The sequence below is a fragment of the Gluconobacter sp. genome, from assembly GCF_047722525.1.
Classification (GTDB): domain Bacteria; phylum Pseudomonadota; class Alphaproteobacteria; order Acetobacterales; family Acetobacteraceae; genus Gluconobacter.
Genome location: NZ_JBDNYY010000003.1, coordinates 122917 through 237039, shown reverse-complemented (window position 1 = coordinate 237039; position 114123 = coordinate 122917). Strand labels below are relative to the sequence as shown.

Sequence of the window (114123 nt, the reverse complement as noted above, 5' to 3'; positions counted from 1 at the left end):
GCCAGCATCTATGACGGCGCCAAACTGTCCGGCGCGCAGGTCATCCGCTTCCGCCACAATGACCCGGTGGATCTGGAAAAGCGTCTCGCACGCCTGAAAGACCATCCCGGTGCAAAGCTGATCATCGCCGAAGGCATCTATTCCATGACGGGGAATGTGGCTCCGCTGAACAAATTCGTCGATATCAAGACACGCCACGGCGCCTATCTGATGGCTGACGAAGCCCACTCGTTCGGTGTGCTGGGCGAGCATGGCCGCGGTGTGGCGGAAATGCAGGGCTGCGAGGACGGGATCGACTTCGTGGTCGGCACCTTCTCCAAGTCGCTGGGCACCGTAGGTGGATACTGCGTCACGGACCACGATGGCGTGGACCTGATGCGTCTGTGCTCACGGCCTTACATGTTCACGGCGTCCCTCCCCCCCGAAATCATCGCGGCCACCATGGCGGCCCTTGAGGACATGCAGGAACATCCGGAACTGCGCCTCAAACTTCAGGACAATGCGGCCCGTCTGCATGCAGGGCTTCAGAAGGTCGGCCTCAGAACAGGCGAGCATGTCTCTCCGGTTGTCGCCGTAACGCTGGAGACGGTGGATCAGGCGGTCGGGTTCTGGAACGCGCTACTGGAGAACGGGGTCTATGTGAACCTCTCACTCCCACCGGCGACACCGGACAACCGACCCCTTCTGCGCTGCTCGGTCATGGCCGCGCATTCGCCTGAGGAAATCGACCGCGCTGTTGCAGTCTTTGGCGAAGTGGCCAGACATTTCGGACTGTAACTGCATTTACAATACGTAACATATAGGGAAAGCTGGGACAGTTCACCATCACGGAGACACTGCGTGAAACGTCTGGCCCTGGCTCTTCCTGCTCTTTTCCTTCTGCACCAAACTCTTCTGGCTGCCACAGTGCCAGATCATCCTGCCCGCCTGATCCAGGAAGCATCTCCCACCTATCCTGCGGAGATGCTGGAAGCGAACCAGATGGGCGTGATGGAACTGACCTTCAACGTCAGGCCGGACGGGACGATCAGCAACGTCACGGCATTCGGCACGATGACTTTACAGCAGATGAGAACCTCACTGGGAGGTATTTATCACCTGAAATATGATCCTGCCGTCGTAAACGGACAGCCCGTCGAAGAGAAGAACGTCCACAAGGAAATTCGCCTCATCGTCGAGAATCCCGATGTCTCAATGCTGGAAGTCAATTCTTTCGCATGCGATGTGACGGAAAAGGGTATTCTGGAAAACTGTTCTTCGCGCCTTCCACCGAAACCGGCAATGTTTCTGGGACGTCCGCTCGTTGACAGCATCAACGGCTGGCAGGTTTCCATCCGGCAGGAACAGGGACACGCTGTTCGCGACCATCGTTTCTTTACCGTCGCCGTTGCCACAACCAGCCAACGTCCCCTGCCCGCGCCGGTAGCCGAGATTGACTCTTCCTGGAGCGTTCATGCCTTCGTTCAGGGCTGCCCCGTCGATCATACACAGGCAACATGTCCGGCTATTCCCCTGCAGGTCTCGGGAAACCGTTACACTCTTCCCACCGGTACACGCCTGCCGGGAAACGCGCCTGAAGAACTGGTTATCGGCCTGAGATAGGGGCCTTCAGGGGCGGGAGCGGAACAGAAGATGCCGGACCCGCCATACCAGAACCGGCAGCATCAGGAGCGGATGCCTGCTCTCGAACGATGAAAGCTGCATGTCGAAGCCTGTATGGCGCTGGATCTTCCAGGCCAGATAGGATGCCCCGTTCTCGAAGGTGAACGCGGCCTTCAGCAACCGGGCGACATTACGGGGACGGCCCGATGTCCGGACCAGCGCCCAGCGCCTGGACGCCCTCAGCCGCAGAGCGGGACTGATGACCGGCTCCAGTTCGGTCCCATGAGCAGAAAACTGTAGATGCGCCCTCGCCCATCCGAGAGGCAGCATGGCCCCATAACGGGCTTCCTGACCTTCCAGAATGCTGTTGCCCCGCCCCTTTTTCTCCACCCGCAGTTCGGAAGCGTAGGTATGGGCAAAAAGGGTTTGCCAGAACTCCAGCGCCGTCATGGATTTTTCACCCAGAAGCGCTGCCCAGCACGAAGCCGTCGTGACGCAGCCTGCAATCAGGGACAGGATCGTGTCCGCGCTGTCCGGATCACGAACCCAGACCAGCCGCACCGGCTGACAGAACCGCGCCCAGATCGTCGTATCCAGGGCACCGAACCCGGTTCGGGCCGCGAACTGCTCCTGCGACAGTACCGCGATCTTTGCTCTCAGAACCCGCTCGCCATGATGGAACTCGGAATAACGCACGTTGGGCGGCAGAACGAGATTGCCGGTCCGGGCGACCAGTCCGCCTGAAAAACCTGCGGCGTTTTCGGTAACGATATAGAAATCGAGAATGCCGTCCGGATCGGCCGTTCGCAGCACAGACCCGTAAAACAGCACACCCAGCGGTGGCGTGGGACAGGCACGGGCCAGCGCATCGGCAAAGGCGGACACGCCCGGATCAACAGGCGTCGTCAGTTCGCCGATCAGGCGCTGTTCGAGCGCATCAGGCATGGAGGAAACGGAATCTGGGCGCGCGTTCCAGATGCAGGACACCACCGGGTGCTGCACTGAAGACCTCGCCGTCGAGCACGAAATCGCTTCCCGTGACCAGCGTCATGTCGTCCGTACGGCCACTGACGTAATCCGGGTGGCGACGCAGCCAGCGCGGCGCGCGCCCACAAAGAAGGGCGGCCGTCGCCCGCAGCAGGCTGTCGGGCGACGCGCTGACGTCGAGATAGCGCAGCCCCTCGACATTGGGTTCGGCATCCCAGAACGGCCAGATCCCGCGCGACAGACGCGAAAGCCCCGTCACGAGGAACATGAAGCTCTGCCCGTCATAGACATGTCCGCCGGTTTCGATCCGCAGGGGATCGCCCCTCAGCCATTCTTCCCGGCTTTTGCGGAACATGAGGCTGACGAACGTGGACAGCAGCGTGATGCCAACTGCCAGATCATGGGGCGCAAATCTCAGGACGGTCGGCGAATGCGCAATCCGCACGGCTCGTGCATAACCCGCGCAGCCCCCGAACAGCCCGAGCACCGGCATGCGGTCAGTTCCCGGCCAGGAGAGGCGGATGGGCGTTCGTACACTGGAACGGAGCGCGCCCTGACGCAGACGCTGGATCGCCTCCATGCCCCGCAGGCCAAAACCGACATCCCCTGCAATCAGGTTCGTGTTGCCCGATGCCAGAACCACGATGTCCGGAAGCCGGTCAGCGGGATAGGCGCGCGCGATGGCGGTCAGGGCGGTACTGACCGTCCCGTCCCCACCATCTATGAGAATGGTATCGATACCACGCTCGTAAAGCTGACGGACATGGTCCGTGGTTCCTTCCCGACTGTCGGAAGGAACGAAATCCTTCCCCAGAAGGGCCTGGGCCTCGACAGCAAAACTGGAACCGTTCCGGCGGTTTTTCCGGCTACGGGCATTATGGATCAAGGCAATGCGCACTAGGTGAGGCAATCTTCGTATGGCGTTCGGCTATGCGGCCGGGTCTAGCACGGCTATGATGGAACTGCCAGAAGAGGCCATCCCGGCGGTCCCGGGTGCCCATTCCTGGCATGGATACTGACAAGGCCCCTTTCTGATCATGACCCCTGACCTGCCCGCAGATCCCCTCTCGTCGCGGCAAATGTCCCCTGTCACAGCATCCCATGTCACACCGGCACATGTCACACTGGCCCATATTTCGGACCCGCACCTGCCGCCGCCCCCGGTCCACTGGCGTGAGGCGCTCAACAAGCGTGCCCTGAGCCTTCTGTCATGGAAGAAGCACCGCCAGTACGTCCATCTCGCGCAGACCTGCGCGGCTCTGGTGAAGGATATCGGGCGGTCCGGTGTGGACACCATTCTCGTCAGTGGGGATCTGACCAATTTCGGAACCCCCGACGAGTTTGCCGAAGCAGCCCGCTGGCTTGAAGCCCTGCCCGCGCCGGCCCTCGTGATTCCCGGCAATCATGACTGCATGGTCCGTCAGCCCGCTTCGGCCGGGCTCGAGCAGTGGGAACGCTGGTCCGCCCGGCAGTATCCGTATGTCCGCATCCAGAACGGGGTTGCGATCGTCGGCGTCAATTCCGGCATCCCCACAGCGCCGTTCATGGCCTGCGGTCGGGTCGGGCGCAGGCAGCGTGAGCGGCTTGAAACCCTGCTGAAGCAACTGGGAAAAGAGGGACTGTGCCGGGTCGTGATGATCCATCACCCCCCGAAACGCGGCCTCGTACCCTGGCGCAAGTCCCTGCTGGATCATCGTGAGGTTGCCGCCGTTTTCAGACGGGCCGGAGCGGAGATCGTTCTGCACGGACATTCCCATGACGCGACCCTCACGCATGTTGCCGGGACCGATATTCCGCTGCTCGGCGTGGCATCTGCATCGCTGACCGATGAGCGCCCCCATCGACAGGCCTGCTGGAATCGCCTGACCATCCACCCATATGAGAAGGGCTGGAAGATCGATCTGGCACGTCACCGGCTGGATGGTTCCGTAAGTGAGCGGGCATCCTGGAAGCGGACAGGAAGGACAGAGGCGTGAAACAGCGGGCCCACATTCTGGACCGGTATCTGCTGACACAGATGGCGCCCCCTTTCGCGATCGCGCTTCTGGCGATGCTGGTAGCCCTGCTGCTTGAACGCCTGCTGTCTCTTTTCGACTATCTCGCTTCGGCGGGCAGTTCGCTTGGCACCTGTATCGCGCTCCTGACGGATCTGTTGCCCCATTATTTCGGGATTGCCCTGCCAGCGGCCCTGTGTATCGCGGTTTTCCTGACCATTCGCGGCATGAGCGACAACAACGAGATCGACGCCCTTCAGGCCGGGCGCGTCTCGCTGATGCGGATCAGCCGACCGTTCATGATCGTCGGACTGCTCCTGGGTGCCGCGAGCGTGTTCCTGTACGGCTATATCCAGCCCGTGGCCCGTTACGATTATCGCGCCGGCTTCTATTTCGCCGAACATACGGGCTGGGCCCCCCATCTTCAGGCCGGAATGTTCGCCTCCACCTCCAGCAAGGCCGTCATGACCGCCGACAGTGTGAGCCATGCCGGCACCCGGCTCAGGCGTGTCTTCATCCGTGAAGTGAACGCCAATGGCGTCGCCCACATCATCACGGCGCGCACCGGCGCACTGACCATTTCCGAAAAGACCCGCAGCACGCGCCTTGATCTGTGGAACGGGGAAATCGTGGACGATCCGTTCCAGGCGACCCGGCCACATAAGGCCACAGTGACCCATTTCGAGCATGTCGTTCGCGTCATTGACCGGCCGAACAAGGAAACCGCCTTCCGTTCCCGGGGGGCCGACGAGCGTGAACTGACGCTGTTCGAACTGGCGCATGACCTGCGGTACGGCCTGCCCGGCATCGAATACCGCACATTGCGGGCCGAAATGGATTTCCGCATGGCCCGCGCCATCGCCATTCCCTTTATTCCCCCTCTGGCTGTTGCACTGGCCATCAGCGCCCGCCGAAGAAAATCCGTGTGGGGGCTGATCGCAGTGGCCGTGATCCTGATCGGCTTTGATCAGGCTCTCATGTTCGGCCACAGCCTCGCTTCGACCGGACGGCTTCCGATCTGGCTTGCGATCTGGGTGCCGGAAATCGTGTTCTGCGCGGGATGTCTGGCTGCACTGCTGCGTCGCTCGCGCGGCTCATGGCGCCGTCGCAAGCTGAGACGGGCACGCGCATGACAGACTCCACTCCCCATATGCCGCGGCATGTTCTGATCCGGGCGCTCAACCGCGCCCTTCTGGGACGGTTCATGCTGTGTGGCGCCGTTCTCGTCTCGCTGCTAGAAATTCTGGCGCTTCTTGAAAAAACGACGCCGATCCTGAACCGTCATCTCGGGTTTCGCGGCATCCTCACTTTTGCGTTCCTGCATCTACCGGCCCTGAGCATTGACATCCTGCCGCTCGCCTTCATGATCGGTGCGCTGTTCCTCCTCACGCAGATGACCCTGTCCAGCGAGATCTCGGCCCTGCGTGCGGCTGGCCTGTCAACGCCAGCCCTGTTCCGGCTTCTCATGCCAGCCGTGCTGATTGCCGGGATCGGTGGAAGCTGCGCCCAGTACTGGCTTGTTCCGGTCTGTGAAAATGCCCTCACCACATGGTGGAACCGGACTGACCCGCTGGCCGGACAGGACGGACAGCCCGAAGACAATATTCTCTGGTTCCGCGCCGGCCCGACACTGGTCCGCATCGGGCAGATCGCCCAGGGCGGCTATTTCCTGCGGGACGTGACGATCTATCACCGTGACGCTACGGGTCTGCTGACGGGGACCGAGCATACGAATACCCTGACCTATCAGGGGAATCAGTGGCATCCGGACGGGGCGCAGGATCTTTCCCTTTCGGATGACAAGTCGTTCGTGAATGTCACAAAGGGTGACAGTTCCTTCGTCATCCCTGCCACACCGTCCATCATCATGACGCTCTCGCAGAACGGAGCTTTCGTAACACCCGGACAGATCAGAGCCATTCTCCACAAGGGTGCACCGGCAAGTCTGCCCAAGGCCACATACCGTATGGCCCTCTTCGGAGGCATGATTTTACCCGTCGAAATTGCAGTAATGCTTCTATTGACGCTCCCGGTGATCTATATCCCACCCCGTGCAGGACTTCGAAACCCGCTCCCGGTCTATGTCCTGGCAGCCGGAATGGGCTTCGTCATCCTGCAGGGAATGATTTCCGCACTTGGAAACGCAGGGACACTGCCGGCACCCCTCGCCGTCAGTGTCGGCCCGCTGCTGGGGGCCCTTCTGGGGCTGACCTGGCTTCTGCGGATGGAGGAACGATGAGCAACTTCAAGGCACCATGGCGCAACATGTCCGCCATCCGGACAGGCCGCAGCTTCGATCTGGGAAAGATGAACCTCCCGCAACTGTGGTTCGCTTATCTGACCTATCCGACGATCCTGCTCTATTTCGCGCTGATCGCGGCCACGGCCTGGGCGGCCCTGCATTTCTCGACTACGCTCTGGGCAACGCTCATCCCCGTCCCCGTCGTGATCGTGGTCTATCCGCTGGTATGGTATGCGATCCACCGCTTCATCCTGCACGGGCGCTGGCTGTACCGGAACCACTGGACCGCCGCCCTGTGGAAGCGCATCCATTTCGACCATCACCAGGACCCGCATCTTCTGGACGTGCTGTTCGGCTCACCGCTGAACACCATTCCGACCATGGCGATCATCACGATGCCGATCGGCGCCCTGATCAGCGGCTGGAGCGGTGCTTTCTGCGCCCTCTCCACCGCTCTGGTCATGACGTGCATCTACGAGTTTTTCCACTGCATCCAGCATCTGGCCTACAAGCCGCGCTGGCGCTGGGTGGCAGACATCAAGCAGTTGCACGTCCTGCATCATTTCCATGATGAAGACGGCAATTACGGCATTACGAATTACGTGCCGGACCGTCTGTTCAGCAGTTTCTACCGCGAAGCCCGTGACCGGCCCCGCAGCAAGCATGTCTTCAACCTCGGTTATGACATCGAGGAAGCACATCGCTATCCATGGGTGATGGACCTCACGGGTTCGCCGCCCAAGGACCGTCCCGATGGTGCGCGTCCGGCAGCGGCCCGCGCTGCGTCCGATCGTAACCGCGCAGCATGAGTCTTCCGGTTCTGGTTCTCGCCGGCTCCCGGGACGGCGAGAACGATGTGCTCGCGAAGCTCGGGCAGGTTTCCCACAAGGCACTTCTTCCCGTCGCGGGGCAGCCCATGCTGGCCCGCGTGCTGGACACCCTCGCCCGCACACCCGGCCTCGGGCCCATCACGATCAGCATCGAAAACCCCGACTGCATCAAAGACCTTGCCGGGAACGCCACAATCCTGCGTTCGGCCCCCTCTCCCAGCGAGAGCGTGGCCGAGGCGATTAACCGTATCGGAACACCCTGTCTGGTGACAACGGCCGATCACGCTCTTCTGCGCCCGGAGTGGATCACGGAGTTCCTCGCCAAAGCGCAGGGCTGCGACCTAGCCGCCGGTGTCGCCCTCCGTTCAACGGTGGAGCGTGATGTACCGGGCACGAAGCGGACCTATATCCGCCTGTCGGACATGAGTTTTTCAGGCTGCAACCTGTTCCTGATCGGTACACCGAAAGGGCGCAACGTGCTTGAACTGTGGAAGCGCCTCCAGCAGAACCGCAAGCGCCCGCTCCGGATGGCCATGACGCTGGGCCTCGGCACCCTTCTGCGCGCTGTAACCCATACACTGGATTCCGCGGCACTTTGCCGCCGCATCAAAACGCTCACCGGTGCCAGCGTGCGTCTGGTGCCCCTGTCGGACGGGCGTGCGGCGGTCGATGTGGACAAACCATCCGATCTGACGCTGGCCGAACAGATCCTGGCCCAGACGACCCCATGAAAATCGCCTACATCATCAATTCGCTCGAATGCGGAGGCGCGCAGCTTCCCATCCCGGACATCGTGTCCGTCCTGAAGGCCCGCGGCGGGGACGTGACCGTCTTCGCGCTGGCCCCCAAGGACGGACTGGCGGTTCCACTGATCGAGGCCGCCGGGATTCCCGTCCGCGTCCGCGAGGGCACAACACGCGACCATATTGCGGCCTATCGCTGGCTGCGTGATGAAATGGAAGCTTTCCAGCCGGACCTCATCTGGACCTCCCTGAGCCGCGCCACGCTTCTGGGTCAACTGGTCGCCTTACGCCATAAGACACCAACCGTTCACTGGCAGCATTGCGGACGCCTGAAGAAGGCCAATGCGTTCCTGCTGAGACTCTGTCGCCCCTACACCACGCTCTGGGTTGCCGATTCCCAGTCCGTCATTACCTTTGCAGGCAAGGAACTCGGCATCAGCGACAATTTCGTCGCATGGCCCATTTTCCGCGCCGATCCGGACGCCCCGATGGCAACTCCCTGGAAAGAGGGCGAAGTCGTGCGCGTCGGCTCGCTGGGGCGCCTGAACCCGGTCAAGGCCTACGATATTCTCTGTGAAGCGGTCGCTCTCCTGAAAGATCATCCGGATCTGCCGCCGTTCCGCCTCCAGATCGCGGGAGACGGCCCTGAACACGCGGCCCTTCAGTCGCGCATCACAGCCGGAAATCTGCCGATCGACCTTCTGGGTTACGAATCAAAGCCTTTTGATTTTCTGAAAACACTGCATCTGTATGTCCAGTCCTCGCACTGGGAAGGCATGTGCGTTGCAGGACATGAAGCCATGTCCTGCGGGCTTCCCGTGCTGGCCACCCCGGCAGGCGAACTGCCGTCGAGTATTCTGGATGGTGAGACGGGGCGCATCGTTCCGTTCGATAACGCGCCTGCGCTTGCAGCCGGTCTGGCAGAACTGATCGGCAGACCGGACAATCTGGCAGCAATGGGCGAACGCTCCCGAAAGCGGGTGCTGGAACGCTTCGGGCCAGAAGCGTTCATCCGCAATGGCAACAACGTACTGGATCGCATCCCGGGCTTCTGACAGCCCGGCATAAGAGCCTCTCAGGCGCCGAAAATCCGGCGTTTCAGATTGAGAATATCCCGCTTCGGGCCGATCCCGATTTTCTTGACGTCGATCAGCGTGACCTGCCCTGCCGCAGACAGGGTATGCATCCCGTCGGGATATCGCTTCCGCAAAGACGCCGGAATGGAAATCGACAGCCCCGGCGTCACTTTCGGAAGGCCCCGCTCCAGTCCTTCGATTTCCAGAAGCCGGATGCCCCGACCATAGGTGCCCCGGCAGTCCTGCGTGGGCAGAAAGATCTTGCCATCCACGATGACCGGCGTCCCGCCAGGACGCGCTCCGGCCCGGTCATTGAGGAAAAGTCCGAGATTTTTCCATGGCCCCGTCACTGTGTTCGCCACGGAAATGTTCAGCAGGCTCTGCCGTTCGGCCTTGCTGCCCGCAGGCGTCCAGAACATCCACCAGCGATCGGCGTAATGGAAGGGCGTGGCGTCAATTGCGGCTTCGGGAAAATCGAAAGCCTCGACACGCTCCCAGTCGCACGGAAAGGATTTCGCACGATAAAGCGAAAGCCGTCCCGAACCGCTTGCCTCGGGCAGCATGTAAATCTCGCCGTCCTGCTCGAAGACGAACGGATAGGACAGGTGCCAGGGTTCTTCCAGAACGGTTTCGCGACAGAGCATCCTGCCGGTCCCGTCATAAACCAGAACCTCGATCGTGCCTTTCGGGCTGCGGTAATCGAAGGCTTCGGCAAAGACGTGCAACTTTCCATCCCGCCAGAAACCGAATGGATCAGCCAGAAAGCGGTGGTCCCCGATATCGGGCAGCGTCGTGATGGGAAAGCCATTCAGGCTGGCCGTCTCGACCACTTCAGCCAGAGGCGCATGAACGATGGCGCAGCGCCAGTGATCTGTCCGCAAAAATGGCATGAAGCACTCTCCCACAAAAAGCATCACCGCAAAAATACCGCTGCGAAAAGGACGGCTGAGGCGCACCCCGGTGCAGACATAGAGCGCAGATCGCGGCAGGATGGAACCATGAGTGTGGATCTTTCCGAAATCCCTGCGGGGAGTCCTGCCAGAAGTCCCAGCGGCCTTCCGGAAACGCAACTGGCCATCCGGCGTGCCGTTCTCGGGCTGTGTCGGACCATGAACTGGGCCGCCATCAATGAATTCGCCCTTCCCGCCGCCGGACGCCGCGCGGATATCATGGCACTTCTGCCGGATCACTCCCTGACCTGCATCGAGATCAAGTCCGGCCTGCGCGATTTCCAGACCGATCAGAAATGGCCGGAATACCGCGACTGGTCCGACCGGCTGTTTTTCGCCGTGGATGACGGTTTTCCGCTGGACCTCATTCCGGAAGACGTCGGCGTGATCGTCATCAGTGTCAGCGCCGTACCCCCTGCCCTGCGGGACAGCATTCTGGCAGAGTGCACGATCATTCGGGAGCCCGCGCTCCATAAACTTGCCCCTGCCCGACGGCGCACTTTGATGCACCTGTTTGCGACAAGTGCCGCCAGCCGTCTCATGAGCCTTGAAGACCCGGCCATCACGGCCTCCCTCCGCGCTGCACGGCGCACTGAATAGGAGTTTCCATGACCTTCGATCCGATTGCCGTCCGCCTTGAGGCCGCCCGCTCCGTCGTGCGGGATGCTGCCCGGCTCGCCCTCTCCCAGCGTCCCGCGCCGGGGGGACCGACCGGAACCCTCAAGGGGCGACAGGACTACCTGACCGAGGCGGACGGCGCCGTCGAAGCCCTCGTCAGCCGCCGCATTCAGGAACTCTTTCCGGAAGATGGTTTTCAGGGCGAGGAAAATGGAACCACACGTCAGGGCCGCTTCCGCTGGGTGGTCGACCCGATCGACGGTACCTCCAACTACGCCCGCGGCCGTGACCGCTGGTGCGTCTCGCTCGGCCTTCTGGAAGGCGACGAACCCGTGGCCGGCGTGATCGAGGCACCCGCACTTGGCGAGGTCTTCACGGCACAGAAAGGCAAGGGCGCATTCCTGAACGGCACGCCGATCAAGGCGTCTCCCATCACGAACACGCAGGAAGCCATGATCGAGATGGGCTGGTCCGCGCGTGTTACGGCCGAGACCTTCAACCAGAAGATCGCCGCTATCATGGCGCTTGGTGCGATGCCGCGCTCTGGCGGTTCCGGAGCCCTCGCCCTCGCGGACGTGGCCTGCGGACGCTCCGACGGGTATCTGGAAATCGTCATCCAGCTCTGGGACGTGGCGGCGGCGCTGGTCATTCTCGGGGAATCCGGAGCTTCCGTCTCGCCCTTCCTCCAGACAGGCGGCCTGACGGGGGGCGCGACCATTCTCGCCGCGGCTCCGGGCATCGCTCCGGCCCTCTCGGCCGCCGTTGACGTGGAAATTTGACATCTCCCACCCCCGCACTCGTGATTTGGCCTCATTTGGCGCATAGTGCGGGAAACATTCTTCCGTGACTGCAGAAGGTATCCTCCATGACCCTGTCCGGTCTCCTGCGTACGACCATGCTCGTCGCTTCGGGCTGCGCCGCCCTGTCAGCCTGTTCCGATGCGCCTCAGACCACAGCCAGCCAGCAGCAGATCATCGTCGATCGCGCCACGCTGGCGGTTCAGGATCTCTTCTCGGGAACCACGGCCCAGTCCCGCTCCCAGAAGCTTCTGGCACAAGCCAAGGCCGTCATGGTCTGCCCGTCCGTACTGAACATGTCGTTTGGCATTGGCGGCTCTGGCGGCCGCTGCCTCCTGCTCAGCCGGGACGCACGGGGATCGTGGTCCGATCCGGCTTTCTATCGTCTGAGTACGGCCTCGATGGGGCTCCAGCTTGGTGTGCAGAGTACGGAAACCATCCTGTTCATCATGTCCCAGCGCGGCATCCAGGCCATCCTCGACAGCCAGTTCAAATTTGACGCTTCCGCTTCCGCCTCCTTCGCCAGCATTGGCACCGGTCTGGAAAACAGCACGGCCGGCGCGCACAACACCGACATCTACGCCGCCCAGAAAAACGAAGGCCTGTATGCCGGAGCGGCGCTGGGTGGCTCGAAACTGACCGTCGATAGCGGTGCAAACCGCGCTTATTACAACCAGACGGTTGGCCCCGAGGACATCGTCGTGACAATGCGCGTCAACAACCCCTCCGCAGACCCTCTCCGCCGGGCCCTGATGTCCGTGGCACAGCTTCCCACCAGCAGTGCTGCCACAGCGACGTCCCGGGTGACACAGGCTGCCACGTCCGCACGCACGACCGCCACGCAGGACGTCGTGGGCAACAATCCGTATCCGACGACATACGATTCTTCACGGCCGTATTCGGCTCAGGCCGCTGGCGTACAGAGCCAGTCTCTCGCGCCACTGAAACACTGATCCAGGTGTCCCGCCCTCTCCGGAGGGTGGGGTTTCAGTTCTGGTCCCGGGGTGTCGCAGACATGCGGGCATGATAGGCGCGGATGTTCCTGTCCTGATCGGCCAGCGTTTCCGCAAAACTGTGACCGCCCGTACCCGTCGCCACAAAATACAGCATTTTCCCATCAGCCGGATGAGCCGCGGCGTCCAGCGATGTCTGCCCCGGTGAGCAGATCGGCCCGGGCGGTAATCCCGCCTGAAGATAGGTATTGTACGGCCCCGGCGTCTGCAGATCCTCATGGGTCAGCGGTGCATCAAGCGTTCCCACGCCATTGCTGAGCCCGTAGATCACGCTTGGATCCGTCTGCAGGCGCATCCCCAGTTTCAGCCGATTCAGGAACACGCGCGCCACCATCGGCCGCTCGGACGGCACGGCCGTCTCACGCTCGATCAGCGAGGCCAGAATCAGAAGCTCCTGCGGGGACTGGATCAAGCCGTCCAGCGCCTCGACATTGCGCCCTTCCCAGGCCGCGGCAAGTCTAGCCGCCATCATTTTCTGCAATTTTTCGGCGAGAGCCTGACGCTGCGTGCCCCAGACATAAGAAACCGTCTGAGGAAAAACCGTTCCCTCGACCAGTGTCGGCAGGTCGCCGCTCAGCGCTGGAGCTTTCGTCAGAATGGCCGTGATTTTGATCGCCGTCAGGCCCTCGGGCACTGTGACCTGATGGGAAACGGGTTTACCGTGACGCAGGATCTCCAGAACATGGGCGACAGAAACCCGGGAAGGAAACTGGAATTCCGCCGCGTGGATCTGTCCATTGCGATGCGTCAGGAAAGCGGCAATCCGGAAAAAAGTACCGGAAGCCCAGGTCGGGGAAAGAATTCCATCGTCCTGAAGCGCCTTTGTCACCCGGGCATTATTGCCGTGCGGAATAACGAAAACCTTCGGGTCCTGTAGCGGACCCGGATCGGTATAATGACCATACCCTGCGGCCAGTCCGGCCACGAGAAGCAGCGGCGCCCCGAAGAACGCCAGCTTCCGGCCAGCCCTTGGAGGAAGAACGAGCTTCCGCGGTTCTTCGCTGTCAGACTGGCCTTCAGACATGCAAAGCGAACCCTTCCTCAGTCCTTGAAGCGCTTGAGGATAATGCTCGCATTCGTCCCGCCAAAGCCGAAGCTGTTGGAAAGGGCAACATCGATCTTGCGCTTCTGGGCCACATGCGCCACCCGGTCGATCACGCTTTCACGCGCCGGGTTATCAAGGTTCAGCGTCGGTGGCACAATGCCGTCACGGATGGCCTGAAGGCAGAAGATCGCCTCAACCGCACCGGCCGCGCCCAGAAGATGACCGATGGCCGACTTCGTGGACGACATGACCAGACGCTTGGCGTCCTCGCCAAAGAAACGCTCGACGGCATCAAGCTCAAGATCATCCGCCATGGTGGAAGTACCATGGGCGTTGACGTAGTCGATGTCTGCCGTGGTCAGGCCGCCACTGTTGCGCAGCGCGGCCTTCATGGCACGGAAGGCGCCTTCATGGCCTTCAGCCGGAGCCGTGATGTGATGGGCGTCACCGGACATGCCGTAGCCGCCGATCTCACCATAGATCTTCGCACCGCGGCGCTTTGCGTGCTCAAGCTCCTCAAGCACGACCACACCCGCGCCCTCACCCATAATGAAGCCGTCGCGATCCTTGTCCCACGGGCGCGAGGCCTTCGTCGGATCATCGTTGGATCCGGTGGAGAGCGCGCGTGCCGAGCAGAACCCGGCAATGCCGAGCGGGCAGATCGCCGCTTCCGCACCACCAGCCACCATCACATCGGCGTCGCCGTACTGAATGAGGCGCGAAGCATCGCCAATGGCGTGGACGCCGGTCGCGCAGGCCGTCACGACGGCATGGTTCGGTCCCTTGAACCCGTAGCGGATCGAAAGATGACCGGAAATCAGATTGATCAGGGCGGAGGGAATGAAAAACGGCGACAGACGTCGGGCCTTGCCGCTCGAAACCGTCAGGGAGGCGTCATAAATCGTCTGGAGACCGCCGATACCCGAGCCGATCATCACGCCCGTGGCGCAGCGACCGTCCTCGTCCTCAGGCGTCCAGCCCGAATCCTCGACAGCCTGGATGGCTGCGGCAAGGCCCAGATGGATGAAGCGGTCCATCTTCTTCTGGTCCTTGACCGGCACCCAGTCGGACAACGTGAGACCCCCTTCCGCCGTCGGGCCGTCCGGAACCTGTCCGGCGACCTGGGCAGGAAGGTCGGAAGGATCGAAATGCGTGATCCGGCCAATGCCGGACTGTCCTTCGATCAGCCGCTTCCATGTCATTTCCGCGCCCACAGCCAGTGGGCTGACAACACCGATACCGGTTACGACGACACGCCGCCCGTTAGTTGCAGTCCCGCTCATCGATGCCTCTTGTCTCACGTTATGTCCGGGTCTTGCAGCCGGGCCTCATGACAGGGCCCGGCTGTTCTTCCGCCTCGCAGAACGAGACGGGAATCCGGAGCCGGAAAACCGGCTCCAGTCAGCCTCAGGCTGCTTTCTGCTTCTCGATGTAGTCGATGGCATCCTTGACGGTTGCGATCTTCTCGGCTGCATCTTCCGGGATCTCGACGGAGAAGGCTTCTTCGAAAGCCATGACCAGCTCGACCGTGTCGAGGCTGTCAGCGCCCAGATCGTCGATGAACGACGCATCCGGCGTTACCTTGCTTTCGTCCACACCGAGGTGCTCGACAACGATCTTCTTTACCTTGTCAGCAATATCGCTCATCTGTTCGTTCCTTATGCCCGTTCGGGACCCTTTGCCCGTCCGGTGCGTTACATCAAAACTCGTACTGCCGTCTGCCAGTCCGGGGGGACCAATGGTTCCTCCAGAGCAGGACCGCCCCCTCTTCAGAAGAGGCGTTGCCGCCGGAAGAACCGGACATCAGCCTTCAGCAGGCCGGGCAAAGCAGCGCGCGATTAGCACGCTTTAACCCAAAAGGCCAAGCATTCAGACCATCGCCATGCCACCATTGACGTGCAGGGTCGTTCCCGTGACCCATGCAGCCTCATCGGAAGCCAGATATACCACTGCGGAGGCCACGTCACCAGTATTCCCCATTCGGCCGAGCGGAATAGAGCCAACCAGCTTCTCGCGCACCGCTTCCGGCAGCACATCCGTCATCGGCGTTTCGATGAAGCCAGGGGCCACGACATTGACCGTGACACCACGCGGACCGGCTTCCTGCGCCAGCGACTTGCTCATGCCCACGATGCCGGCCTTGGCGGCGGCATAGTTGGCCTGACCGGCATTGCCCGTCGTTCCCACCACGGATGCAATGGAGATGATCCGTCCTGCACGGCGACGCAGCATGCCCTTCAGGGCAGCGCGGGCCAGACGGAACGGGCTTTCCAGATCCACGGTCAGAACCTGTGACCAGTCGCTGTCTTTCATGCGGATGGCCAGCGTATCGCGCGTCAGACCGGCATTGTTGACCAGAATGTCCAGCGGAGCACCCGCAACGGCCTCGGCCTTGGCCACGAGGCCATCAGCCTCGGCCGGATCGGACAGGTTGGCGACAGCGATATGGGCGCGCTCGCCCAGGCTGTCAGCCAGTTCCTGAAGGGCGGCTTCACGCGTACCGCTGAGTACGACCGTCGCACCCTGCGCATGAAGCTGGCGGGCAATCGCAGCGCCGATGCCACCGGATGCGCCCGTGACGAGAGCAGTCTTGCCGGAAAGAGAGAACATGATCGGTTGTCCTTACAGGGTCTTGAGCAGGGCTTCGATTTCAGCGGGTGTCCCGGCATTGCTGGTCGCCAGTTCCGGAGCAATGCGACGGGCCAGACCACACAGAACCTTGCCTGCGCCAAGCTCGTGCATGTTCGTCACACCCAGGGCCACCATGGTCTGCACGCTCTCACGCCAGCGTACCGTGCCCGTGACCTGCTTCACCAGCAGTTCCCGGATCGTGGCAGGGTCGGTGACCTTGGCGGCCGTGACATTGGCGATGACCGGCACGGAAGGCACATTCAGTGTCACACCGGCCAGCGCCTCTTCCATTTCTCGCGCAGCGGGAGCCATCAGCGACGAATGGAACGGTGCGGAAACCGGCAGTTTCACAGCGCGCTTGATGCCATGCTCCTTGGCCACGACGATGGCGCGATCGACGGCACTCATCACGCCGGACACGACGATCTGTCCGCCACCATTGTCATTGGCAATTTCCAGCGTCTCACCCTGCGAGGCTTCGTCACAGATCGAACGGGCCTGCGCCGCGTCCACGCCCAGAAGAGCCGCCATGCCGCCCTCCCCGGCCGGTACCGCGCGCTGCATGGCCTGACCGCGCAGACGCAGCAGGCGCGCACCTTCGGCAATTCCCAGCGTACCAGCGGCGGCAAGCGCGGAATACTCACCCAGCGAATGACCGGCCACCAGAGCCGCCTTGTCCGCCAGTTTGAAGCCACCTTCGCTTTCCAGAGCCCGCACGGCAGCCAGCGAGACCGCAAACAGGGCCGGCTGGGCGTTCTCGGTCCGCGTCAGTTCGTCCGCATCCCCGGAGAACATCAGGCGCGACAGATGATCGCCAAGCGCCTCGTCCACTTCCTGAAAGACGGCGCGGGAGGATGCAAAAGCCTCATTCAGGGCCTGCCCCATCCCGACGGACTGGCTCCCCTGTCCCGGAAAGACGAACGCGTGAACCGACATGGATCCCCCTGCTGGCAGTAAATTCAAGGTCTCGGGTGATGCGTCCTCACGGCCCATCTGTCAAATCCCGCATCACTTTTTGCGTCTGAGCGTGAAGTATTCGTCCGTGGGCACCTTGACGCGGATCATGGCAAACGCGTGGTCGGATCGGAACACCGTCCCGTCCTGATAGTCCTGCGGCCGGAGGATGAAGGTGTAAGGAACAGCCCCCTGATTATCCACCAGAAGCCGCGCCGTTCCATTCTCCACCGCCTCAAACCGTGCGCCGGGCGCAACATCGACCTTCAGCCGATGGGCGTCCGGGGCCAGAAAGGCGAGGATCACGCCAAAGAAATCGCGGATGGAGGCATTAATTTCCCCAAGCCAGCCTTCAGCCTGCTCCTTCGTGAAAGAGGGTGTCGGCAAAGGAGCGACCTCGATCGCCAGTTCGAGCTGGACCTTCCGATCCGGCGGAAGAGTCAGCAGAACGGCCGGATTTTCGGCCAGAAGCGCGTCGGATCGGGGGAAATGCATCTCCCGGTCATTGCCTACAAAAAGCGGAATATCGCCACCCTTGGCATGGAGGACGACATGCGCCTCGGACGGCACGGCATGATCGGGCAGGATGTCGCCCAGAAAATGCAGCGACAGATCCTTCCGGGCACGTTCGGGCAGACGATCAAACCGGTCATAGACCCAGTAAATGCCCTTGTAGCTGCCGACACGCATGGCATGCTGCCCGGTGACGGTCACGATTTCCGTCGTCTGGGCCACAGCCCCGCAGAGAGGCATGAGCACGCAACCGGCAATCAGAACCGCGCTGATACTGGCTTTCCTCAAACCCTTCTCCTCACGTCCCGTCACTTCATGACAAATAATGACTATCCGATCTTCTGCATCACGATCAGGACCTGTGGCAACCGCACCGGGTTGTCCAGATATTCGATCAGGCGGAACAGGCCACCCCAGGCCTTGATGATGTAGTTCCGCGGAATGATCGCCTCGCCATAATGCGACTGGGGCTGTGGCGGTTTCGAGGAAGCTGCGTGCAGGAAGCGCCCGGCCTCGAACTCCGCATTGGCCCGGGCCTCATCAATGAAACTGTCGGCGCAGACTTCGTGCCAGGGATGCTCCAGCCTGATGCCGGACGCCCGCTTCAGCCTCTGCTCGGCGCAGAACGCGATGAACCTGCGGCTCTGTGTCGTCATGACCAGCATCCCGCCCGGCCGGAGCAGACGGTGAAACTCCCGGACCCAGTGTCCAGCCAGAAATTCATCCAGGTGCGAAAATACCGACCAGGACGTAATCAGATCAAAGCTCTCCGATGTCAGGAGCATCGGCGGCACCAGATTGCAGCCCAGAAAATTGAGCGCGGGATTGGCCCGCCGCGCTGCCATCAGAAAACGGTCCGTGGTCTCGGCGCCGTACAGGTTGGAGGGCCGGACGTCTTTCATGAAAAGCCGGGCAATGCGGCCCCATCCACAGCCGAAATCCAGCAGCGTCGTCTCGGAGCGGACCGGGCGCCCGGCATACGCGCAGTACGCCTTGATTTCCCGGAAAAACACATGCGCCTCATGGATGGAGATTTCCCCATGATGCCCATGAATTTCCCGCTGCAGGTCGTCCGGCGGAAATGCCGGCATCAGCACGCCCTGAATTTCAGGGATGTGCACGGATGACACCAGAACCTGAAGCCACTCCTCGTCGCTGATGCCACCGAATGCGTCAAAAACGGCGCTAATGCTGTCCGGGTGGTTCATCAGATCCTGCCAAAGCCTCGTCGTAACGTTTATTTAACGCATCCTTACAGGCACGGAAACATATGACCAGCGGCCCATCCGCGAAAATCGCAGTCTTTCGAACCGCCGCTTCGGAGATGCCCTGCCCCCTTTCACACAATCCCGTGTCACGTTTGGAAAACCGGCGCTTTTTTGTGGCAAGCGGAAAGTAATGGGGTGATGGTTCCCGCCGTCATGGCAGTCACATGCCGATGACAGACAATCGAAGGATCTTTTTTCAATGTCCCTTTCTGGAAAAGTAGCTGCCGTCACGGGTGCGGCCCAGGGTATCGGCAAGGCCATTGCGCTCCGTCTGGCCAAAGATGGCGCAGATGTCATCCTGCTGGACGTCAAGCAGGAAACGCTGGCCGAAACCGCAAAGGAAGTTGAAGCCCTCGGGCGGCGCGCCGTGGCCCTTACGGCCGATATCAGCAACCGCGATCAGTTCCGCAGCACGCTGAGCGACGCTGCAAAGACGCTCGGTGGCCTGGACATCATGGTCAACAATGCGGGGATCTGTCAGGTCAAGCCGATCATGGACATCGAACCTGCCGAAATCGAGAAGATCTTCAGCATCAACGTCCAGGGCGTGCTCTGGGGCATGCAGGCCGCTGCCGGAATCTTCAAGGAGAAGGGCACGAAGGGCAAGATCATCAATGCCTGTTCAATCGCGGGCCATGAGGGTTATCCCCTTCTGGGCGCCTATTCCGCAACCAAGTTCGCCGTCCGCGCCCTGACGCAGTCCGCAGCCAAGGAACTTGCGTCCTCGGGCATCACGGTCAATTCCTACTGCCCGGGCATTGTCGGCACCGACATGTGGGTTACGATCGACAAGCGTATGGCCGAGATCACCGGTACGGAAATTGGCGCGACCTACAAGAAATATGTCGAGGGGATCGCGCTCGGACGGGTGGAAACCGCCGATGACGTCGCCGGGTTCGTGGCCTATCTCTCCAGCAGCGATGCCGACTACATGACGGGCCAGTCCGTCCTGATCGACGGCGGTCTCGTCTTCCGCTGAGAGCAGACAAAAAAAGGGGGCCGGTTTCCCGACCCCTTTTTTCAGCGTCCGATCAGACGTCCGCGCTGCCAGGCTTCGGCAGCACCCTCGGGGTCCTGACCTTCGATGGAAATGACGTAATCCAGGGCGCTCATGACCTTGTTGCCCAGCATCATTTCCGACAGTTCATCAAGCAGATCGCTGTCCGCCTGGCGCGCAACATCTTCACGCAGGATCATTCGGGCCGACATTTCCCCGCCCAGCAGGCGCGCCGGATCCTCGATCACGTTCAACAGATCCGGATGAAAGACCGCATGGGGCTGGGTTGCCACGACCAGCGGCTTCTCACCGGCATCACGGGCTTTTTCGAGCCGTTCGATCAGCGCCCCTTCCCCAATGCTCTCGATGGGAAGAACCGAAAGGGCCGGAAGCTGCCTGAGTGCCTCTTCCAGTGCCTGACGACTGTCATCGCTGACGATGATGCGGTCCACATCCGCCGACGTCAGGGTCCCGACAGGCCCAAGCGGCGACAGGGCCGCAAAGCTGACGACCGGCTGGTACAGATCGCCCAGAACACGGCGCCCCGGCCCGGCAAGCTTTTCATCCCGCGGGAACCATGCGGAAACGAGAAGATCGACTTCCGCCTGTTCGAGAGCGTCCTCGACATCCTCGGGGTCCAGATCGACATATTCGACCTCGACCTCGTAGGCCTCAAGCACGCGCGCGACCGCGCTGGCACATCCCGCATGCAACGAGGTGTACAGATGGCCGATCGTCATTTGCGTCATGAGAATGGGTCCGTCAGGCAGAAAATTGAAACGTGAGACCGTGATTAGGCCCCACGTTCCGATTTGTCACGACCTTACCAGATCTTTACGCGCTGATCCGGTGCCAGATAGAGCTTCTGGCCGGGCTTCACGTCGAACGCATCATACCAGGCATCAATGTTGTGAGCCGGGATATTGACGCGGGTGATGGCCGGGGCGTGCTCGTTCGAGAGCATCTGCTGACGCAGCGCATCCGGACGATCCTTTTCACGCCAGACCTGAGCCCAGCCGAGGAACACACGCTGATCGCCCGTCAGACCATGCACGACCGGCGCAGGCTTGCCGTGCAGCGAGTCATGATAGGCCTGCAGACCGAGGTTCAGCCCGCCGGAATCCGCAATATTCTCGCCCATGGTCATCTTGCCGTTCACATGCGCGCCCGGCAGGACTTCCTGTGCGTCGTACTGTGCCCCCAGACGGTCGGCCAGCTTCTGGAAGGCATCCGTGGACGCCTTGCTCCACCAGTCGCTCAGACGGCCATGTTCGTCATAATGACGGCCCTGATCGTCGAAGCCATGGCTCATCTCATGCCCGATCACGCCGCCGATGGCACCGTAATTGACGGCGACATCACCCTTCGGATCAAAGAACGGAGGCTGAAGGATCGCAGCCGGGAACACGATCTCGTTCATCGTCGGATCGTTATAGGCGTTCACCGTCTGCGGGGTCATGCCCCATTCGTCACGGTCAACCGGCTTGTCGAGCTTGTCCAGATCGTGCTGCCAACTGAATGCCACACCCCGCACGGCATTGCCGTAAACGTCGCCCTTGCGGATTTCGAGCTTGCTGTAATCCCACCATTTTTTCGGATAACCGACCTGAATGGCGAAATGATCCAGCTTGTTCAGAGCGGCCTTGCGGGTCGGCTCGTCCATCCAGGTGTTGTGCTCCAGGCGCTCGTGGAAGGACGACTTCACCTTCTGCACCAGATCGGTGATCTGCGCCTGTGCTGAGGGCGGGAAGTAGCGCGCGACATATTCGCGGCCCAGCGCCCAGCCCAGAGCACCATTCGTCACGCGCACCGCACGCTTCCAGCGCGGAGACTGCTGCGCTACGCCCGACAGCGTATGGCTGTTGAATTCGAAGGACGCATCGTAGAAGTTGCTGGAGAGATAGCCCGCAGCGTTATCCCCGAGATGGAACGCCAGCCAGGCACGCAGGGTCGCAGCATCCGCGCCCTTGAGAACCGTGGCCATTGCCTTGATCCCGGCAGGCTCGCGCACGTCGATCTTGCGGCTTTCCAGCCCTTCGGCCGGAAGACCGGCGCTGGTCAGAAACGTGACCCAGTCGAAATCAGGGGCGAGCTTCTGAAGCTCGGAAACCGGCATCGGATTGTAGGTCTTGATCGGATCGCGCGTCTGGTCACGCGGAACCTCGACCTTGGCCAGAGCCGTTTCGAGATCGACCACGGCCTGCGCGTTCTTCCCGGCGTCGGGCCAGCCCTCAAGCGTCAGCATTTTGGCGATATAGGCCTGATAAGCCTTCTTCTTGTCCGCCAGCTTGGGGTTTGTGTAATAGCTCGTATCCGGCAGGCCGAGACCACCGCCAACACCGATGCTCATGCCCTGATCGAGCATCAGCATATAGTGCTCGGGATCCTTCTGATCCTGCTCCACACCAATCTGGAACGTGGAAAACATCATGGACTTCAGGGACGAGCCAAAAGCCGCAGCCAGAGCCTTGCCGTCATTGACATTGCGAATCGCTTCGAGGTCGGTCGCAAGCGGCTTGCCACCCAGACGGTCCACGGCCTTCTGGTCCAGGAAGCTGGCGTAATAGGTGCCGATCTTGCCCATGTCGTCCGCAGGCGCATCGGCAACCTTCTTCGCGGCTTCGTCAAGAATGGTCTTCTGACGCGACAGGGAAAGTTCATACAGGATACGGAACGGGCCGTAGCTGCTCATATCTCCGGGGATCTTGAGATTCTTGAGATAGGTGCCGTTGGCATACTCGAAGAAATTGTCGCCCGGGTGAACGGCGCGGTTCATTCCGGCTTCGTCAAAGCCCCAGCCCGCATTGTATCCGGCAGCCTGGGCACCGGAGACCATCAGCCCTGCTGCCAGGGCCAGCAGACTGGCTCCCTGCTTCAGAGCGTGTCGTGACGTAAGGAATCGTTTCACATTGTACCTCATTCCAGAGTGGTGCCTTCAGAATGAGGTATAAAGTATCATTTCGTCAAAGCGACGGAACGTCGGCCCCCGATCAGCGGTTCTGGCCGCCTTTTTTCGCCTTTCCCCCTGCGCTTCCGGAACCCACCGCGGCCGCGATCGTGTAGTCGAACACCACGACCTTTTCGAGATAGGGTGCCGCGAACTCCTTGAAGGCTTCATGGGCCGGATCAAAAAATGCGGGGTCTGTCACGACCGGCTTGCCAACATAGTAATTCCGGTCTCCTTCGGAACGGAACGTCACGAGAAAAGCCTGCTGCAGACCGGCATCCGCGCCTTCGCCACTACTCTGGAATCCGGTTTCGAGACTGGCAACAACCGGCTTTCCGTCCGCACGACGGCTGTCCTGCGCGAGATGCAGGAAGCGGCCCGACACCTCGGCGCGCTGAGCGGTCGTTGAATCCTTGGTGTAGCGGAACATCACCATGTGCCGGACCGGACCGACATGCCAGTCCGGGGCCGTGAACTGAGCGTAGCCGACCTGCTTTGCAAGCTGCTGGGCAGACAGGGTGGCGGGGCTGACCATATCGGTCCTGACCGGACCGGATGAGGCGATCGGCAGCGAATACGGATCCGCTTTTGCGGCCGGAAACTGATACAGCCCGACAGCACAGAGTGCCAGGGTTGCCCCATAGACGGCACGACGGGAGAAAAGGGCGGAAACGGTCATCTCGATCTCCGGACGCAGGCAGAAAAAACTGCCGTCTTTCATGGCACAGCCGCCCCGTTTCGTCTCGTTTTTTCAGTATCCCGATATGTCGTTTCCGAAGTCAGGCTTCCACCGCTTTCTGAAAGACCTTCCGACGCCACTGCATCAGACGATAGACCAGGTTCGCAGCCAGCTTCTGCCAGCGTGAATGCGGCGTGAAGCCGATCGTCTTGAAGATCATCGCGGTCACGCGGTCGATATGTTTGGGCTGATAGAACCCCATGGCCTTGGACATGTAGGCCGCGATGCAGCGCTGATGGTCATAGGCCATGCCCGGCGGCTCGTTGGTCGTATGATAGGCCGACGCCAGTTCGTCGTCCTCGCTCTCCGTCACGCGCCCCAGTGCAATGCGGGTCCGGGCCCACACGCCGAGCTTCTCGCGCTTCAGGTAACGGCGCATATGATCGTAGAACAGCTTGAAATGCCGGTATTCATCGGCCGCGATCTGCTTGCAGATAGCCTTGAGCAGGGGCTCGTCGGTCGCATCCGCCAGCGCCGTATAGAACGAGGACGTGCCGGTCTCGACCATACATCGCGCAATCAGTTCGCCCGTGCGGGACCCGCGGATCGAGGCGTCCACATCCGCATCGATCTGATATGACGCGCGATAACGGTCGAAAGCCTTCTCATAATTCCAGGACGGATCGGCGAGCATGGCCCAGCGGCCGAGCGCATCGCCATGCTGCACTTCCTCGACGGCCCAGTTCTCGGCGGCCTTGCTGAAATCCGGATCGCCCACGAAGACGCGACGGAGATACTGGGCGTAGTCGAGACCGTTCTTTTCCACCACGGAAGCAGCCTTCACGAGAGGGATGATTTCGGGATCGACGCGGGAAGGATCAAAGGAGTTCCAGTCCATCTGATCGATATGCCAGTGTTTCATTCTGCGACCTCGTCCGTTTTCCGGCTCAACAAGAGTGACGATCAGATGACACGGTGGGACAATTTTGGGTAGGTGTGATGCAGCAACCCTTGGAGATTGATCCGTGACGGCCACCCATACGCCCCACCCAGACGTCCGCCACGACTGGACCCGCGACGAAGTCGAAGCTCTCATCAACCTGCCTTTCCCGGAGTTGATGTACCGCGCGCAGACCCTGCACCGCCGCTACTTCGACCCTACGAAAGTGCAGATTTCCACGCTTCTTTCGATCAAGACGGGCGGCTGCCCGGAAGACTGCGCCTATTGTCCGCAGAGCGCGCTTCACGAAAAAAGCGTGAAGGCCGAGCGCCTGATGGCCGTAGAATCCGTCATGAAGGAAGCACGTGCGGCCAAGAAGGCCGGCGCGGGCCGATTCTGCATGGGAGCCGCCTGGCGCACGCCGAAGGATCATGATCTGGACACCGTCTGCGAAATGATCGAGGGCGTGAAGTCGCTGGGACTGGAAACCTGCGTGACACTGGGGATGCTCGACGCGCAGCAGACCGAGCGCCTCAAGACCGCGGGTCTGGATTACTACAACCACAACCTCGACACGTCCGAAGAGTTCTACGGCTCCATCATTTCCACCCGCACCTATCAGCAGCGCCTCGACACGCTCTCGAACGTGCGCGATGCAGGCATCAATGTCTGCTGCGGCGGAATCGTGGGCATGGGCGAGGATCTGTCAGACCGCGCCGGCTTGCTCATGACGCTCGCCAACCTGCCCAAGCATCCCGAGAGCGTGCCCATCAACCTGCTGGTCCGCGTCGAAGGCACCCCGCTGGGTGAGGCCGAGGCCGTCGATCCGATCACCTTCGTCCGCATCATCGCCACGGCCCGCATCATGATGCCGGAAAGCCATGTCCGTCTTGCCGCAGGCCGCGAAAACATGACCGATGAAGCCCACGCCCTGTGCTTCCTGGCCGGTGCGAACTCGATTTTCTGTGGCGAAAAGCTCCTGACCACACCGAACCCGGCCGAACATCGCGACCGGCAGCTCCTCTCCGCGCTCGGTATGTCGCCCATGGTACAGTCCGAAGCCGAGATGGGCACGATGCGCCCCGCCGTGACGGAAGAAGCCGTCTGCGAGATGGCTGCGTCCTGATCCTCGGTTCAGGCATGAATGGGGAAGCGTTCGAAAGGGCGCTTCCCCTTTTTTATGCTTGGCCTTTGCCCGCTTCTTCCCTAAACCCACGCCCTTTGCCCAAACCGGAAGAAGGCAGGACCAATGACGACGCCCGGACAGACCCAGACCAAGATCCGCGTCGGAATTGACTTCGGCACCACCAACAGCGTGGTCGTCATCGCCGATGAAAACGGCAACACCCACCCTGCCCGTTTCGTCTTCACGGATCATGCGACCAGCGAAACCTGCCGCACACTGCTCTGCCTATGGATGGATCAGGACGGACGACGCCGCGTCATGAAGGACGCGATCGGGCTGGACGCCATTGAGGCCTATCTGGATGACCCGGCCGAGAGCCGCCTCATCATGTCCATGAAAACCTATCTCGCGCAGGGATCTTTCCGCGAAACGCGCGTCTTCAGCAGCACCATGACGCTCGAAGCCCTGATCGCGCGCTTTCTGAAGTCGCTCATGGACAAGGCCGGGCTGAACCCGGGCGATGTCAGTGCCACGATCGGCCGGCCCGTACGCTTTGCGGGCGAACTGGCCGATGATTCACTCGGTGTGGCCCGTCTACGAGAAAGCTTTCTGGAAGCGGGCTTTCCCGAACCCAATATCGTTCTCGAACCCGAGGGCGCAGGATGGCGCTTCATGCAGCGTCTCGACCATCCCGCCACCGTTCTCGTCGGCGATTTCGGGGGCGGCACCAGCGATTTCTCGGTCATGCGTTTTGATCCGCACGGCCGCACGCGCGTCACCACGCTGGGCCATTCCGGCGTCGGGATCGCAGGCGACCAGTTCGATTACCGCATCATCAGCCACGCCGTCGCCCCGGCACTGGGCCGGGACGCGACCTATCGCGTCATGGGCGGACAGCCCCTGCCCGTCCCGGCTGAATGGTTCGCAAGCCTCGGCCGCTGGCATCGCCTGTCCCTGATGCGCACGCCCCAGACCCTGCGGGACATCGCAGACGTCGCCAAGACATCGTCCGAGCCGGAAAAACTGCGCAGCCTGCTGCGGCTGATCGAGGATCAGGAAGGCCAGAACCTCTATCGCGCGGTCGGACAGGCCAAGAGCGACCTGTCACGTCAGGACAGCACGACCCTGCGCTTCATCCACCGTGACCTTAAAATCGAAGAAACCATCACCCGCGCCGATTTCGAGAACTGGATCGCTCCCGATCTGACGCGTCTGGACGACGCCATCGGAGACGCCCTGCAGCAGGCCGGGCTCGGGCCGGACGACATCGACCGGGTCTTTCTGACCGGAGGCACATCCTTTGTCCCCGCCGTCCGGAACCTGTTCGACCGCCGTTTCGGCGCAGAGCGCGTGGATGGTGGATCGGAGTTCGTCTCCGTAGCCGAAGGACTGGCGCTGATAGAGCGCGACCGCCCACGGACCTGAGCAGTGCCCGATAAAGTTAACGGGACTTCATAACCATGCCCGGCCGGTCTTTAGAAAATCGGGACCGGCCTTCTGCGAATTTTCGAAACAAGCCACCCAAATCCAGCGTCATAGATTATACTTTTTTATTTAGTGAAGAAAATTCCGGATTATGTGATTGGGAATTTTCCTCATTAAGGACTTTATCTTTTCAGGAAACCGCAGAAACGCCCTCCGGCATCCTTTGGGCACTCTGTTTTCGTCTATTATATTTACAGTAATGCGCCATATTGATTATGATCGCAGGAAAGAATACTAAAAATGTCTTGTAAATATTTTTTGAAAACATTCCTGAAGATCAATATCCTTTCAGTACTCAGCACCATTCCCCTGACAGTTCATGCCCAGGGCACGTCCCAGCCGCCTCAGCAGACCGTTCCCCATGCTGCTCCCCGAATTCTCCCGTCCACGAGCCCCGGGGTCTCGCTCCCGGCTACCCAGACGCACCCTCCAGCCCGCCATCCGCATCCCCCTGCGCCTTCCGCAGACCATCTGGGGGCAATTTTTGATACGGAAAGCATTTCCTCTCTCCTCAACCGCAATGACGACGCCCTGCGGCGCAGCGATCTGACGGCCGGTTATTACGTACCGGCGGAAGCCTTCGGTCATATCGCGCCACAGCTTTCACCCTACCGGAACTGGCTCGCTGACCGCGGCTTCAGCTTCGAATTCTCCTACAAGGGAGAAGCCATGGCGAATGTCGGCGGAGGCATCAGCAAGGGCATGTCCTATGCCCATGAACTGACCTTCAATACACGCTGGGATCTGGGGAAGCTGCTTGGGCTCGATGGCTGGATCCTGCATGCCGTGATGATGGAGCGTGCCGGCCGTCAGGTGTCCTATGACCATGTCGGAGAGCATCACATCCTGCTGAGCGAAGTCTACAGTCTCTCAGGTCACGCGGCCGCCCATCTGGCGGACATCTATCTCGAGAAATCGTTCTTCCATAACCGCGTCAACATCAATATCGGCCGCATCACGCTAACGCACACCTATGCGACATCTGTCCTGCTCTGCACCTTCATGGTGCAGTGTTCCGCACCGCCCGCGATCAAGGCGGACGAAGGCTGGAGCGTTTACCCGAAAGCCACCTGGGGCGGTACGCTGCGTATCAAGCCCACACGCGACCTGACACTGCGCACCGGTGTCTACAAGGTTGGCCCCCTGACGGAAAACCCGAGTGGCTGGGCCTGGGGCAGTGAAAGCTCGACAGGTGTCATGCTTCCCATCGAACTGACCTGGGAGCCCTTTATCGGTCCAGATAATCTTCCGGGCCATTATAAACTCGGTTTTGCACATGATACGTCGCCGTATTCGGACCGTCTCGGAACAATCCCGGCGATGTTCGCCCACGACGTCGTGCATGACGCCACCAAACCGCGCGATACGTTCTATATCGAGGCCGACCAGATGGTCTATCGCAAGGGCGGCCAGCACCAGATGGCAGGCGGTTACATCCTTGCCGGCTACGTGCACAACACACCCAGTGTTTCGACATTCTCCGATCAGGTCTATGTCGGCGCATCGCTGCTGGGCATCATTCCCCACCGGCCGTTCGACCGTTTTGGCGTGATGTATTCCTATTACCAGATGAGTCCTGCCATTACTTACGGACAGCGTCTGAGACAGCTTGCCGGCATGTCCATGGGGGCTTTCGTCAATGGCCCCCAGACCCATTCCGCCATTCTGGAAGCCTATTACGGTATCCCGATCCGCCCCGGTCTCGTGCTGCAACCCGAATTCGAATACATGATGCGCCCCGGCCAGACCGCAGTCATTCCCAATGCGACACTGGTCGGCCTCAAGATCCTCGGAAACCTGTAATACATCTCATAGGTAACGGATCCGTTATTTGTGATTTAACAGAAACGTCATTGTTCTACACGAGAATTACCTGTTCGTGATTTGGATGACTCTGCTTCTTTACATAGTCTGAAAGCAGATAAAGACCATCTCCAGAGGAATTCCCGCATGAAAACGATGCTCGCTTCTTTTCTCGCTTTTGGACTTCTCGGCGGAACAGCCCTCGCCCAGGAACCCAAGATTGAGAATGCCGTCGTCAGCACGCCTTCGAACGAAAAGCCTCAGGTCACGCAGGCGGCTGAGCAGAAAAACAGCGAGACCTGCAACCGTGTCTGGGTCAACACCTCGACCCATGTCTATCATGTGCAGGGCAGCTTCTGGTACGGCGCCACGGCCCATGGGACGTATATGTGTGAAGACGAGGCCCGCCGCTCGGGAAATACCCGCGGCCAGTTCTGATTTCGCGTTCCGGTCGGCCATCAGGCCCCATGACATACGGGCCTGATGTTTCCGCGTCCTTATCCGCCTGCGCCGACACCTGACTGATCCACCGGGGTGCCATGAACCTGCACCGTGACTTTCCCGGGCGGCGGTGCTGGCGTGTCTGCGGAACTGCCGCTGTTTTCTCCCGCCTGTTTTACCGCCACCTGCTGGCTGATGCTTTCCTCCTGCCGCAGGGCCGTGGCCTGAGGCAGATGTCCCGCTGCCTCGGCTGCATCGGCAGCCAGCGTGAGCGCACGACGCATCCCGCGATAATCCAGAGCATCCCGGCGGCTTTTGACCACCGCAAGCGCCTCGCTGGCAGCCAGCTCAGGCTGCCCCCGGAGCAGATTCAGACGCGCCGTCAGTTCCTGCTGATCGACCTTCGCGCCGGTTTCATGAAATCCCGACAGATCATTCACACGCTGGGCCAGAACCGCGTCCTGCCTGAGATCCGCTGCAATCAAGCCTGACAGGTAAAGCGCGCGCTCGCGGATCCCCATATCGGAAGACTGAAGCGCGCGCCCCACGGCCTGCGAAGCGAACACCGTGTCATGAAGCCGGTACAGGGCGGCCGCGCGGATCACGGCCAGATCTGACGTGTCGGAGAAACTGCGCAGGCTCAGCGCTGCTTCGGTCTCGCCAAGGCTCTGGAGGGCCTTCCGAGGTTCATCCTCGGCCAGCAGAACCGTAGCCAGATTGAAACCAGCCTCGTGAATGGCCCCCGCGTCATCCCGCATCAGGGCACGATCCATGGCCCCCCGGTACTGGGCCTCGGCCTGTGAGGCCTGACCGATCTCATAAACGCTCTTACCTGTATCCATGGCATCTTCGTAAGGCTGATCGGGCTTCGGCCCCTTAGACGCGATCGAGGACGAACAGCCACCCAGCGTCAGGGTCATCAGGGCGGCGCACCCCAGCAGAGCGCGCTTCATGGCCGTACCGCCTGCGCCGGCAGACGACGGGAGGGCTCCTGCTTCGTCCCGCCCCCTCCCAGAAGCCACAGACCGCGCAACTGATCCGTCAGCTTGCGCAGACTGCTGGCACTCGCCTCTGCCTGAGCCAGCAGGGCCGGAAGCTGCGCGGTCGCCGTATTGGCGTGGGCCACGGTCTGCTGAACCTGCGGCATACTCTGACGCAGGCTTGCCGTCGCAGCCCTCGCATTGGCCATCGTTCCATCAACCTTCGTCATGACTCCCCCGGCCTGTTTTTCAATGGGTCTGAGATCCGCAATGACCCCGTCAAGATGGGCCAGAGCATCATTGGCCTTGTTCAGGACATCATCCTTCACCAGCAGCCCGCCGATCGTTCCCTGCCCCTTGCGCATGTCGGTCAGCATGTCGTTCACCTGCGCCGTGATGAGCTGGACGTTGTTCATCGCCGGCACGAGCTTGTTGCGCAGATCCGTAACGGTCTGGGTAATCACGTCCGCCGGATTGGCTTCGACGGTGGCCTGAAGGACCGCATAGTCCCAGTCCAGCGGCTTGCCCTTGCCCCGGCTCAGTTCGATATAGCTCGCTCCCGCCACGATCAGACGATGACGGATGATGGCCGTGCTGTCCTGCCGGATGAAGTTGGCGAACTGCGGGTCCAGATCCCCTTCAGCGTACATTCGGCCCGTTTCGTTCAGCTTCAGGCGACGGATTTCCCCGGCATGGACACCCATGACCTCGATATCGTTTCCGATGGCCAGCCCGGCGACCCCGCTTTCCGGCAGAACGAAATGCAGTTTCTTCTCCGGGGTCAGCCACTGACGCAGGAAACCGGCCTCCACCACGGCAACGGAGAACAGGACGATCGCGGCAAGGACAAGCAGCCCGACCCATTCATCCGCATAGCGGTTCTGAAAGAGCGGACGGGCGGTCTCGGTCTGGCGTACGCGAAACATCAGGAACCTCGCATCGAAAACAGTCCGTCATCATAAAGGCGCAGGCGGATGGTGGCATCGGACGCATAATCCCCCCACCCGCTTTCATCCGGAGCCATCCACACCACCGCACATCCCCTGTCCCGCAGATCGGTCACGAGAGACAGGAACGCATTCATCAGGCTGGGAGAAGCCCCTTCCATCGGATGCTCCAGCAGCAGAAGCGCCGGCTCGCCCAGCATGGCCCGTACGCAGGCCGAGCGCTGTCGGTCCATGGCCGACAGACGGCCCGGCGGGATTACCGGCAGACCGGGCAACCCGAGCCGGACGGCAAGATGCACCGCCTGAGCCTGCAATTTGTCGATCGGGGTCCGTGTATGATGCAGTTGTGGCCACAGGATGTTCATATGCGTCCCGTAAAGGTCCACCCAGCCGCCCGTCATCACCACACGCCCGATCCGTCCCCGCAGCGCATTGCTGCGGCGTTCGTCCAGCTCGGCCCAGTCGAGCCCCATGCAGCGCACATGCCCGTCATCAAGCGGAATCAGACCGACACACATATCGGCGAACAGCGCCGCCTGCCCCATGTCCCGGCACTCGATCAGGGCACATTCCCCCGGATTGAGACGCAGGTTGTAGCGGCTGGACACCAGCCCGCTTTCGTCGAAACGGGGCCGGGCATCCAGCAACTCCAGCCGGGCATCCAGCGAATTCGGAAAGACGTCGTCGGGTTCAGCCATCGAAACACACACTGAAAACGACGTTGATGACCATGATGGACAGCATGCCGCGCGCAAATCCGCGCGGCATCATGCTCGACAGATCGTCCTCTGTCGTAACGTCCATGCCCGACAGGCACGAGCAGACCCCCACCGCATATCCGCTGAAGATGAACTTGGCCGGGATCACGAAATAGTCGATCGGCTTCACGCTGCTGACAACCTGATCCAGGAACGCCCAGATCGGCATCGTGATCGCATCCTCGACGCGGCAGACCGCATAACCGACCAGAAGGGCCGTCATGCTGAAAATAACGCCGAGCGTGAAGCCACTGATCGTCAGGGCCAGACTGCGCGGCACCAGGAAGGAGATGAACGGATCAATTCCCATCCCGGTCATGGCCCGCATCTGCCCACCCGTCGTCAGGGTTCCAAGCTCGGTGAGCATCAGCATCCCGGACCGTCCCAGCAGGATCACTCCCACCAGAACCGGGGCGATTTCACGAACCAGCACCGTGGACAGGATGGAGCCCGTCATCTGCGCCATCCCGGCAAAACCGAGCCAGTAGACAGTCTGGGCCACGATACCGAACCCCGTCAGGGCCGCCGTCACCAGCGTACTCAGAATCCCGCCGCCGACCGCCTGATGCAGGGAGGTCCAGAACTCGATCCGAACCGTCCGCCGCCAGGTCGTCAGCCGGGTTGCCTCACGCATGATGCCCCAGCCGGCGCCAATCATCATCAGGGTGAAACGCATCTGCGTGCGGGAGAAATATCCCAGATGCACCAGCATGCTCCGGACCATCGTGATCCGGTCGAGATTGCGCAGCATTTTCATCGACGGCCCGCCAGAATGAAGCTGCGGGTAATGCCGCTGTGGGGAAGATAGAACATCCCCCGCGCCCGGAAGAGGAAATGTTCACGCAGAATCATGTAGGCCTGCTCGGAGACCTGGATCGTTCCCGCATCCGGCGCACTCCCGGTCAGGAGTTCGGCCCCGTTGAGCGCATCGCCCCAGATATTGAAGACCGAAGGGGCCTCTCCGAGTTCCGAAGCCATGACCGACCCCACATCCATGCCGATCCGGAACACGGGATCCAGATCAGCCGCGGCCAGCGAGGCCAGGCAGGCCTCACGGATCGAGACAGCCGCATCCGCCAGCCGGACAGCCGCGGAAGGGTCCGGCGTCTGCGAACATCCCCCCACAAGGACAAGCCGGTTGCTCACGACCTGAACCGAGAACAGCCCGCTGTCACGCGCGATCTTCTGGATTTCCAGACTGAGCGTGCGGATGACGTTCATGGCGCGCGAAATGCTGTCGCGGTCCGGCGCATAGGGATCCACAAAAGATATGACCATGACCGGCACCTGCGGATACAGACCCGCCGCAACCGGCTCGCCAGACGGCTTATCCGATGAATCCAGCAGAAATCCTTCATCGAACCGCGTATCGTGCTTTTCGCTCGAAATCGCGAGGCCGGTCGTTCCATCGCCGGCCGCCGCATCGAACGGCCGGGCAAAGCGCAGCGCCACGACGGCGGCCACGATGGCAATGATATGCTCCATCGTCTCCACCTGCCCCGGATCCTCCAGCACGATCGCACCTACCGTCCTGTGCGCATTGCGGACCGGCTGGAACAGCAGGGTGTTGGCCCCCACCGCGCGCATGATGACACGCTGGAAGTTCTGCGTGCGCTCGTCCTGCGAGGCATCTGCGATCGACAGCGTGTGTCCTTCGTCCAGCGCCTCGAACAGCTTGCCGTTTTCCCGCCGGCTGATCTCGACCCCCGTGCTGTGCACGTCACGGGACGGATCGAAGGCATCCTCGCACAGCATGCGGTCGCCATCGGGCAGCAGGCGCCACAGGCTGGCACGCCGCGCACCGGTTCGCGCCGTCAGTGCTTCCGTCAGGATCGGAACTTCATGCGCGGGCTCGAACAGATCCGGCGTGCTGGCGATTTCCAGCAGCGAGGCGTTCTCGGCCTTGATCTGATCGCGGCCACGCTGGAGCCTCTTGCGCAGACGTTCCACATGCCGCCCCTGAGCAACCAGCGCGAACGCCAGAACGGAAGCCAGCATCACGATCAGGAGCGAAAATCCGATATTCTGCCGCCGCGCCGTCTGCGCGAAATCGGCGAAATCGCTTTCCGGCGCATTCAGCAGCAGAACCCAGTGACGATGCACGAACGGCAGTTCGGAGGCGATGGTGACGTAATTCCGGCCCCGTGCCTTCACCACGCCCGTTCCCGGCCCCTTGATGCGGAACCTGTTGAGCGCATGGGTAAAGACCGGCTGCGTTCTGGGATCGAGAAAGACATTCCCCGGATCGAAAGTCTTCGGGTCCTGCCCGGCAGCCAGATTGTGGCCCGCAATGATCTGGCCATGCATGTCCACGATCACGGCCTGCCCACTCCGCCCCACCTGCAGCTTGTTGAGGAACGCCGTGAGCTGGTTCAGGGAGATATTGATCGCAAAGACCGATTTGTGCCCGTCATGTCCGTCAAACGCGAGGGATGCCGTGATGATGAACTTCTGGGTGGAAATATACGCATAAGGATCGGTCCAGTGGAGCTGCCGGTCCGGATCGTTCTGATGCTTGACGGCTTTTGCAAACCACGGGCGGGTCACGACATTGTAGCCCTCCGCCGGATCTGCGCCTTCACCCGTGACGTTGCCGTCCTTGTCCGTATAGACGTGATGATAAACCTGTTTGCCGTTGTCGATCTGGAAATGGGTCTGCTCGTAGCCGTCTGTTCCATGCCGCGTGATCATCCAGAACTGGCCCTGATCGTTCGCGATGTAGAAGCTGTCCACCTGCGGCGTATGTGCCAGAATGGAGCGTCCGTAGAGCATGAACGTGTCAGGCGTGACATTCGTCAGGGGATCACGGAACATGTCCTGTGCGATCAGGGCCCCGATGGATGCCGGAGCCAGATAGTCGCTGACTTCCTGCGTCACATAGCGCTGCTGGCTGCGCAGAAGATCATTGGACAGCGAAATCGCGCCCTGACGGGTCGTCTGGTAATTGTGAAGACTGATGCCCGTAATCGCGGCGATAACCAGCAGAACGCCCACGAGCGGTCCCAGGATCTGGAAGATCCGACGGCGGTCGCTGGCGGGGCTCTGGGTCGGGTCCACGATTTCTGCGGCTGACAATGTATTTTCACTCCGGACAGAGACGGGGACGCGGAACAGGGCCATGACTGCCGCGCCGGACCAATATCCTCCGAGTACTGCCCGACTGCAACCCGATCGGCAACGGATATGGCGGCTGGTGGATTTCATCGTTATGATCCGATGTTTTCCAACACGGTGGTTTTGCTGGAAGCCGTCGGAACTGCGGTGCCTCACATGCAAGAATATCTTTCCCACCGCGCCGTCCTGTCTTTTACGGGGACGGACCGGACCAGCTTTCTTCAGGGTCTCATCACCAATGATCTCCAGTCCCTGACAGCCACGACAGCCGTCTGGAGTGCGCTGCTTACGCCGCAGGGCCGCTGGCTGAGCGAATTCTTCCTGCACGATGCCTCCGACCGGATCCTGATGGACTGCGCGGCGGACCATGCCGACATGCTTGTCAAACGCCTCTCGCGCTTTCGGCTGCGTGCCGATGTGCAGATTGAAAAGACTTCCTTTCGCGTGATAACCGGCGCGGAAAACTCACCCTCTCCGGAAACTGCGGTCGCCTGCGCGCCGGATCCGCGCTGCGAAGGGGCCGGCTGGCGGGCCCTCGTGAGCGAAACGGGACCGGGCGGCGAAACGCCGGCCGCATTTCTGGAACGCCGCCTCACGCTCGGCCTGCCGGATGTCATGGATTTCGAAAGCGAGCAGACGCTGGCCCTCGAAGCCGACATGGACCTGCTACATGGTGTGTCCTGGAAAAAAGGCTGTTACATGGGGCAGGAACTGACCGCCCGCACCCATTACCGTGGCCTTGTCAAACGCCGACTGCTGCCGGTCGTTCTGTCGGAAGGTACGTTCCCGGCTGAAGGCGGTGTCATCATCGCAGGCGAACGCGAAGTCGGAGACATCCGCTCCCGCAGCGGCAATCAGGCACTCGCCATGCTGCGCCGGGATGCGTGGTCCTCACCCGACCTGACGTGCAACGGACGGCCAGTTTCTGTAGCGTGGCCTGTCTGGTTCCCCCCGGAAATGCGTTGAGGAGATGCGTTCGTGACCTATGTTCCCCCCGCCCCGTCCATCGTCGATGACATCATCACGCAGGTGAAATTTGATGCGAACGGCCTGATCTCCGCCCTCGCACAGGCTCCGGATGGCGTGGTGCTGATGCTGGCCTGGATGAACGCGGATGCCCTGCGTGAGACGCTGCTGACCGGTCGCGTCTGCTACTGGTCCCGCAGCCGCCAGAAACTGTGGCGCAAGGGCGAGACCTCGGGCCAGCAACAGAAACTGATCGAAGCACGCCTCGACTGCGACATGGACGCCATTCTGATGATTGTCGACCAGACCGGCGTGGCCTGCCACACCGGCCGTCGGAGCTGTTTCTATCACGGAGTGACGCCGGACGGGCTGCGTGATACCGCGCAGCCCGAAATCAGCGCCGAGGAGCTTTACGGCCGCTGATCAGCCGCGGACGGTGCAGTCCAGCCCGGGACAAGGAACGTGGCCGGGCAGCCATTCTGGTCGTCCGGTGAGGACAGATAGGCCCCTTCATACGGGAAACGGGACAGCTTCTTCGGGTCCAGCGTGAACCAGAGCTGCGTCAACACCATCTGGCCGTTATGCGCGGGTTCGCAGCGCACCTGAAGAGCGCGCTCGTCACGGACATTCATCAGACGCGCAAAGGTGGCCAGCATCTCATCGCGCTTGACCTGAAATCCGGCCTGCTGCGCCAGCCACAGCCCGAAGGCCGAAGCCGCGAACCGGTCGCGCATTTCCATAGACGTGACGAAAAAGCGGTCTGCGTCATAGCCGAAGCAGCGCGCATGTTTGGTATATTCATGCACGTAGAGCGGCTTTTTCAGATGCGGCACGACACCCCGGAGCGCCTCCGTCGTCGTCGGCAGGAGCTGCGGTGGGGTATCGTTGTGATCATAGAGATCACAGCCCTTGGACCACCAGTCCTGCACCGGCACGCCCTGTGCTTCCAGACTATGCGGTTCCGACGCCCACAACCCATGCAGACCGATCGAGATGCGGTGCGTCTGATCCCATTCACACCCACCGCCCGAAGCGCAGAACCCCGGCTGCCAGGTCAGGGCCAACGTGTCATGCCGAAAATCGGTATGGGCCGTGGGCGTGATCGAAGGCCCGGTCGGAGCCTGCGAGACGCAGCCTCCCAGCAGGAACAGAACAGCAAGAACGGAACGCTTCACGCGGAAAGCCCTTTGGCATGGTGGGTCAGATGGTCCGCGATAAAACTCTGCACGAACCAGTAGGAATGGTCATACGCGGCATGGCGACGGAGTTCGAGGGACTGTTTCCCCTCCTTCGCCGCTTCCTCCAGCGCATCCGGACACAGATCCGTCAGATACTGATCCATCAGCCCCTGATCCACGAGGATGGTGGACGGATGGGCATGACCCGAGCGCAACAGAAGCGTGGGATCACAGCTCTGCCATTTCGCCGGATCGCCACCGAAATACGCATCGAACGCCTTCTGCCCCCAGGGCACGGTGCTCGGATGGCAGATCGGCGCGAAAGCCGAAACGGTCTTCCAGCGATCGGGATATTTCAGTGCCTGAAGCAATGCGCCCATGCCGCCCATGGAATGTCCCATGATGCCGCGGCGGTCGCCATCAAGCGGATAGAGCCGCTCCGTCAGCGCGGGGAGTTCTTCCCCGACATACGTCTCCATCCGGTAGTGATGGCTCCAGGGCTCGGACGTGGCGTCGATATAAAAGCCCGCGCCCGACCCCAGATCATAGGAATCGTCCTCGCCTTTGGTGCCCGTATGCCGTGGAGATGTGTCGGGAGCCACCAGCGCAATCCCATGCTCGGCGGCAAAGCGAATGGCGTTGGCCTTGATGAGAAACGTCTCCTGCGTGGCCGTCAGTCCGGCCAGCAGATGGATGATGGGCACTTTCTGCCCAGCCAGCGCCTCTTTCGGCAGGAAAACCCCGAATGTCGCGGGAACGCCCAGCGCCTGCGAATTGTGCCGCACGAAGCGGAGCGAACCGTCGAAACAGGCGTGCTGCGCCAGAACCTCGATGTCGGACATGCTCAGTACTCCACGACAGTGCGGATGCTCTCGCCACGGCTCATCATGTCGAAGCCCAGATTGATGTCAGCGAGCTTGAGCTTGTGGGTGATCAAATCGTCGATGTCGATCCGGCCTTCCATGTACCAGTCCACGATCTTCGGCACATCGGTCCGCCCGCGCGCGCCACCGAAGGCCGAGCCGATCCAGCGGCGCCCCGTCACGAGCTGGAACGGCCGCGTGCTGATTTCCTGCCCTGCCCCGGCCACACCGATGACGCAGGAGACGCCCCAGCCACGATGTGCGCTCTCCAGCGCCTGACGCATCAGAGTCGTGTTGCCGACACACTCGAATGTGTAATCCGCACCACCGCCCGTCATCTCGATCAGATGGCCGACAAGGTCTCCATCCGGCCCGAGATCCTTCGGATTCACGAAGTCGGTCATGCCGAATTTGCGGGCCATGGCCTCGCGTCCCGGATTGATGTCGATGCCGATGATCCGGTTCGCCCCGACCATTTTGGCACCCTGAATGACGTTGAGCCCGATGCCGCCCAATCCGAACACCGCAACCGTCGATCCCGGCTCGACCTTGGCCGTGAACAGCACGGCGCCGATGCCGGTCGTCACACCACAGCCGATATAACAGACCTTGTCGAACGGCGCGTCGGAACGGATCTTCGCCAGCGAGATTTCGGGAAGAACCGTAAAGTTCGCAAAGGTCGAGCAGCCCATATAATGATGGATCGGCTGCCCCTTGTAGGAGAAGCGGGAGGTACCATCCGGCATCACGCCCTTGCCCTGCGTGCTGCGGATCGCCGTGCACAGATTGGTCTTGCGTGACAGGCAGGACGGACATTCCCGGCACTCGGGCGTATAAAGCGGAATGACGTGATCGCCAGGCCTGAGATGCTTCACCCCAGCCCCGACCTCACGGACGATGCCCGCACCCTCATGTCCGAGAATGGCCGGAAACAGGCCTTCAGGATCCTGACCCGAGAGCGTGTACTTGTCGGTATGGCACAGTCCCGTGGCCATGATCTCGACAAGGACTTCCCCGTCCCGCGGGCCTTCGAGCTGAACCGTGTCGATTTCCAGTGGCCTGCCGGCCTCGAACGCAATGGCTGCGGTCACGTCCATAATATCAGTCTCCTCTGAAAGGTGGAAACACTGTGTCGTATCGGGAGGGGACGCGGCAAGAGGCCGCTTCGGTCGCTGCAAAAGAAAGTAAAGTAGCAGACACCCTTTGGTATTGGCCCCCGGGAGACTTCGCCGCTAGGCTTTGCAATGGACTTTTCCATCCATCCGAGGAGACAGCCGTTTGATCGTCAACCGTCCGCATGGACTGGCCATTCTTTTCCGGGAATCCCTCCCACCCCTGATCATTCTGACGCTGTGGGATTTCGTGGTTGTCGTCCTGTTCCAGATCTATCATCAGGACTGGATGGAACAGCCGTCGCTCCCGATTTCCCTGATGGGCTCGGCGCTCGCGATCTTCCTGAGCATGCGCAACAACGCAGCCTATAACCGCTGGTGGGAAGGACGCACACTCTGGGGTTCGATCACCAACAACTGCCGTTCCTTCGGCCGGGAAGCCGCGACCCTTCTGGGAGGACGCCCGGATCTGGCCCGCGCCATGGCCGCCTATCCGCATGTCCTGCGCGCGGCCCTCAGGGGCGATCCGCCCAACGAGGACACGAAAAGGCTGCTGACGCCTGAGATGTACGAGAAGGTCTTTTCCTGCTCGAACACGGCGAACATGCTGCTCTATCAGATCGGTCTGGGCGTGCGGGACGAAGTCGAGCTCAGGGGAATTGACGGCGCCGTCCACGGAACGGTGGACCGCATCCTGTCCGACATCGCCAATGCGCAGGGCGGACTGGAGCGGATCAAGAACACGCCCCTTCCCGCCCAGTATTCCATGCTGCCCGAAATCGCGACGCATCTGTTCTGCATCATCCTGCCGCTCTCGGCCGTGCAGACGCTCGGCTGGATTACGCCACTGGGCTCCAGCATCATCGGAATGCTGTTCCAGATGCTCGACCGCAGCGGCCGCGACCTTCAGGAACCCTTCAAGAAGAGCGTCCACGCCCTGCCCATGCTGACGATGGCCCGCACGATCGAGCGCGATCTCCTGCAACCGATCGGCGATATCCCGCCCGACCCCATCCAGCCGGTCCACGGTGTCCAGCCCTGACGGCATAGCGCGCCACAGCCCCCTCCTGCGAACGGACAAGACAGGAGAGGGTTTTTCTGCTATAACCTGCGGCTATGAACACGTTCAAAAGCCCCCAGAAGGGCGGCATGACCGATGAAATGGCTCGTGTCGCAGCCAACAATACTGCCCGTCAGACCGACCCGGAACACGATACGGACCCGTTCCGCGAAGGTGACTCCATTGTCTACGCCGCACATGGCGTTGGGCGCGTGGACAAGATCGGCATGGTCGATGTCGCCGATACCGTGATCGAGATGATCCAGATCTCGTTCCCCGGCAACCAGATGACGCTCCGCATCCCGCTGGCCAAGGCCCGCAAGGCCGGTCTGCGCAAGATCGTCACGCGCGACATCGTCGACAAGGCAATGACCGTCATCAAGGGCAAGCCGCATGTCAGCAAGGGCATGTGGGCCCGTCGCGCAGTAGCCTATCAGGAAAAGATCAACTCCGGTGACCTGATCCAGATCGCCGAAGTGCTGCGTGACCTGCGCCGCAATGTTGACAGCCTGGATGGCAGCTTTTCCGAGCGCAAGCTGTTCGAAGCCGCTCAGGAACGTTTCGTCGCTGAAGTCGCCGTTCTCGAAAACGTCGATCCGGCACAGGTTCTCGAAAATCTGACCAAGACCATGAAGGCCGCCTGAAGCCGCGTTTGAAAACGGTTCGCTTCTCCAATATGGACCAGGATGTGGTTTTCTTCGCATCCCGGACGGGGTCTCCCGCGTTGGCGACGGGAGACTTTTCCATGATGTGTTTTCAATCACGGTTTCAGACCTGCATTCACAAGGAGAGGTGAGGCCACATGCCTGCCCCTTACAAAGACCGTTTCGCCGGCAAGAAAGTCCTCGTCACCGGGGCATCCCAGGGAATTGGCGAAGCCACAGCGCTTCGTTTTGCCGAAGAAGGCGCGCAGGTCGCCCTCAACGGCCGCAAGGAAGACAAGCTGATCGCCGTCCGCGACAAGCTGCCCAAAGTCTCCGGCGGAGAGCATCCGATCGCCACGGGTGACATTTCCAAAGAAGATGACGTCAAGCGTCTCGTGGCTGAGAGCATCAAGACCATGGGCGGTCTGGACGTGCTCGTCTGCAACGCGGGCTACCAGATCCCCTCGCCGTCCGAAGACATCAAGCTCGAGGATTTCGAGGGCGTGATGGCGGTCAACGTGACCGGCGTGATGCTGCCCTGCCGCGAAGTCCTCCGTTACTGGCTGGAAAACGGCATCAAGGGCACGATCATCGTGAACTCTTCCGTTCACCAGATCATCCCCAAGCCGCATTATCTGGGCTATTCGGCCTCCAAGGGCGCCGTTGGCAACATCGTCCGCACGCTGGCACTGGAATATGCCAGCCGTGGTATCCGGGTGAACGCCGTGGCCCCTGGCGCGATCGTGACGCCGATCAACATGTCCTGGGTCGATGATCCAGAGCAGTACAAGGCCGTTTCGAGCCATATTCCCATGAAGCGCCCGGGGGAGAGCCGTGAAATCGCAGACGCGATCACCTTCCTCGCAGCCGAGGACAGCACCTACATCACGGGACAGACCCTGTATGTGGATGGTGGCCTGACGCTTTATGGCGATTTCGAGAAAAACTGGTCCTCCTAACCCTGATGCTCCCTTCTCTCACCGTTCTGCTGATCGAGGATGACTTCCTCATTCGAACCTGTCTGGCGGAGTTCCTGCTGGACAGCGGCCTGACGGTGAGGGAGGCGGACAACTGTGCCGAGGCCCGTGCCATCATTGGCGCAGAGCCCCGGCTGGATGCCCTCGTGGCCGACATGACCCTTCCGGACGGGGATGGCATGACCCTTGTCCACCCCGCCCGCGAGCGGTGGCCCGATCTGCCGGTCATCTATATCAGTGGCCATGGCGACCTACGTCGGGACGAGACATCCGGCGACCCTGCACGGGACCGTTTCATCTCCAAGCCTTATACGCTAGCAAGCATCCTGGAGGCCCTTCAGGACATGACATCGACGGCCTCGGACTAGGAGATCCGTATGTCTGCCAGTCTGGACAGACCAGCCCTCGAGACACCCCTTCCAGCAGCCACAGACGGGCAGGTCAGCCCATCCGACCGGCTGGCCCTGGCACAGGACGCCCTCGCCCGCAAAGATCCTGAAAAAGCACTCACCATCGCGGGAGCCGTCCCGGAAGACACGACGGACATGCCGGCTCTCCACTATGTCCGGGCGCGGGCCCTGTTTCATCTTCGCCGTTACGAGGACTGTGCCGCAGAGCTTGAAAAAGCCAGCGCCAGCGTCGGCCCTCACGCAATTTCCCTGCTGCTGGATGAAGCCGTTGCCCTGCGCCGCCGGGATGATCTGCTTCCGCTGCTGGAGATCTGCCGCAGACGGATGCCGGATGATACACGCCTGATGGATGCCGAGGCCACCGTACTGATCCAGATCGGCCGGTTCGAGGACGCCGAACTGCTTCTGCGCCAGAGCCTGCAACGGCGCCCGGACACCCGCAGCACGCTCAACCTGCTTGCTCTTCTGCTGACGGAGACAGGCCGCTTCGAGAGCGCCCTGTCCATCATGAACGGCCTGCGCGAAACCGACCCGCAGGACTGGGAGCCGATCTGCAACATGGCCTGCATCCTCAGCAGCATCGGGCGGATGGAAGAAGCGGCCAATCTCTATCGGCAGGCAGTGCCCATGGCACCGAAAGACCCACGCCTGCGTCTGAACCATTCCATAACCATGCTCAAGAGCGGCCGCATGGCGCAGGGATGGGCGGAACATGAATGGCGCTTCGGGCTGCCGGGCCATACCAGCATGCCGCTGGACCGCCTCCTGCCCAATATTTCTCCCGCGCTGGACCTGAGGGGCAAACGCGTCCTCGTCACGCAGGAAGAAGGTCTGGGCGATACGCTGATGTATCTGCGTTATATCCCGCCCCTCGCCCGGACAGGCGCCATCGTTCATATCTGGGGCACGGAAACCCTGGCGGCGATCTGCGAGCGCGTAGCCGGGGTCGCGGAAGTGCAGTTTGGGGGCGAGACGCCGGAATACGACTATCACTGCCCGTTCATCAGCCTGCCCCGCGCATTTTCCGGCACACCCGATGCGATGGGCGTACCCGTCCCTTATCTCAGTGCGGACCGCCGGAAAGCCGAGATGTGGCGACACCGCCTTCAGGACGACCATAAACTGCGGGTCGGCCTTGTCTGGGCCGGGGCGGCGCGCCCCGAAGATACGGCGGCGCTCATGGTGGACCGCCAACGCTCCATGCCGCTTTCCACTCTGGCTCCACTGGCGGAAATCGAAGGCGCAAGCTTCTATTCCCTGCAAAAGGATCGTCCGGCCGAGCAGATCCCGGATTTTCCGGGCGAACTGATCAATTTCATGCCCGAATGTCATACGATGGACGATACGGCGGCCCTGATGGTGAACCTCGACATCATCGTCTCGGTTGATACGTCAGCCGTTCATCTGGCGGGAGGACTGGGCAAGCCTGTCATCATGATGGACCGCGTCAACAACTGCTGGCGCTGGCTGCATGGACGCGACGATACGCCCTGGTATCCACAGATGACGATCGTCCGCCAGACCCGTTTTGCGGACTGGTCGGACGTCGTGGAGCGCGTGAAACGGCGTCTCGAAGATGCCGTTGCCGCCCACTAGAACTCAGTAGCTGTAGCCGTAAGACAGGCCGATGCTCGATCCCGGATCGTTTTCCGGCGTCGTGAATCCCGTGACCTGACCGCCCGTGCCGACCGTCGTGTTGAACTTCAGCCGCTTCGTCAGGTCGATCTGCACCTGTGCCTGCGTGCCGGAGCCCGACGTCGCCTGTTTGGCGCCGACATAAACGCCCTTCATCACGTATTTCCCAGCCTCGACACTGGTGCCGCCATTGTCCACGCCGCTGCCTCCGCCCACGGCCAGACGGTCCAGACCCAGCAGGTTGCGGACCTTGCTCAGCGGATCAAAGGCCGAACCGCCGGCAAGCTGCACCACGGCCGCCCCCAGTTCAGCCAACTGCGTCGTGGACAGCGAATGGCTATCAGTGCCGAACAGCAGGATGGACAGAACCTGATCGCGCGGCAGGCTTGGCGTGGAAGCGAAGTCGATCTTCGGCGCACTGGCATATCCCGTCACCAGCAGGCTCGCGAGCGTCCCGCTGGCATTGCGGTCGGCACGGAAATCCAGCGTCGGATCGAGCTTGTGGTTCACACCCGAGCCGTTGAAGGCCACACGCCCGTTGGTGAAGTTGAGGTTGATCCCGCCCAGGTTGAAATTGCCCCGTTTGAGGTCAAAGCCCCCGCTGACCGCAGGCTCCGCACTCGTGCCTCGGACGCGCAGACGCCCCTGCATTTCCGCGAAGACACCATGACCGCGCACGAAGAACTCACCCGGCGAAATCACATCCACGCCCAGCCCGATGATCAGGTTCGAGCTGGAACTGGCAGGCGGCTTCTGTCCCGGACGGATGACGTCGAGCTGGGGCACGGACGCGGGCATGGAGTCCGGAATATTGATCGTGGCATTGGGAATATTGACCTTCCCGTCCACGTCCAGCCGCGTGGTGGCCTGCCCGTGAATATGCAGGTCCGTATTGATCGTCGCGGTCAGCAGATCGCTGGAAACCGGACGGGCTTTCTCCGACGTGACATGAAGATCCACCGGCAGATCCGGCCGGAATGCTCCCACACTGCCATCCAGTGCGATGGTTCCCTGCCCGGCATGAGCGACGATATGGTTGATGGCAATGCTGTCACCGGACGCAACGAGCGCGCCGTTGATGTGATTGAGATGCACGCCCTGCGCGTAATGATCGAAAGAGGCATTCTCCAGCGTGACCTCTCCCGTCGCCTTCGGCTGCGCGGCCGTTCCCCCCACATTGAGGTTGATGCCGACCTTCCCGGTCATTCCCATGCCATTGGCACCGAGGACGGCATTGCCGACGGACAGATCCACATGCCCGGTGGTCGCCAGCGCCATCGCGCCCGTTTTGGACAAGGGCGCAGTTCCACGGACCGCCAGAGCGACGGACGGTCCTGCTCCAAGCGTGGCATCCACTTTTGCAGAACTTCCGGCAAGACCGACGTTGGCCAGGATCTGGGCGGCTGGAAGGGACGCCGCAGGCCCGGTCCGCATCCGCAGATCACGCCCGTTCAGCGACACCGTGCCGGTCGGCGCCGCCAGCGTTCCCCCGAGTTTCGCGTTGAGCGAAATCGCGCCCGTTGCCGAAAGATCCGGCGCGAAAGGCTTGGCGATCGCAGGCGTGATATGATCCAGACGCGCCGTCAGCGCGAGTGCCGGTTTCAGCGTACCCGCCACATCGATCGTCGCAGGTGCGACACCCTGAGGCGCCACCGTTGCCAGAAGATGGTCCACCCCCATCGTCTTGCCGAACGACACCACGGCCGGGCGGCTCAGCCGCAGGCTCTCGCCTTTGACCAGAGCCGTCAGTTGCCCCAGACGCACCGTCTTGTCCGGCACGTTCAACACCAGCGCCGTGTCGATATTCGCAGGAGCATCCATCACGTTCTGGAAAGCCGCATTCAGCGCAATGGCCATCGCGGTCTGCGGCCCTTTGATCGTGGCATGCGCTTTGCCCGTCATGGCCTGATAGCGCATCCCGGCCAGATCCAGCACGAGCGAGGGTTCGGGGGCGTCGATCGGATTGGTAATGGTTCCACTGACCTTCAGGGACTGAACGGCCGCCTCGGCCATGGACAGCATCCCGTCCAGTCCGAGCTTCACGACAGGAGGCGCGCCTTCGGCTTCGGTCGTGTGCAAACCCAGCGTCAGGTGTCCTGAAATCGCCTGCCCGATCAGCCGCCGGAAATCTCCGAGATTGCGGATCGAGACGTCCAGATCTCCAAGCGGGACCTTTGCCCCCTTCGGCAGACGGAGCTTTCCCTTCCCGCTCAGACTGTTCCAGTTCAGAGTGTTGAGGTCCAGATGGTAGGCACCGGCGTCGTCCTGCTGGAGGGCGGTATCGAGAAGCAGCGGAGCATGGTCCAGCGTCCCTTTTGCCGTCAGCGTGCCATCGGGGTGGGATGGCAGATGCTGGAAATCCGCATGCAGCGCCACCGGCCCCTTTGCGACATCCTTCGTGCCGAAATCCCCGTTCAGATCAGCCTTGACGGCCAGATCATCCGTCGGTCCATCGGCCGTGGCTGTCAGCGTCGTGCTTCCAAGGATAGCCGGGCTGGCCTTTGCCAGATCGGGCAACTGGACGGAGACTTTCGTCTGCATCCGGTTGCCATGCGCCATGTCGATGACGGACGACACCAGCATATGCAGGGCCGCTCCATCCAGCCCGAAGCTTTTCAGCGTCAGGACATTGACCGGAGACTTCGCCAGATCAAGCGAGAACGTTCCCGTCTTCCCGATCAGGTTCAGGGCCTGCGGCTGGCCGCCCGTAATCGCGAGCGTCCCCGTGCTTTTCAGCGTCAGGTCGTCCTGCTTCGTGACCGGCATGGCAAAGTCGGCATGCAGCCCCGCACTCCCCTTGATATCCGTGCTGCCCATCGCCGCCAGCGGGTGCAGATCCGGCAGGTCGAGATCCAGATGCCCCTTCGGAGCAGGCTTCAGATCCGCAGTCGCCGTGGCATGAAGCAGCGGATGGTCCAGCTTTGCGACAATCGGCACAGTTGCCGCCAGCGGATGAGCCAGAACATCCAGCGTCAGCGGTGCCGCGGCCAGAAGTGTCGGCTGGGAACCTGGAATCCGCAAGCCATCCAGCGTTGCAGTCAGATGCCCCGTCGTATCCTGCGCCGGAACACCTTCCACGCCTTCGAACTGCGCATGCAGATGCCCGATGGCCGCGCCAGCCGCCGTCAGGGCATCGATATCCAGAACGCCCTGTCCGTTTGGCGCCGTGAGCGGGCCATGCAGATCCGTGTGCAGCGCGATGCTGTTCCACGCAATGCCCGGCCGCAGCGTCATGGACGGCGCATCGGCCTTCACATGCAGATCCCCGACACGCGTCAGCAGGTTCATCGTGCCGTTTGCAGCGGCCTTCACCGGTCCCGCCCCAAGGCCGAAATCCAGCACCGCAGCCGTTCGCGGACCATTGAGATTCAGGTGCAGGTCCAGCGGATCGAGTTCCGGCATCTGCCCGAGCGTCGTGACAAATCCCCGGTCGCCTTCCTGAAAGCGCACCCCGAGCGCAATACGCCTGCGCGGCGTCTGGACATTGAGCGTCAGGCTGCCCGGCTGGTCGAGACGCTTCAGGGCTAGCGCCACGTCCATGACCGGAAGCGTCTTCATCGTCACGCCATCCATGAAGGGCGCGATGCTGTGAATATGGGCGTGGCCGTCTGCGGAGAATACTGTCGGCGTGACGGTATAGTCCGGCCCGATCTCCAGCCGCCCGATATGCAGGGACGCCAGATCGACCCGCAGATGCAGCTTCGATGGCGCCGTGCTTGTCGGTGTGGGCTTTGCGGGCGTTTCGTCCGGGCTGGAGACCATCTTGCGCAGCACGGCCACACGCGTGGCGCTCAGGCTTGCGATCTTCGCATCCATGTGGATCAGCGACAGTGGGGACCATTTCAGATCGGCATTGTCCAGCTCGATCCACGGGCCTTTCGCATCCTTGATGAGCAGCTTTGTCACCGCCAGATGATGTGGCAGGAAGCCCGAAAGCCCGGAAATCTCGACCATCCCCCCCGTCAGCGGGCCGATTTTGCGTTCGATCAGACGCTGCCCGGGAGAGATGTTGATCCCGATCAGAACACCCGTGACCGCCACGGCCACAAGCCCCGCAGGGACGATGACCAGACCGGCCGCAACACGGAGAAGGATCCTGCGAACGCGCATCAGAACGTCTCCCCGAGGCCGAAATACAGTTCCCATTTATCGCCGTAAGCCGGACGGTTCATCGGCAGCGCCACGTCCACGCGGATCGGGCCGATCGGCGTGAAATACCGTACGCCACCGCCATAACCGACCCGAAGCGTGCCCTGCCCCGGCCGCGATCCCGTGCCCACCTGACCGGCATCCACAAATCCGGCCACACCAAGATTCATCGGCAACCTCTGACGGAACTCGACGCTGCCCGCATCCATGGACGTACCGCCGATGCCGTATTTGGACTTGCCATATTGCGGCCCGACCCCCTGATAACGGAACCCGCGAACCGTTGCCGGGCCACCGGCATAAAGCCGCTGATCGGGCGGGATCTGGTAGGTGGAGGCCCCCTGCACGGAACCCACGATACCACGCACCGCAATCACGCTGCGTCCGGGGCGGGAAATGCCGAGATGCTTCAGATCGAAATAAGTCGAGACCTGCGCGGACAGGAGCGTGAAGAATGACGACCCGCTCTCCAGGGATTCGGACGGCGTGACGGACAGGGACGCCCGCACGCCATGCGTTGCCGGATCGATCGGATTGGCCAGTTGGGTATTATCGAACGTCGCGTTCAAAGGGGCGGCAATGATGAAATAACTGCGGGTATCGCCGAACTGCCGGATCTGCTCCTGCTCGCCCATCACGCCGCCCGAGATATTCCAGTACCGTCCGACATGACGGTTAAGGCCTGCCCGCCCGATGATGGCGGTCTGGTGATAGGAGTAGAGAAGCTGGCGAATGCCTTCGAGACGCACGCTCAGATTCTGCCCTTTCGTCAGGAAATCCGGCTTCATGAAATCGGCATAGACGTCATAGCCAAGCCCCTGCTGGGCCGAACCGCCAAGTCCGGTAATGAGGGCCGTCAGGCGCAGTTGTTCGGCATTGCCCAGCAGATTGTGATGCGTCCAGCTCACACCCACACGCCCACCCAGATCGGTCGAATACCCGACCTGCGCGGACAGCGTACGCCGCTTGGCCTCCTTGAATCCGAATTCGATCGGCATGGCCTGAAGGATGCCGGGCATGAGGGTCCTGCCTGGCGGGAGCGTGATGATCGGCGGCGCATTGCGGACCTGCACGGATGCGAACACGCCCGTGCTCGCCAGATCCTGACGGGCGGCCTCGATCCGGGACGGGCGGTACAATTCGCCTTCCCGAAGTTCCAGCCGGTTCATCAGGTAGGACTGGTTGGTATGCGCCAGCCCGGTCATCCCGATCGGGCCGATCACGACTTTCGGCCCGCGGTTCACCCGGAACACGATGTCCAGCGTCTGCGTCTGCGGTTTCAGATAGGCCAGAGGTGTCGAGACGCTCGCCGTGGCATAGCCCTCTTCCTGAAGCTGGTTGAGCAGGCTGTTCTGCGCTGCCAGCACATCGGCCGCCACCGCAGGCTGACCCGAGGTCAGACCAAACGCCTTGCGCTCCTCGGGAAGGAGACGGACAGGCTCTGCCTGTGCGATCGCCTGTTCGGAGGTTGCGGCAACCGCCGCCGCTGGAGCCGCCGGGGTGGGAGGGCTGGTTTTTTCGTCCGGCTTATCTTTGGGGCGTGTTGTCGCAACGGAGGCTTTCGCGTCCGGCTGTGCCATGGCAGGCGCCCCGGCGTTCGCCGGAGCCGGAACGGACGTGGCCGGGGCCTCCTGTGGCGGCATGGTCAGCGCGACGGTCCCAAGACTGAACCGCGGACCGAGCGTCGCCGAGATCGTAATGGCAACTTTCTGGCTCGTCCCTCCCGCCTTCAGGATATCCGGCAGGGACGGATCCTTGCCGTCCAGCGTCCGCGCACCCGCCCGGACGTCGATCCTGACCAACCCGGCATAATATCCCTGCGATTCAAGCGCGCTGTTGACCCGGTCGTAATCACTGCGGATCCGCCCGGCGAGCGCATAGGCCCCGACAGTATGGGAGGTCTGAAGTGATTTGAGCTGGGAGGACGCACTGATCGCGGAATCCACATCAGCCTGTTTCGTGGGCTTCAGCGTGACCGCGTAAGGGATTGCAGGATCGGATGTGCCATCCGTTACCGGCTTTGCATTTGCAGCCGGTTTCGACGCTTTCGCCTCGACGGGCAGAGGCGCACAGAAAACCGTCACGATGCCCAGCGCGCAGGACATCGAGGCGAATGACACAGAAAAAGAAACGGGGCTGCGGCCTGACTTCACCGTGCGTCCTGAAATCCGTCTTGAGGGCCTTTCCGACGTTTGAAAGCCGGACACGAGAGCGCAGACCGAACGACGCGGCTGCTACCATCCGAGGAACCTTGCACGACGCGCCCTGTCAAGCCCTCCCGGACAGGAGCGGTCCGGAAAAAAACAGATCCCTTCAGGATTCTTTACCGAAATACCGCCCCCTTCAATGCGCGCGGGGAAACGGCCTTCCGATCGCAAACGGAAACAAACAAGATTGTGTCGCCACCGTGAAAACCGTATCACTCAGCACCCATGTCCCATCGTGATGCCAAGACACCGAACGGCCGGCGCGGTCACAATCGCCCCGTCCTGGATGGAAATGCCGGTTTTCCAGCCTTCCAGCCGACAACGTCGACCTCCCTTTACAGCCGCCTGCGCTGTATCAGGCGGCTGTCGCTTGTCCTGATCTGGGCGTTCTGGGTGTGCAGCATACAGGCGATCCTGATCCGTCTTCCGGGTCGCCTGAAGATCATGATGCCGCAACTGCTCTGGAAAGGCGTGTGCCTGATCATGGGAGTCAGGACCACCATCATCGGCCGGAGCGCAGGCGGCGTGCGGACCGCAAAGGATGTCCGCAGCGGCCAGCGTCCGGTCGTGTTCGTTGCCAATCACTGCTCCTGGCTCGATATCGCCATCATCGGCAGCGCCCTGCCCGTCGTGTTCGTCGCCAAGGGCGAAGTCGGAAAATGGCCTCTCATCGGTACCGCCTCGCGACTGGGCCGGACAATTTTCGTCAGCCGCAACCGTCAGGACACCGGCCGTGAACTGAAGGACATGGCAGCGCGCCTGTGGGACGGAGACGACATCGTCCTGTTCCCCGAAGGCACATCATCCGACGGCTCCAGGGTTCTTCCGTTCCTGTCCTCGTTCTTCGCCGTCGCAAAACCCGGCCGACTGGAACAGGCAGGGCTTCCGAAAGCCCCTCCCGTCCTGATCCAGCCCGTCTCGGTGGTCTATGACCGGCTTGAAGGGCTGCCGGTCGGGCGCAGCCGGCGGAATGTCTTTTCATGGTACGGGGACATGGACCTTGCCCCCCATCTCTGGGCGTTCGGGCAATGGCGTTCGATGGGAGCCTCGCTGATGCTGCATGATCCCATCAATCCGGAGGATTACCGTTCCCGCAAGGAACTCGCGCGCGCCACGTTCAAGGTCGTCAATGACGGCGCTGCGGAACTCCGGCGCGGCCTGTCAAAAGACACCGAGTCCTGACCCACGCTCTCCCCCATACCGGAAAGTACGGCCGTTTCTTTGCGGAAATCCGGCGTTCTGCGCAGGTTTGTCTTGACTTGAAGCCAGCCCTCACGCCACGCTTGGTTCCACGATACGGTCGCAATCGTGCAATCGTGTCCGGAGGTGGTATATCCCATTCAGGCCCGTCTGACATTCCGTCGGCCCATTGCATGCGTCATGCCGTTCCGAAGAACGGGCTTGACCCCGTAGATGCCTGCGCCGATGTCTGTGCCTGATCCTGCCATTCCCGGACCGAGACCTTGACCACCGCCCCGATTTCCCCTGCCGTGCCCGCCTCCCCCGATCATGCCCACGCACCCCGTGGTCTTCATGTCATTACGTGGGGCTGCCAGATGAACGTCTATGACAGCGCGCGCATGGCTGATGTCCTGCGTCCGCTGGGTTATGGACCCGTCGAACGGCCCGAAGATGCGGACATGGTCATTCTCAACACCTGCCATATCCGCGAACGGGCGACCGAAAAGGTCTTTTCCGAACTCGGACGCCTGCGCAAGATCCGCGACGAACGCATCAGCAACGGTCAGGACCGCACCATCATCGCTGTCGCCGGCTGTGTGGCCCAGGCCGAGGGTGAGGTCATTCTCTCCCGCGCGCCTTACGTCGATCTGGTTCTCGGCCCGCAGACCTATCACAAGCTGCCCGAAATGGTGGCGCGCGCGGCGCGTGCCGGTGGCGCGGTCATCGAGACCGATTTCCCGGTGGAGCAGAAATTCGATTTCCTGCCCACGGATGCCGCCCCACAGACACAGGGCAATCTCACGGCCTTCCTCACCATTCAGGAAGGCTGCGACAAGTTCTGCTCGTTCTGCGTCGTGCCTTATACCCGTGGTGCGGAAACGAGCCGCCCGGTTGCCTCCGTTCTCGCCGAAGCGCGCCGGATGGCCGAAAGCGGCGTGCGCGAGATCACGCTGCTCGGTCAGAACGTCAACGCCTATCATGGCGATGACGGTGAAGGCGGAAGTGCGACCCTGGCGGGGCTGGTCGAACAGCTTGCACAGATTCCCGGTCTGGGTCGCATCCGCTACATGACGTCCCACCCGCGCGACGTGGACCAGAGCCTGATCGACGCGCACCGGGACAACCCCGCGCTCATGCCGTTCCTGCATCTTCCGGTGCAGAGCGGCTCGGACCGGATCCTCAAGGCCATGAACCGAGGCCACACGGCGGACGAATACCGTGAGAGCGTCCGCAAGCTGCGTGAGGCCCGTCCGGATCTGGCCCTGTCTTCCGATTTCATCGTCGGCCACCCCGGCGAGACGGAAGAAGATTTCGAAGCCACCATGCAGCTCGTGCGCGATATCGGTTTCGCCATGGCCTACAGCTTCAAATATTCCCCCCGTCCCGGCACACCCGCCGCAGGCCAGCCGATGCAGGTGCCCGAGGACGTGAAGGATCGCCGTCTGGCCGAATTGCAGGCGCTTCTGCGCGAACAGCAGGACGCCTTCAATGCAGACATGGTCGGAACGGTGCAGGAAATTCTGGTGACGAACCGGGGCCGCAAACCCGGGCAGATCGCCGGACGTTCCCCCTATCTGCAACCCGTTCATTTCGACGGACCGGATCATCTGATCGGGTCCACCGTCAAGGTCGCCATCACCACGCGCCGCACCAACTCCCTGGGCGGCACCCTGATCCGGGAGACAGCCTCCGCTTGCTGACAACGCACCCGAACCGTCCCGTCGCCACCAGCACTGGCTCCGAAAGCAACCGTACCGTTGCCCTTCGCTTCAATGACAACATCCTGCTCCAGCGTCTGCTGGGTGACCATGACCGGCATCTCGTCCGGCTGGAGGAAGGATTCGATGTCAGACTGTCCTGCCGTGGCAACAAGATCGCCATCTCCGGCGAGACGGAAGCGGTCGGCCGGGCGCAGGCGGCCATCATCGCCCTGTACAACCAGCTCGAACAGGGCGGCACGATCGATGCCTCACAGGTTGATGGCGTCATCCGCCTGACCGCCCTTCCACGCCGTCCGGAACGCCCGGCAGAAAACCGGGATACCCGTCCCGCACCGCAGGAGCGGCCACGCGGCAACGGACAACGCCGCCCCGAAAAGGGCCCTGGCAAGCCACAGAACGCACCGGCCACGCCGCTGGGAGACCTGCCTGCCATCCGCACCAAGCGCGGCGTCATCGCGCCACGCTCCCACGGACAGGCGGCCTATATGGAAATGCTGGCCAATACCGACATGGTGTTCGGCATTGGTCCGGCCGGAACGGGCAAGACCTATCTGGCCGTGGCACAGGCCGTGGGCATGCTGCTTGCCGGACAGGTGGACCGGATCATTCTCTCGCGCCCTGCCGTCGAAGCCGGCGAGCGCCTCGGCTTCCTGCCCGGCGACATGCGCGAAAAGATCGACCCCTATCTGCGCCCGCTTTACGACGCCCTGCATGACATGATGCCGGGCGATCAGGTCGTGCGCCGCATGGGGACGGGTGAGATCGAAGTGGCGCCGCTCGCCTTCATGCGCGGGCGCACCCTGGCTCATTCCTACGTCATTCTGGACGAAGCCCAGAATACGACCGCAGCCCAGATGAAGATGTTCCTCACCCGCATGGGCGAAGGCACACGCATGGCCATTACGGGCGATCTGAGTCAGATCGATCTGCCGAATGGTGTATCATCCGGTTTGCGTGAAGCGGTCGAGACCCTCGAAGGCATCAAGGGAATCGGCATTACGCGCTTTTCTTCCGAAGATGTGGTGCGCCATCCGCTGGTTGCCCGTATCGTCGATGCCTATGAACAGAAAGCGCCAGCCCCCCGGGACGTGTTCCGGAACAGGCTGCGCCGGGAAAACAATGGAACCTCCAAGTCGATACGCCGGCACTGACATCATCATCGAGGACGCCCGCTGGCGCGCCTCGGTTCCGGGGACGGAGCGTGCAATCCGGCGCGCCCTCGTCGCGGTCGCCCGTCAGGGTGGACCCGACTTCACGCAGTCTCCGGCTCCTTCGATCCTTCTGGCGACAGACCGGGTCGTCAAGCGCCTCAATGCGCGCTTCCGGGACAAGAACAAGCCCACGAACGTCCTGACGTTCGAGCCGCTCTCGCCCGCCCATGGCGGAGACATCGTGCTGGGTTACGAGACCGTGCGCCGCGAAGCCGCGGCCGCCAGCCGCTCGCTGAGGGCGCATCTGTCGCATCTTGTGGTGCATGGCGCGCTGCATCTTGCCGGTTACGATCATCATCATCCCGGTGAAGCCCGGGAAATGGAAGGAATTGAGACCCGTACCCTGCGATCCCTCGGTTTTGGGGATCCTTGGCGCCAGGGGAACTGGCAGCAGGCTGGGAGTGTCCGGATATGAGTGACGATTCAAACGACCGCCTGCCCGAAGACTCAGGCAAGAGCCGCCCCTCACGCGGACTTTTCGGACTTTTCAACCGCCGCAGCCGTGATCAGGGCCTGCGCGAATCCATCGCCACTCTTGTTCAGGAAGCCGGGCAGCCGGCTGATGAAGCGGGAGACGAGCCGGAACTGGACCGGCAGGAACGCGCCCTCATCATGAACGTGCTGCGCCTGCGCGACATCACGGCAGATGATGTCATGATCCCGCGCGCAGACATCGTGGCCATGCCCGAGGCCCTGCCGTTCAACGAAGCGCTGGACCTGATGCGCCGGGAAAACCATTCCCGCCTTCCCGTCTATCGTGACCAGCTCGACGACATCGCGGGCATGATCCATGTGAAGGACCTGATCGCCTATGTTGGCGAGCCGGAGGCCTTTGACATCCGTCCGCTCCTGCGCCAGCCACTGATGATCGCCCCGACCATCCCGGTGCTGGACCTGCTGCTCCAGATGCGCCAGCGCCAGATGCACATGGCCCTTGTTATTGACGAATATGGCAGCATCGACGGCCTCGTAACGATCGAGGATCTGATCGAGACCATCGTGGGTGACATCTCCGATGAGCATGATGATCCGGTCACGACCATGTGGGTGGAGCGCCCGGATGGGTCGTTCGATATTGATGCCCGCCTCCCGGTCCGGCAGCTTGAGGAACGGCTCGGCGCCGTGCTGACGGATGCCGAACGCGAGGCCGAGATCGAGACGGTCGGTGGTCTGGTGTTCCGTCTTGCCGAACATGTCCCGGCGAAGGACGAAGTGCTCACCCATGAAAGTGGCCTCGAGTTCCGTGTTCTGGACGCGGATGCGCGGCATATCCGATCCCTGCGCATGCGGGTTCCGGATGGCTGGGAAAACAAGCCGCTTCCCACACTGAAAACCCAGGAAGACGACCGGGGCTCTTGACGGAGCCCCCGGTTCATCGTTCGAGTATCAGCATCTTTCACAGCGGAGCCCCGCCCATGTCTGCCCCCCTGCTTTCCGGACGCCGCGCCTTTCTCGTAACCGGCGCAGCTCTCGTGGCGACCGCATCGGTGTCGTTTGTAAGGGCGGATGATCTGCCTGCCAGCGATCCACGCATGGGCCCGAGGGTCATTGGCGCGCCGAATGCGAAGGTCATCGTGGACGAATGGTTCTCCCTGACATGTTCACACTGTGCGCATTTCTCGCGGGAGATCTTTCCGCAGGTCTGCAAAAACCTGATCGACACGGGAAAGATCCGCTATCGCTTCCATGATTTCCCGATCGATCAGGTTGCGTTGCTGGCCGCCATGGTGGCCCGCTCCCTGCCGGCGGACCAATACGCAGCCTTCGTGACGGATCTGCTCGACCATCAGGACGAATGGGCTTTCGCGCAGAACATTGACCCGGTTGCCGAACTAAAGAAACGCGCGGCCCTGTTCGGGGTGAACGCAGCGACGTTCGACCGGATCAACGCCGATAATGCCTTGCGTGAAGCCATTATCAACAAACAGGATCACGACGGCGCTTTCCTCCAGATCCCGGGCACGCCATATTTCCGCATCAATGATGTTCCCGCACCCACCGTGGTCGGGAGCTATGATGATTTCGCCAAAGCAGTCGCAAAGGCTTCCTGAATGACCCGTCTTTCCCTTTCCCGCCGCTTTTTCGTCTCCGCCGCCCCGGCCCTCGCCGTCGCCGGCACAGCCGCGGGCACGGCCCGCGCTGCCGATGCGACCTCGACGGATGCCCGGCTGAGCCCCCGCATCATCGGCAACCCGAACGCCAAGGTTCTGGTTCAGGAATGGTTCTCCCTGACCTGCACGCATTGTGCGCATTTCGCGACGGAAGAGTTCCCCAAGATCAGGGAAAAGCTGATCGACACGGGAAAGATCCGCTATCAGTTCCATGATTTCTGTGGTGATCGTGTTGGCCTGACGGCGGCCATGGTGGCCCGCTCCCTGCCGGAAGAGCGCTACGTCCCCTTCCTCGAAGCCCTGTTCTCCAGCCAGATGCAGTGGGCCTTTGCCGCCGGCGGCGACCCGATGCAGCGCCTGCAGCAGATGTCCGCTCTCGCCGGCGTCTCCGCTGCCCAGTTCGAGGCCATCAGCAAGGACAACGTGTTTGCCGAAGCCTTGTTCGATCAGGTCAAGAAGGACTCGGACACCTACAACATTCAGGGCACACCCTATTTCCGCTTCAACAACACGCATTACGACCAGGATCCGGAAACCTTCGAAAAGTTCGCCGATCTCGTCGCCAAGGCTTCCTGATCCGGGACCATAGGACCATTATTTCCATACCCTGATGTCGAGCCGTACCACGACGATCGACCGCCTGAGCATCGGCGGTTTCAAGAGTTTCGCCGATGAGGTGCGTCTCGATATCCTTCCGGGCCTGACGGGGATCATCGGCCCGAACGGCTGCGGAAAATCCAATGTCGTCGAAGGCCTTCGATGGGCGATGGGCGAAACCTCCGCCCGCGCCCTGCGTGGCGGGGAACTTGATGACCTGATTTTTGCCGGTACGGGCGCGCGCTCCGCCCGCAACATCGCGCAGGTCACGCTGCATCTGAGCAATGCAGCCGGTCTGGCCCCTTCCCCGTTTCAGGACGCCGACGAACTGGAAATCAGCCGCCGGGCCGAACGCGGCTCCGGCAGTGAATACCGGATCAACGGCCGCGTCATGCGCGCCCGTGACGTTCAGACCCTGTTTGCCGATCTGGCCTCTGGCGCACGCAGTTCGGCCATCATCAGCCAGAACCGCGTCGGCCAGCTTATCGCAGCCAAGCCCGAAGAGCGCCGCCTCCTGCTCGAAGAGGCGGCAGGCATCACCGGCCTGCACGCCCGCCGCCACGACGCCGAACTCAAGCTGCGACAGACCGAGACCAACCTTTCCCGCGCCGAGGATCTGCGTCTTCAGCTCGAAGAGCGGCTTGAAAGCCTTGAGGGCCAGACCGTTCAGGCCCGGAAATATCGCGAGATTTCCGAAAGGATCCGCGCGACGGAAACCGAGCTGCATGCCCTGCTCCACGCCCGGGCCAATCTGGCCGTCCAGCGCAGCCGGGACGATCTGGCCAAGGCCCGCGAGGATCTGAAAAAGGCGGAACAGGCCGCCGAAGCCGCTGCCATCGCTGAATTCGAGGCCCGCAAGGCCGCACCCCAGGCCCGTGAGGAAACGGATCGCCTCCGCAGCACTCTGGAGCGGCTGAAAGTCCAGTCCGAAACCCTGCGCCAGGACCTCGACCGTGCCCGCCAGACCGAATCCGAAACGCGCGCGCGCCTTGAACAGGCCGAGGAAGATTTCGCCCGAAGTGAAACCGGCCTGAAATCGGACCGTGACGCCTCTGCGGCGGCGACGGAAGAACGGAAAGTTCTTGAGGCGGAAGCTGCTGCCCTTCCGGCAAGCCGGTCGAGCTGTGCGGCTGAATGCGAACGTCTGGAGACGCTCGAAAAGGAACAGGCTCGCGCTCTGGAAGAAGCGACCCGCCTGCGCGATGCGGAAGCCATCCGTCGGGACGCCGTGATGGAAGCGCTGGATGCCCTGACCATCCGGCTCGATGCGGAAGTCGGGGCGCTGGAGGCCCTTCAGGCGGAAATCACCGCTCTGGACAGGGACACGCCCGATAACGAAACCCTCGACACCCTGCGCCAGAACGCCGCGTCCATGCTGGAACAGTCCGAAGCCGCCAGCCGCAGGGAGCAGGACTGTACAAACGCATTGCAGGATGCACGCCTGAAAGCGGAACTGGATGGCCGTGCGCTAGCCGAAGGCAAAAGCCGTCTCCAGGCTCTTCAGGCCACGGAAGCCGATCTGGACCGACGCCTTCAGATCATCGACACCCAGATCAAACAGGACCGGAGCACACGCCAGGCTGCACAGGCGCTGCTTCTGAGCGACGATGCAAAGACAGACCTCCAGACATCCCGCGACACCACCGCTCAGGCCCTGACCGAAGCGCATGAACGGGAAGAAACCGCCCGGCAGGAACAGGACCGGCTGGGCACACTCTGGCTGGAAGCACGCGCGGCGGCTGAAGAGGGCACGCAACGTCAGAAAAGCCTTCTTCAGGCAGCCGAACAGAGCCGGCATACGCTCGATCAGGCCCGACAGAGAGCCGGGATCGCAGCGTCCGCCGAAACTACGGCCCGGGCCGCCCTCGTCCCTGAGCAGACCATTCAGAACGCGCGAAACGCCGTCATGCAGGCCGAAGACCGCCTGACAGCCGTGCAGCAGGCGCTCACACAGGCCGAAACCACGCTTACGAAGGCCGGGGAAGAGGAAACACAGGCCCGTCAGGCCCTCTCCGCACTGGAAACACTCATCCTGCGCACACAGGGCGAGTGCGAGGGGCTGGAGCAGAGCCTGAGTGCCGTTGCAGCCCAGCCGGACCCGCTTGAAGACGCGCTGCACTTTCCCCCGGACATGGCCCGGGCCGTCGCGGCGGTTCTCGCAGACGGGCTTGATGCGTCCCTTGCGCCCGACAGCGTTCCAGCGGATCGACGCTGGCGCCCACTGGACAGGCTTGGCACCAAGAACCTGCCAGCCTGCCGTCCTCTCTCGACACTTGTTCAGGCGCCCGAGGCCCTGAGCCGCTGTCTGGATTCAGCCTTCCTGCTTGAAGACGAACCCACTGGCCCCGCCCTGCAGAAAATCCTCCAGCCGGGGCAGGTTCTTGTAGGCCGCAGCGGCGCGCTCTGGCGTTGGGACGGATTTACCCGCTCCGCCGATGCTCCCGATGCGGGCGCGGCCCGGCTTGAACAGCGTCGCCGTCTGACGGAAATCCGCGCCCTGCTCCACGCCCATCAGGCCGAGCAGCCGCGCCTGAGCCAGACCTGCACCACAGCTCTCCAGACCCGCGAACAGGCCGAAGCAGCACTCGGTGCCCTGCGCAGGGAACGCATGGCACTGGAGCCGCAACTCGCTGAAGCCCGGACCATCGCCTCGAGGATCGAACAGAAAGCCGCACTGGCCCGTACCCAGTGGGAACAGGCTTCCGAACGCCTGAAGGACGCCGGAGACGCTCTGACAAACGCGCAGAAAACAGCGACACAGGCGGAAGCTGAACTCACGGCCCATCCCGCGCCTGACGACCTTCAGACCAGGGCCTCAACCTGCGCACAGGATGCCGAAAACGCCCGAAACGCCCTCCGCGACGCCAGCGCGCGGCTTCAGGCAACCCGCAGCGCCGCAGACGCCGCCGCCCGCGCGCTGGATCAGGCCCTTCTGCGCCATGACACCACGCTTACCCGGCTGCGGGATCTGGATGAAGGGCTGGCGCGGCTGGAGCAGGAACATGACCGCCTTTCAGCCCAGCGCAAATCGCTCCAGCAGCAGGACAACCGGCCCGACGTCATCGCACTGAGCGCTGCCGCAAAAGCCTCTCAGGATGTTTTCGAGCTGGCGCGCTCCTCCGCCGACACGGCGGCCCGAACAGCGCGGGAAAGCCGCGAAGAGGCCAGCCGTCTGACGCGGGAACTTCAGGCGCTCGATCAGACGGCCGCAACCGCCCTCGCCCGGCGCTCCGCGCTGGAACCGCGTCAGCGAGAACTGCACGCCCTTGTCAGCCGCCTGCGGGACGATCATGCGAAGCGAACGGCCGAACTGGCCGAGCGACCCGACCCTTCCCTGCTGGAACGGGCCGTTCTGGACGCCACCGCTCCTCTTCAGGACACACGCCACCGTCTGGAAGAAATGCGGATTGAACGCAGCCGGCTCTCCCTTGAAGACGTTCGTCTGACGGGGGCACTGGCTGCGGTCCGCGCCCGGATCGAGGCGCTCGACAGCCGCATCACCAGCGGAGAGGCCGACCTCGCCCAGCTCCGCACCCGACGCGACGGATTGCAGGAAAATTTTCAGACCGTCAGCGCTATCCCCGCCGAGCTGGAGCGTAAACTCGCCGGTCACGACCAGAGCCTGACGGATGCCCAGAGCGCTTACGATACCGCCCGGGCCCGGGATGAAGCCGCGGGAGCCGCCGGACTGGAAGCGCAGGAACAGCGCCGCAATGCGGATCTCGCGCTGGCGGCAGGCCGGGAAGCAATCGCGCGCCTGACCGAACGCGCCGAACAGGCTGTCGCGGCCCGCGAACGCCTGCTGGCCGACAGCGAACCGCCCCAGAGTGGAGCACAGGGGGGGGCCTATCCTTCCGATCTTTCAGAACAGACCGAAACCTCGACCCGCCGGCGCCTTTCCCGCCTGATGCGGGAGCGCGAAGACCTCGGCGCGGTCAACCTGCGGGCTGAAGCCGAGTTCGAGGAGGCTCGCGAAACCGCCGAGACCATCGCCCGCGAACATGCCGAACTGACGGCCGCCATCAACAGGCTGCGTGGCGGGATCGGCACCATCAACCGGGAAGGCCGCGAACGTCTTCTGGCCGTTTTCACAGAGGTGGACCGACATTTCCAGTCGCTGTTCGCCCGCATGTTCGGTGGCGGACGGGCCCATCTGGGCATGGTCGGCAGTGACGATCCGCTGGAAGCCGGGCTGGAAATCTTTGCCCAGCCTCCCGGGAAAAAACTTTCCACGCTCTCCCTGCTCTCGGGTGGCGAACAGGCCCTGACCGCCCTTTCGCTGATCTTTGCGACTTTCCGCTGCAACCCGGCTCCGATCTGCGTGCTCGACGAGGTCGATGCGCCGCTCGATGATGCGAATGTCGAGCGTTTCTGCTCCCTGCTCTCCGACATGACGAAGGAAGCCGGTACGCGGTTTCTGGTGGTGACGCATCATCAGTTGACGATGGCGCACATGGATCGTCTTTACGGTGTCACAATGCAGGAGCGTGGTGTAAGCCGGGTTCTGTCAGTCGATCTGGGGCGCGCAGCCGCGCTTGTGGGTGGCTAAGGTCAATTTTCTCAAACAGATAAATTGACGTTGGACCGTTCTGGCCCTTTGATAGAAGGAAAACCGGAAAGCACGCGCCATCTTCGTTGATCCACCCCTTCCCGACCCCGTCATGACGCGAATCCGTGAACACGGCATCCGCGTGGTGGGAGACGTGCATGGTGATCTCAACGCTTTCCGCCACGCCACAGCCACGGACCGCTTCGTCATCCAGCTTGGCGACCTCGTGGATCATGGGCCCGACAGCGCGGGCGTGATGGAGTTGATGCTCGAACTGCTGGAGCGTCAGCGGGGCCTGTTCATCCTCGGCAACCATGACCGCAAGCTCGGCCGTGCCCTTGAAGGGCGGCGCCTGAGGCGTGATCCGCCCCTTGAGGAAACGCTGCGTCAGATTTCGCTGCCCGAATATGAGGGCCTTCCCGAACGCGCCTACCGGGCGATCGACCAGGCCCCGACATGGCTGCGGATCGGACGGTCCCTGTTCGTGCACGGGGGATTCCATACGGCCATGCTGTCCCTGTCTCCCCTGCCGGGGCTGGGCGAGATGTCCGCCCCTCTTTCCCGAGCCCTTTTTGGCGAAACCACCGGCCGCATGCAGCCGGATGGCTATCCCGAGCGCCGCCTGACCTGGATCAACCGCATCCCCGAAGGGATGACGGTCTATGTCGGCCATGACCGCCGTTCGACCGACGGCCGCCCCTGGCGCCGTACGGGACGTCTGGGCGGCACGGCCGTCTTTACCGATCTTGGTGCCGGAAAAGGCGGCCATCTTGCATGGATCGATCTGAATGAACCCTAAATCCTCCTCAACACCCCGCAATCCCGATCCGGCCGGCTCTGATCCGGCCCGTGCCGAACTCGAACGCCTGCGCGCGAGCATCGACAACATTGATGCCGCCCTGATCCACATGCTGGCGGAACGCTTCCGCTGCACGCAGGAAGTCGGAAAACTCAAGGCGCGCGCCCATCTGCCGCCTGCCGACCCATCCCGGGAGACGCGGCAGATCGAACGCCTGCGCCAGCTTGCGCGCGATGCCCATCTCGATCCCGATTTTGCCGAAAAGTTCCTGGCTTTCGTCATCCGTGAAGTCATCCGCCATCACGAAGCCATTGCCGCCAATGCCCGCAAGGCGTCGGAAAACTGATGTCGCCGCGCCGCCTCCTGCTTCTGCGACATGCCGAGGCAACACCGCATGTCCTGACACAGAGCGGCGACCGCGCCCGTGCCCTGACCCCGAAGGGACAGGAGCAGGCCGCGAGCATCGGCAGACAACTCTCCCAACTGGATCTGCCACGGCCCATACAGATCCAGTGCAGCCCCGCCACGCGCACCCGGCAGACCGCCCAAGCCGTCCTCGACGCCCTGGGCAATACGCCAGCAACCCTCACGATCGACGACAGTCTGTATTCCGCAACGGCGGATGATCTCTACGGTCTCGTTCACGCCACGCCCGAAACCGTCCAGACCCTGCTGCTCGTCGGTCACAATCCCACCATCGGCGACTTCGCCTGTGACCTTCTCGGCCCCGCCCTTCAGAACGCGGCGTTTTCTGCCCTCAACCGGGGTTATCCGCTGGCGGGTCTGACGGTCCTCGACATTCCGGTCCCCTGGCTGGATGTCCGCCCGTCCACGATTGAGCCTCTCAGACTTCTGCAACCCTGAAATATCTTCCGAAGGGCGTCTCTGGACATAAAAAACCTTTCGGAGGTAAAACAGAATAATATCCTTACCCTTCAGGCCGGTTATCACCTTCATGTCCGAAAAACGTTCCGCCACCTTTGGTCTCGATGGCCTCAGCCGCCAGTTTCCACTTCTGGAAGGGACAATCGGTCCGGGCGTCGTGGACATGCGGGCGCTCTCCCAGAAAACGGGCGTGTTTTCCTTTGATCCGGGACTGGGCAGCACGGCCACCTGTTCAAGCGCCATCAGCTATATTGATGGCGACAAGGGTGTCCTCCTCCACCGCGGTTACCCGATCGAGGATCTGGCTCTCAATGCCAGCTTCACGGAAACCGCGTATCTGCTGCTCTATGGCGAACTGCCGACCGCCACGCAGTATCAGGCCTTCCGCACGGACATGAACACTCACCGGCTGCTGAACGAGCAGATCCGGAACTTCTTCAACGGCTTCCGCCGCGATGCGCACCCCATGGCGATCCTGTGCGGGACGGTTGGCGCACTCTCGGCGTTTCATCATGACGGTCTGGACATTTCGCAGCCCGAAGCCCGGGATCTTTCGGCCCGCAGGCTGATCGCCAAGGTCCCGACCATCGCCGCCTGGGCCTATAAATATTCCATCGGCGAGCCGTTCATCTATCCCGATGAGGAAATGTCGTTCTCCGAGAACTTCCTGCACATGCTGTTTGCCCGGCCGGGCAATCATTACCGGGTCAATCCGGTGCTGGCACGTGCGATGGACCGCATCCTTCTGCTTCATGCCGATCATGAACAGAATGCCTCCACGACGACCGTACGCCTCGTTGGCTCAACCGGCGCCAATCCCTATGCCTGCATTGCGGCCGGCATTGCGGCCCTCTGGGGACCGGCGCATGGGGGCGCCAACGAGGCAGCCCTGGGCATGCTGGAAACCATCGGCACCCGCGAAGGCATTCCGGCCTTCCTCGAGCAGGTCAAGAACCGCAATTCCGGCGTCCGCCTGATGGGCTTTGGTCACCGCGTCTACAAGAACTTTGACCCACGCGCGAAAATCCTTCAGGCGACCTGCCATGAAGTCATTGAGGAACTGGGCCTCAAGCGCGACCCCCTGCTGGATCTGGCCATGGAGCTGGAGCGTGTGGCCACCGAGGACGACTATTTCGTCAGCCGCCGCCTCTATCCGAATGTGGATTTCTATTCCGGACTGATTCTCAAGGCTCTCGGGATTCCCAAGAGCATGTTCACCGTCCTGTTCGCGGTCGCGCGAACGGTCGGGTGGGTCAGTCAGTGGAAGGAAATGATCGAGGAACCGTCCGTGCGGATCAGCCGCCCGCGGCAGCTCTATATCGGGCCGGCGGAGCGGGGTTTCATCCCGATGAGCGAGAGGAGCTGAGGCTCCTCCGCAACGTTTTCAGCAGTCGCAGCCCGGCGTCTGGCCCCGGGCCTGACGGACGACGTGATGATCGATCCATTCGGCCACAAGCCGTCTTGCCTCTTTCACGGAGGATTCGGGATGATGGATACGATACAGCGTCGTGCATGCCGCAAAGGCCTGCATGTCCGGCTGGCCGACTTCCCGCAGTTCCTGATAGGCCGTCACAACAGCGCGTTCGCATTTCCGGCCGATCCGGCTGGTCTCTATGCTCACTTCTGATCCTGCCGTAAATGAGAATGAATATCGATATCTCTCCCTAGAACTCCCGGGCGTCGCATGCAAGCACGAAGATCAATGCGGCCGAAGACAGTGACAGGCGTGATTAAAGTTCATGCGCCTCCCAACCCATCCATATTACCCCTACCCTTCCCGGCGACAGGCCGGTAAACCACGAGAAAACGACGTCAGCGGAGACAAGTATGACCCAGTTCGCCGAAAGCCCGATGGCGGGCCGTACCCAGTGGGACCGTGACGCGGCCCTCACCACGGCCCGCATCCTGCTTGAAATCAAGGCCATCAACTTCCGCCCCGAAGAGCCCTACACCCTGACGTCAGGCTGGAAGTCCCCGGTCTATATTGACTGTCGCAAGATCATTTTCTTCCCGCGCGCCCGCACCAAGATCATGGAACTGGCTGTTGAGAAGATCGGCCGTCATATCGGCTATGAAAGCATCGACGCCGTCGTGGGTGGCGAAACCGCGGGTATTCCGTTCGCCGCCTGGATCGCGGACCGGATGATGACGCCGATGGCCTATGTCCGCAAAAAGCCCAAGGGTTTCGGTCGTAATGCCCAGATCGAAGGTGATGTGCCCGAAGGCATGCGCACCCTGCTGGTCGAGGACCTGACGACGGACGGCGCCTCCAAGATCCGATTCGCCAATGCCCTGCGTGATGCAGGCGCCATCGTGAACCATACCTTCGTCGTCTTCTTCTATGGCGTCTTCCCCGGCGCCCACAAGACGCTGGCGGACATGGACATTTCGCTCCATTCGCTCTGCACCTGGTGGGACGTTCTGGAAGCCTGCGCCGGTGGGGACTACTTCTCCGAAAAAGACAGCGCCGAAGTCCGCCGCTTCCTTGAAGACCCGTGCGGCTGGTCGAAAAAGCATGGCGGCGTGAGCAGTGCGGAAGAAGCGCTGGCTCTCAAGGCCAAAGCGGAAGCCTGATGAACACTGGCGCATTCGTGCCAGCCGGCCGGAGTCTGGTCTTTGACTCCGGCATTGGCGGGATGGGCGTCGTGCAGGCCCTGCGCGATCTCCTTCCCGCCCTCCATATCGACTATCTCGCCGATACGGCTCTCTTTCCCTATGGCGAACAGCCGGATGACCTGCTGACCTCCCGGATTGTCAGCCTTCTGGTCTCTGCCTGCAACAACCTTCAGCCCGATGTGCTGGTCATCGCCTGCAACACTGCCAGCACGATTGCCCTTCCTGCCCTTCGGGAACAGTTGAAGATTCCCGTGGTCGGATGCGTCCCCCCGATCCGCTGGGCCGGGCGCGTCTCGACAAGCCGGGTCATCGGTCTGCTCTCAACGTCCGCGACCGCGCGACGCCCCTACATCCTCCAGCTTCACCGGGACTTCGCATCAGACTGTCGCCTGATCACCCATGGTGCCCGCCGGCTGGCCGATCTCGCAGAGCGCGCCTTTCTGGGCGAAGCCATCGCAGATACAGACATACAGCACGAACTGCACTGTCTCTTCAGCCAGCCTCATGGCGATGAAATCGACACGGTCGGCCTGGGCTGCACCCATTACACATTCCTGATGGACGCCTTCGAGCGCCTGTCACCAGCAGGCATCACCTGGCTGGACCCAGCCCCCGCCGTTGCCCGACAGGTCAGGACGGTTTTGCAGACTGCCGAAGACCTGTCTGAAGCAGCGCAGACGGGGAGGCTTCTCATGACCCGGGCGCCCCATGAAGCACCAAGGCTGGAAGCGGCGGCAAAGCGGCTCGGTTTTAATCAATGGGAGCTGTTCACGGCTCCCGTCCTGCAAAAAGCGGAAGCCTGAAGAGAACGCCCCGCCTGTTAAAGACAGGGCGTATCAGAGCACTTCAGCGGGCGCGATCAACGGTGTACTGGACCGTCTCGATCATCAGGCGGCGCAGTTCACTATCCGGGAAAATGGACAGCGCCTCGACAGCCTCGGCGGCATAGACCTGCGCGCGGGCGATGGTCGTGGCAATCGCACCGGTCTTCTCAATCAGATCCAGCGCGTGCGGCAGATCGGCTTCCGTCTGCTCACCCTTCTCGATCACACGCTCCCAGAACGCCCGGTCCTCGGGAGAACCTGCTTCATAGGCCGCGAGCACCGGCAGCGTGATCTTGCCTTCGCGCATGTCATCGCCGACCGTCTTGCCGAGGATCTGCTGATCGGCTGCGTAATCGAGCGCATCGTCCACAAGCTGGAACGCCATGCCCAGATTGGTCCCGAACCGGTCCAGCGCCACTTCCTCTTCTTCCGGGCGATCCGCGACAACTGCACCGACGCGACAGGCCGCAGCGAACAGGGCCGCCGTCTTGCCGTGAATGACTTCCAGATAGCGTTCGACCGGCGTGGACAGGTCGTTCTGCGTCACCATCTGCAAGACTTCACCCTCGGCAATGGTTGCCGAGGCATCAGACAGGATCGCCATGACCTTCAGCGACCCGTCCGCCGTCATCAACTGGAACGACCGCGCGAACAGGAAGTCGCCCACCAGAACGGAAGCCTTGTTGCCGAAAACCGCATTGGCCGACGCCAGACCACGACGCAGGTTGCTTTCATCGACCACATCATCGTGAAGCAGCGTTGCGGTGTGAATGAACTCCACACAGGCCGCCAGACCGACATGACGCTGGTTTTCCGGAGTCGACTGATAGCCACACAGACGGGAGGATGCGAGCGTCAGCAGCGGCCGCAGACGCTTGCCACCGGCTGCGACAAGATGGGCGCCAAGCTGCGGAATGAGCGGGACCGGGCTCTCCATCCGCGCGATGATCGCACGGTTGCAGGCCTGCATGTCCTGTTCCAGGTAGGCGGACAGAGCGGAAAGGGCACTCTCGCCCCCTGCATCCCTGACCACAGCTTTCTCAACGGTCGCAGAAACGTCCGGTGCGGCAGAATCCAAGGGTCATTACTCCAGTTCCCGCAACGGACCCGGAGACTGGCCCAGGACCGCACGGGCACGATATGATGTGGCGTGGCCCGCTTCTTTCTCTCCTGTCGCGGGAAGAACGAACGGGCCATGTAACGCCGGACGACAGGTTGGAAAGACCATATGAGCGGCAGCAGGAAGACGGTCAACCCATTGCAGCCCCCGAAGTCCCTCCCCGATGGCTCATTTGCAACCCCTTCGCCCCTGTGGGAGGAAGGATCTCTGCTGGGTGGACGGGTCCGCTACGACCAGTTCACCAAGGGCTACCGGACCGGACTTGAGCCGGTCCTGATGGCGGCCTCCATTCCGGCCCGGGCGGGGGAAACGGTTCTGGAGGGTGGATGTGGCGCAGGTGCCGCACTGCTGTGTCTTTCAGCCCGCATTCCGGGCGTGCACGGAGTCGGACTGGAGTCCGATTCCGAAACGCTGGAACTGGCTGAACGGAACATCCGGAGCAATCCGTCTGCGGAGAACACTACGAGGCTCCAGCTCCTTCAGGCCCATCTGCCCGATATCCCCCGCAGTCTGCGTGTACTCACGCCGACTGCGAACGGACGTTTCCATCATGTCATGGCGAACCCACCCTGGCACAGCCCACATGGCACGCCTTCCCCGGACAGCCGTCGCCGCCTGGCCCTGAGCGCGGAAACAACTGCTCCGGAAGAATGGATCCGAGCCCTGACGAAATGGGTCCTGCCAGGCGGGACACTGACATTTGTCCTGTCCACCGCCGTTGCGGACCGGGCCTGTCAGACCCTGCTGGAAAATGGATGTGGTTCGATCCAGTTCTACCCCTTCTGGCCCAGACAGGGACGTGAGGCGAAACTGGTGCTGGTCCGTGCGGTCCATGGCGGTCGCGGGATCTTCCGACTGCGTGCCGGATTGATTCTGCACGAGGCAGACGGCCGCTTTACTGCTGCGGCCGAGCGCGTCCTGCGTGACGGAGAAGCCCTACCCGAAGGCTAGGACCTCTCCAGACGACGGATCTTAGCTGAAAACGTTGCCTTCGAACGCTTCTTCCCAGGTTCCGGACGTGGACGCACGGGAATATTCCGTCGAACGGTTCTCGAAGAAGTTGGCGTGTTCGACAGCATTCAGCATGTCGTCGATCCAGGGCAGCGGGTTGTTTTCCTGCCCATAGATCGGGTCCAGACCGAGCTGCGTCAGGCGGCGATCAGCGATAAAGCGGATATACGCCTTCACGTCGTCGGACGACATGCCCTCGACCGGACCCATTTCGAACGCCAGATCAATGAACGCGTCCTCATGCTCGACCGTCGTGCGGCAGACCTGCGTGAGTTCCTCGCGGAAATCAGCAGTCCACAGTTCCGGGTTCTCGCGGATGAACGTGCGGAACAGGCGGATCATGGACAGGCAGTGCAGCGTCTCGTCACGCACCGACCAGGACACGATCTGCCCCATGCCCTTGAGCTTGTTGAAGCGCGGGAAGTTCAGCAGGATCGCGAAGGATGCGAAAAGCTGGAGCCCTTCCATGAACGCCCCGAAGGCTGCCATGGTCTTGGCGATTTCACGCTTGTTGTCGATGTTGAACGACTGCATGAAATCGTATTTGTCCTTCATCTCCTTGTACTTCAGGAAGGCCGAATACTCGGTCTCAGGCATCCCGATGGTATCAAGAAGATGGGAATACGCGGCGATGTGGATCGTCTCGATATTCGAGAACGCGGACAGCATCATCAGCACTTCAGTCGGTTTGAAAACCTGGCTGTAATACTTCATATACGCGGAGTTCACTTCCACGTCCGACTGGGTGAAGAAGCGGAAGATCTGCGTCACCAGATGACGCTCGGCTTCCGTCAGCGTCCGGTGCCAGTCCTTCACATCATCGGCCAGCGGCACTTCCTCCGGCAGCCAGTGGACGCGCTGCTGGGTCAGCCAGGCGTCATAGGCCCAGGGGTAGCGGAAGGGCTTGTAGACCGGGTTGGCGGTCATCAGGTCGAAATGCTGCTCGGCCTGATGACCGGTGGTCGGGGTCGTGTCGCTCATGATCGCGTCCTTTCGCATCCCGCCATTACTGGCAGGACAGGCACTCTTCGTAATCGCCGCTGCTCATCTCGCCGCGCGGGGCGGCCTGAGCCGTGGCTTCGTATTTCTCGTCTTCCAGAATATCGCTCTTCACCGCCAGCGTGGACACCGCATCGGCGCGCTGCACGGACAGGGAGCGGCAGTAGTAAAGGGACTTCAGGCCCTTTTTCCACGCCTGGAAATGGATCTGGTGCAGGTCACGCTTGTGAACGTCGGCCGGCAGGAACAGGTTTACCGACTGCGCCTGACAGATGAACGGTGCACGATCGGCAGCGTGTTCGACAACCCAGCGCTGATCGAGTTCGAACGCCGTCTTGAATACGTCCTTCTCGTCCTGCGTCAGGAAGTCGAGGTTCTGCACGGAACCCTTGTTCAGCGTGATCGCCGACCAGACTTCATCCGTATCATAGCCGCGCTCTTCCAGAATTTTCTTTAGGTGACGGTTGCGGACCGAGAACGAGCCCGAAAGCGTCTTCTGCAGGAACACATTCGCGCTGATCGGCTCAATGCCGGGGCTGGCATTGCCCGTGATGATGGAAATCGAGGCGGTCGGCGCAATGGCGAGCTTGTGCGAGAAGCGCTCCATGAAGCCGTATTCCTCGGCATCCGGGCACGGACCACGCACTTCCGCCAGATGCTTTGACGCGGCGTCGGCCTGCTTGCGGATATATTCGAAAATCTTCCGGTTCCAGACCTTCGCCATCACGGACTCGAACGGAATCATCCGGGCTTGGAGGAAGGAATGGAAACCCATCACGCCCAGACCGACCGAACGCTCACGGGCGGCGGCGTATTTGGCACGCGCCATGTCGTCCGGCGCACGGTCAATAAAGTCCTGCAGCACGTTGTCGAGGAACAGCATCACGTCCTCGATGAACTGCGGGTCATCCTTCCACTCGTCCCAGGTCTCAAGATTGAGCGAAGACAGGCAGCACACCGCCGTGCGGTTCTTGCCGTGATGATCGATGCCGGTCGGCAGCGTGATCTCGGCGCAGAGATTGGAGGTCTTCACTTCCAGCCCGGCCAGCTTGTGATGCTCCGGACGGGCGCGGTTCACATGGTCGGAATAGATGATGTAGGGCTCGCCCTGTTCCATCCGTGCCGTCAGGATGCGGATCCACAGACCACGCGCCGAAACCTTGCGGATCGTGCTGTGATCCTTCGGCGACAGCAGTGCCCATTCCTCATCCGCCTCAACCGCACGCATGAAGGCATCCGTCACCAGAACGCCATGATGCAGGTTCAGCGCCTTGCGGTTCGGATCACCACCCGTCGGGCGGCGCATCTCGACGAATTCTTCCACTTCCGGATGCCAGACCGGCAGATACACGGCGGCCGAACCACGACGCAGGGAGCCCTGCGAAATCGCCAGTGTCAGGCTGTCCATGACGCGGATGAAAGGGATGACGCCGGACGTCTTGCCGTTACGGCCGATATTTTCACCAATGGACCGCAGATTGCCCCAGTAAGACCCGATTCCGCCGCCCTTGGACGCCAGCCACACATTCTCGTTCCACAGCCCCACGATTCCCGAGAGGCTGTCCTCAGCCTCGTTCAGGAAGCAGGAAATCGGCAGACCGCGCTCGGTGCCACCATTGGACAGCACGGGCGTGGCCGGCATGAACCAGTGACGGGAAATGTAGTCATAGATCCGCTGTGCATGGCCGGCATCCGCGCCGTAATAGGACGCCACACGCGCAAAAAGCGACTGATAGTCCTCACCCGGCAGCAGGTAGCGGTTGTTCAGCGTCGCCTTACCGAAATCCGTCAGCAGGGAATCGCGCGAGCGGTCCACCCGCACGGCATGATGGCCCGGAAGCTGGACGACATCGTCGAACATGTCTGCGGAATCGGCTTCACCCGGAAGCGGCGCCTCGCCGATGGGATGGTCACCAATGGGATGATCTAGGGGCGGACGCACATCATGCGGGCGGTCGGCCTTGTCGGACACGTCCATCGTCACGTCATGAAGGGTCATTGCTCTCTCCGCCGGGCATCTATTTCTGGTATCTCGAGCACTCATTTCCATCACTCCCAACCCGATCGCAAGCACGAAGTTCGCTTGCAAAATCGCAAGAGCTGTGAATTGGAGTTATCCCATATCTAGGGCACGAAATGGTTCATGTCCCTATATATAGTGCTGATCGCAGAAAACTGCCGCTACCTCACTGTTATCCCCAGACTTCTCCTGTCCCTCACGCCCGGGTGTGTGCTGGGGGTCACAGAATGGAGAAATTTCGTGATCGCCACTCCCGGCAACGATCCGTAACCGGCCACGTTTGAGAGAGGGACCCAACATTCCGGAGCAATGATCCATGACCATCAAAAAGACAGCCTCAGCCCACTGGGCCGGCGGCCTCAAGGACGGCAAAGGCACGATTTCCACGCAGAGCGGCGCCCTGCAGAACCAGCCTTACGGCTTCAATACCCGCTTTGAGGACAAGCCCGGCACCAACCCCGAGGAACTCCTCGGCGCGGCCCATGCCGGCTGTTTCACCATGGCACTGTCCATGATGCTCGAACAGGCAGGCTTCAAGGCCGAATCCCTGGAAACAAAAGCCACGGTGTCTCTGGACAAGTCCGGCGAAGGCTTTGCCATCACGCAGTCTCACCTGACCCTGCGTGGCAAGGTTCCCGGCGCATCGGAAGCGCAGTTTCTGGAAATTGCCAACAAGGCCAAGGAAGGCTGCCCGCTGTCGCAGGTCATCAAGGCCAAGATCACGCTGGACGCCACATTCGAAGGCTGAGGCGTACCGTACCGAGGCTGGGGCCTAACGCCCCCAGCCACACTGCGCGTGATCGCGCAGCAGGTGATCGGCCAGCACACAGGCCATCATCGCTTCAGCAACCGGCACAGCCCGGATGCCGATACAGGGATCGTGCCGCCCCTTCGTCATCACCTCGACGGACTCGCCACCGCGCGTGATGCTTGGGACGGGCGTGAGAATCGAACTGGTCGGCTTGATCGCAAAACGCGCCACAATGGGCTGTCCCGTCGAAATACCGCCCAGAATGCCGCCGGCATGGTTGGATGCGAACTGCGGGCCCGGCGCGATGGGATCGGCGTTCTGCTCGCCGCGAAGGGCGGCCACCGCAAAACCATCCCCGATCTCAACACCCTTGACGCCATTGATGCCCATCATGGCCCCGGCCAGATCGGCATCAAGCTTGCCATAGACCGGCGCACCGAGTCCGGCAGGCAGCCCTTCCGCCACGACTTCGACAGTCGCCCCAATCGACGATCCATCCTTGCGAATGGAGTCGAGCAGCGCTTCCCATGGGCCCACGGATTCCGCATCCGGGCACCACAGCGGATTGCGCTCGACTTCGTCCCAGTCCCAGCGGGACGGGTCGATGGTCTGGCCACCGATTCCCGTCAGGGCCGCACGGATCCTCACGCCTTCACTCACCAGCGTTTTGAGCAGTACACGCGCCACGGCTCCTGCCGCGACCCGCATGGCTGTCTCGCGTGCCGAAGAGCGTCCGCCCCCGCGATAGTCGCGGATGCCGTATTTCATGTCGTAGGCAATGTCGGCATGACCGGGGCGATAGCGGGTTGCGATATCACCGTAATCCTTCGACCGCTGATCGGTATTCTCGATCATCAGCGAAATGGGCGTGCCGGTCGTCTGGCCTTCAAACACGCCCGACAGGATCCGGACCTGATCCGGCTCCCGGCGCTGCGTGGTAAAGCGGGACTGCCCCGGCCGACGCCGGTCGAGCCAGGGCTGGATGTCCTCTTCGGACAGCTTCAGGCGGGGCGGACAGCCATCGATGACGCAGCCAATAGCCGGCCCGTGACTCTCCCCCCAGGTCGTGACTCGAAAAAGCTTCCCGAAGCTGTTGTCCGACATATCAGTTCCCGGAACCGACCGCTGCGATATCCGGAGCGTCCGGGTTCTTCATGCCAACCGTGTGGTAGCCACAGTCCACATGATGGATCTCGCCCGTCACACCGCTGGACAGGTCGGAGAGCAGATACATGCCCGAACCACCGACATCCTTGAGGGTCACATTGCGCTCCATCGGAGCATTGAGCTGATTCCAGCGCAGGATGTAGCGGAAATCGCTGATCCCGTTAGCCGCCAGCGTCATGATCGGACCAGCCGAAATCCCGTTCACGCGGATATCGTCCCGGCCCAGATCGGCAGCCATGTAACGCACGGAGGCTTCCAGAGCCGCCTTGGCCACGCCCATCACGTTATAGTGCGGCATGACACGCTCGGCGCCGAGATAGGTCATGCTGAGGAACGAACCACCCGGATTCATCATCGCGGAGGCACGGCGTGCGACAGCGACAAAGGAGTAGCAGGAGATGTCCATGGCCTGCAGGAACGCATCGCGCGGCGTGTCGATATAACGGCCGCGGAGATACTGCTTGTCAGCGAAAGCGATAGCGTGGAGCACGAAGTCGATCTTGCCCCAGGTCTTCTCGATCTCGTCGAACGTGGCGTTGATGGCGTCGTCGTTGCTCACATCGCACGGCAGGACCAGCGAGGAGCCCACGCTCTCGGCCAGCGGACGGACGCGCTTGCCCAGCGCCTCGCCCTGATAGGTGAAAGCAAGTTCCGCACCCTGTGCAGCGCAGGCACTTGCAATGGCCCAGGCAATGGAGTGCTTGTTGGCAACACCCATGATCACACCGCGCTTGCCCTGCATGAGGGTGCCGGTCACTGGAGCCGGGATATTGTCTTCCGTTTCAGACATGGTGATTTCCTGAATCGCGTTGGCGTATTGAGGGCCGTGGTTGCACAAGCGCCCCTTACAGACAAGACTTCGCGATGATTGCGCCGTTTTTTGCCCCCTGAAGAGGGCATTAAGGCATCACTCCGGCGCGGGGGAGTTTCTGGTCCATGTATTCAAAATCCGCTCATGATCCCGTCGGTCCGTTCGATTTTTCCGAACGTCATTCCATCCTCATCAACGCGCCTCCCAGTTCCATTCTGAGCTATGTCCGCCATTACCGTCTGAGCGATGACGCGCTCATCCGCCCGGCCCTGTTCCTGCGCGCACTGCCAGCCCGCCTGCTCCGGCGAGCGCCGCCGCCCTCCCTGGAGCTACAGGATTTCACCCTTCTGGCAGCGACTGATCGAGGTCTTGTCTATGGACTGAAAGGCGCCTTCTGGCAGCCGGATTACGGTCTGCGCCGTTTTGATACATCCATGGATTTTCTCGGTGACAGGGATGCGTCCCTTGCAACCCTCATCCTGTCCTTTATGACCGGGCCAGCCCCGCGGGGACGGACGCGCCTTGTCACACAGACGCATATCCTGTGTCCCACTCGCCACGTCTGGCGGCGCTTCCTGCCCTACTGGCTTATGATCCGCCCCGTCAGCGGGCTGATGCGGCGTCGCATGCTGTCCCAGATCAAGGCGCGATGCGAAAAGGGATCGTAAACTCGCCCGATAGCTGGCTTCGACAGGCCGCGCTATGATCGCACCACGATCCCCGGGCCAGGCTTTCGGCCCGCCTTCCCGACCAGTTCAAGGAGACCCCCGATGTCCGACATCCCCCTGATTGACCTGAAGGCCGATCCCTTCGCCCTGTTCGCCGCCTGGATGTCGGATGCCGAGAAATCCGAGCCCAACGACCCCAATGCCATGGCCGTGGCAACCGCCACACCTGACGGACGGCCTTCCGTCCGGATGCTGCTGCTCAAGGGCGCGGATGAACGCGGCTTCGTTTTCTATACCAATCTGGAAAGCCGCAAGGGACGCGAACTGCTGGCCAACCCGCATGCGGCCCTGCTGTTCCACTGGAAATCCGTCCGCCGTCAGATCAGGATCGAAGGCCCGGTGGAAGCCGTCAGCGCAGCCGAGGCCGACGCCTATTTCGCAAGCCGCTCGCGCATGTCCCGCCTTGGCGCCATCGCGTCCGACCAGTCACGCCCGCTGGCAGATCGCAGCACTTTCGAAGAACGCCTGAAGGCTGCGGACGAAAAATACGGCGATGGTCCGATCCCCCGCCCGGCCAACTGGTCCGGATTCCGCGTTCTCCCGGAAGCCATCGAGTTCTGGCAGGACCGCCCCTATCGCCTGCATGACCGGGCCGTTTGGACTCGTGATGGAAACGGATGGAACGTCACGCGACTTTATCCGTAAATACATCATAACGACGTATTAAAGATTATGGCCGGGGAGCCTCTACCCATGCTTATTGAAATCAAGAATATCCTTCTCCCCCTGAACGGCTCCGGTGACCTCGAAGCCGTCATGTCGGTCGCGCTCGACTTCGCGCGCCGTTTCGAGGCCCATCTGTCGGCCGTCGTGGTCGGCTCGGACCCGACCGAGGTCGCAACCCTTGCCGGCGAAGGCATTTCGGCCGGCATGGTCAACGAAATGATCGACACCGCCACAACCGAGGCCCAGCGCCGCGCGATCTCGATCCGCAAGGCTTTCGACGCTTTCATCCACGAACATGGCATCCGCCGGATCGAAGCGGCGCGGATCGGCTCCTCCGCAGGAGACGGCATCAGCGCCAGCCTTGATGTCCTGAACGGAACAGAGCACGACTCCCTGACATGGCGCTCGCGTCTGGCCGACATGACACTGGTCCCCAATCTCGCCAAGGATGGTGATCCGCGCGCATCCGAAACGCTGCACGCGATCCTGTTCGACAGCGGACGGCCCCTTGTGATCGCACCCCCGACCCCGCCGAAGACAATCGGACAGCGGATCGCCATCGCCTGGAACGGGACGCCCGAAGCCTCCCTGGCCCTGCGCTGCATCCTGCCCTGGGCCCACAAGGCCGAGGCCGTGCAGGTTCTGACCTGCCAGGACTACCAGCGTCGTGGACCGGGCGCGGATGAAGTCGTGACCTATCTGCGGATGCACGGCATTTCCGCAACGGCCCGCGAATTCGAGGCCGTGAACCGTGACATCGGCGCGGGCCTCCTGAAGGCCGCCACGGAGTTCAATGCCGACATGCTCGGCATGGGCGCCTATTCGCACTCCCGTCTGCGCCAGATGATCCTCGGGGGCGTCACACGTCACATTCTGGAACAGGCGCAGCTCACCGTTCTCATGAGCCGCTGAAGCACCTTCTCCTCTGCCCGTCTGCCTTAAGGAACCGTCATGTCCCTGCCCCGCCTCATCTGCGCAACCTGCCTGACCCTCGCCTTCGCGGGAACCGCGCTGGCTCCCGCATCGGCCATGGACACGCGCTCCCCGCCGCAGGCAGGCAGCTTCACCCTTCAGGAGCCGCAGGCGCGCCTGAAACTTCGCCTGGTTCCAGGCACCACACTCGCAGCCGGCTATCACAGCCCGTTCTACCAGCAGGACACCGCGACAGGCGCCATCACCCTGAAAACGGACGGGCTACAGCCTGCCATCCGCGGACAGACCGCCCCTGCGACAGTCCTGCGTGAAGGGACCGCATGGTACTTCCAGCAGACACCGGCCGATATGAATGCCAGCCTGCATATCGACACCTGGCCCAGCGACCAGCGCGTCATCATCGGTCGCATCCAGAGCACGCATGGCCCGGTCGTCGAACTGGTGGCGGATGGTCATCATTCGCAGGTGACTGCCATCGTCCATGACGGCACCAGCACGCGCCGCATTACCGCCGGGACGATCTACCCGGACCGCCATATCAGCTACACGATTTCATCCCGCCCCAGCGGCACGCTACAGATTGTCGTCAACGGAACCCGGAGTGTCCTTCCCATGCCCGTCGCCGCAACAGCGCCGGTCATGTGGTTCGAGGCCGTGGCAGGCCAAGCCGGATGGCACATGCCCTGCCACGGTGACATGGCCCGCGTGACTTTCACATCCCTTGATGTCCGTCATCCGGCGCCGTGATGGTCGCAGCGGCGGGTGAAAAGATGCACAGCCTTTGCCGCCTGTAACGCCGCGTGCTACCCGACACGCCATGACACTGTTTCCGCGCCTCCTGCGCCTGTGGCTGGGGGCCTGCCTGCACTCCACACGCTGGCAGGTCAGCGGCTCACCCCGCGCCCTTGAAACCCTGACGACCGCGAACCAGGGCACGGTTGTCGCTTTCTGGCACCGCTCCCTGACCCTCAGCCCGGCCCTGTGGTTCTGGGCGCGCACACTGGAGCCCCGTCTGGCGCTGCGGGTGCTGATTTCCCGCAATCCGGACGGGATGCTGATCGCGGATGTCGTCCGCCCGTGGGGCATCATCGGCATCCACGGATCCTCCAGCAAAAAAGGCAAGAACAAGGGCGGGGCAGCCGTTCTCCGCACAGCCCTGAAGGAGCTGGAAAGCGGCTCGCTGGTCGGGATTACCCCCGATGGCCCCCGCGGCCCCGCCGAACAGGTCCAGCCCGGAGCCGTGGCCCTGTCGCGTCTTGCGCGCTGTGCGGTCGTTCCCGTAGGCATGGCCAGCACGAGCCTGCGCCTCCCGTCCTGGGACGGACTGGCTTTTCCCCTGCCCTTCGGACGTGGCGCCCTCATCATGGGCGAACCCCTGTTCCAGCCGGACGCCACCACTCTCCAGAGCGCCCTGAATGATGTCTCCCGCCGCGCCGAGAGCGTCGTGCGGCACCGGCAGTCCAATCTGGCCGACCGACTGTGGCGCGTGGCCGGAACACTCCTGGCTCCGGCCCTGACGGTCATGCTGCGCATCCGCCTGCATCGCGGCCGTGAACTCCCCGGCCGTCTGCGCGAACGCATGGGACTGGGCAGCGGGCGCCGCCCCACAGGCCAGCTTCTGTGGATCCATGCCGCAAGTGTGGGGGAAACCCTCTGCGCCCTGCCTCTGGCCGATGCCCTCCTGAACGCCAGACCGGAGATGCGGATCCTCTTCACAACCGCCACCGTGACAGGCAGCGAGATCGTGGGCCGCCATCCCCTGTACGGGCAGCGGATCATTCACCGTTTCATTCCCCATGACGTTCCACGCTGGCTGCGGCGCTTTCTGAACCTCTGGCAGCCTGAAGGCGCCATTTTCGTCGAAAGCGAACTCTGGCCCGGCATCATTGCGGCCTGTTCGCGCCGCGACATCCCGGTCATGCTCGTCAACGGCCGCCTTTCAGATCGTTCGGCCCGTCGCTGGGACCGGCTGCCCGGTCCGGCACAACGCATGATGAAACGCCTGACCTGGGTCGCGGCGCGCGGCCCGGAAGATGCGGCCCGTTTCCGCAGGCTTGGAGCCTCTCCGGTCTACGAAGACGGTGATCTCAAACAGGACGCACCGCCCCTTCCTTATGATGAATCCGAATATGCGCGCCTGAAGACCCTGATCGGCAAGCGTCCGGTCTTCGTCGCCGCCTCTACCCATCCGGGCGAGGAAGAACGTGTTCTTGAGGCCGCAGAAAACGCCCGCAGGCTACAGCCCGACCTGCTGACCATCCTCGTCCCGCGCCACCCGGCCCGGGGTGCGGAACTGGCAACCCGCTTCGGCCTGCCACGACGCTCCATGGATCAGGACCCGACCCCACAGACGGCCGTCTGGCTGGCCGATACGCTGGGCGAGCTTGGCCTGTTCTATCGACTGGCCGATCGCTGCTTTCTTGGCAATTCCCTTGCCGGAAAAGGCGGCGGCCACAACCCGTTCGAGCCCCTGCGTCTGGGTGTTCCAACCGCAACCGGACCGCGGATGGAGAACTGGCGGGAGGCAATGGCCGCTGTTTCTGATACGATCCGGATCGTGAATGATGTGGAGGATCTGACACGATGGCTCGAATCCCCGCTCCCGCCCGTCAGGGCCGCAGGATTGCAGCGCTCCGTGGTGAGCGTCCTGCGGGACCGCATTCTGGAGACGGTTGAGCGATGAAACGTCGCCCGCCCCGTTTCTGGCTACGTCCCACCCGCAGCGTTACCGCCCGTCTCCTGCGGCCGTTCTCCCTCATCGCCACGACCCTCACCCGCCGTCGCCTCAGACAGCCCACCTTTCATGCCTCCGTTCCGGTCCTGTGCTGCGGCAACATCACCACCGGCGGGACAGGCAAGACCCCCCTCGCCCTCGATCTCGTCCAGCGCCTCCGAGACCGCGGACATCACCCCCATATCCTGAGCCGGGGCCACGGGGGCCGTGAACGGGGGCCCATAGCCGTCAATCCCGCCCACAGCACGGCCCGCGACGTGGGGGACGAACCGCTCCTGCTCGCCCAGGCCGCCCCTACATGGATTGGCGCGGACCGGGCCGAAACCGCCCGTCTCGCCATCGGTCAGGGCGCGGACTGCCTGGTCATGGATGACGGCTTCCAGAACCCGACGCTGCACAAGGACGTCTCCATTCTCGTGGTGGACGGCGCCACCGGTTTCGGCAATGGATGCGTTCTGCCCGCTGGCCCCCTGCGCGAACCCCCCGCTGATGCCCTTGCCCGCGCCCAGGCCGTCGTCGTCATTGGAGACGACCGGCACAACCTGCTGCCAACCTTCCCGCCCCATCTTCTGCGCGCGCAGGCCCGGCTGGTTCCCGGCCCTGAAATCCGGGCTCTTCAGGGCCGACGCATCGTCGCCTTCGCAGGGATCGGCCGGCCGGAGAAGTTTTTCGACATGCTCCGGGATGCCGGCGTGGCCCCCATCCGCGCGCTCCCCTTCCCGGACCACCATTTCTATACGCCCCGTGACATCCAGCGCCTCGAAGCCCTCAGCCGGGAATCGGGCACCACACTGGTCACGACCACAAAGGACGCCGTGAAACTGCCATTCCCGTTCCGCTCACAGGTCAAGGTCGTCAGCGTCGAACTGCTCTGGGGCGACCCGACAGCCCCCGAACGCCTGCTCGACCTGCTGTTCACCGCGTCATGACGTCTTTTCTGTACCGCGCGGAAACCCTGCTGGTCCGCAGCCTTCTGGCCGCCATCCGGACCCTTCCACCCGCTGCGGCTTCCAGCCTCGGAGGCTGCGTCGCCCGCACGATCGGTCCGCTTCTGCCCGTCTCGAAAGTGGCGGACCGGAACCTGCAACTCGCCCTCCCCCAATACGACGCTGCCGCCCGGCGGCGGATCGTCTGCGACTGCTGGGAAAACCTTGGCCGCACGGTCGGTGAATTCCCCCATATCGGCCGTCTGAAGCAGGATACGCCCTCCGGAGCGGGATGGAGCGTCGAAGGGGCTGAGCATCTTGAAGCCGCTCATGCCTCCGGTCGCCCGGTCATTTTCTTTTCCGGCCATATCGGCAACTGGGAACTCATGCCGCCTGTGGTGGCACGCTACGGCATGCCGTTCGCATCCTTCTACCGCGCCGCCAGCAATCCCGGCGTGGACAGGCTGATCCACAAGCTTCGTCAGGATGCCATGGGTCAGGACGTACCCATGTTCCCCAAAGGGGCGAAAGGCGCGCGTTCCGCCCTGAAATACCTGTCCCGAGGAGGACATCTGGGCGTGCTGGGCGATCAGAAAATGAATGACGGGATCGAGGCCCGTCTGTTCGGACGCCCCGCCATGACAGCCTCCGCCGCAGCGGTCTTTGCCCTGAGACACGAGACGCTCATCGTCACGGGACATGTGCGTCGGGACGGCCCCGCCAGACTCGTGCTGGTCGTGGATCCGCCTTTCCTGCCTGAAAAAACTGACGACCGGACAAAAGACGTCCATGCCCTGACACAGGTCTTCAATGACCGCCTCGAAACATGGATCCGCGAGATTCCGGGGTCATGGCTCTGGCTGCATCGCCGCTGGGACAAATCCCTATACCGGAATATGACAACATAATGTTAAGCTATGCGTTTACAGCATGGCAGATTTGTCACAGTTGCGATCGTTTGTGTCGCGAAACCCTCTTCAGACGTTATTAAAGATTGTGAATCGCCCCTTCAGGCCCCTAGCCTGAACTCATCACCACGACCCGGGTGCCCTGCCCGGCTTTTTGATGAGGACTTCCTGATGGCGCAGGTGGCTCACCTTCACGACCTTTCTCACGGACGCAACACGAGCAATATCGTGCCGCTGCGTCAGGGCCTTCTGCCGCGTCACCGGGAGTATCTGCTACGCTGGCTTGAAGCCGGGCAGCGTATGGGAGTCTTCGACGCGGAAATCGCGCCAGCCGCACACGACACCGTCAATGTGGATGGCACCGCGCCTGTCGATCACGTTCTGGTCTGGGTCCGTGAAAATCCCGACCCCGCCTACATGCTCCGCCCGCAGGGCATGCGCTGGGTTCTGATCGACCAGATCCGCGGGCACGAACTCGGAAGCTACGCCAGCTTCGAACTCGCCCTGCACGTCATCCGCCCGGTCCTGCCCCTCGCCGAGACCTGCGCCGCCTGAACATCCATTCAGGGCCTCTGGATCAGACACAAAAAAAAGCGCGCCGTTCAGGGAACGGACGCGCTTTTCCTTTAAATAAAGACAGCCTCAGCCCGGATGGATCGCCACATCCCGCGATGCCGGAACCACAATGCGGGCACCACCGCCGCGCTGGATCTGGTAGATCGCCAGCGCCCGCGTGACATGCCCATCCGGACGCAGACGGAACAGGCCATCCACGCCCATATAGCCATCCGGCCGCGTCAGTGCTTCCGTCGTCACACCACCCTGACGAATCAAACTGCCGGCCAGAGCGGCGGCATCATACGCAAAATCACTCACGGGTGACGGCGCCTGTTTGTAAATCGCCCGGTATTGCGCCACATATCCCATCCGGTCATGCGCATCCGGAGCGGCATACCAGGCGCCATGCAACGCACCGAGCTTGCCGTCAAAGGCCTTCCAAAGCGCAGGCCCCATGATCTGCACCTGCGACGAATCGATATGATCCGCCTGAAGCGCTGTGATGATCCTGCCAAGTTCCAGTCCCGTATCGGCCAGCACCAGCGCATCGAACGGCGGCGGAGGAACCGGTACGGGCTGTGCTGCAGGCGTTGTACCAGCATCCGGAGTACCCGGAGGCGTCACGGAGGATGCCGGGCTGGCGCTGGTTGATGAAGCCGCATCCGGGGACCCTGCGCCCGTCGGATCAATCGCGGAGGGACCGGTCGGAACATCCGCAGGCGTGGGCGCAGGTGTCGGAGCGGCTGGCTGGCGCGTCTCGATGGCGGAGAGGGACTTCAGACCGTCATCGATATTCTGGACGTCCATCGTATGGAACACGATCTGCGGATCCTTCAGCCCCGCATCCCGGCAGGCCCGCGCCAGCCCGTCCCCCATCGCATGTCCGAAAGCATTGTCCGGCAGGAAAGCCGCGAAAGTCCTGCGGCCCGTCGCCCGGGCAGCATCCACCATCCGGCGCACCTGCTGCTCCGGTGTCAGCCCCATGACCCACACGCCGGGTCGCGCCTGCGTGGAGTCGCTGGTGAAGGCCAGTTCCGGCTTGCCCGCATTGACGGCCAGAGGAGCGACCAGACCCGTTTCGGTCGCGGTCAGCGGCCCCAGCAGAATGGCATCCCCCCGGGTCAGCGCATCGCGCGCGGCCTGCTCGGCCCCACCCGGGCCATTCGTGTCATGAACGTCAAGCGCGGGCGACCCCTTGGCGGAAAGTGCCAGTTTCGCCGCATCGCGCATCCGCGCCCCATAGGCCGCATTACGCCCCGTCAGGGGCAGGATCAGCCCGACATCATGCGCGCCCGGCCCTTCGGAAACGCCCGGAACGCCGCCCACACCCGGCACGGAAGAGGACCCGCCACCAGAGCAGGCAGCAAGGGTCAGGAAGGTTCCTGCGGCAAGGCCGGTGCTTACACCCTTGCGCAGACGGCTCAACGGGCGACAATGAGCCCCTGAGTTTGTCACCGAGGATGCAGATGTCCGAAAAGTCATGTTCCGCTGAAACTCCCTTGAGCGATGCGGCTGAAACGTTACCGGCCGCCCCCCTGCCAGCGCAGGGCCAGGCCGAAGGTGGATGTCTGATATTGGTTGCAACGCCGATCGGCAACCTGGCCGATATCAGCGAACGCGCGATCGAGGCGCTGAACACCGTGGACGCGATCCTCTGCGAGGACACGCGCGTCACGGCCAAGCTCCTGCTTTCGCGCAATATTGCCACACCGACCCGAACACTGCACGACCATAACGAGCAGGACCGCACTCCGTTCCTGATCGAAAAACTGCAGGAGGGCGCGCGCTATGCGGTCGTCTCCGACGCGGGCACGCCCTTGGTCTCCGATCCCGGATACCGGCTGGTCCGCGCTGCCATTGCGGCCGGCATCCATGTCACGGCCATTCCCGGCCCGAACGCCGTCATCACCGCCCTGACGCTGTCGGGCCTGCCGCCCCTGCCCTTCATGTTTCTGGGCTTTCCCGCACCCCGTAGCGAAGCCCGCAAGACCGGTTTTGCCACCCTGCGCGCCGCAGAACAGGCCGGGCTGCACTCAACCCTGATCTGGTACGAAGCCCCGCACAGGCTGATCGAAACCCTCGAAGATCTGATCGACGTCTTTGGCCCTGACCGGGAAGCCGCCGTCGGCCGCGAACTCACCAAACGCTTCGAGGAGATGGTGCGCGGCACCCTGACAGAGGTTCTGGAACATTTCCGCACCACGGCCCCGCGCGGCGAGATCACGCTGCTGATCGGCCCGTCTGCCGAAGATGACAGCGGGGCGGCCGATCTGGACACGCATCTGCGCGAAGCCCTGACGACCCATTCAGTCAAGGACGCCGCCGCTCTCGTCGCGGGAATCGTGAAACTCCCCAAACGCACGGTCTATGCCCGCGCGCTGGAGCTTTCACGCGAACTGAAGGACTGAAGCCTCAGCCCGCCCCCTCAGTCCGCCTGGGGCAGGACGAACAGGGACTGAGGCACATTCCCGCCCAGACGGACGTCGGACAACGAAATCGTGGTCGTCCGTCCCTGCGCATCCACGACGCTCCACCCCAGCAGCCCCAGTGGCGCATCGGAGAACACGAGCGTCAGAGTGCCCTCACCGGCACTCTGCGTCCGGACCACCTGCACCCGGATCTGCCCGTCCCGATGCTCGAACCCCGTCACCGTCACATCCCCTGACAGTTTAAGTTCCGGACGCAGCAGAAGCCCCAGAGGGGTACGATCCAGCGGAATGGTCGTGACCTGATCGACACTCCGGTCCTGAAACACCACGCGTCCGTCATTGGCGACCAGCAGCAGCGGGCTCGGCTTGTCGTAATCGAAACGCATCCGCCCCGGACGGTCTAGCGTGGCCGTCCCCATCGTCGTGCTGCCATCCGCAGCCGTCTGGCGGAACCGCGCCTGGAGCGTCGTGACCTTCCCCAACGTCTCCTCAATCCGCGAAACCCACCCCTGATCCGCAGGGCGGAGCTGAACGGGAGTGGCCTGGGCAAACGCAGCACAAGGCAGAGCCACGGGCAGGAGCGCAACCAGAACGGCAGCGCGGAAAAAAGAACGGTTCATCATGTCTCAGGAACTGCCAATCAGCACACCGGTTGCAAAAACGAGCGCCCCACCCAGAAAAACCTGCACCATCGCCGATCCGAAAGGGGTATCCTGATACCGCCAGCGCACCCAGGAGATCAGCAGAAGCTCAATCGCCACCGCGACAATCGCGACTCCGAATGCAAGGCGGAAATCCGGCACAAGAAACGGCAGCGTATGCCCGATCCCGCCCCCGAACGTCATGGCGCCGCAGATCAGCCCGCGCAGGAGCGGCGCGCCACGCCCCGACAGCTTGCCGTCATCTGCAAGAGCCTCTGCCAGCCCCATGGAAATCCCGGCCCCCAACGAGGCCGCGAGCCCAACCAGAAAGGCCGCATGCGGGCTGTGCGTCGCAAAGGCCGCGGCAAAGACGGGCGCCAGCGTCGAGACCGAGCCGTCCATGAGCCCGACAAGCCCGGGCTGCACGACGCGCAGGACGAAATCCCGGCGACTGTGTTCGTCTTCCCGATCACGGGTGTTGTCATTCAGATGCGCGTCTTCAAGCCGCCGCGCCTCCCGCTGATGGCGGTCTTCCTCGGTCGCCAGATCGCCCAGCAGCTTGCGGATTTCCGCATCATTGGTCTGCCCCGCGGCCTGACGGTAGAAGCGCGCCGCTTGCCGCTCCATGTCGGCAGCCTGCGCCCGGATCGCCTCGATCCCGCGATTCTGCATCTGCCAGGCCGATTTGCGGGACGGAAACCCCTGTACGTCCTGCCGACGAACCAGCGGAATATGATTGCCGAAGCGCCGGACAAACAGGTCGATCAGCGCCCGGCGATGATGGTTTTCCTCTTCCGCCATATCCTGAAAGATGGCGGCGCTGTCGGGATAGTCTTCCGCCAGCATCTGGCCGAAATCCGCGTAAATATGACCATCCTCCTCCTCGCTGGCGATGGCCAGCGCAAGGATTTCGCGTTCGGTCAGCTCGGAAAGTTTCGTCACGTAGGCAGCAGATCCCCGGCCAGAAAACTCACTCGTGAAATCAGATGACGGCTTCGGTGAAAAGCGGCTTCACGCTCTGCCCCCAGGCACCGTTATACAGATCCAGCCAGTACTGTGCCTGATTCGGACCGCCATCGGCAATCAGATGCAGCGGATCAAGATATCCGGCCTCGTTACGCACCCGCGCCCGCAGACCCTGCTCCGCAAGCTGGACCACACGCTTGGCAAACGGCTTCAGGCCGCCCGGGAACGCGGCATCCAGCCCCAAACGTGGCACTTCCCCCCGAAGCTGCTGATACGCGCTCCAGGGCTGCTCGCGCACCAGCTTCTCGGCCGCTTCCAGAGTCGCGGGATCATAAAGCAGACCGACCCACAGGGCCGACTGCGCCACCATCATGTCCAGCTTTCCGGCATCCGCGCCGCGCATTTCAAGGAACTGCTTGAGACGTACGTCCGGGAACACCGTCGTCAGATGGTCCTCGAAATCCCCCACCGTCGGCGTCAGACCCTTCAGCGGTTCCTGAACATCCCCCGCGAGCCAGCGACGGAACGAGCAGCCCGCCACATCGAGGTTCCTCCCCTCGCGCGAGACGAAATACATCGGCACGTCCAGCGCCCAGTCCACATACTGCTCGAAGCCAAACCCGTCCTCGAAGAACACGGACGGCTGCCCCGAACGCTGGTTGTCCGTATCGGTCCAGATCCGCGCCCGGTTGGACAGCAGGCCATTGGCCTTGCCCTCAACGAAGGGCGAATTGGCAAACAGCGCCGTCGCAACAGGCTGAAGCGCGAGCGACACCCGCATCTTGCGCGCCATGTCGGCTTCATCGCTGAAATCGAGATTGACCTGAACCGTGCAGGTCCGCGTCATCATGTCGAGGCCGAGCGAACCGACCTTCGGCATATAGTTACGCATGATCGCATACCGGCTCTTGGGCATCCACGGCATCGCATCGCGCGGCCACAGCGGCTGGAAGCCGAACGGCAGGAAGCCAAGCCCGAGTTCCGCAGCCGGACCACGGACCTGATCGTAATGCGCCTGCATTTCCGCTTCCGTTTCCTGAAGCGAGACAACCGGTGCACCCGAAAGTTCGAACTGCCCGGCCGGTTCCAGCGAAATCGCCCGGCCCGCCTGAGCGTTCTCCCCCTTCAGGCCGATCAGGTTCTCACCATCCATGATCGGTGCCCAGTCCGGCCCCTGAAGCTTCTCCAGCAGCGCCCCGATTCCGCGCGGCTCGTAAGGTGGCGGAGACAGCGGTTCGCGTCCGTCAGCAGCATGAGGAAGGACGAAACCGAATTTTTCATGTTCGGTGCCGATCTTCCATTCCGATTTCGGTTTGCAACCACGCTCGATTGCCTCGACGAGCTGCGCCCGGCTTTCGATCGACGCAGTATTGGACGTGCCGGGATTGGACATGGCGTTTTGGCCTCGGTCTGAATTCGTTGTTCGATAATAATTGAACTGTAGCAGGTCCGACGGTTCTGTCACCCTCAGCCGGCATCCTGAGCCCGCGCTGCCAGACGGGACAGCCCCGCACAGACAGCAGTCTCCGCCCGCAGCACCAGCGGCCCGAGACTCAGCGCATGAACGGCCGCATGGCGCCGCAGAAGCGCGACTTCCGTGTCCGAAAATCCACCCTCCGGTCCGATCAGAAGAGCCGCAGCCTGCACCGCCGCGTCCTCACCCGGACGACGCTCAAGTGCTGCAAACAGCGGGCGATCTTCCGGCCAGTCAGCCAGAACAGTCCGCAGCGACTCAGGCGACAGGATCTCCGGAACATCCAGCCGCTCGCACTGCTCGGCCGCTTCCGTCGCGATCACCGACAGACGCTCCAGATTAAGCCGGTGCGTATTGGTCCGCTCCGTCACCACCGGCCGGAATCGGGTCACGCCCAGTTCCGTGCCCATACGGATCACGAGTTCCGTCGCATCCCGCTTGAGCGGCGCAAACAGCAGTTCCACGCCTTGCGTTGGTACAAAAGCCCGCTCGCAGCGATGCAGCAGGATACTTCCCCGGTCCTTTTTCAGAGCCGCGATCTCTGCCACCCACTCCCCGTCGCGTTCATTGAACACGCGAACAGCGCATCCCACGCCCTGCCGCATGACGTTGCCCAGATAATGCGCCTGTCCGGGTGGAAGGGGCACTGTCAGCCCTTCGACAAAGGCTGTTTCAGACACAGGAACATAAAGACGGGGGTCGGATCGGCTCATCCTTTCCCGATAGCGCGCCTCGCCCATTGACGGAAGCATGTCCGCGCCGCATCACATCTCCCATGAGCCAGACCCGCGCCCATACCGATATCCAGTTGACCGGCCGCATCGCGCGCCTTCCCGAGCCATGGCGCTCCTATGCCCTGCTGGCACGCCTCGACCGCCCGGTCGGAACATGGCTTCTGTTCCTGCCCGGTATGTGGGGCCTGTTCCTCGCCCCTGCCGCATCCCTCCAGACGCGCCTGATCGATACGGCCCTGTTCGCCTTCGGCTCGCTCGTCATGCGCTCGGCCGGATGCGTCGTGAACGACATCTGGGACCGCGACATCGACGCAAAGGTCGCGCGCACCGCAGGCCGCCCCCTCGCCAGCGGTGCGCTGTCGCTGAAACAGGGTCTTCTTCTGCTCGCCGTCCTGCTGCTGATGGGGCTGGGCGTCCTCGTCTGCCTGCCTCCCGTCTGCTGGGCTCTCGCTCCCGTCGCGCTCCTGCTCGTTGCGCTCTACCCCGCCGCCAAGCGCGTCACCTGGTGGCCACAGCTCGTCATGGGCTTTACCTTCGGATTCGGCGCACCCATGGGCTACGCGGCCGCCGCCGGAACACTGGATGGCAACGGCCTGCTACTCTACGGCGCCGTCATTCTCTGGCAGCTCGGCTTCGACACCATCTACGGCTTTCAGGACATGGACGATGACGCCCGCATCGGCGTCCGCTCCACATCCCGCCTGATGGAAAAAAGCGCCCGCCCGTTCATCGGCACCTGCTACAGCCTCATGATTCTGGCGCTGGCGCTCGTCGCCATCCACGCGCATCTGCACTGGATCTTCTGGCCGTTCCTCGCCGTCGCAGCCGCCATGCTGCTCCAGCAGGTCCGCGTGCTGAACCCATATGACGCTCCGGCCTGCCTCAGGGAGTTCCGCCGCAACGTGCCGATCGGATTCGTACTGGCAGCAGGGTTTGTCGCCGCAAGATTTTTCGGATGAGCACGGCCCTGAGCGATCCCGCCGGCTTCATCCGCGACAATACCGCCATCGCTCACGCCACACTGGTGCCCGAGATTTCCCTGCATCTGGCGACCGAAATCACACCCATCTGGCAGGCCAGCGAAGTCTATCTTGAACAGATCGGCATCGAGCCACCCTTCTGGGCCTTCGCATGGCCCGGCAGCCAGCTCATTGCACGCTTTATTCTCGACAATCCGGATCATGTCCGTGGACGTCGCGTTCTGGATGTCGCCTGCGGATGCGGTCTCGCCGCCATTGCCGCAATCCTGTCCGGAGCGTCAGATGTCCACGCCAACGACATCGACCCCATGGCGCTGGAAGCCACGGCATTGAACGCCCGGCTAAACAGCGTGACCATCTCCCCCGTCCCCGGAGACCTGATCGGAACGGTCCCGGACTGCGACCTGCTGGTCATCGGAGACGTCTGTTACAACGAGACCATGGCCGCGCAGATCGTGCCCTGGCTGCTGGAATGTTCGAAAACCTGCGAGGTCTGGCTCTGCGATCCGGGTCGGCACTACGCACCGTCAATGCCGCTCGAAGTACTCACACGACAGGCTGTTCCGGTAACGCAGGAACTTGAAAGCGTGGACCAGCGCCCCACCACACTTTTCAGGCTGCGAGATATTTCCGACCCAGACTGAGAGCCGATCCGGTCAGCGCCGCGATCATCGCAGCCCCGAGGCAGATGAACGCCGGATGAGCAAAAATCGTGAACAGCCCCGCGACAAGCAGGGCGCCCGTTGTCTGCCCCGCCAGACGCGCAACGGACAACATGCCACTCGCCCCCCCCTCGCGGCCGGGAGGCGCCGTGACCATGATCGCGCGATTGTTGGGGGGCTGGAACAGCCCGAAACCACAGCCGGCAAACAGCGTCCGCCAGGCAATGGCCCAGTTACCGGCATCGGTCGGCAGGAACCACAGCAGACAGAACCCGCTTGCGGTGATGAATAAACCTATCGAGGACAGGACTGACGCCGGAAACCGGTCCGCCAGACGACTGACGACAAAGGACATCGTCGCCACCCCCACGGCCCAGGGCGCAATCAAAAGGCCGATTGTTCCCGCACCGCGATGAAACGCGGTGGCCAGCGTGAACGGCATGGCCACGATGTAGAGATTGGAGGCCACGAACCCCAGAAAACCCACCAGACAGGCCAGAAGAAACGGCCGCCGCGCCAGTAGATCGACAGGAACGATCGGCTCCAGCCTCTCGCGCTGGTAGTGCAGCAGCATGGCCCAGCAGAGGACACCCGCCACCGTCACAGCGGCGCCCGACAGGAAATCGGCATGCATCAGGCCATCCAGCCCCACGCCAGTCAGCGCAAAGGAGGCCACGGTCAGCAGGGAACCCACCATGTCCGTCGGAATATCGCTCCGCGGCGTCTGCGGCAGCGCGGCATGGGCCAGAGCCAGAGCGGCCAGAGCCAGCGGCAGATTGATCCAGAAAATCCAGGGCCATGTCGCTACGGACAGGATCAGCGAACCAAGAGATGGCCCGAGCGCCACGCCCAGCCCGACAAACAGCCCGTTCAGCGCAATGCCCCGCCCCAGTTCCTTATGCGGGTAGATGAAGCGGACAAGAGCAATATTCACGCTCATGATGCAGGCCCCGCCCACACCCTGCAACGCCCGCGCCAGCGTCAGTTCCAGAAGGTTCTGCGACAGCGCACAGGCCACCGATGCGATCAGGAACAGGAAGATCCCGACCTGACTCAGTCTCCCGAACCCGACCCGCGCCCCAAGCGATGCCAGCGGCAGAAGACAGGACAGATTGGCCAACTGATAGGCATTGACCACCCAGATGGCCCGTGACGAAGACGCATGAAGATCCTGTGCGATCAGCGGCAGCGCCACATTGGCGATCGCATAATCCAGTACGGACAGGAGCAGCGCCAGAAGCACGGCCGACATCGCCTTGAACCGCTGCGCTCCATAGAGCCCGGCATGACGTTTTGGGTCGTATTCTTCCTGCAGACCGTCTTCTGTCGTAGCCGTCATGATTTCAGCGTCCCAGATCGCGCAGGCGCGTGCCTGCAAAAAGATTGGCTTCCAGCTTTTCGAGCGAAACGCCTTTCGTTTCCGGAACGAAGAATACGGTCACAAGAATGAACAGACCATTGAAGACGGCGAACATCAGGAACGTGGAAGACGCCCCCATCATCGCCATGGCCAGCGGAAACATGTTGGAAATGGCCCAGTTGGCCGCCCAGTTCGTCACGGTGGAACAGCCAATTCCGAAATCGCGGCCCCGGGTCGGCTGCACTTCCGAACACAGCGTCCAGACCAGCGGCCCCTCACCAATGGCAAAACCGGCGACGAAAAGAAGGACAAACCCGCAGAGCAGCAGTTGAGACGCGAAACTCGACGCCCCGATGGCCAGCAGCGTCCCGACCCCCGCCAGCGAAAATGCCGCGATCGCACAGCTCAGGATCAGAAGCGGGCGCCGCCCCCACCGATCCACACAGGCAATCGCCACCCCCGTCAGCGCCATGTTGGTCAGGCCCACAAGCGTCGTGGCCCAGATGGAGGCATTCGTTCCGAAATGCGCCGCCTGAAAGACACGCGGCGCGTAATACAGAAGCGCATTGATCCCGGAGAGCTGCTGCATGATCTGAAGCAGCATTCCCAGAAAGACCGTCCGGCGAAAGTTGGGATTGCTCCGGAAAAGCCCGATACCCGCATCACTGCTCTTCTGCAGACGCGACTGGATATCGACCAGCTCGGCTTCAGCCACTTCCTCGTCCGAACGCAGACTTTGGAGCACCCGCCGGGCCCGGTCCTTCTCTCCGCGCATCATCAGCCAGCGCGGGCTGTGCGGCAGGATCAGGACGATTCCAAGGAAAAGAGCAGCCGGGACCGCCATGACACCCAGCATCCACCGCCAGTGTGCCCCCGAAGCCAGCAGGCTGTCCGAAACAAACGCGAGGAAAATGCCAAGGGAAACCATGAGCTGATAAAACGAAATCATGGCGCCCCGGACGGATTCAACCGTGATTTCGGAAATGTAGAGCGGGGCGGCAAAGGCAGCCACACCAACCGCAAGCCCGAGAAAGAGCCGCCCGACGATCATGATCGCCACACCAGGTGCCAGAGCGCAGAACAGCGTCCCGACCAGAAACAGGATCGCCGCTCCGAGCATGGCCCCGGTCCGTCCGAACCGGGCCGAGATCCGGCCCGCGAACAGGGATCCGAACGTCGCACCAGCCATCATGGACGAGACAATCCAGCCTTGCAGGGCATCGCTGGCATGGAAATCGATTGCAATGAAAGGCAGGGCACCGGCGACCACACCGGTATCAAGACCGAACATCAGCCCGGCCAGAGCCGCCAGAATACCCAGGGTTGTCGCCCGCGCCGTACTGCGGGGCCGTTCTGTGGACGCCCCCCCACTGGAAGACGACGCAATCCCAACCATACCCGTAGCTACCCTCACCCGAAACATACCCCTCTTGTGCAGGGGACAGGACCGAACGTTCCGAACCCGGAAACAGCCAGTCCTGTATTAATGATCACTCAGGGATGTGGTCTATATCCAAACGGACAGAAAATCACTTTTCCGCGTAAGGATTTTTCGTTCCGCGCAGTTGCAGACGTACCGGAACCCCCGGCATGTGGAACGTTTCACGCAATCCGTTGACTAGATAGCGCTTGTAGGAATCCGGCAGCATCTCCGCCCGCGTCCCGAACAGCAGGAAGGTTGGCGGGCGCGCTTTCACCTGCGTCATGTAACGCAGCTTGAGACGACGGCCATCCACCAGCGGCGGCTGATGACGCTCGAGCGCATCCTCGAACCACCGGTTCAGTTCGCCCGTCGAAACGCGCGAGTTCCAGATCTCGTAAACGTTCCGTACCGCCGGAAGAAGACGATGCACACCCGCCCCCGTCAGTGCGGAGAACGTCACGACCGGAATCCCCCTGACCTGGGCCAGCGAGATTTCAAGACGGTCCAGAATCGCCTTTTTCGTCGCGTTCCGGTCCTCGACCGCATCCCACTTGTTCAGCGCGATGACACAGGCCCGTCCCTCGCGCTCGATCAGACGGCCGATCTGAAGATCCTGCTCATGCACCCCAAGGGTCGCATCAATCACCAGCACGACCACTTCAGCCATTTTCAGGGCTTCAATGGAAGCCGAGACGGACATTTTCTCAAGATGCTGCTCGACGCGGGCACGCTTGCGCATCCCCGCCGTATCGACCAGCCGGATCTCACCATGCTCGTCATGCAGGGTGACGGCGATGGAATCGCGCGTCAGCCCGGCTTCGGGGCCGGTAATCATCCGCTCTTCGCCAAGCAGACAGTTCAGCAGCGTGGATTTTCCCGCATTCGGCCGACCGATGATGGCCAGACGCAGCGGACCGGCCGGACGCTCGTCCTCTCCCTCTTCGCCTTCGGCTTTCGGAGCTTCACGACGACGGGATTTTTCCGCAGGCGGCAGACGTTCGGCAATCTCACCCATGAGATCCGCAATGCCCTCGCCATGCTCGGCCGACAGCGCCAGCGGCGTTCCCAGACCAAGCGAATAGGCTTCGAGAGCCGCATTCGTCCCGGCCTGTCCCTCGGCCTTGTTCGCAATCAGCAGAACCGGCCGGTTCTGGCGCCGCAGCCAGCTTGCAAAATGTGCATCCGCAGGCGTGATGCCCGAGCGCGCATCAATGCAGAACAGCACCAGATCCGCCATCGCAACAGCGGATTCGGACGAGGCCCGCATCCGCCCGTACAGCGTATCCGGCGCCGCCTCTTCCAGACCGGCCGTATCGATCAGCCGGACACGACGGCCGCGCAGAAGGGCCTCGCCCTCCTTGCGGTCGCGCGTAACGCCCGGCATATCGGACACGATCGCCTGACGGCGGCCGACAAGCCGGTTGAACAGAGTGGATTTCCCGACATTCGGGCGCCCGGCGATAACAACAACGGGCAGGTTCTCAGAGGTCATTCGTTCAGCCATAGGCCCGCAGAATGGCGTCCTGCGACAGGGTCAGCACATGACCGTCACAGACGATCGGCTGAACCTGACACGGGGCGGTGGTCTTGCGGGTCAGTTCAAGTTTCCCGGTCACGGCATTCACGACAGCCATGCCTTCTTTCGGAAAGGTGGAGAAGCAGATCAGCCTGCCGTTCACCAGAAGCGGGCCCACCCAGGCAATGGCATCCTTTTCCACGTCCTCGCGGATGAAGCGACGCAGCTGGGTGATCCAGCGCACATGCCCGGACAGGCGATCCAGACAGGCGATCTGCTGATCCGTGGACAGGACATACATCCAGTCGCCACAGATCGCCATAGGGCTCTGCCCACTGACCTCACGTTCCCACAGGCGACGGCCCGAACGCATGTCGATCGCCACCAGCACGCGGGACATGGACACGGCGTAAGCCGTTCCGTCCACGATGACTGGCGCGCCCCGGATGCAGGAGAAGTCCAGCATGGCGCCCATGCCGTTGGAACCGCCGAGACTGTCGCTCCAGACCATCTCACCCGACGCCGCACGCAGCGCGACCAGATCGCCGCTGCCAAAACCCGCAAGGACGACACCATCCACGAAGGCCGGAGCGGACTGGCCGAAGATGACCGTGTCGGATGCCGTCGCCTGATATGTCCAGACCTGATGGCCCGTTTTGGCATTCAGCGCGATCAGACGCTCGTCAATGGTCCCGAAGACCATCAGGCCTTCCGCGATCGTCGGCGCGGAACGACCCGGCGTTCCCGTACTGACTCTCCACTTGACCTTGCCGGTCAGCGCCTCGACAGCAAGGGCCTGCGCCACACCGTCCACGATATAGAGCGTGTCTCCGTCAAGAGCGAGGCCACCACCAATATTGGTCGAACGGCTCCTGGACGTGGCGGGCTGCCGCGTCCAGACATGACGGCGTTCCGGCCAGGTCCAGGCTTTCACCACGCCCTGCGCGTCGGTCGTATAGATATGACCGTTGCCAATGACCGGCGGGGACTGGATCGCCCCGCGGTTGGTCGGCATGATGGCAATCATCGACAGGAAACTGGACGGATCGGTCTGCGCCCCGACCGAATGGCTCCACACCAGATCCGGTCCGTTCCAGGCCGCATTCACGGCAACATGGGACGGGCTCCCGCCTTCCTGCAGCCACTCGTGGACCTGCCGGACCGGACCAAGGCTGATCGGCGTGTGATCGTCATGATCGACCGTCAGTCCGGCGCCCGTGGACAGGACATCCACACGATGTCCGGCCAGAGGCGGCTTCCTGTCATCTTCGAACAGGCTGCATCCGCCCAGAACAGCCAGCGCGCTTCCCGAGCAGGCTGTCCGCAGCAGGCCCCTGCGGCCCATACGACGGTTCAGGGAAAGATCGGAACGGGAAAGAACAGGACGGCGCATCAACCGGCGTCTCCAAATGTCTCGAGCAGGGCCTGCGCACGCGCACGCACCCCTTCGGTCGCGTTTTCACTGCCAACGATCTGCGTCAGGATGCGCCGGGCTTCCTTCTGCTGGTCGGCCGAAGCACCAGCACGCAGATCCAGCGCCACAAGACCTTCCTGCGCCAGTGATGCCCAGGCTCCGCCGCTCTGGGCCAGGGCTTCGTATCCCGGCCGCAGCGTCTTCGGATCGGCCGTCGCGGTCTGCGCATTCAGGCTCATGTAACGCGCCATATCCCGCAGGGCCGGTTCAGCAGCCTTGTCATCCACGACACCCTGCCAGGTCTTCAGGGCCGCCGCCGACTGGCCTGCCTGACTCTGCAGATCGGCCAGACGCAGAGCGGCATAGGAGCGCACGCCCTCCGGACCATGTTCCGCCAGATCCTGGAAGGTCGCGGTCGCCTTCTGGGTGGCTGCGGCGTCATGCTTGGGATCGGACAGGGACGTCATGGCGGTAAAATACCGTGCCGATGCCGCCTGCTGTGCTGTATGGCGGGCGTGACTGTTCCAGCCCCACACGCCTCCCCCGATAGCCCCAATCACGGCCACGGCCCCCACCACGGCGCCAATGCGCCGTGCCATGGCCCGCAACCGCTGCGCCTGCATTTCTTCGTTCACCTGCGTGATGAAATCGTCTGCCACCTGGTCCCCTGCTGGATCGGTCTTCAAACTGTTTGCGCGACCATACAGGGGCTGAACCCTCGCGGCAAACGCTTCACACGATCGGCAGGACAGCAAAAAGCTCCCTGACCGTGAAAAACGGTATCAGGGCAGAAAATCCGGCCGACATTCAGACTTCCTTAACGGCTCCGGAAGCATCCTGAACGCCATGAAAAAGCCCGTCCCGCTCCTGCTGCTTCCCTTGGTGTTCTGCGCGCTTGAAGGCTGCGCACCGGACCGCATCGCTTCCGCCGTCACGGGGAAGGACTGCAGCACGGCCTATCTGTACGATGACGAAAGTTTCTGTGCCCGTCCGGTCGGGCCGCCCCCGCCCCAGCCCTACTGCACGACCAGCTTTGAAGGTACGACCTGCTGGGCCCGCCCCGACCTCATGCCCAATGTCGCCCGCCAGACCTATGAAGGCCCGACGACCCTGACACCGAGCCAGAACCAGGAACGGATGGGCCAGTAAGACTCGCAGGCACGCCCGTCAGGAACACGGCCTGCTATCCTTCCGCTCAGTGATGGCCGAGCTTGCGTCCCGCTGCCGCCAGACTGGCAGAAAGTGCCTGAAAGGACGCCGCGATATGGGACTGAACGGCCGCGCTTCCCGCATGAACGTGGGAAATCCGCGCGGTCGCGTCCTGACTGATCGCCGTCTCTTCCCGGTTGGCCTGAGCCGCGACACACGCATTGTAAGTACGGGCCGCTTTTTCATAGGCCGTCACGCGGTCAACACTTTCATTGTACTGCGCGACCGTCCCGCCCTTGACCGCCGGAGCCTGAGGCTCGGCACCGCATTTTGATGCGGTCCAGGCCGCTTCCGCTGCTCCGGCCGTCCCGATGGAAACCGCGCCCATGAAAAACAGTCCCAACAGCACCGCCTTACGGCTGGCGGCAACGCAACATGTCATACAGTTCCCTTTCCTGATCGAAGCGTTGCGCGCCCTACGCCCAGATCAAGGCGCAAATTTGGCAGGCTCACCGGTCGGACCGCCGGAAACCTCATTGTCCTGCATCACGACCGTTCCACGAACGATCGTCGCCATCGGCCAGCCCGTCACCCGCGTTCCGTCAAACGGTGTCCAGCCTGCCGGAGAAGCGATCCAGTCATTGGTGATCTCACGCTCGGCCTGCATGTCCACAAGCGTGAAATCGGCATCGAATCCAACGGCCATGCGTCCCTTGGTCTGCAACCCGTAAACCCGTGCCGGTCCCGCCGCCATCAGATCCACCAGACGCGACAGCGACAGACGCCCCGCATTCACATGATCGAGCATGACAGGAACGATCGTCTGCGTGCCCGTCAGGCCGGCCGGACATTTCGGCCAGGGCAGCTTCTTGGCCTCAAGCGGATGCGGCGCATGATCGGACGACACGACGTCCACGCGCCCGTCCCGCACGGCCTTCCAGCTTGCTTCCCAGTGCGGCCGGTCCCGCAGCGGCGGGTTCATGACAGCCAGGCCGCCGAGCTTCTCGTAACATTCCGGCGCCACCTGCGTGAGATGGTTCACCAGCACCTCGACGGTGGAAATGTCCCGGTGATCCGCCAGATACTCAAGTTCCTCAGCCGTCGAGACATGCAGGATATGGGCCGGACGGTTGGTCTTGCGGGCCAGAGCCATGATACGCCGCGTGCCGAGAAACGCACATTCGACGTCCCGCCAGACGCTGTGCGTCTCGTAAGGCTGGCCTTCATGAAACATCGGCTTGCGGGCCTGAAGGCGATATTCGTCCTCGGAATGATAGGCCACGCGACGATGCCCGGACCGCATGACCGCCTCGAGCCCGGCATCATCCTCAATCATCAGGTTGCCCGTCGAAGATCCAGCAAAAACCTTTACGGCACACACACCCGGCTGCTGCTCGAGCATTGCCAGATCAGGCGTATTTTCACGGGTCGCGCCGACATAGATGCCGACATCCACATGCGCCGTCTTGCGGATATGATCGCGTTTCCAGTCGATCATCGTCACATCGGTCACACTCGGGGACGTGTTGGGCATGTCGAAAACCGTCGTAATACCGCCAAGAGCCGCAGCCCGCGTTCCGGTCTCAAGCGTCTCGACCTCGGGCTTTCCCGGATCGCGCAGATGAACATGCGCGTCGATCAGCCCGGGGAGGACATGCAGGCCACGCGCATCAATGACACGCTCCGCTTCATCCGCCACTCCCACTGACAGGGACGCGACCTTCCCGTTTCGAACGCCGATATCGGCCTCGGCTTCACCCCAAGGAAAAACGCAGCGGCCGCCGCGGATGATCAGATCGTAATGCATGTTCCGTCCTTGCAAATCAGTAAGATACTCAAACCAGAAGTCGTTTGTTCATGTCGCGCGGGAGAGCGTTTCGAACGTATCCCCGTCCACCGAAACCCCCTCGATGTGATGGCGATGCCACAGCGCGAAAAACAGTAATGTCCAGGCCTGCCGTGCCAGACCGCGCTGACTGGCCCTGGCGAAAAGATGCCCCACATCCGAAGCGGGCATCATGGCCCGGATACAGGGCTGACGGGCCACAAGCGGACCAAGACGCTGCGCCTGTCCCTCGATCCACACCCCCACCGGCACGGTAAATCCCTGCTTGGGCGCAAACGGACGGGCCTGCGGCATCGCGTCCTGAAGCCAGCGCCGCAAAAGCCACTTTCCGTAACCGTCGCGCACCTTGAAATGCGCCGGAAGCGGCCAGATGGCCTTGGCCACCACCGGGTCCAGCAGCGGTGTACGTCCCTCGACGGAATGCGCCATCAGGCAGCGGTCCAGCTTGAGCAACAGATCGTTAGGCAGCCATTCCGCAATATCCAGCGCCTGCGCCCCTTCCAGCCCGGAAATCCCCAGCGCCAGTTCCGTCATGGCGATGCCGCGCCGCCACTGCCGTCCGTGCTCCCCAAAGCGCTTGCCGAACGTCCCGGAGCGGTATGGCGGTCGTCCCCCTTTCCACCAGGGCTTCATGACCCGCCGATAGCGGCCATACCCGGCAAAAAGCTCGTCCCCCCCCTCGCCGCTGAGAATGACGGTCACGTCCTTTCGCGCCTCACGCGCCAGAAACCATGTCGGGATGACGGCATAATCTGCTGCCGGATCATCCATGCACGCCACGATGGCCGGAAGATCACGCCAGACCATGTCTTCCGTCACGGTCAGGACATGATGCTCTGCCCCGACAGACGCAGCCAGTGCCGCAGCGTCAGCAGATTCATCCGCCTTCCCGGCGTCGAAACGCGCCGTCCAGGTGCGTGGATGCGGTAGCCCCAAACGATGCGCCGCCGCCAGAATAACCGAACTGTCGATCCCGCCCGACAGGAACAGCCCAAGCGGCACATCCGCCCGCAGATGCGCCGATACGCTGTCGAGCAGTGCCGTATCCAGCCGCGCCAGCGCCTGCTCGTCCGTCAGACGGGCCGGAACCGTATCCCGCGCTTCATGCAGAACATGCCGCCGCCGCGATTCCACGATCCGCCCGTCCACGATCCGGAGCGTTTCACCCGGCAGAAGACGGCGGATCCCGTCAAAAATGATGTCCTGTCCCGTCGTGAACTGAAGCTGCATCAACTCGTCGCGCGCACCTTCCCGGACGCTGCGTTTACCAAATCCCCCCGCCAGCAGTGCCTGCGGCTCTGAAGCGAACGCAATCCCGCCCTCATAGGCCGCGATATAAAGCGGCTTGATCCCGAACGGATCGCGCGACAGCACCATCTCATGCCGCCCATGCTCGTTCTCCACGATCGCGATGGCGTACATGCCGCGCAATTCGTGGGTGTAACCCGCACCATCATGCAGCCACAGATGCAGGGGTGGTTCGCAATCGCTATGGGTCTGGAAGCACGTCGCAGGAAACCGTCTGCGGATGGCCGGATCGTTATAGATTTCCCCATTCGCTATCAGCGCCGCCGCGCCAAGTTTGAACGGCTGCGCTCCGCCCGCGATATCCACGATGGAGAGCCGACGGTGACGCAAAGCCGCACTACCCAGATCAAGTCGCCCTTCTCCGTCCGGTCCGCGATGAAAAATGGCCTGCGACATGCGCTCCAGCGCATCCTGATCCGGATGATGTCCGGGCAGGCAGGATAGACCGGCAATTCCACACATCAGGCCCGCACTCCATCCAGAAACGCTGACCAGCGCGCCATGACGACATCCTGGGCAAATTCCCGCTCGAAACGCGCCCGGCCATTCGCCGAAAGCCGGTCCGCCAGCGCCGCATCCTCCAGCACGCTCCCGATCTGCGCGGCAAGATCGCGCTCGTCCTCAACGACAGCCAGAAGCCCGTCCTGCGTCCCTTCGAGGATTTCCTGCGGCCCCTGAATGTTGCTCGCCACCACCGGAACCCCGGCCGAAAGCGCCTCGATCACGACATTGCCCAGCGGCTCGATCCGGGACGGACAGACGAGAACATCACAGGCCCGCAGCCAGGGGCCGCTCTGCGCAATCCAGCCCGGAAGATGCACCCGGTCCGCCACCCCTTCCCCCTGCGCCAGCGTCTCAAGCGCCGCCCGCTCCGGCCCTTCGCCCGCAATGACGAGATGCGCGCCCAGCACATGTTTCATTGCCCGGATCAGGACATCAAAGGCCTTGTTTTCATGCAGTCGCCCAAGTGCCAGAACGAATGGCACACCGGGAGGCAGAAAATCGGGACGCTGCGGCGCGACGGCCGAAAAATCCGTCGCGAAGTTGGGCAGGTGATGCACGCGGTCGGCCGCCCAGCCCTGCGCCCGCATCCAGTCCGCCAGCCCGCGTGTGTTACCGATCAGATGCTCGCAGCGACGATAATTGGACAGATCATAATAGCCGCCCAGCCGCCCGGCGATCTGCCACGGCCCTGACGGCACCAGCCGCGCCGCCCGGCTCATCCAGGCCACCACGATGTCCGGCCGGAATGCCCTGAGACTCCGCCGCAAGCCCGGCGTGGTCCGCAGGTCCAGCAGACCACCGAAACGGTAGCCCCGGGTCTCGACGCCCGCATCCCCAAGCCGTGCGAGCCGCCCCTCGTCATAACGGATCAGCGCCTGAACCGGGCGTCCGTCGCGCGTCTGGGCCATCGTCAGACGCTCGAAGAACAGCTCCGCGCCGCCCCTTGGAGCGCCCGCCATCACATGAGCCACACGACCCCGGTACCCGTTGGACGAAGCAGAATTCATGTCTCTTCTATCGGCCATGACCGACAGGGCATCAAGTCAGTCCTGCACGCCTTTTTCATGCAGGATCTCCTTCGCTGCCGTCAGAACCGTCTCGACCCCCAGCCCCGTCATGGGCGCGTGCCCGTCCTGCCCCGGAGCCTTCACAAACCGTGCGAGCCGACCGGCAGGCGCATATTCCGAAGCCCGTGACGGCCCGAAAAGCCCGAGAGTCGGCGTTCCGGCAGCCGCAGCCAGATGCATCAGCCCCGAATCATTCCCCACAAACAGCGCGCAGCGTTCCAGAAGCGCCGCCACTTCCCCCAGGGAACGGTTTCCTCCCAGATCCAGAGCCTCCGGAAGGGCCTTCAGCACCGGTTTAGCAAGGGCCCGCTCTCCCTCGCCGGGACCATAGAACAGCACGGGGCGAAGATTTTCCGCCCGCAGAGCCTGCGCCAGTTCCACAAACCGCTCCGGCGGCCAGATCTTGCCATCCCAGTTCGCCGTCGGTCCCAGAGCCAGCCAGCGCCCCTGAGGCAGCAGGACCGCCGCGCGCTCCCGCTGGGCTTCGGACGTCCAGACACGGGGCATGGGAGTACGTCGAAAGCCCAGCGCCTCTCCAAGCTGCACAATGCGGCGTCCCGGGCGACGCCCTCCCCGCACGATGATCCGCCGCCGTGCCCGCAACATCAGCCCGAGCAGGGAGCCTCGCAGATCCACGACCATGAACCAGCGCGTCCGGACACACGCCCGCCACAGATCCAGCCAGTGCCGGTCGTGCCGGCGCTTTTCCATGGTCATGACACGCTCACATCGCGGATCGGCCTCGAAAAGCCCCGCCGCCACCGGCCCGCAGACCACCGTGAACATCGCTGCCGGATAACGTTTCTGCAACGCATCCAGCACACCAGTGGAAATGACCGCATCGCCCAACCGGTTGGACGTGATGAACAGGATCCGCATCATTCGCGATGCCACACCGCGTCCTTGATGGTGCTGACGAACGCCTCATGCGCCTGAAGCTCTTCGGCGGTCGGGGGCGCCATTTTCCGTGGCGGACGATGGGCCAAAGCGTTGATCCCGTCCGTCATGCTGCGGCTGCGGGACGGTCCCGCGAGCCCCAGCCCGCGCTGACGCCCCCCCATGAGTTCGACATACACTTCTGCCAGAAGCTTGCAGTCCAGCAGGGCGTTATGGGTGCCGCGCTGGGACAGGTCGATGCCAAAACGCCGGCACAGCGCATCGAGGCTCGCCGGAAGGCCGGGATATTTCTTCCGCGCCATTTCCACCGTATCGATGGCCCGGCTGGCATAATCGAGCGGCTCGCGCCCACAGGCCTTCAGTTCCGCATTGACGAACTTGAAATCGAACCGGGCATTATGCGCGATCATCGGGCTGTCCCCGATGAACTCCAGAAACCCGTCCGCCACCTCGGCGAATCTGGGCTTCCCCTCCAGATCCTCGATCCGGAAGCCATGCACCTTCGTCGCCTCGGGCGGAATGTCGCGCTCGGGATGAATGAGCACATGATACGCCTCACCCGTCGGCAGATCGTCGATCAGTTCGAGCGCCGCGATCTCGATGATGCGGTCGCCCATATCCGGGTCAAAGCCCGTGGTTTCCGTATCGAACAGGATGGATCGTTTCATGACGCCTCACGAAGCCGGTGCAACAGGGCATGGACCTGCCTGACGGCCTGCCCACGCGACAGGCCGGTTCGTATCACGATGTCGGCCCGGCGTCTGCGCTCATGGTCGCCCATCTGGCGCGCCAGCAACCCTTTGGCATCCGCTACACTCATGCGCCCCCCGCTGCGTCCCCGCTGCCGGATGCGGGACAGACGCGTGCCCATTGGGGCATGAGCCACAACAACCACATCGCAGCGCCGGTCCTCCCCGATTTCCATGAGCAGAGGAATATCCAGCACGCAGAATGGCTCTTTCCGCGCCCGGCAGCGCTTCAGAAAATGCTCCCGTTCGGCCCGGACCAGCGGATGCATGATGCCTTCCAGCCGCTTCAGAGCCTCGGGCTGCCCCCGCACGGTCTCACGAAGCGCCGCACGATCCAGACGTCCATCGACCACGGTTCCGGGAAATGCCTGCCCGATCAGAGGCAGCGCTTTCCCCCGTTCGCCCTGAAGAGCCCGGACACACGCATCCGCATCAAAAACCGGCACCCCGGCCCTGCGGAACAGCGCGGCGACCGTGCTTTTCCCGGCCGCCATCCCCCCCGTCAGGCCAATGATCTTCACGCGTCAGCGCGCAGGCTCGCTGCCAGAAGATCGAACGTCGTCTGGTCAATCTGCGGATCAACGCCGAACCATGCCCTGAAGCCAGCCCGCGCCTGATGAACCAGCATACCCAGACCATCCACCGTCCGCAGGCCCCGCGCCTGAGCCGCCAGCAGCAGGGGCGTCTCGCGCGGCGTATAGACGATATCCGTCACGCACAGCCCCGGCGCTGCTTCCCGCAACGCCGTGTCCCAGTCCAGACCGGGCTTGCCGCCCATGCCCATCGATGTGGCATTCACCAGCAGCGAACAGCCTGACAGCAGCGACGGCCATTCAAACCAGGCCACGGCCTCGCCACCACCAAGCGCGTCCACCAGCGCCTCAGCCCGCTCCAGCGTCCGGTTCGCAATCACGACTTCGCAGCCCCGGTCCAGAAGTGCCGCCGCCACGGCCCGCGCCGCACCACCCGCACCCAGAACCATGGCACGACCGCCAATGGCCACGTCATGCGCACTCAGATTGTCGCAGAAACCCGTCCCATCCGTGCAGTCCCCAATAATCCGCCCCGCCACGAAACAGATGGTGTTCACCGCTCCCGCCCGTTTCGCGGTTGGCGTAAGTTCGTCACAGGCCAGCATCGCCGCTTCCTTATGCGGAATCGTGACATTCACGCCCTGAAACCCCGCCGCAGCCAGTCCACGCAATGCCTGATCGAATCCTTCCGGACGGGTCGGCAGCGGGACATATGCGCCGTTCACACCATTCACCCGGCACCAGTGATTGTGCATCAGCGGGGAACGGGAATGTTCCACCGGCCAGCCCATGACACCCGCAAGCTTCGTATGCCCGTCAATCATGCTCCCGGCTCCTCCGCCAGCTTTTCCCAGACTTTTGGCAGCAGTGCCGCCAGACGCCCGGCCCATTCCCGCTGCCCGGTTTTTTCGACAATCAGATCCTGCCGGATTTCAATCTCCAGATATGGCAGCCCCGCCGCTTCCGCATGACGCGGAACCGTATAATCGGACGTATCGGTCAGAACGTAAGGCTCATTGTCCCCAACACACAGGGTCCTGTCTTCGCGCAGCAGATCCAGCGCAATCGACGCCATGCGGCTGTCCTGATTGTGCAGAATCCCGATCTGCCAGGGCCGGTCCTTCCCGTTCATCTGCGGCGTAAAGCTGTGCAGGGCGATCAGCGCGGTCGGACGCGACCCGCGCTCCACCAGAACCTCGGCGATCGTATCATGATACGGATGCAGGATTTCCCGCTCCCGCCGGGCCCGGCATGTCTCCTGCGCCGCCTGATTGGCCGGAACCGGTGTCCCGTCGCTCACAAGCGGCATGGACGTCGGATGGCCCGGCGCGCGGTTGCAGTCGATCACGAGCCGGGAATAGACCTGCTCGATCAGTGCCGAGCCCAGCGTCTCGTGCAGGATACGCCCCACGCCGACGATGCCGATGTCCCACGCGATATGTCGCTGCCAGTCCTCGGTCTGCACCCCCATGTCCCCCAGCGCATCCGGAACAGCCCGCCCCGCATGATCGCTGACGAACACGAACGGAGACGGCTTCTGTTCGGGAAAAAGAAGGAAGGGCGCCGGATCACTGGCGCCGAGAAGGGGAGCAGACATCAGGACTTCACACTCTTACTATCCGGCCAAGGCCTGCACAGTATGCCTCACGGCGTCCGCAGACCAGTCCATGTTCCCGATGGACTCCGCCACGACTTCGCCTTTCGCATTCAGGATCAGCGAACGCGGCACACCGTGAAGGGACATGACGTCCGACGTCAGTTCCTTGAGGTCATCCGGGCGGACCTGCCGGATGGACTGTACCAGCGCCGTCTGATCCGCAGTTTCCATCATCACCCCCGACACCGGATCGACCAGAACCGGCAGCGTGTCGATCCCGTGGCTGTCATAGAACGCCCGAACCTTGGGAACCGTGCTGCCACGCACAGCGACAGCGACGATCTGCGGGCCATCCGCACCCAGAGCCTTGGCCGTCGCGTTTACGGAAGGCAGTTCGCGAATGCAGGGCGGGCACCAGGTGGCCCAGAAATGCAGGATGAACGGTTTGCCGTACCAGTGCGACAACGGCACGTCCTGATCCTGCTCATTCTTTACACTCAGCGCAGGCAGGACCTTCGGCACGGCCAGCCTGCCGAAAGAATTCGGCTCGAAAGCCAGTCCCTTGCCAGCCTCTTCCTTTGCAGCCGTTGCGGCAATGGCCCCTTTTGAAATAGCGCCTCCCGAAACCAGAAGGGCGCCCGCACCTCCCAGAAGATAACGACGTGTCAGCGGAAAAGTCATGATTGAAATCCGTTCTTTCATTACAGCAGGTCTGTCACGGTGGGGCTCAGGCCCCTATCCCGGCCAGAACCCGGCGCAGCGCCTCAGGCGCAGCCGGATCGGCCCAGTCAAGCGATCCCGCAGCCAACGCCCGGACGCGCCCGCTTCCATCAATCAGGAATGTTACGGGAATGGCAAGCTCCCCCTGACCATACCAGTCCTTCAGCTCCGGACCGCCGACCGTCCAGGCGGGCAGTCCCGACACGTTACTGCGCGCCAGAAAGGCGCGGACGTCTTCCGCAGCCCCACTCGACACCGCGACCGGCACCACCGGACAGTCGGCACCCCAGCCCTGCATGAAAGCCTCCAGAGCCGGCAGTTCATGACGGCACGGCGGGCACCACGTCGCCCAGACATGCAGCAGAAAAGGCGCCCCCCGACGGGAAACAAGCGGATAACGCGCCCCATCCGGGCCGGAAAGGCTGAATCCCACCGGCCGGGAACGCGGTTTTCCCGGAACGAGACTTCCGATTGACGCGCCACGACGCACCACCGTACCCGCCAGCCGCGATGCGGCCACCCCCACGAGGATCGCCAGCCCCGCCGTCCCGGCAACGACACTCCGCCGACTGACGCGCCCGGTGCTCACGCAGGCTTTGCCGCCTGAAGACCGGCAAGAATCTTCTCAAGCGCGCCCTGCCCGTCCGGAGCATCCCACGCCATTTCGCCCTCCACACTCGCCCGCAGACGCCCCTGCGCATCAATGACGCAGGTCATGGGCAAGCTCGGCTCGCCGGATTTGAACCACTGGGAAAATTCGTGCTGTCCCAGCGTCCAGGGCGCGATATGCGGCAGACTCCCCTGCGCCAGAAACATCATGACCTTCGGCAGGGGACTGGCCACGGCGACCGGAATCACGGGGACTGCCCCCCCGGATTTCTCGATGAATGTATTCAGTGCGGGCAGCTCCAGTCTGCACGGCGGGCACCAGGTCGCCCATAAATGCAGAATAAATGGCCGCCCCCGCATCGTGGCGAGGGACAGTGACGTCCCTCCCGGTCCCACAAGCTGGAAGTTCACGGGCTCAAGCCTCGGCGCACCCGGCGTGAGCGCGGGCAGCATAGGATGCGCGCCCTCCGTCTCAGCGGCGCGAGCGACATTTCCCAGCCCGCAATTGCAGAGGGAGGCTGCCGCAGCTAGGCTGGCCGCTCTTCCAAGAAGGGTTCGCCGGTCGATCTGCTTCCGAATCATCTGCTTACGGTTCTCATGAAAAACGCTCCTGTCGACACACAATCAGATGCCGCTACATCCTTTGAAGGCACAGCCGCCAATCCGCAATGGGGTGGCCGCTTCGCCTCGGGTCCGGCCGCCATCATGGGCGAGATCAACGCCTCCATCGGATTTGACAAGATCCTGTGGCGACAGGACATCCGCGGCTCCCTCGCCCATGCCGCCATGCTCCAGAAGGTCGGCCTGCTGACCGAGACCGAACTGGCCGAAATCCGTCAGGGCCTGGGCGACATCGCACAGGAAATCGGCGAAGGCCGCTTCGAGTTCTCCCCGGCCCTCGAAGACATCCACATGAACATCGAGGCCCGCCTTTCCGAACGCATCGGCGAGGCCGGCAAGCGCCTGCACACGGCGCGCTCGCGCAACGATCAGGTTGCCACCGATTTCCGCCTCTGGGTCCGTGATGCCATCGACGGCCTGCAGGAGCAGACAGCCGCCCTGATGCGCTCCCTCGCCACACGCGCGCTGGAGCATGCCGCAACGCCGATGCCGGGCTTCACCCATCTTCAGGTCGCCCAGCCGGTCACGTTCGGCCACCATCTTCTGGCCTATGTGGAGATGCTGTCGCGCGATCGCGGGCGCCTGCGCGATGCCCGCGCCCGTCTGAACGAATGCCCGCTCGGCTCGGCCGCCCTCGCCGGAACGTCCTTCCCGATCGACCGCCGCATGACAGCGTCGGCGCTGGATTTCGACCGCCCGACCGCCAATTCGCTCGACGCCGTCTCGGACCGTGATTTCGCGCTCGAGTTCCTGTCCGCCCTGTCGCTTCAGGCCATGCACCTGTCCCGTCTGGCCGAAGAAATCGTGATGTGGGCCTCCGCCCCCTTCGGCTTCATCACGCTGTCCGATGCCTTCACGACCGGCTCGTCCATCATGCCGCAGAAGCGCAACCCGGACGCCGCCGAACTCGTCCGCGCCAAGATCGGCCGCATCATGGGCGATTTCGTGGGCCTGCTGACGGTCATGAAGGGCCTGCCGCTCGCCTATGCCAAGGACACGCAGGAAGACAAGGAACCCGTCTTCGACGCCACCGAGGCCATGACGCTCTCGCTGGCCGCCATGGACGGCATGATCCGGGACCTGAAAGCCAATGCGCCGCGGATGCGCGAAGTCGCAGGCATGGGCTTCTCCACCGCGACCGATCTTGCCGACTGGCTGGTCCGCGAACTGCGCGTCCCCTTCCGCACAGCCCATCACGTTACCGGCCGTCTGGTCGGCATGGCGGAACAAAAAGGCTGCGATCTGGCCGATCTGTCGCTTGAAGAAATGCAGTCCGTCGAACCGCAGATCAACAAGGGCGTTTTCGATGTCCTGACCGTCGAAGCCTCTCTGGCATCCCGCACCAGCGAAGGCGGCACCGCACCGGCCAATGTAAAGCATCAGGCCGAAGCATGGCTCGCCAAACTTGGAGAAACCGCATGAAAACACTGCTGCTCGTCAGCATGGCGGTCATGGCCCTCGGCCTGACCGCCTGCGGCAAGAAAGGCGCTCCACACGCCCCCGGCCCCTCGCAGGACATCACCTATCCGGGCACTTATCCACCGGAATAAGCCTCTGTCGGCAGGCTCGCGTCCAGAGCCTGCCGCACCAGCGGATGCTCCAGCACCTGCCGGGCCGTCCAGCCCTTCTGCCGCAGTACCCGCACACCTTCCGCGCCATCCCGCTTGGACAGCTTGTGCCCGTCCCCATCCAGAATGAGCGCATGATGCGCATAAGCCGGTTCCGGCCATCCCATCAGTTCCTGCAAAACGCGCTGGACTGACGTCGCCTCATACAGATCCCGCCCCCGTGTCACAGTGGTCACACCTTCAAGCGCGTCATCATGCGTGACGCACAGATGATACGAGACGCCCGTATCCCGCCGCGCCAGAACGATATCGCCGAACGCATCGGCCTTCCCCACAATCCGTCCGTGCCCGACCTCATGCCACCCCGGCACTTCCTGAAGCACGTCCAGGGCCCGCTGCATATCAAGCCGCCAGACCGGATCGCGGCCCTGCCTGTCCACAGGACTGCCACGCCGGCAGGTTCCAGGATAAACGAGACTCCCATCCGGCGCCTCCCCGGTCGCGGCCCCGGAAATCTCCCGCCGCGTGCAGAAACACGGATACAGCAACCCCCGCTCCCGCAGGTTTTCCAGCACGGCATGATACTCCGCCAGATGCTTCGACTGCTGCCGGACCAGCTCGTCTGATGCCAGTCCAAGCCAGTCCAGATCTTCACGCAATGCCTGCGTCAGTTCCGGCGTGCAGCGCGTCGTATCAATATCCTCGATACGAATCAGAAACTTTCCAGCCTCTCCGGCCATGATCCGCGAGTACAGCCCCGAGACCACATGCCCCAGATGCAGAAACCCCGTGGGACTCGGCGCAAATCGTGTCGTGGCGGGAGGCGTCATGATTGTGTCACCAGCGTTTGCTTGCGATCCGCACAGTTTACTGGAATAGTTTTCTCAAAGAAGCCGACGACACGTGTTTTCCCGCTGTTTGTCCCGTTTTCATTCGGCGCCGTAACCCCCACATGTGTCGTCCTTGCAGAAAGGATGCGTGTGGTGTCCGTCAGCGGTCAGCATTTTCCGGCTCTTGTCCTGAACGCGGATTTCCGTCCGCTGTCCTATTTCCCGCTCTCGCTCTGGTCCTGGCAGGAAGCCGTCAAGGCTGTCTTCCTCGACCGCGTGTCGGTCCTCTCCGAATACGAAGACGCCGTCGTCCACTCCCCGAGCCAGAGCATGCGCCTGCCCAGCGTCATTGCGCTGAAGGACTATATCCCTACCGTCCGCAAGCCGGCCTTCACCCGCTTCAACGTCTTCCTGCGAGACAATTTCTCGTGTCAGTACTGCCACGACCGATTGCCAACGCATGAACTGACCTTCGATCACGTCATCCCCCGTGCCCGCGGCGGTCGCACGACGTGGGAAAACGTCGTCACCGCCTGCAGCCCCTGCAACCTGCTCAAGGGCTCCAAACTGCCCAGCGAACTCGGCATGCACCCGCACCGCAGACCCGTTCAGCCCAGCAGCCGCCTGCTACAGGAAAATGGCCGGACCTTTCCGCCCCATTATCTTCACGAAAGCTGGCGCGATTATCTGTACTGGAATACCGAACTCGAAACCTGAGCACACGTTCAGTCAGTCCAACTTCTGCAAGGATGGACTTCCATGCGTACTGGACTTCTACTGACGACACTGGCCCTCGGCCTGTCGGTAACCGCCCTGCCCGCTTCCGCGGAAACCCTGCATCTCTTCGGGCCCTTCAAGGGCGAACACGGTGCGACTGCCCCGATCCGGGGCTCGGCATCCGCAATGCTGGATACCACCAAGAACACCCTGACCTACCGCTTCGAAGATAACGGCCTCTCCGGCCCGGTCACAGCCGCCCATCTTCATGGTCCTGCCCCGGACGGTCAGGATGCCGGCGTCCTCGCTCCCATCAACGGGCCTTACACAACCCGCATGACCGGTACGCTCCAGCTTACCGCTGATCAGGTCAAGGAAGTCCAGGCCGGACAGACCTACATCAACCTCCACACAGAAAAATATCCGGATGGTGAAGCCCGTGCCCAGCTCACCACCGAACTCACCGGACACAAACACCACATGGAATAAGCGTCTTTAATCTAGGCGCATACAAAAAGGCCTGCCCCGCAAGGGACAGGCCTTTTTCATACCCATAGACTGAGAGGAGACACTTAGGCCCCCGAAGAAGACATCACTGACCCGCTGCGTCGGTCTTGGTATCCGGGGTCTTGTCCGAACGTCCCGGATCAAGGTCACGGGCAGTCTTCTTCGTCCAGGCGCCTGTCTCGTGCACAGCCTCTTTCGTGCCGGCCTTGGTGGCTTTCCAGCCTTTTTCGCCTTCCCGGCCCGTCCAGTGCGCCGCATGGGAAACACCATCCTTCGTGGCATCCCAACCCTTTACGCTCTGCGTCTTCGTCCATTGGGCCGCATCGGACGTGCCATGACGAACGGCAGCCCAGGACTGACGCACGCTGCGGCAAAGATCGGTCTCACAGGGCTTCTCGGACGGCTCGGCTGCCATGGCCGTCGGCATCAGGACCACACCCGCCACGAGCAGCGAAGCAGAAAAAGAAAGGAACCGGATCGACATCAGGATCATCCTTGTTTTGAAAGATTTCACACTGTCACTCCCCGAAGAGCCGGACAAGCCCGACACATCTCCTCAGGAAACACGACAAAGAAAAACCCCGCATTCCTGCGGGGGTTTCCAAAGACTTTCTATCCGTGAATCAGGTCCGGTCTCATTCCCACTCGATCGTGCCCGGCGGCTTGGACGTGATGTCATAGGTCACGCGGTTGATGCCCCGCACCTCATTGACGATACGTCCGGCCACCCGGTTCAGGAAGGCGAAGTCGAACGGATAGACTTCCGCCGTCATGCCATCCGTGCTGGTCACGGCACGCAGGGCACAGGCCTGATCGTAGGTCCGGCCATCGCCCATCACACCGACCGTCCGGACCGGCAGCAGAACCGCAAAAGCCTGCCAGATCGCATCGTAAAGCCCGGCCCGGCGGATTTCTTCAAGATAGATCACGTCCACCTTGCGCAGCAGATCCAGCTTCTCCTTGGTGACGTCACCCGGAATACGGATCGCCAGCCCCGGCCCCGGGAACGGATGCCGCCCGACGATGCTTTCCGGAATCCCCAACTCACGGCCAAGCATCCGGACCTCGTCCTTGAACAGTTCGCGCAGCGGCTCGACCAGTTCCATGTTCATGCGGTCCGGCAGACCGCCGACATTATGGTGGGACTTGATCGTCACGGACGGACCACCCGAGAAGCTTACGCTCTCGATGACGTCCGGATACAGCGTACCCTGCGCCAGGAACTGCGCCCCGCCCAGCTTCGCGGCTTCCTCTTCGAACACCTCGATAAACAGACGGCCGATCGTCTTGCGCTTGACCTCGGGGTCCGTCACGCCAGCCAGTTCCTTCAGGAACAGCTCGGAGGCGTCACGATGCACGAGACGGATATTGAAGCGTCCGCGGAACGTCTTGACGACCTCATCCGCTTCACCCGTACGCATGATGCCCGGATCGACGAAAATACAGGTCAACTGATCGCCGATCGCATCATGGATCAGCTTGGCTGCAACAGAGCTGTCCACACCACCCGACAGACCGCAGATCACACGACCCGAACCAACCTGCTTGCGGATACGCGCGATTTCCAGATCACGGAAACCGGCCATCGTCCAGGTTCCGCTGCAACCGGCCACATTATGCGTGAAGTTGCGGATCAGCGCAGCACCATGCGGCGTGTGCACGACTTCCGGATGGAACTGCACACCATACAGGCGACGCCCCTCATCCGCGATGATCGCGAACGGAGCTCCTTCGGAATGGGCAACGGCACGGAAGCCCGGCGGAAGCTGCGTGACGCGGTCACCATGGCTCATCCAGACCTGCTCACGCTTGCCACGCGCCCACACGCCACGGAACAGCGAGCAGTCCTCGGCAATATCAATATAAGCGCGGCCGAATTCGCGGTGCTCGTGGTTCTCGACCTTGCCCCCCAGCTTCTGGCACATTGCCTGCTGACCATAGCAGATTCCCAGCACGGGCCGGTTCAGCGCGAAGACCACATCCGGAATCGGCGGTGCATTCTCGTCATGCACACTGGCCGGGCTGCCGGACAGGATGATGCCACGCGGATTGAAAGCGCGGATCTTATCCTCGGTCGCCGTATACGGCCAGATTTCGCAGTAAACGCCGCTTTCGCGGACGCGGCGCGCAATAAGCTGCGTCACCTGGCTGCCGAAATCCAGAATCAGGATACGGTCTTCGTGAAGAGTTTCGTCGAGCTTTTCGACGGTGCTGGCGTCCTGCTGGGTCAATGTCATGGCCTCGCGTTCCGGTTTCATGGTGCCTTTTGAGGCTCTCCTATAAGGTGTTGTGTCGTCTGCGTCATCCATTCTGCAACACGGAACAAGAACAACATGCGCCTGCCAGCACTTTTCGCCCTCTCCGCCACGGCTCTGCTCGCCGCCTGCGCCGGAACCCCCGACCCCGGACATGATCCGACCGGCTCCTGGGTCGGAGCCCTCGTCGCCGATCAGGGCACCTGCCCGACCGAACGCCCCTCGACGCTGCGCATCCGCGGAAAGGAGATCCTGTTTACGCCAGCCGACGGCTCACAGGTCCTGCACGGCACCTATACGCCCGGAAGCCGGCACTATCATGCTGAACTCGCCATGACGGATCTGAACCACCACCCCACGGCCGTCGTCTTCAACGGATACCCCGTCGGACAGGCCATCGGCGGCATTTTCGGTTCTCCGTCCTGCCGCGCTCACATCACCATGACACGTCACTGATTTTTTTTTGAAAGCGGGGTTGTCAGGTCAGTTAAGCCTCTGTAAAACCCCGCCTCACAGCGCACCCGTAGCTCAACTGGATA

Annotated in this window: 111 protein-coding genes and 1 tRNA gene (2 of these 112 cut by a window edge); 57 read left to right on the top strand and 55 right to left on the bottom strand. The window is 62.4% G+C overall.

The annotated features are described in order from the left end of the window. Positions 1 to 777, top strand: the 3' portion of a protein-coding gene (spt, locus tag ABF859_RS04635) for a serine palmitoyltransferase (protein ID WP_415526585.1). The gene continues 417 nt to the left of window position 1, outside the view; only the last 777 of its 1194 coding nucleotides appear in the window; its start codon lies off the left edge, out of view; it ends in the stop codon at positions 775 to 777. Between the two features lie 63 nt (positions 778 to 840). After that, on the top strand, positions 841 to 1602 hold the full coding sequence (locus ABF859_RS04630) for a hypothetical protein (protein ID WP_415526583.1): 762 nt from the start codon (positions 841 to 843) through the stop codon (positions 1600 to 1602). 6 nt (positions 1603 to 1608) lie between these two features. Here ABF859_RS04630 and ABF859_RS04625 read toward each other — a convergent pair whose 3' ends face one another. Together ABF859_RS04625 and ABF859_RS04620 are read right to left on the bottom strand one after the other, a co-directional pair. Next, positions 1609 to 2547, bottom strand: coding sequence for a hypothetical protein (locus ABF859_RS04625; protein ID WP_415526581.1), 939 nt, complete (start codon positions 2545 to 2547; stop codon positions 1609 to 1611). Continuing rightward, a complete protein-coding gene (locus tag ABF859_RS04620; RefSeq protein ID WP_415526579.1) occupies positions 2540 to 3487 on the bottom strand; it encodes a diacylglycerol/lipid kinase family protein in 948 nt (315 codons plus the stop codon). The genes ABF859_RS04625 and ABF859_RS04620 overlap by 8 nt, the downstream gene beginning before the upstream one ends. A gap of 181 nt (positions 3488 to 3668) precedes the next feature. On the opposite strand from ABF859_RS04620, the gene ABF859_RS04615 reads away from it, so the two are divergent. From ABF859_RS04615 to ABF859_RS04590, 6 genes are read left to right on the top strand one after another with little or no spacing between them, the layout of a single operon-like run. After that, on the top strand, positions 3669 to 4565 hold the full coding sequence (locus tag ABF859_RS04615) for a metallophosphoesterase family protein (protein ID WP_415526577.1): 897 nt from the start codon (positions 3669 to 3671) through the stop codon (positions 4563 to 4565). After that, complete coding sequence (locus tag ABF859_RS04610) at positions 4562 to 5716, top strand: LptF/LptG family permease (protein WP_415526575.1); 1155 nt, start codon at positions 4562 to 4564, stop codon at positions 5714 to 5716. The genes ABF859_RS04615 and ABF859_RS04610 overlap by 4 nt, the downstream gene beginning before the upstream one ends. After that, positions 5713 to 6822, top strand: a complete 1110-nt coding sequence (locus tag ABF859_RS04605) for an LptF/LptG family permease (protein WP_415526573.1) — start codon at positions 5713 to 5715, stop codon at positions 6820 to 6822. Before ABF859_RS04610 ends, ABF859_RS04605 begins: the two co-directional genes overlap by 4 nt. Further along, positions 6819 to 7634 (top strand): sterol desaturase family protein, encoded by an 816-nt coding sequence (locus ABF859_RS04600; protein WP_415526571.1) that lies wholly within the window; start codon positions 6819 to 6821, stop codon positions 7632 to 7634. The genes ABF859_RS04605 and ABF859_RS04600 overlap by 4 nt, the downstream gene beginning before the upstream one ends. Beyond that, complete coding sequence (locus ABF859_RS04595; protein WP_415526569.1) at positions 7631 to 8386, top strand: nucleotidyltransferase family protein; 756 nt, start codon at positions 7631 to 7633, stop codon at positions 8384 to 8386. The genes ABF859_RS04600 and ABF859_RS04595 overlap by 4 nt, the downstream gene beginning before the upstream one ends. Next, positions 8383 to 9453: a glycosyltransferase family 4 protein gene (locus tag ABF859_RS04590; protein WP_415526567.1), complete on the top strand. Its 1071-nt coding sequence runs from the start codon at positions 8383 to 8385 to the stop codon at positions 9451 to 9453. The genes ABF859_RS04595 and ABF859_RS04590 overlap by 4 nt, the downstream gene beginning before the upstream one ends. A 20-nt stretch (positions 9454 to 9473) precedes the next feature. On the opposite strand, the gene ABF859_RS04585 is transcribed toward ABF859_RS04590, so the two are convergent. Then, a complete protein-coding gene (locus tag ABF859_RS04585; protein ID WP_415526565.1) occupies positions 9474 to 10364 on the bottom strand; it encodes a hypothetical protein in 891 nt (296 codons plus the stop codon). Between the two features lie 108 nt (positions 10365 to 10472). Between ABF859_RS04585 and ABF859_RS04580 the strand changes: the two genes are divergently transcribed. The 3 genes from ABF859_RS04580 to ABF859_RS04570 all read left to right on the top strand — a co-directional run bounded on the left by ABF859_RS04580 (position 10473) and on the right by ABF859_RS04570 (position 12792). After that, on the top strand, positions 10473 to 11024 hold the full coding sequence (locus ABF859_RS04580; RefSeq protein WP_415526563.1) for an MmcB family DNA repair protein: 552 nt from the start codon (positions 10473 to 10475) through the stop codon (positions 11022 to 11024). An 8-nt stretch (positions 11025 to 11032) separates the two neighbouring features. Next, the gene (locus ABF859_RS04575; RefSeq protein ID WP_415526561.1) at positions 11033 to 11821 is read left to right on the top strand and encodes an inositol monophosphatase family protein; all 789 of its coding nucleotides are present in this window, start codon (positions 11033 to 11035) and stop codon (positions 11819 to 11821) included. Positions 11822 to 11907: 86 nt separating this feature from the next. After that, a complete protein-coding gene (locus ABF859_RS04570; RefSeq protein ID WP_415526559.1) occupies positions 11908 to 12792 on the top strand; it encodes a lipid-binding SYLF domain-containing protein in 885 nt (294 codons plus the stop codon). A 34-nt stretch (positions 12793 to 12826) separates the two neighbouring features. Here ABF859_RS04570 and mltG read toward each other — a convergent pair whose 3' ends face one another. The 7 genes from mltG to ABF859_RS04535 all read right to left on the bottom strand — a co-directional run bounded on the left by mltG (position 12827) and on the right by ABF859_RS04535 (position 19203). After that, a complete protein-coding gene (gene mltG / locus ABF859_RS04565; RefSeq protein ID WP_415526557.1) occupies positions 12827 to 13876 on the bottom strand; it encodes an endolytic transglycosylase MltG in 1050 nt (349 codons plus the stop codon). 17 nt (positions 13877 to 13893) lie between these two features. Next, complete coding sequence (gene fabF, locus ABF859_RS04560; protein WP_415526555.1) at positions 13894 to 15180, bottom strand: beta-ketoacyl-ACP synthase II; 1287 nt, start codon at positions 15178 to 15180, stop codon at positions 13894 to 13896. A gap of 124 nt (positions 15181 to 15304) precedes the next feature. Further along, on the bottom strand, positions 15305 to 15544 hold the full coding sequence (locus tag ABF859_RS04555; protein WP_011253554.1) for an acyl carrier protein: 240 nt from the start codon (positions 15542 to 15544) through the stop codon (positions 15305 to 15307). Between the two features lie 222 nt (positions 15545 to 15766). Continuing rightward, positions 15767 to 16507 carry a 3-oxoacyl-[acyl-carrier-protein] reductase gene (gene fabG, locus ABF859_RS04550; RefSeq protein ID WP_415526553.1) on the bottom strand — a complete coding sequence of 247 codons (741 nt, stop codon included), beginning with the start codon at positions 16505 to 16507 and terminating at the stop codon, positions 15767 to 15769. 12 nt (positions 16508 to 16519) lie between these two features. Beyond that, positions 16520 to 17464: an ACP S-malonyltransferase gene (fabD, locus tag ABF859_RS04545; protein ID WP_415526551.1), complete on the bottom strand. Its 945-nt coding sequence runs from the start codon at positions 17462 to 17464 to the stop codon at positions 16520 to 16522. Between the two features lie 72 nt (positions 17465 to 17536). Then, positions 17537 to 18283, bottom strand: coding sequence for a hypothetical protein (locus ABF859_RS04540; RefSeq protein ID WP_415526549.1), 747 nt, complete (start codon positions 18281 to 18283; stop codon positions 17537 to 17539). A 41-nt stretch (positions 18284 to 18324) separates the two neighbouring features. After that, positions 18325 to 19203 carry a class I SAM-dependent methyltransferase gene (locus tag ABF859_RS04535; protein ID WP_415526547.1) on the bottom strand — a complete coding sequence of 293 codons (879 nt, stop codon included), beginning with the start codon at positions 19201 to 19203 and terminating at the stop codon, positions 18325 to 18327. 259 nt (positions 19204 to 19462) lie between these two features. Here ABF859_RS04535 and ABF859_RS04530 point away from each other — a divergent pair, with 259 nt between their 5' ends. Continuing rightward, entirely contained in the window at positions 19463 to 20242 is a 780-nt protein-coding gene (locus tag ABF859_RS04530) for an acetoin reductase (protein WP_415526545.1), read from the top strand. Positions 20243 to 20283: 41 nt separating this feature from the next. On the opposite strand, the gene ABF859_RS04525 is transcribed toward ABF859_RS04530, so the two are convergent. From ABF859_RS04525 to ABF859_RS04510, 4 genes are all read right to left on the bottom strand, one after another. Further along, the gene (locus ABF859_RS04525) at positions 20284 to 21009 is read right to left on the bottom strand and encodes a glycine betaine ABC transporter substrate-binding protein (protein WP_415526543.1); all 726 of its coding nucleotides are present in this window, start codon (positions 21007 to 21009) and stop codon (positions 20284 to 20286) included. Between the two features lie 74 nt (positions 21010 to 21083). After that, entirely contained in the window at positions 21084 to 23168 is a 2085-nt protein-coding gene (locus ABF859_RS04520; RefSeq protein ID WP_415526541.1) for a M13 family metallopeptidase, read from the bottom strand. Between the two features lie 82 nt (positions 23169 to 23250). After that, entirely contained in the window at positions 23251 to 23886 is a 636-nt protein-coding gene (locus ABF859_RS04515; protein WP_415526539.1) for a Dabb family protein, read from the bottom strand. Between the two features lie 100 nt (positions 23887 to 23986). Beyond that, on the bottom strand, positions 23987 to 24808 hold the full coding sequence (locus ABF859_RS04510; protein ID WP_415526537.1) for an acyl-ACP desaturase: 822 nt from the start codon (positions 24806 to 24808) through the stop codon (positions 23987 to 23989). A 103-nt stretch (positions 24809 to 24911) separates the two neighbouring features. On the opposite strand from ABF859_RS04510, the gene bioB reads away from it, so the two are divergent. From bioB to ABF859_RS04490, 4 genes are all read left to right on the top strand, one after another. Further along, on the top strand, positions 24912 to 25952 hold the full coding sequence (gene bioB / locus ABF859_RS04505; protein WP_415526535.1) for a biotin synthase BioB: 1041 nt from the start codon (positions 24912 to 24914) through the stop codon (positions 25950 to 25952). A gap of 123 nt (positions 25953 to 26075) precedes the next feature. Continuing rightward, complete coding sequence (locus ABF859_RS04500) at positions 26076 to 27377, top strand: Hsp70 family protein (protein ID WP_415526533.1); 1302 nt, start codon at positions 26076 to 26078, stop codon at positions 27375 to 27377. Between the two features lie 300 nt (positions 27378 to 27677). Then, entirely contained in the window at positions 27678 to 29240 is a 1563-nt protein-coding gene (locus ABF859_RS04495; protein WP_415526531.1) for a carbohydrate porin, read from the top strand. Positions 29241 to 29387: 147 nt separating this feature from the next. Beyond that, positions 29388 to 29678: a hypothetical protein gene (locus ABF859_RS04490; protein WP_415526529.1), complete on the top strand. Its 291-nt coding sequence runs from the start codon at positions 29388 to 29390 to the stop codon at positions 29676 to 29678. A gap of 59 nt (positions 29679 to 29737) precedes the next feature. Here the strand turns inward: ABF859_RS04490 and ABF859_RS04485 are convergent, their stop codons facing one another. From ABF859_RS04485 to ABF859_RS04465, 5 genes are read right to left on the bottom strand one after another with little or no spacing between them, the layout of a single operon-like run. After that, positions 29738 to 30634, bottom strand: a complete 897-nt coding sequence (locus ABF859_RS04485; protein ID WP_415526527.1) for a hypothetical protein — start codon at positions 30632 to 30634, stop codon at positions 29738 to 29740. Next, on the bottom strand, positions 30631 to 31587 hold the full coding sequence (locus ABF859_RS04480; protein WP_415526525.1) for an MlaD family protein: 957 nt from the start codon (positions 31585 to 31587) through the stop codon (positions 30631 to 30633). Before ABF859_RS04480 ends, ABF859_RS04485 begins: the two co-directional genes overlap by 4 nt. After that, positions 31587 to 32306, bottom strand: coding sequence for an ABC transporter ATP-binding protein (locus ABF859_RS04475; RefSeq protein ID WP_415526523.1), 720 nt, complete (start codon positions 32304 to 32306; stop codon positions 31587 to 31589). The genes ABF859_RS04480 and ABF859_RS04475 overlap by 1 nt, the downstream gene beginning before the upstream one ends. Then, positions 32299 to 33123, bottom strand: coding sequence for an MlaE family ABC transporter permease (locus ABF859_RS04470; protein WP_415526521.1), 825 nt, complete (start codon positions 33121 to 33123; stop codon positions 32299 to 32301). Before ABF859_RS04470 ends, ABF859_RS04475 begins: the two co-directional genes overlap by 8 nt. Then, complete coding sequence (locus ABF859_RS04465) at positions 33120 to 35441, bottom strand: cache domain-containing protein (RefSeq protein ID WP_415526519.1); 2322 nt, start codon at positions 35439 to 35441, stop codon at positions 33120 to 33122. The genes ABF859_RS04470 and ABF859_RS04465 overlap by 4 nt, the downstream gene beginning before the upstream one ends. Before the next feature lie 195 nt (positions 35442 to 35636). Here ABF859_RS04465 and ABF859_RS04460 point away from each other — a divergent pair, with 195 nt between their 5' ends. Both ABF859_RS04460 and hisI read left to right on the top strand, forming a co-directional pair. Continuing rightward, positions 35637 to 36446: a YgfZ/GcvT domain-containing protein gene (locus tag ABF859_RS04460; RefSeq protein ID WP_415526517.1), complete on the top strand. Its 810-nt coding sequence runs from the start codon at positions 35637 to 35639 to the stop codon at positions 36444 to 36446. A gap of 12 nt (positions 36447 to 36458) precedes the next feature. Next, positions 36459 to 36869: a phosphoribosyl-AMP cyclohydrolase gene (gene hisI, locus ABF859_RS04455; RefSeq protein ID WP_415526515.1), complete on the top strand. Its 411-nt coding sequence runs from the start codon at positions 36459 to 36461 to the stop codon at positions 36867 to 36869. Here hisI and ABF859_RS04450 read toward each other — a convergent pair. Genes ABF859_RS04450 through ABF859_RS04440 form a run of 3 tightly spaced genes read right to left on the bottom strand, consistent with a single transcriptional unit; the run spans position 36857 to position 39584 of the window. After that, positions 36857 to 37621 carry a ribonuclease T2 family protein gene (locus tag ABF859_RS04450; protein ID WP_415526513.1) on the bottom strand — a complete coding sequence of 255 codons (765 nt, stop codon included), beginning with the start codon at positions 37619 to 37621 and terminating at the stop codon, positions 36857 to 36859. The two genes, hisI and ABF859_RS04450, sit on opposite strands and share 13 nt — an antisense overlap. Then, positions 37618 to 38466, bottom strand: a complete 849-nt coding sequence (fghA, locus tag ABF859_RS04445) for an S-formylglutathione hydrolase (RefSeq protein WP_415526511.1) — start codon at positions 38464 to 38466, stop codon at positions 37618 to 37620. Before fghA ends, ABF859_RS04450 begins: the two co-directional genes overlap by 4 nt. A 2-nt stretch (positions 38467 to 38468) precedes the next feature. Next, positions 38469 to 39584, bottom strand: a complete 1116-nt coding sequence (locus tag ABF859_RS04440; protein ID WP_415526509.1) for an S-(hydroxymethyl)glutathione dehydrogenase/class III alcohol dehydrogenase — start codon at positions 39582 to 39584, stop codon at positions 38469 to 38471. Between the two features lie 181 nt (positions 39585 to 39765). On the opposite strand from ABF859_RS04440, the gene ABF859_RS04435 reads away from it, so the two are divergent. The 5 genes from ABF859_RS04435 (at position 39766) to ABF859_RS04415 (ending at position 44286) form a co-directional block, all read left to right on the top strand. Next, on the top strand, positions 39766 to 40641 hold the full coding sequence (locus tag ABF859_RS04435; protein ID WP_415526507.1) for a bestrophin family protein: 876 nt from the start codon (positions 39766 to 39768) through the stop codon (positions 40639 to 40641). 74 nt (positions 40642 to 40715) lie between these two features. Beyond that, positions 40716 to 41303, top strand: a complete 588-nt coding sequence (locus ABF859_RS04430; protein ID WP_415526505.1) for a CarD family transcriptional regulator — start codon at positions 40716 to 40718, stop codon at positions 41301 to 41303. A 158-nt stretch (positions 41304 to 41461) separates the two neighbouring features. Further along, the gene (locus ABF859_RS04425; RefSeq protein WP_415526503.1) at positions 41462 to 42262 is read left to right on the top strand and encodes an SDR family NAD(P)-dependent oxidoreductase; all 801 of its coding nucleotides are present in this window, start codon (positions 41462 to 41464) and stop codon (positions 42260 to 42262) included. A 5-nt stretch (positions 42263 to 42267) separates the two neighbouring features. After that, positions 42268 to 42648: a response regulator gene (locus ABF859_RS04420; RefSeq protein ID WP_415526501.1), complete on the top strand. Its 381-nt coding sequence runs from the start codon at positions 42268 to 42270 to the stop codon at positions 42646 to 42648. Positions 42649 to 42657: 9 nt separating this feature from the next. Beyond that, positions 42658 to 44286, top strand: coding sequence for a tetratricopeptide repeat protein (locus ABF859_RS04415; protein ID WP_415526499.1), 1629 nt, complete (start codon positions 42658 to 42660; stop codon positions 44284 to 44286). Positions 44287 to 44289: 3 nt separating this feature from the next. Here ABF859_RS04415 and ABF859_RS04410 read toward each other — a convergent pair whose 3' ends face one another. Next, positions 44290 to 48435 (bottom strand): translocation/assembly module TamB domain-containing protein, encoded by a 4146-nt coding sequence (locus ABF859_RS04410; RefSeq protein ID WP_415526497.1) that lies wholly within the window; start codon positions 48433 to 48435, stop codon positions 44290 to 44292. Then, positions 48435 to 50579, bottom strand: a complete 2145-nt coding sequence (locus tag ABF859_RS04405) for an autotransporter assembly complex protein TamA (RefSeq protein WP_415526676.1) — start codon at positions 50577 to 50579, stop codon at positions 48435 to 48437. Before ABF859_RS04405 ends, ABF859_RS04410 begins: the two co-directional genes overlap by 1 nt. Before the next feature lie 327 nt (positions 50580 to 50906). On the opposite strand from ABF859_RS04405, the gene ABF859_RS04400 reads away from it, so the two are divergent. The 12 genes from ABF859_RS04400 to ABF859_RS04345 all read left to right on the top strand — a co-directional run bounded on the left by ABF859_RS04400 (position 50907) and on the right by ABF859_RS04345 (position 65102). Continuing rightward, the gene (locus ABF859_RS04400) at positions 50907 to 51863 is read left to right on the top strand and encodes a lysophospholipid acyltransferase family protein (RefSeq protein WP_415526495.1); all 957 of its coding nucleotides are present in this window, start codon (positions 50907 to 50909) and stop codon (positions 51861 to 51863) included. Positions 51864 to 52144: 281 nt separating this feature from the next. Then, positions 52145 to 53563, top strand: a complete 1419-nt coding sequence (gene miaB, locus ABF859_RS04395) for a tRNA (N6-isopentenyl adenosine(37)-C2)-methylthiotransferase MiaB (RefSeq protein ID WP_415526493.1) — start codon at positions 52145 to 52147, stop codon at positions 53561 to 53563. Then, entirely contained in the window at positions 53557 to 54735 is a 1179-nt protein-coding gene (locus tag ABF859_RS04390) for a PhoH family protein (protein ID WP_415526491.1), read from the top strand. Before miaB ends, ABF859_RS04390 begins: the two co-directional genes overlap by 7 nt. Beyond that, on the top strand, positions 54704 to 55210 hold the full coding sequence (gene ybeY, locus ABF859_RS04385; RefSeq protein ID WP_415526489.1) for an rRNA maturation RNase YbeY: 507 nt from the start codon (positions 54704 to 54706) through the stop codon (positions 55208 to 55210). The genes ABF859_RS04390 and ybeY overlap by 32 nt, the downstream gene beginning before the upstream one ends. Beyond that, the gene (locus tag ABF859_RS04380) at positions 55207 to 56154 is read left to right on the top strand and encodes a hemolysin family protein (RefSeq protein ID WP_415526487.1); all 948 of its coding nucleotides are present in this window, start codon (positions 55207 to 55209) and stop codon (positions 56152 to 56154) included. The genes ybeY and ABF859_RS04380 overlap by 4 nt, the downstream gene beginning before the upstream one ends. 56 nt (positions 56155 to 56210) lie before the next feature. Further along, positions 56211 to 56846, top strand: a complete 636-nt coding sequence (locus ABF859_RS04375) for a thioredoxin domain-containing protein (protein ID WP_415526485.1) — start codon at positions 56211 to 56213, stop codon at positions 56844 to 56846. Continuing rightward, positions 56847 to 57482: a thioredoxin domain-containing protein gene (locus tag ABF859_RS04370; RefSeq protein ID WP_415526483.1), complete on the top strand. Its 636-nt coding sequence runs from the start codon at positions 56847 to 56849 to the stop codon at positions 57480 to 57482. A 34-nt stretch (positions 57483 to 57516) separates the two neighbouring features. Then, positions 57517 to 62052 (top strand): chromosome segregation protein SMC, encoded by a 4536-nt coding sequence (locus ABF859_RS04365; RefSeq protein ID WP_415526481.1) that lies wholly within the window; start codon positions 57517 to 57519, stop codon positions 62050 to 62052. Between the two features lie 112 nt (positions 62053 to 62164). Beyond that, positions 62165 to 62851: a metallophosphoesterase gene (locus ABF859_RS04360; protein WP_415526479.1), complete on the top strand. Its 687-nt coding sequence runs from the start codon at positions 62165 to 62167 to the stop codon at positions 62849 to 62851. Beyond that, positions 62841 to 63197 carry a chorismate mutase gene (locus tag ABF859_RS04355; RefSeq protein ID WP_415526477.1) on the top strand — a complete coding sequence of 119 codons (357 nt, stop codon included), beginning with the start codon at positions 62841 to 62843 and terminating at the stop codon, positions 63195 to 63197. Before ABF859_RS04360 ends, ABF859_RS04355 begins: the two co-directional genes overlap by 11 nt. Continuing rightward, on the top strand, positions 63197 to 63715 hold the full coding sequence (locus ABF859_RS04350) for a SixA phosphatase family protein (RefSeq protein WP_415526475.1): 519 nt from the start codon (positions 63197 to 63199) through the stop codon (positions 63713 to 63715). The genes ABF859_RS04355 and ABF859_RS04350 overlap by 1 nt, the downstream gene beginning before the upstream one ends. A gap of 91 nt (positions 63716 to 63806) precedes the next feature. Further along, entirely contained in the window at positions 63807 to 65102 is a 1296-nt protein-coding gene (locus ABF859_RS04345) for a citrate synthase (RefSeq protein WP_415526473.1), read from the top strand. An 18-nt stretch (positions 65103 to 65120) separates the two neighbouring features. Here the strand turns inward: ABF859_RS04345 and ABF859_RS04340 are convergent, their stop codons facing one another. Further along, a complete protein-coding gene (locus ABF859_RS04340; RefSeq protein WP_024716776.1) occupies positions 65121 to 65357 on the bottom strand; it encodes a hypothetical protein in 237 nt (78 codons plus the stop codon). Positions 65358 to 65563: 206 nt separating this feature from the next. Between ABF859_RS04340 and ABF859_RS04335 the strand changes: the two genes are divergently transcribed. Both ABF859_RS04335 and murI read left to right on the top strand, forming a co-directional pair. Next, complete coding sequence (locus ABF859_RS04335; protein WP_041112205.1) at positions 65564 to 66310, top strand: orotate phosphoribosyltransferase; 747 nt, start codon at positions 65564 to 65566, stop codon at positions 66308 to 66310. Then, positions 66310 to 67155, top strand: a complete 846-nt coding sequence (gene murI / locus ABF859_RS04330; protein WP_415526471.1) for a glutamate racemase — start codon at positions 66310 to 66312, stop codon at positions 67153 to 67155. The genes ABF859_RS04335 and murI overlap by 1 nt, the downstream gene beginning before the upstream one ends. Before the next feature lie 43 nt (positions 67156 to 67198). Here the strand turns inward: murI and ABF859_RS04325 are convergent, their stop codons facing one another. After that, positions 67199 to 68254, bottom strand: a complete 1056-nt coding sequence (locus tag ABF859_RS04325) for a polyprenyl synthetase family protein (RefSeq protein ID WP_415526469.1) — start codon at positions 68252 to 68254, stop codon at positions 67199 to 67201. Positions 68255 to 68404: 150 nt separating this feature from the next. Between ABF859_RS04325 and ABF859_RS04320 the strand changes: the two genes are divergently transcribed. Continuing rightward, positions 68405 to 69247, top strand: a complete 843-nt coding sequence (locus ABF859_RS04320) for a tRNA1(Val) (adenine(37)-N6)-methyltransferase (protein WP_415526467.1) — start codon at positions 68405 to 68407, stop codon at positions 69245 to 69247. 21 nt (positions 69248 to 69268) lie between these two features. Here the strand turns inward: ABF859_RS04320 and ABF859_RS04315 are convergent, their stop codons facing one another. Both ABF859_RS04315 and ABF859_RS04310 read right to left on the bottom strand, forming a co-directional pair. Then, positions 69269 to 70288: a ribonucleotide-diphosphate reductase subunit beta gene (locus tag ABF859_RS04315; RefSeq protein WP_415526465.1), complete on the bottom strand. Its 1020-nt coding sequence runs from the start codon at positions 70286 to 70288 to the stop codon at positions 69269 to 69271. A gap of 25 nt (positions 70289 to 70313) precedes the next feature. Next, positions 70314 to 72167 (bottom strand): ribonucleoside-diphosphate reductase subunit alpha, encoded by a 1854-nt coding sequence (locus ABF859_RS04310; RefSeq protein WP_415526675.1) that lies wholly within the window; start codon positions 72165 to 72167, stop codon positions 70314 to 70316. 475 nt (positions 72168 to 72642) lie between these two features. On the opposite strand from ABF859_RS04310, the gene ABF859_RS04305 reads away from it, so the two are divergent. Beyond that, positions 72643 to 73074, top strand: coding sequence for an OsmC family protein (locus tag ABF859_RS04305; protein WP_415526463.1), 432 nt, complete (start codon positions 72643 to 72645; stop codon positions 73072 to 73074). Positions 73075 to 73098: 24 nt separating this feature from the next. Here the strand turns inward: ABF859_RS04305 and aroC are convergent, their stop codons facing one another. Continuing rightward, positions 73099 to 74181: a chorismate synthase gene (gene aroC, locus ABF859_RS04300; RefSeq protein ID WP_415526461.1), complete on the bottom strand. Its 1083-nt coding sequence runs from the start codon at positions 74179 to 74181 to the stop codon at positions 73099 to 73101. 1 nt (position 74182) lies between these two features. Next, the gene (gene fabI / locus ABF859_RS04295; protein ID WP_415526459.1) at positions 74183 to 75034 is read right to left on the bottom strand and encodes an enoyl-ACP reductase FabI; all 852 of its coding nucleotides are present in this window, start codon (positions 75032 to 75034) and stop codon (positions 74183 to 74185) included. Between the two features lie 146 nt (positions 75035 to 75180). On the opposite strand from fabI, the gene ABF859_RS04290 reads away from it, so the two are divergent. The 8 genes from ABF859_RS04290 to ABF859_RS04255 all read left to right on the top strand — a co-directional run bounded on the left by ABF859_RS04290 (position 75181) and on the right by ABF859_RS04255 (position 82505). Continuing rightward, positions 75181 to 75723: a hypothetical protein gene (locus tag ABF859_RS04290; protein ID WP_415526457.1), complete on the top strand. Its 543-nt coding sequence runs from the start codon at positions 75181 to 75183 to the stop codon at positions 75721 to 75723. A 102-nt stretch (positions 75724 to 75825) separates the two neighbouring features. Then, positions 75826 to 76428 (top strand): pyridoxamine 5'-phosphate oxidase, encoded by a 603-nt coding sequence (pdxH, locus tag ABF859_RS04285; RefSeq protein ID WP_415526455.1) that lies wholly within the window; start codon positions 75826 to 75828, stop codon positions 76426 to 76428. A gap of 48 nt (positions 76429 to 76476) precedes the next feature. Beyond that, on the top strand, positions 76477 to 77361 hold the full coding sequence (locus ABF859_RS04280) for a universal stress protein (protein WP_415526453.1): 885 nt from the start codon (positions 76477 to 76479) through the stop codon (positions 77359 to 77361). Between the two features lie 39 nt (positions 77362 to 77400). After that, a complete protein-coding gene (locus ABF859_RS04275) occupies positions 77401 to 78129 on the top strand; it encodes a polysaccharide lyase family 7 protein (RefSeq protein WP_415526451.1) in 729 nt (242 codons plus the stop codon). A 70-nt stretch (positions 78130 to 78199) separates the two neighbouring features. Further along, positions 78200 to 80065 carry a glycosyltransferase N-terminal domain-containing protein gene (locus tag ABF859_RS04270; RefSeq protein WP_415526449.1) on the top strand — a complete coding sequence of 622 codons (1866 nt, stop codon included), beginning with the start codon at positions 78200 to 78202 and terminating at the stop codon, positions 80063 to 80065. Then, positions 80062 to 81045, top strand: a complete 984-nt coding sequence (gene lpxK / locus ABF859_RS04265) for a tetraacyldisaccharide 4'-kinase (RefSeq protein ID WP_415526447.1) — start codon at positions 80062 to 80064, stop codon at positions 81043 to 81045. The genes ABF859_RS04270 and lpxK overlap by 4 nt, the downstream gene beginning before the upstream one ends. Continuing rightward, positions 81042 to 81950 carry a lysophospholipid acyltransferase family protein gene (locus ABF859_RS04260; RefSeq protein WP_415526444.1) on the top strand — a complete coding sequence of 303 codons (909 nt, stop codon included), beginning with the start codon at positions 81042 to 81044 and terminating at the stop codon, positions 81948 to 81950. The genes lpxK and ABF859_RS04260 overlap by 4 nt, the downstream gene beginning before the upstream one ends. Positions 81951 to 82121: 171 nt before the next feature. Continuing rightward, positions 82122 to 82505: a hypothetical protein gene (locus ABF859_RS04255; protein WP_415526441.1), complete on the top strand. Its 384-nt coding sequence runs from the start codon at positions 82122 to 82124 to the stop codon at positions 82503 to 82505. An 87-nt stretch (positions 82506 to 82592) separates the two neighbouring features. On the opposite strand, the gene ABF859_RS04250 is transcribed toward ABF859_RS04255, so the two are convergent. Beyond that, positions 82593 to 83933 carry a penicillin-binding protein activator gene (locus tag ABF859_RS04250; RefSeq protein ID WP_415526674.1) on the bottom strand — a complete coding sequence of 447 codons (1341 nt, stop codon included), beginning with the start codon at positions 83931 to 83933 and terminating at the stop codon, positions 82593 to 82595. 149 nt (positions 83934 to 84082) lie between these two features. On the opposite strand from ABF859_RS04250, the gene rsmI reads away from it, so the two are divergent. Continuing rightward, positions 84083 to 84916, top strand: a complete 834-nt coding sequence (gene rsmI, locus ABF859_RS04245) for a 16S rRNA (cytidine(1402)-2'-O)-methyltransferase (RefSeq protein ID WP_415526673.1) — start codon at positions 84083 to 84085, stop codon at positions 84914 to 84916. Positions 84917 to 84933: 17 nt separating this feature from the next. Here rsmI and ABF859_RS04240 read toward each other — a convergent pair whose 3' ends face one another. The 4 genes from ABF859_RS04240 to ABF859_RS04225 all read right to left on the bottom strand — a co-directional run bounded on the left by ABF859_RS04240 (position 84934) and on the right by ABF859_RS04225 (position 88758). Next, complete coding sequence (locus tag ABF859_RS04240; protein WP_415526439.1) at positions 84934 to 85560, bottom strand: LolA family protein; 627 nt, start codon at positions 85558 to 85560, stop codon at positions 84934 to 84936. A 3-nt stretch (positions 85561 to 85563) separates the two neighbouring features. After that, positions 85564 to 86520, bottom strand: coding sequence for an iron exporter MbfA (gene mbfA, locus ABF859_RS04235; protein WP_415526437.1), 957 nt, complete (start codon positions 86518 to 86520; stop codon positions 85564 to 85566). Between the two features lie 40 nt (positions 86521 to 86560). Then, positions 86561 to 87937 carry a glutamate--cysteine ligase gene (locus ABF859_RS04230; RefSeq protein WP_415526435.1) on the bottom strand — a complete coding sequence of 459 codons (1377 nt, stop codon included), beginning with the start codon at positions 87935 to 87937 and terminating at the stop codon, positions 86561 to 86563. A 74-nt stretch (positions 87938 to 88011) separates the two neighbouring features. Beyond that, positions 88012 to 88758, bottom strand: a complete 747-nt coding sequence (locus tag ABF859_RS04225; protein WP_415526672.1) for a 16S rRNA (uracil(1498)-N(3))-methyltransferase — start codon at positions 88756 to 88758, stop codon at positions 88012 to 88014. A 35-nt stretch (positions 88759 to 88793) separates the two neighbouring features. Between ABF859_RS04225 and ubiA the strand changes: the two genes are divergently transcribed. Continuing rightward, positions 88794 to 89711, top strand: coding sequence for a 4-hydroxybenzoate octaprenyltransferase (gene ubiA / locus ABF859_RS04220; RefSeq protein WP_415526433.1), 918 nt, complete (start codon positions 88794 to 88796; stop codon positions 89709 to 89711). Then, complete coding sequence (locus tag ABF859_RS04215; RefSeq protein ID WP_415526431.1) at positions 89708 to 90376, top strand: class I SAM-dependent methyltransferase; 669 nt, start codon at positions 89708 to 89710, stop codon at positions 90374 to 90376. The genes ubiA and ABF859_RS04215 overlap by 4 nt, the downstream gene beginning before the upstream one ends. Here ABF859_RS04215 and ABF859_RS04210 read toward each other — a convergent pair. The 5 genes from ABF859_RS04210 to ABF859_RS04190 all read right to left on the bottom strand — a co-directional run bounded on the left by ABF859_RS04210 (position 90345) and on the right by ABF859_RS04190 (position 96766). After that, the gene (locus tag ABF859_RS04210; RefSeq protein WP_415526429.1) at positions 90345 to 91733 is read right to left on the bottom strand and encodes an MFS transporter; all 1389 of its coding nucleotides are present in this window, start codon (positions 91731 to 91733) and stop codon (positions 90345 to 90347) included. The two genes, ABF859_RS04215 and ABF859_RS04210, sit on opposite strands and share 32 nt — an antisense overlap. A 4-nt stretch (positions 91734 to 91737) precedes the next feature. Continuing rightward, the gene (locus tag ABF859_RS04205) at positions 91738 to 93150 is read right to left on the bottom strand and encodes a sugar porter family MFS transporter (protein WP_415526427.1); all 1413 of its coding nucleotides are present in this window, start codon (positions 93148 to 93150) and stop codon (positions 91738 to 91740) included. Between the two features lie 133 nt (positions 93151 to 93283). Continuing rightward, a complete protein-coding gene (gene der, locus ABF859_RS04200; RefSeq protein ID WP_415526425.1) occupies positions 93284 to 94669 on the bottom strand; it encodes a ribosome biogenesis GTPase Der in 1386 nt (461 codons plus the stop codon). Between the two features lie 4 nt (positions 94670 to 94673). Beyond that, entirely contained in the window at positions 94674 to 96086 is a 1413-nt protein-coding gene (locus ABF859_RS04195; protein ID WP_415526423.1) for a PQQ-binding-like beta-propeller repeat protein, read from the bottom strand. Then, positions 96086 to 96766: a tetratricopeptide repeat protein gene (locus ABF859_RS04190; protein WP_415526421.1), complete on the bottom strand. Its 681-nt coding sequence runs from the start codon at positions 96764 to 96766 to the stop codon at positions 96086 to 96088. Before ABF859_RS04190 ends, ABF859_RS04195 begins: the two co-directional genes overlap by 1 nt. A 187-nt stretch (positions 96767 to 96953) precedes the next feature. On the opposite strand from ABF859_RS04190, the gene ABF859_RS04185 reads away from it, so the two are divergent. Next, positions 96954 to 97256 (top strand): hypothetical protein, encoded by a 303-nt coding sequence (locus ABF859_RS04185; protein ID WP_415526419.1) that lies wholly within the window; start codon positions 96954 to 96956, stop codon positions 97254 to 97256. A gap of 46 nt (positions 97257 to 97302) precedes the next feature. Here the strand turns inward: ABF859_RS04185 and ABF859_RS04180 are convergent, their stop codons facing one another. The 12 genes from ABF859_RS04180 to ABF859_RS04125 are packed head-to-tail and all read right to left on the bottom strand — an operon-like array spanning position 97303 to position 107539. Then, the gene (locus ABF859_RS04180) at positions 97303 to 97698 is read right to left on the bottom strand and encodes a hypothetical protein (protein WP_415526417.1); all 396 of its coding nucleotides are present in this window, start codon (positions 97696 to 97698) and stop codon (positions 97303 to 97305) included. Positions 97699 to 97743: 45 nt separating this feature from the next. Continuing rightward, positions 97744 to 99063: a dihydroorotase gene (locus ABF859_RS04175; protein WP_415526415.1), complete on the bottom strand. Its 1320-nt coding sequence runs from the start codon at positions 99061 to 99063 to the stop codon at positions 97744 to 97746. 48 nt (positions 99064 to 99111) lie between these two features. Further along, complete coding sequence (gene asnB / locus ABF859_RS04170) at positions 99112 to 100872, bottom strand: asparagine synthase (glutamine-hydrolyzing) (RefSeq protein ID WP_415526413.1); 1761 nt, start codon at positions 100870 to 100872, stop codon at positions 99112 to 99114. Further along, positions 100872 to 101921, bottom strand: a complete 1050-nt coding sequence (locus tag ABF859_RS04165) for a glycosyltransferase (protein WP_415526411.1) — start codon at positions 101919 to 101921, stop codon at positions 100872 to 100874. Before ABF859_RS04165 ends, asnB begins: the two co-directional genes overlap by 1 nt. Before the next feature lie 36 nt (positions 101922 to 101957). Beyond that, positions 101958 to 102860 carry a glycosyltransferase family 9 protein gene (locus tag ABF859_RS04160; RefSeq protein ID WP_415526671.1) on the bottom strand — a complete coding sequence of 301 codons (903 nt, stop codon included), beginning with the start codon at positions 102858 to 102860 and terminating at the stop codon, positions 101958 to 101960. After that, positions 102860 to 103546 (bottom strand): DNA polymerase III subunit epsilon, encoded by a 687-nt coding sequence (gene dnaQ / locus ABF859_RS04155; RefSeq protein WP_415526409.1) that lies wholly within the window; start codon positions 103544 to 103546, stop codon positions 102860 to 102862. Before dnaQ ends, ABF859_RS04160 begins: the two co-directional genes overlap by 1 nt. Beyond that, positions 103543 to 104148 (bottom strand): dephospho-CoA kinase, encoded by a 606-nt coding sequence (gene coaE / locus ABF859_RS04150; protein WP_415526407.1) that lies wholly within the window; start codon positions 104146 to 104148, stop codon positions 103543 to 103545. Before coaE ends, dnaQ begins: the two co-directional genes overlap by 4 nt. Further along, positions 104145 to 104984 (bottom strand): shikimate dehydrogenase, encoded by an 840-nt coding sequence (locus tag ABF859_RS04145; RefSeq protein WP_415526405.1) that lies wholly within the window; start codon positions 104982 to 104984, stop codon positions 104145 to 104147. Before ABF859_RS04145 ends, coaE begins: the two co-directional genes overlap by 4 nt. Continuing rightward, complete coding sequence (locus tag ABF859_RS04140; protein ID WP_415526403.1) at positions 104981 to 105757, bottom strand: N-formylglutamate amidohydrolase; 777 nt, start codon at positions 105755 to 105757, stop codon at positions 104981 to 104983. The genes ABF859_RS04145 and ABF859_RS04140 overlap by 4 nt, the downstream gene beginning before the upstream one ends. Positions 105758 to 105775: 18 nt before the next feature. After that, entirely contained in the window at positions 105776 to 106438 is a 663-nt protein-coding gene (locus tag ABF859_RS04135; protein WP_415526401.1) for a TlpA disulfide reductase family protein, read from the bottom strand. 46 nt (positions 106439 to 106484) lie between these two features. Continuing rightward, positions 106485 to 107066 carry a TlpA family protein disulfide reductase gene (locus ABF859_RS04130; protein WP_415526399.1) on the bottom strand — a complete coding sequence of 194 codons (582 nt, stop codon included), beginning with the start codon at positions 107064 to 107066 and terminating at the stop codon, positions 106485 to 106487. Further along, a complete protein-coding gene (locus ABF859_RS04125) occupies positions 107063 to 107539 on the bottom strand; it encodes a TlpA disulfide reductase family protein (RefSeq protein WP_415526397.1) in 477 nt (158 codons plus the stop codon). Before ABF859_RS04125 ends, ABF859_RS04130 begins: the two co-directional genes overlap by 4 nt. A gap of 144 nt (positions 107540 to 107683) precedes the next feature. Between ABF859_RS04125 and argH the strand changes: the two genes are divergently transcribed. Continuing rightward, on the top strand, positions 107684 to 109129 hold the full coding sequence (gene argH / locus ABF859_RS04120) for an argininosuccinate lyase (protein WP_415526395.1): 1446 nt from the start codon (positions 107684 to 107686) through the stop codon (positions 109127 to 109129). Then, the gene (locus tag ABF859_RS04115) at positions 109126 to 109257 is read left to right on the top strand and encodes a hypothetical protein (protein ID WP_415526393.1); all 132 of its coding nucleotides are present in this window, start codon (positions 109126 to 109128) and stop codon (positions 109255 to 109257) included. The genes argH and ABF859_RS04115 overlap by 4 nt, the downstream gene beginning before the upstream one ends. Here ABF859_RS04115 and gluQRS read toward each other — a convergent pair. Beyond that, positions 109242 to 110105, bottom strand: a complete 864-nt coding sequence (gene gluQRS, locus ABF859_RS04110) for a tRNA glutamyl-Q(34) synthetase GluQRS (protein WP_415526391.1) — start codon at positions 110103 to 110105, stop codon at positions 109242 to 109244. The two genes, ABF859_RS04115 and gluQRS, sit on opposite strands and share 16 nt — an antisense overlap. Positions 110106 to 110249: 144 nt before the next feature. Between gluQRS and ABF859_RS04105 the strand changes: the two genes are divergently transcribed. Then, positions 110250 to 110822, top strand: a complete 573-nt coding sequence (locus tag ABF859_RS04105) for an HNH endonuclease (RefSeq protein WP_415526389.1) — start codon at positions 110250 to 110252, stop codon at positions 110820 to 110822. Positions 110823 to 110864: 42 nt separating this feature from the next. Continuing rightward, entirely contained in the window at positions 110865 to 111311 is a 447-nt protein-coding gene (locus ABF859_RS04100; protein ID WP_415526387.1) for a CHRD domain-containing protein, read from the top strand. Between the two features lie 103 nt (positions 111312 to 111414). Here the strand turns inward: ABF859_RS04100 and ABF859_RS04095 are convergent, their stop codons facing one another. Continuing rightward, a complete protein-coding gene (locus ABF859_RS04095) occupies positions 111415 to 111813 on the bottom strand; it encodes a hypothetical protein (RefSeq protein WP_415526385.1) in 399 nt (132 codons plus the stop codon). Positions 111814 to 111964: 151 nt separating this feature from the next. After that, complete coding sequence (gene guaA / locus ABF859_RS04090; RefSeq protein WP_415526383.1) at positions 111965 to 113566, bottom strand: glutamine-hydrolyzing GMP synthase; 1602 nt, start codon at positions 113564 to 113566, stop codon at positions 111965 to 111967. Between the two features lie 96 nt (positions 113567 to 113662). Between guaA and ABF859_RS04085 the strand changes: the two genes are divergently transcribed. Together ABF859_RS04085 and ABF859_RS04080 are read left to right on the top strand one after the other, a co-directional pair. Next, positions 113663 to 114040: a hypothetical protein gene (locus ABF859_RS04085; RefSeq protein WP_415526381.1), complete on the top strand. Its 378-nt coding sequence runs from the start codon at positions 113663 to 113665 to the stop codon at positions 114038 to 114040. A gap of 61 nt (positions 114041 to 114101) precedes the next feature. Then, positions 114102 to 114123, top strand: a tRNA-Arg gene (locus tag ABF859_RS04080); it runs 155 nt beyond the window's last position.

Excerpts from the sequence above, each read along its gene's own strand:
- ABF859_RS04625 (WP_415526581.1), bottom strand. The coding sequence starts at position 2,547 with ATGCCTGATGCGCTCGAACAGCGCCTGATCGGCGAACTGACGACGCCT.
- ABF859_RS04615 (WP_415526577.1), top strand. The coding sequence starts at position 3,669 with ATGTCCCCTGTCACAGCATCCCATGTCACACCGGCACATGTCACACTG.
- ABF859_RS04605 (WP_415526573.1), top strand. The coding sequence starts at position 5,713 with ATGACAGACTCCACTCCCCATATGCCGCGGCATGTTCTGATCCGGGCG.
- ABF859_RS04600 (WP_415526571.1), top strand. The coding sequence starts at position 6,819 with ATGAGCAACTTCAAGGCACCATGGCGCAACATGTCCGCCATCCGGACA.
- ABF859_RS04595 (WP_415526569.1), top strand. The coding sequence starts at position 7,631 with ATGAGTCTTCCGGTTCTGGTTCTCGCCGGCTCCCGGGACGGCGAGAAC.
- ABF859_RS04590 (WP_415526567.1), top strand. The coding sequence starts at position 8,383 with ATGAAAATCGCCTACATCATCAATTCGCTCGAATGCGGAGGCGCGCAG.
- ABF859_RS04585 (WP_415526565.1), bottom strand. The coding sequence starts at position 10,364 with ATGCCATTTTTGCGGACAGATCACTGGCGCTGCGCCATCGTTCATGCG.
- ABF859_RS04580 (WP_415526563.1), top strand. The coding sequence starts at position 10,473 with ATGAGTGTGGATCTTTCCGAAATCCCTGCGGGGAGTCCTGCCAGAAGT.
- ABF859_RS04575 (WP_415526561.1), top strand. The coding sequence starts at position 11,033 with ATGACCTTCGATCCGATTGCCGTCCGCCTTGAGGCCGCCCGCTCCGTC.
- ABF859_RS04570 (WP_415526559.1), top strand. The coding sequence starts at position 11,908 with ATGACCCTGTCCGGTCTCCTGCGTACGACCATGCTCGTCGCTTCGGGC.
- mltG (WP_415526557.1), bottom strand. The coding sequence starts at position 13,876 with ATGTCTGAAGGCCAGTCTGACAGCGAAGAACCGCGGAAGCTCGTTCTT.
- fabF (WP_415526555.1), bottom strand. The coding sequence starts at position 15,180 with ATGAGCGGGACTGCAACTAACGGGCGGCGTGTCGTCGTAACCGGTATC.
- ABF859_RS04555 (WP_011253554.1), bottom strand. The coding sequence starts at position 15,544 with ATGAGCGATATTGCTGACAAGGTAAAGAAGATCGTTGTCGAGCACCTC.
- fabG (WP_415526553.1), bottom strand. The coding sequence starts at position 16,507 with ATGTTCTCTCTTTCCGGCAAGACTGCTCTCGTCACGGGCGCATCCGGT.
- fabD (WP_415526551.1), bottom strand. The coding sequence starts at position 17,464 with ATGTCGGTTCACGCGTTCGTCTTTCCGGGACAGGGGAGCCAGTCCGTC.
- ABF859_RS04535 (WP_415526547.1), bottom strand. The coding sequence starts at position 19,203 with ATGAACCACCCGGACAGCATTAGCGCCGTTTTTGACGCATTCGGTGGC.
- ABF859_RS04530 (WP_415526545.1), top strand. The coding sequence starts at position 19,463 with ATGTCCCTTTCTGGAAAAGTAGCTGCCGTCACGGGTGCGGCCCAGGGT.
- ABF859_RS04525 (WP_415526543.1), bottom strand. The coding sequence starts at position 21,009 with ATGACGCAAATGACGATCGGCCATCTGTACACCTCGTTGCATGCGGGA.
- ABF859_RS04515 (WP_415526539.1), bottom strand. The coding sequence starts at position 23,886 with ATGACCGTTTCCGCCCTTTTCTCCCGTCGTGCCGTCTATGGGGCAACC.
- ABF859_RS04510 (WP_415526537.1), bottom strand. The coding sequence starts at position 24,808 with ATGAAACACTGGCATATCGATCAGATGGACTGGAACTCCTTTGATCCT.
- ABF859_RS04500 (WP_415526533.1), top strand. The coding sequence starts at position 26,076 with ATGACGACGCCCGGACAGACCCAGACCAAGATCCGCGTCGGAATTGAC.
- ABF859_RS04495 (WP_415526531.1), top strand. The coding sequence starts at position 27,678 with ATGTCTTGTAAATATTTTTTGAAAACATTCCTGAAGATCAATATCCTT.
- ABF859_RS04490 (WP_415526529.1), top strand. The coding sequence starts at position 29,388 with ATGAAAACGATGCTCGCTTCTTTTCTCGCTTTTGGACTTCTCGGCGGA.
- ABF859_RS04485 (WP_415526527.1), bottom strand. The coding sequence starts at position 30,634 with ATGAAGCGCGCTCTGCTGGGGTGCGCCGCCCTGATGACCCTGACGCTG.
- ABF859_RS04480 (WP_415526525.1), bottom strand. The coding sequence starts at position 31,587 with ATGTTTCGCGTACGCCAGACCGAGACCGCCCGTCCGCTCTTTCAGAAC.
- ABF859_RS04475 (WP_415526523.1), bottom strand. The coding sequence starts at position 32,306 with ATGGCTGAACCCGACGACGTCTTTCCGAATTCGCTGGATGCCCGGCTG.
- ABF859_RS04470 (WP_415526521.1), bottom strand. The coding sequence starts at position 33,123 with ATGAAAATGCTGCGCAATCTCGACCGGATCACGATGGTCCGGAGCATG.
- ABF859_RS04460 (WP_415526517.1), top strand. The coding sequence starts at position 35,637 with ATGCAAGAATATCTTTCCCACCGCGCCGTCCTGTCTTTTACGGGGACG.
- fghA (WP_415526511.1), bottom strand. The coding sequence starts at position 38,466 with ATGTCCGACATCGAGGTTCTGGCGCAGCACGCCTGTTTCGACGGTTCG.
- ABF859_RS04440 (WP_415526509.1), bottom strand. The coding sequence starts at position 39,584 with ATGGACGTGACCGCAGCCATTGCGTTCGAGGCCGGCAGGCCACTGGAA.
- ABF859_RS04430 (WP_415526505.1), top strand. The coding sequence starts at position 40,716 with ATGAACACGTTCAAAAGCCCCCAGAAGGGCGGCATGACCGATGAAATG.
- ABF859_RS04425 (WP_415526503.1), top strand. The coding sequence starts at position 41,462 with ATGCCTGCCCCTTACAAAGACCGTTTCGCCGGCAAGAAAGTCCTCGTC.
- ABF859_RS04420 (WP_415526501.1), top strand. The coding sequence starts at position 42,268 with ATGCTCCCTTCTCTCACCGTTCTGCTGATCGAGGATGACTTCCTCATT.
- ABF859_RS04415 (WP_415526499.1), top strand. The coding sequence starts at position 42,658 with ATGTCTGCCAGTCTGGACAGACCAGCCCTCGAGACACCCCTTCCAGCA.
- ABF859_RS04410 (WP_415526497.1), bottom strand. The coding sequence starts at position 48,435 with ATGCGCGTTCGCAGGATCCTTCTCCGTGTTGCGGCCGGTCTGGTCATC.
- ABF859_RS04405 (WP_415526676.1), bottom strand. The coding sequence starts at position 50,579 with ATGTCCTGCGCGCTGGGCATCGTGACGGTTTTCTGTGCGCCTCTGCCC.
- ABF859_RS04400 (WP_415526495.1), top strand. The coding sequence starts at position 50,907 with ATGTCCCATCGTGATGCCAAGACACCGAACGGCCGGCGCGGTCACAAT.
- ybeY (WP_415526489.1), top strand. The coding sequence starts at position 54,704 with ATGGAACCTCCAAGTCGATACGCCGGCACTGACATCATCATCGAGGAC.
- ABF859_RS04380 (WP_415526487.1), top strand. The coding sequence starts at position 55,207 with ATGAGTGACGATTCAAACGACCGCCTGCCCGAAGACTCAGGCAAGAGC.
- ABF859_RS04375 (WP_415526485.1), top strand. The coding sequence starts at position 56,211 with ATGTCTGCCCCCCTGCTTTCCGGACGCCGCGCCTTTCTCGTAACCGGC.
- ABF859_RS04370 (WP_415526483.1), top strand. The coding sequence starts at position 56,847 with ATGACCCGTCTTTCCCTTTCCCGCCGCTTTTTCGTCTCCGCCGCCCCG.
- ABF859_RS04365 (WP_415526481.1), top strand. The coding sequence starts at position 57,517 with ATGTCGAGCCGTACCACGACGATCGACCGCCTGAGCATCGGCGGTTTC.
- ABF859_RS04360 (WP_415526479.1), top strand. The coding sequence starts at position 62,165 with ATGACGCGAATCCGTGAACACGGCATCCGCGTGGTGGGAGACGTGCAT.
- ABF859_RS04355 (WP_415526477.1), top strand. The coding sequence starts at position 62,841 with ATGAACCCTAAATCCTCCTCAACACCCCGCAATCCCGATCCGGCCGGC.
- ABF859_RS04350 (WP_415526475.1), top strand. The coding sequence starts at position 63,197 with ATGTCGCCGCGCCGCCTCCTGCTTCTGCGACATGCCGAGGCAACACCG.
- ABF859_RS04345 (WP_415526473.1), top strand. The coding sequence starts at position 63,807 with ATGTCCGAAAAACGTTCCGCCACCTTTGGTCTCGATGGCCTCAGCCGC.
- ABF859_RS04335 (WP_041112205.1), top strand. The coding sequence starts at position 65,564 with ATGACCCAGTTCGCCGAAAGCCCGATGGCGGGCCGTACCCAGTGGGAC.
- murI (WP_415526471.1), top strand. The coding sequence starts at position 66,310 with ATGAACACTGGCGCATTCGTGCCAGCCGGCCGGAGTCTGGTCTTTGAC.
- ABF859_RS04320 (WP_415526467.1), top strand. The coding sequence starts at position 68,405 with ATGAGCGGCAGCAGGAAGACGGTCAACCCATTGCAGCCCCCGAAGTCC.
- ABF859_RS04315 (WP_415526465.1), bottom strand. The coding sequence starts at position 70,288 with ATGAGCGACACGACCCCGACCACCGGTCATCAGGCCGAGCAGCATTTC.
- ABF859_RS04310 (WP_415526675.1), bottom strand. The coding sequence starts at position 72,167 with ATGTTCGACGATGTCGTCCAGCTTCCGGGCCATCATGCCGTGCGGGTG.
- ABF859_RS04305 (WP_415526463.1), top strand. The coding sequence starts at position 72,643 with ATGACCATCAAAAAGACAGCCTCAGCCCACTGGGCCGGCGGCCTCAAG.
- aroC (WP_415526461.1), bottom strand. The coding sequence starts at position 74,181 with ATGTCGGACAACAGCTTCGGGAAGCTTTTTCGAGTCACGACCTGGGGG.
- fabI (WP_415526459.1), bottom strand. The coding sequence starts at position 75,034 with ATGTCTGAAACGGAAGACAATATCCCGGCTCCAGTGACCGGCACCCTC.
- ABF859_RS04290 (WP_415526457.1), top strand. The coding sequence starts at position 75,181 with ATGTATTCAAAATCCGCTCATGATCCCGTCGGTCCGTTCGATTTTTCC.
- pdxH (WP_415526455.1), top strand. The coding sequence starts at position 75,826 with ATGTCCGACATCCCCCTGATTGACCTGAAGGCCGATCCCTTCGCCCTG.
- ABF859_RS04280 (WP_415526453.1), top strand. The coding sequence starts at position 76,477 with ATGCTTATTGAAATCAAGAATATCCTTCTCCCCCTGAACGGCTCCGGT.
- ABF859_RS04275 (WP_415526451.1), top strand. The coding sequence starts at position 77,401 with ATGTCCCTGCCCCGCCTCATCTGCGCAACCTGCCTGACCCTCGCCTTC.
- ABF859_RS04270 (WP_415526449.1), top strand. The coding sequence starts at position 78,200 with ATGACACTGTTTCCGCGCCTCCTGCGCCTGTGGCTGGGGGCCTGCCTG.
- lpxK (WP_415526447.1), top strand. The coding sequence starts at position 80,062 with ATGAAACGTCGCCCGCCCCGTTTCTGGCTACGTCCCACCCGCAGCGTT.
- ABF859_RS04260 (WP_415526444.1), top strand. The coding sequence starts at position 81,042 with ATGACGTCTTTTCTGTACCGCGCGGAAACCCTGCTGGTCCGCAGCCTT.
- ABF859_RS04255 (WP_415526441.1), top strand. The coding sequence starts at position 82,122 with ATGGCGCAGGTGGCTCACCTTCACGACCTTTCTCACGGACGCAACACG.
- ABF859_RS04240 (WP_415526439.1), bottom strand. The coding sequence starts at position 85,560 with ATGATGAACCGTTCTTTTTTCCGCGCTGCCGTTCTGGTTGCGCTCCTG.
- ABF859_RS04230 (WP_415526435.1), bottom strand. The coding sequence starts at position 87,937 with ATGTCCAATCCCGGCACGTCCAATACTGCGTCGATCGAAAGCCGGGCG.
- ABF859_RS04225 (WP_415526672.1), bottom strand. The coding sequence starts at position 88,758 with ATGGGCGAGGCGCGCTATCGGGAAAGGATGAGCCGATCCGACCCCCGT.
- ubiA (WP_415526433.1), top strand. The coding sequence starts at position 88,794 with ATGAGCCAGACCCGCGCCCATACCGATATCCAGTTGACCGGCCGCATC.
- ABF859_RS04215 (WP_415526431.1), top strand. The coding sequence starts at position 89,708 with ATGAGCACGGCCCTGAGCGATCCCGCCGGCTTCATCCGCGACAATACC.
- ABF859_RS04210 (WP_415526429.1), bottom strand. The coding sequence starts at position 91,733 with ATGACGGCTACGACAGAAGACGGTCTGCAGGAAGAATACGACCCAAAA.
- ABF859_RS04205 (WP_415526427.1), bottom strand. The coding sequence starts at position 93,150 with ATGGTTGGGATTGCGTCGTCTTCCAGTGGGGGGGCGTCCACAGAACGG.
- der (WP_415526425.1), bottom strand. The coding sequence starts at position 94,669 with ATGACCTCTGAGAACCTGCCCGTTGTTGTTATCGCCGGGCGCCCGAAT.
- ABF859_RS04195 (WP_415526423.1), bottom strand. The coding sequence starts at position 96,086 with ATGCGCCGTCCTGTTCTTTCCCGTTCCGATCTTTCCCTGAACCGTCGT.
- ABF859_RS04185 (WP_415526419.1), top strand. The coding sequence starts at position 96,954 with ATGAAAAAGCCCGTCCCGCTCCTGCTGCTTCCCTTGGTGTTCTGCGCG.
- ABF859_RS04180 (WP_415526417.1), bottom strand. The coding sequence starts at position 97,698 with ATGACATGTTGCGTTGCCGCCAGCCGTAAGGCGGTGCTGTTGGGACTG.
- ABF859_RS04175 (WP_415526415.1), bottom strand. The coding sequence starts at position 99,063 with ATGCATTACGATCTGATCATCCGCGGCGGCCGCTGCGTTTTTCCTTGG.
- asnB (WP_415526413.1), bottom strand. The coding sequence starts at position 100,872 with ATGTGTGGAATTGCCGGTCTATCCTGCCTGCCCGGACATCATCCGGAT.
- ABF859_RS04165 (WP_415526411.1), bottom strand. The coding sequence starts at position 101,921 with ATGAATTCTGCTTCGTCCAACGGGTACCGGGGTCGTGTGGCTCATGTG.
- ABF859_RS04160 (WP_415526671.1), bottom strand. The coding sequence starts at position 102,860 with ATGCGGATCCTGTTCATCACGTCCAACCGGTTGGGCGATGCGGTCATT.
- dnaQ (WP_415526409.1), bottom strand. The coding sequence starts at position 103,546 with ATGAAACGATCCATCCTGTTCGATACGGAAACCACGGGCTTTGACCCG.
- ABF859_RS04145 (WP_415526405.1), bottom strand. The coding sequence starts at position 104,984 with ATGATTGACGGGCATACGAAGCTTGCGGGTGTCATGGGCTGGCCGGTG.
- ABF859_RS04140 (WP_415526403.1), bottom strand. The coding sequence starts at position 105,757 with ATGTCTGCTCCCCTTCTCGGCGCCAGTGATCCGGCGCCCTTCCTTCTT.
- ABF859_RS04135 (WP_415526401.1), bottom strand. The coding sequence starts at position 106,438 with ATGACTTTTCCGCTGACACGTCGTTATCTTCTGGGAGGTGCGGGCGCC.
- ABF859_RS04125 (WP_415526397.1), bottom strand. The coding sequence starts at position 107,539 with ATGCTGCCCGCGCTCACGCCGGGTGCGCCGAGGCTTGAGCCCGTGAAC.
- argH (WP_415526395.1), top strand. The coding sequence starts at position 107,684 with ATGAAAAACGCTCCTGTCGACACACAATCAGATGCCGCTACATCCTTT.
- ABF859_RS04115 (WP_415526393.1), top strand. The coding sequence starts at position 109,126 with ATGAAAACACTGCTGCTCGTCAGCATGGCGGTCATGGCCCTCGGCCTG.
- gluQRS (WP_415526391.1), bottom strand. The coding sequence starts at position 110,105 with ATGACGCCTCCCGCCACGACACGATTTGCGCCGAGTCCCACGGGGTTT.
- ABF859_RS04105 (WP_415526389.1), top strand. The coding sequence starts at position 110,250 with ATGCGTGTGGTGTCCGTCAGCGGTCAGCATTTTCCGGCTCTTGTCCTG.
- ABF859_RS04100 (WP_415526387.1), top strand. The coding sequence starts at position 110,865 with ATGCGTACTGGACTTCTACTGACGACACTGGCCCTCGGCCTGTCGGTA.
- ABF859_RS04095 (WP_415526385.1), bottom strand. The coding sequence starts at position 111,813 with ATGTCGATCCGGTTCCTTTCTTTTTCTGCTTCGCTGCTCGTGGCGGGT.
- guaA (WP_415526383.1), bottom strand. The coding sequence starts at position 113,566 with ATGACATTGACCCAGCAGGACGCCAGCACCGTCGAAAAGCTCGACGAA.
- ABF859_RS04085 (WP_415526381.1), top strand. The coding sequence starts at position 113,663 with ATGCGCCTGCCAGCACTTTTCGCCCTCTCCGCCACGGCTCTGCTCGCC.